This window comes from Streptomyces sp. NPDC020965 (assembly GCF_044333555.1).
Classification (GTDB): Bacteria; Actinomycetota; Actinomycetes; order Streptomycetales; family Streptomycetaceae; genus Streptomyces.
Genome location: NZ_JBIRRE010000013.1, coordinates 115,344 through 230,686 on the forward strand (window position 1 = coordinate 115,344; position 115,343 = coordinate 230,686).

A 115,343-nucleotide genomic window follows, 5' to 3' on the forward strand; every position below is an offset into this window, starting at 1 on the left:
GGGCGGTCGCCGCTGTCCGTGATGCGGAGCGGCTCGCCGGGCGATGCTGGTGGGGCGGGGTGTTCAGGAGCAGGCGGCGACGTTGATTTTCTGGGTCTGTGAGGTGTCTCCCGAGGCGTCGAGATTGAAGGAGTGGGTGGATGTCTGTTCGTAGGTCCATTCCCCGACGGCGCATGGGTGCGTTGTGGTGCCGTAGATGTCCCAGTAGTACCCGGTGCCGTTGGGGAGGGTGCCGTTGTAGACGGTGCCGTTGGGTGCGGTCAGGCGGTAGGCCAGGTTGCTGGCACTGCACTGGGCGGACTTCCAGCCCCAGGAGTCTCCCGCCTTGCACTCGCTGGTGAGACTGGGGGTGAGCTGGCCGAGGTTCTCGCCCAGACAGAGCATGGCCCTGACCTCGTGGTCGGGGGACGGGTAGCGCCAGGCCGAAGAGGCGCAGGACCAGGTGGTGGCTGCCGCGGCGGTGGAGGAAGCGGCGGCAGGTGAGGCGGGTACCAGGCCGGCGGCGGGGAGCGCGACGGCGAGGGCGGAGAGCAGAGTCATTCTGAGGGTTTTGGGCACGGTTCAACCCTTCCATTCGCAACACAAGGTAGTCGCGCGGAGGCACAACGTAGCAGTCGCGAGGGCAGGCGCCCCTGTGGTGTTCGATCAGCACACTTGCTCGCACCATGCCTCCCCGGAGGAGCTCCCCGAGCGGTGGCGCGAACCCACATCCCCACCACCCCTCTCCGGGTGAGTCGTCCTGGGTGGAGTTCCAGGAGAGCACGGTCCCGGCTCCTGAGATGATCAAGAAATCCATCAGGCAGGGAAGGAAGGGAAACCATGACGAACGTCCTCTTGACCACCACCCTCGGGGAGATAGAGCTCAGCCTCGACGAGGAGAAGGCCCCGAACACCGTGAAGAACTTCCTCGAGTACGTCGACGCAGGGTTCTACGACGACACGGTCTTCGACCGGGTGATCCCCGGCATGCTGGCCCAGGCCGGCTGCTACACCGACAAGATGACTCCCAAGCCCACCCGGGGTCCTGTCCTCAACGAGTCCGGCAACGGGCTCACTCATGCCCGGGGAACCGTGGCCATGGGCCACCGCGCCCTCAGCGAGGCCACCTCGCAGTTCTTCATCAACCTGGCCGACAACACCCGCGTCCTCGCGCACTCCCGGCCCGGCCACGCCGTCTTCGCGACCGTCGTCAGGGGAATCGACGTCGCCGACGCGATCTCCTCGGTCCAGACCACCAACAAGCTGGGCATGGACAGCGTCCCGGTCCAGCCGATCCACATCACCTCCGCCAAGCGCGTCGGCTGAAACACCTCCCGCTCACCGCACAGCCCCGGCCGCCCCTGCCCAACAGGCAGGGGCGGCCCCGCACCCGGACCGCGGTCACGGGGAGCCCGGGGATCCAGGTGGTGGCCCGGGGCGAGGGCGAGGATCTGCCGGTCAGGTCAGGTCAGGTCAGGTCAGGTCAGGTCAGGTGAACACTGGCTGACGGCCACCATCGGCGACGACGCTGGTCACCAGCAGCCGGACGAGATCATCTCTGCCAGGCGGACCCGAAGGGCTCCAGCGGCAAGGCCGCTCGGCGGCGCCGCCCGCCGCCAACAGCCGGGCCTCAGTCTTCACACCGCAGCCGCACGGTTGTTGGCCATCACCGCCCCGGCGCCGCACTCGGACCACGTACTCCGGCCGGGCCGGCGGCCGGCAGATCCGGCCGGGCTCCGGCCGCGAAGGAGACGGGACCGCTTCAGCGGCGGAGGCGTCTTCGACAGACAGTCCAGCCCCCGGGACGATGGTCTGGTGCCGTTCCGTCATGGGAGGGTCCAGGATCGGTGACAGCGTGCCGGCCGACCGGAATAGGGAGCCACATGTCCGAGTCCACACCCAGCTCAAAGGGTCCCGCCCGGGTGCAGATGCCGTCCGAGCCGGTGACACACCCGGAACCGGCACTGGTACCGGCCTCCGAAGTCGACCCCGAGGGCGTGGCAACGCTGGCGCTGGAGTACCGCGACGGCCGGCCCGTGATCGTCGCCCGCGGCGGAAAGTTCATCCCGGCAGGGCTCAAGGTCGTGAGCGAGGACGGCGAAACCGGGGTGGCCTACAGGAGCGGCAACACGGACCAGGACAAGGCAGTGCTGACGGCGCTCATGGCCCTGAACATCGTCATCCGGTAGAGACACCCTTTGGGGCCCGGGAAGGCCGCCGTACGTCAGCTCGCGCCCAGGGTCGCCGGCCGCGGCGAGGGTCTGCACCATGAACTCAACCGTGGCCAGCAGCTCGTCAGGGGCCAGGGGCCGGCCGGCCGCGTGGGTGGGTGGGTGGGCAGCGCCCCGGCGACGGGTGAGAGAACACACTCTTGGCGCCGCTTCCGGGCCGGTGCGGGCGGCGTCGTGAACACGGCGGAAACAGCCCCGGGCACGCTGCGCGCCCGGGGCTGTTCCACTGCCCGGGGTCGGCGGCAGCCCGCCCCAGGGCCTACACACACAGGGCGATGCGATGCCGCTGCTCAGAGCCTGGCATCGCACTGGCGTTCGTGCAGGCCCGGGCCTCCTGGGGCCGCTCCCCCACGTCGTGAACTAATGACGGGCTGTAGGGCGGGTAGCTCTGGGTTTGTACCGGCAGCGTGAAGTGCTGCGGCGGGCGCTCGGAGAAGAACGCCCGCCGCGCGGTGTGGCGTCAGTCGTTGATGCCGTAGTAGTCGGCGAGGAACTGGGTGATCTCGATTGCGTGGGGGAGGAGTTGGGGGAGGTGGGTGGTGAGGGCGTCGCGGGTGGCGGTGGTGAGTTCGCCGAGGGAGCCGGTGGCGGTGGAGGTGTACGGGTCGAGGCGTTGGATGAGCTGGTAGTTGCTGGGGATGTCGATGTCGCGGAGGGCTTTGTCGAGTGGGGGTGTGGTGGCGGTGGGGATGGCGGGGAGGATGCGGGAGATGTAGGTGACGCGGTGGAGGATGCGCCAGCAGGGGGGTTTGGTGTCGCTCTGGCGGGCCTGTCGGAGGGCTGCGGCGGCTGCGTCGTTGCTGTTGGCGAGCCAGGTGGGGTCGGCGACTTTGTTGTAGAAGTCGTCGAAGTGGGTGTTGTCCTGGCCGAGGTAGAAGGTCATGAAGCGGTAGGCGTCGACCTTCCCGGGGGCCAGGATGGGTTCGCCCTTGGTGTCGTACCGGGGGTTGCCGGTGGTGTCGTACTGCTGGAGGTCGCGGGTGGGGTTGCACTCGACGTCGAGGCTGTGGGTGCGGGTGGATTCCTTGGAGCGGTGGCGGGTGGTGGTCATGCCGCCGCCGATGGAGGCGTCCATCTGGAAGCCGGCGCCGACGCCGGCGACTTCGAAGCCGATTTCCAGGCCGAGGGTGACGGAGCCGGAGAGGCTGTAGGAGCCGCCGGTGGTCTGGGTGACGACGTCGACGGTGCCGGTGGTTTCGGCGAAGAAGCCGCCGTCGGCGGTCCAGACGTAGGTGTTGGCGATGTTGCGGTTGGCGAAGGCCGCCGTGGCCTGGTCCGGGGGGTTCTTGTCCGGCGCGGGGGGCAGGGGGCCTGAGAAGGATTCCAGGAGGCGTTTGGCGCGGTCGCCGGTGGGGTCGCTGTCGCCGGTGTCGGTGGAGACGCCTGCGTAGTAGCTCTCCAGTTCCTGGTGCTCGCGCAGGATGCGGCGTTTGAGTGCGTAGGCTTCGCGGGGTTTGAAGTAGCTGTAGTCCCCGCGCTGGCGGGCGTTGGGGTAGGCGGGGTCGAGGACCTTGCCGCGTTCGTCGAAGCCGACCCCGCCGTCCAGGGTGCCCTGTTTGGTGTACTGGGGGTTGAGGGGGAAGTCGATGATGTTCCAGTCCTTGGGGATGTCCGGGTTCGGGAGCATCCGGTAGGCCACCAGTGTGCCCGTGTGGGTGAGGCGCAGGGCGTAGACGTCGGCGGTCTCGGACTGGACGAGGGCGTAGCCGGTGTTGGCGGGGACGTAGCGGCGGCCGATCGCCTTGTTGAGGATCTTGGCGGGGTCTTCCCAGTGGCCGGTGAGGGTGGCGGTGGTGTCGCGTTCGGTGGTGGTGCCCTGGGAGACGGTGGTCTCGTCGGTCCAGGCGTTGGAGAATTCGAAGCTGCCGCCGGCGCGGACCTTGACGTTGAGGCTGGCGAGGGGTTGTGCGGTGCCGATACCGAGGGGGGCGGTGATCATGAGGATCTGGGCGTCGGTGTCGAGTCCGGCGGCGATGTTGAAGGCGGTGTTGACGCTTTTCTCGGTGTCGGAGGAGAGGGTGGAGGTGACCTCTTCGGCTTGGCGGAAGGTGACGCTGGAGCAGCCCTCGGGGTCATGAACCGTGGAGGTGAGGTTCTCGGAGGGGACGGGGGGTGCGCCTTCGATGTAGCCGATGAGCTGGGGGTCGTACTGGATCTGGCTGACCCATTCGCTGATGAGGTTGCCGACTTTGTAGCCGGTGGTGAGGTGCCAGGTGCCGTCCTTGAGGTGGGTGTAGGCGCGTTTGAGGACGCCCTGGGCTTCTCCGGCGGCGGTGTACTGGAGGTCGGCGTACTCGGTTGCCGTGGGGGGTGCGGTGATGAGTTCGTGGAAGGAGGTGCGGATGCCGGAGAGGGCGGAGCGGACGGCGGCGGTGTCGGTGGAGACGGGTGCGGTGGAGAGGGTGAGCGGGGGGTTGGTGGTGGCGGGGTCGAGGTGGTTGCCGCGCAGGGACTGGTCTTGGAGTGCGGCGGCCTCAGAGGTGGTGGCGATGGAGGAGGTGTCGAAGGGCCAGTAGCCGAGGAGGTCCTCCTTGTTGCCCTTGAGGCGGGTGAAGAGGCTGTCGAGGATCTGCTCGGGGGTGCGGGCGGTGCGCCACAGGCGCACTTCTTCGAGGACGCCCTCGTAGAACTGGTCGTAGGTGGCGCCGGTGTTCTTCCGGGCTCCGAGGGTGAGCTGGTCGCCGCCCCAGTCGCCGAGCGGGCTGCCGGTGGGGGTGTCGGCGGGGATCGGGGTGCCGTTGCGGTAGAGGGTGAAGGAGGAGGCGCCCGGGTTGGGGTCGGTGGTCCAGCGGGCGCCGCGGAGTTTGAGGTCGTAACCCCCTATGGCGTCGGTGGTGGTGTTGCCGGTGTTCTCCTCGAAAGTCCAGCGGGCGATCAGGCCTTCGTCGCGGGGCTGGACCGCGATGCCGAGCTGGGCGGTGTCGCGGGCCTTGGCCCACAGGCGTACCTCGCCGATGGTTCCCCAGAAGTAGCGGGCGCTGCTGCCCTGCCGGGCGCGGCCGATCTCCAGCGGGCCGTTGTTGCCTCGGGGCCCGGGGCCGGTGTAGCGGCCGGTGCCGGCTTCGGTGCCGTCGATGACGAAGACGATGTCGTCCCAGGTCTTGGTGTCGACGCGGTCGATGACATCGACGGTCCTGGTCTGGCTAACGCCGTTCTCGTCCTTGTAGGTGATGTTCTTGGTGCCCTTGATCTCCTCGGTGGACTTGCCGGCCTTGCGGACGACGGCGAGGCGGTGGAAGCCGTTGGTGACCGCCGTGGTGGAGGTGTAGCGCCTGATGACGGAGCCCGGCTCCTCGAAGGCGAACTCCAGCTTGCCGCCCGGGAGGATGGAAAGCTGATAGGGCGTGCTGCCGCTCTCACCGTCCCCGAGCTGGCCCTTGGAGACGAGGCCCTGGCGGATACCGATCGAGTCGATCTGGGCGAAGACCTCGATGGTCAGGTCCTCGGTGAGGTCCAGCGCGTCGGCGTCGGGGGTTTCCGTCCAGGAGGAGCCGTTGAACCGCAGGGCCCAGGACTCCTCGTACACGGCCGCGAGATGGGCCCACTGGCCCGCGGGATAGACCTCCCGGCTCATGCGGGCTTTGTCGCCCGCGCCGGCCAGCGCGCGGTAGCCCTTGATCGCGGACTCGTTCATCGCGGGACTTCCCCAGACCCCTCCGTGGTGGCCCTTGCCGCTGGTGTCGGTGAAGAGCCACTGGGCGTCGGGGATGGTGGTGTCCTGCGCGGTCCTGTCGTAGATCCACGCGCCGGTCAGGCCGGCCTCGCCCGGGATGGCCCGGCGTGTCCTGGCGGTGCTGATGTCGGCCGCCGTGCGGGCGGTGTTCCATGTCCGCAGCTCGGCCAGCCCTCCGGAGAAGAACCCGCCGGGACCGCCATCGGCACGTCCCACGATCAGGAAGGTACTGGCCGCGGGTACGGCGGTGGCGGTACGGCGGGCGACTTCCACGCCGTCACGGTGGATGACCTGCACTTTGCTGGTCCGGTCGAAGGTGACCGCCCAGTGGTGCCAGTCGCTGTCGGTGTAGGCCACCGTGGTGGTAAGCGTCTGCGTGGCGGTGCCGGACCCGAAGCCGAAGCTGAACTTGCCGTCGGCGGTGAACCCCACGGCGAGGCCGTTGGTTGAGCAGGCGACGATGGTGTCCACCACGGCGCGGTTGGCAGCGCGTTTGAGCCAGCACTCGATGGTGAAGTCCGTCTGGGTGGGGTCGGCGCCGTCGATCTTCATGGCGTCGTCGGTGCCGTCGAGGAGCATGCCGCCGTCCAGCGGCCCCTGTGCCAGGGCGAGCGCAGCCCGGGTTCCCGCGCTGTTGAGGTGTATCAGCCTGACCCCCGGGGACGGGATGACCGTGGGGAGGACCCAGGTCTCCATACTGAGGTCCCCGGCCGGTGCGGTGACCTGCGGCAGCCGGGCGGCCGGCAGGGACAGCCGCTGGGCCTTGCCGTCGAAGGCGAACGCCCGCCCTGGGGAGTCTCCCCGCCAGCGGGGCCCCTGCCCGGGGACCAGGGCGGTGGCGGTGCAGTTGGCGACCGGGACATCGGCCTTGGACGCGCTGACGGTGACCCACTGCGACCCGCCGGAGAGCGAGGCCCCCGGGCGGGAGGCGGTAGCCAGGGAGGGGTCGTAGCGGACCAGGGACACGATCGCGCCCACCGACTCGGCCGGTGGTTCGGCGGTCAGGGTCACTGTGGTCGCGCCCAGGTTCACGGCGGTGGCGACTTGGTGGAAGGTGTCCCCGATCCGCACGTATCCGGAGGCGGGCAGCGCGACGGGGGTACCGGCGGCCAGGGTGACCGTACGGTCCTGGACCCTGTCCACTGTTCCCACCGGGACGCCCTCGTCCGTGTTCCCGTTGACGACCGCCGCCAGTTCCCGCGCCACGCGCGGCAGCCCGCGGAACGTCTCGCTGGCCGTGCCCCGGGTGAAGGTCAGGTCGCACAGCCGGCCCACCACCGCCCCGTCCACGGTGTGGTCGGTGACCTCGATCCTCGTACCCGCCAGGTCCACACCCGCGTCACGGGCGGTCAGCAGCACGGTCTGCCCGCCGCCGGCCATCTGGCGCACACCCCGCTGCACCGAGGTGTCGAGGTAGGCGGCGAAGAACTGGTTGTTGGCGCCCTGGAAGTAGAGAGCGACCCGGCCCGCTGCGCTGTCCATCAGGGCGGGGGTGGCGGCGCTGCGGGCGAATTTCAGCAGGGCGCCCGCGCTGCTGAGGCCGTTGATGTCGACGGCGATGTGGGGAACGGGCAGGACCAGGTCGGAGTCACCCAGCAGCGCGGCGGTACGGCGAGCCAGCTCCTCCCGCGCGGGCTGGATCTCAGCCGTCTTCGCGATCAGCTCCCGTTTGCGCTGATCGAGGAGCGGATTGACCACAGCGAGCCGGTCGACCTTGGCCTGGAGTGTCGTGTCGGGGATGACCCCGACCCTCTCGACCGTATAGGTGATCGCGGTCTGGTCGTTGGTGGTCTGCCAGAAGGGCAGGAGACTCATCCAGGTGCTCTGTCCCACGCTCTGGAACTGCACACCACTGCTCCATGTGCCCCGGACGTACCACTGCTGATTGACGTCCGAGGTGTTGAGGGGCCGGAACTCGGTGGCGACGCCGAAGTTGGGGGTTTGGATGGCCTGTACGCCCACATTCGGATTGTTGTCGTAGACCAGTGCGTAGGTCGGGTTGCCGTATAGGGAACCGGACCCGGCCCTTACCAGCCGCCATCGGGTGTAAGGGGAACCACTTTCCACCAGTCCGATCCGTTCCATATGACTGGAGCTCGTGGAGCGGATCCCCAAGAGGCCTCCCGCTGCGGAGAGCTTGACGACCCAGCGTGCCGGGTCGCTGGCCACGGCGCTGTTGGATGCTGCGATCGCCTGCTCCAGGGTCGTCTTCTCTCCGGTCAGGGAGTTGATCTCGGTCTGGATGGCGGCGGCCTGCTGTTCGATGCCGGTGAGGATCTGCTGCTGGGCGCTGACCAGGTCGCTGGTCTGCTCGACGGGGCGGCCGAGTTCGGCGAGGGTGACTACGTCGGGGATGTCGGCGAGGCGTCCGTCGATACCGACGCCGAGGTCGACGGTGGCGATGTGGGCGTCGGCCGCGGTGTTGCCGGTGGGGCGGGTGGCGCAGGCGAGCAGGACGCGGGCGTTGTGCTTGGCGGGCTTGGGGGTGTCCTGGTAGCCGGAGACCGCGTCTTCCTGCTGGTAGTAGAGGGTGGAGGTGAGTCCGGAGACGATGTCGCGGCCGGTGAGGGTGAAGCTGTCGCGGCGCACGCCGGGATGTTCGCCGACGGGAGCTTCGGACGTCACCCACAGGCGGGCGCTGTCCAGGCTGGCGTGGGCGGCGGTGTCGGTCTGGTCGTAGGCGGTGGTGCCGCTGCCTTCGTCGAAGCGGTAGTAGGCGGCCAGGCCGGGTTCATTGCCGATCAGCCGGTAGCGGCTCGCGTCGGCGATCTCGCTCCGGCCACGCGGCCGGTTCCAGATCCGTACCTCGTCGATGGTCCCGCTGTAGAACGGGCCGCCCGGCTTGGCGCCGATGTGCAGGAGCGCGGTGCCGTCGCCTGAGGTGGGGAGTGCCTTGTCGCCGCTGAACTCGCCGTCGATGTAGAGGGTGGCGGTGGTGCCGTCGAAGGAGGCGGCGATGTGCGTCCAGGTGCCGGCGGGGATGTTCTTGAGGGAGGTGAGGGTGCCGCCGCTGTGGTCGAGTGCCACCTGGCCGGTGCTGGTGATACGGAACTGGAAGCCGCCCTGGCCCGCCGTGCCGGATCCACGGGCGAGGACCGGGCCGCCCGCCGTCCGGGGGTTGACCCATGCCTCCACCGCGTAGGCGCGGCCCTGGAACTTCAGCTTGGGCGCGTCCCCCAGGTTGAGGTAGTTGGTGGTGCCGTTGAACTGGAGCGCGGTCTCGGGGTGCGGGATGTCGGGGGTGACGGGGACCAGGGGGAGGCTGGTGAACGGGCAGATCCCGGGCGCCCGCTCGTACACCGACCCCCGGTATTTCGGGTCGAGGCTGGTCCAGTAGCGGCTGCCCTGGGTGTTGAACAGGCCGTCCGGGTCCTGCTCGATGTTGAAGGAGTCGATCCGGTTGGTGGCGCTGTTGTGGGCGAAGAACTGCCACCGCTGCTGCCCCTGCACCGCCGTGGGGGTGAGGACGGCGGTGAACCTGCCCCCGGTCAGGTTCCGGATCAGGTCCAGCTCCTGGGTGGGCTCGAAGAACGCCTTCCCGTCCATGTCGGCCGGCCCGAGGCTGTCCTTCGCCGACGCCGGCCGCGTCTTGTGCCGACTCCGCTTGAACCGCACCTCCGCCACCGGCTTCAGCCGACCGCCGACCAGCAGGAACCGGTCACACAGCAGCGTCCCGTCCACCACCGGCGCCGACACCGAGGGGGTACCCGTCTTCACCACATCCGCCCGGGTACCGTCCCCCGTCGAGCCCACACCGTCGGCGAGGGCGAACACCGCGTCCGCGTGACCCCGGAGAATCGCCTGCCGCAGCACCACGACGTGCGCACCGTCGGAGATCACCTGGAACGGCGCATCGGGCGCGGTCAGCCGCGCCGTCGACGACAGGAACGGATCAATCTCCTCCAGGGTGAGGACATCCGCCGGTCCGGCCTCGGTCTTACTGCCCTTCTTCACCACCGGCATCGCCGTCGAGCCGGCCACCGCGTAGCCGACCTTCACCACCTCGCCGGGGAACGGCAGCTCGGCCGGGTTCTCCGACCAGTACGCGACGTCCAGCTCCCCCTTCTTCTCGTCGAAGGAGGACAGGTCGAGGACCGAGTAAACGATCCTGCGTGCGTCATCGACCGCGAACGCGATCACCGTGCCCTGATGCCGCACCATCGTCGTATGGGTGTACGTGCGGTCGCTGTAGATCTTCACCAGACTCTGATCAGCGGTGCTCATGGGCCATCCGTCCTCGAAACAGCCCCGCACCCCCACAGACAGAAGAGAGGGGACGGGGCGGGCGGGTTGGAGCAGGGGCCGGGCAGGAAAAGACGGCCCGCCGTTCCCGGGGAGCAGGGAGCGGGCCCGGCGACAGGCGGGCAAAGACAAGGTCATGACAGGTCGGGCACAGCAGACCACACCCCGGCCTCACCGGAAATCGAACAGAAAACGGGACCGCTGCCACACGACGGCGGAATGGCCTGTACCTGCCGCATACGCGAAGAACCACGCAGCGTCCCCTCGGGAAGAACCCCGCGCGCCCCGGCAGGTAGCGGCCCCCCGGACACGGCAGCGGACCAATCCCCCTCCGCAGGTTCACCAGCCCGAACAACCAACCGCACCGGAGACAGACCCCATACCCGCCAGGCGCGGAATTCCAGAACAGCCCGTCAGGCTGCCGTTCACTCAGCCCGGACCACGCCTCCCCGCACGGACCCTCCGGCTCCCGGACAACGACCTGAACCCACCGCCCGAAACCAACAACCCCCCACGCACACCGAGCCCCACCCGTCCACCCCCGCACCAACCGAAACCCCACAGCGACACCGGGGCAGGCGGACCGGCGTGGGCGGTGTCGTGAACACCGCAGAAAACGGTCCCGGGCGCGCCGTGCGCCCGGGGCCGGTTCGCTGCCCGGGGCCGGCGGCATCCCGGCCCAGGGCCCACACATGTCCGTGCGATGCCCTGTTCTCAGGGCAGGGGCATCGCACGGGGTTCGCGAAATTCCTGGGGTCCCGGGGCCGCTCCCCCGCCGTGTGAACTGCGGGCGGCCGGGGCGTGTTCGGCAAGGCGGTCCAGAGGGGGCGTCAAAGACGCCGGTCGCACCGGCCGCGGCGGTACCGGCGCGGGCAGGGCAGCGCTCATGGCAGGGATTTTCGCGTCCGGGCGGGCGGATACCGGCGATCCGCCGCCGAGAAGAGTGAAGCCACGGCCCGCAGGGGCGGGTACAGCGGTCGTTCACCGGCCGGTACCGGGGACACCCCTCTACTCTCGGGCCATGACTTCCGTGAAGCGGGCACAGACAGCGATCCGGGGTATTCAGCGCATCGGGGCGGGGACGGCCGCGGCCTGCCTGCTGTTCCTGGGAACACCGGCCGGCCCCGCCCACGCCGTGACCGCGCCCCCCGCCCCGGACTACCACATCTGCGGAGCCGTCCTGTGGAGCGCCGCAGCCGGGGTGACCGCAGCGCACTGCCCGGACATCACACTCCCCCCGACTCCCTGAACCCGGCCCCCCGGGGGGGGGACTGGTCTCCCCAGGGGCCCTGGTGCGTGCGGCCTCGGGCTCAGGCTCCGGGCGCCGCCGATGAGGCTCAGGGGGCGGCGATGAAAGTCCAGCCGGTCTCGAAGGCCGCCCCCTGGCTGAAGGCGATCAGGGTGCCGGAGGCGGGGGACGCGTCGACCGGGTCGTGTTCGAGCATGCGCAGGCGGGTGCCCCTCGATCCGGTGGGGTGTGGCTGGGAGGGTTTGGCCGGTTCGAAGGTGCTGCCGTAGAAGCCGGGATAGCCCATGGCCCACAGCTGCCGGCGGCCTCCCTGCTCGTATGGCACCTTGGGCTGCTGAGTGATCGTACGGTCCGGGTGCACGGTCAGGGCCAGGCCGCTGTGCACGTTGACAATGTAGAAGAACGTGTACTTGCCGCTGTAGTGATCGACCTCGAACCGCCACCGCTGGTTCGCGCCGTTGTTGCGCGTGTGGATGATCGGGGCGGTGCCGGGCACGGTGGACAAGCGCGGCATGTCCCACACCAGCGTGGGATGGGACGCCAGAGCGATGTAGAGCTCCCCGTCCGGAGCCTGATGCGACTCGTCGAGATCACGGAACTGTGCCACGTACTCCCCCTTTTGTTCGGCCGCGGCCCCGACAGGGAGCGGAACTCTCGCTGGTCCTCGCCCGGGGCCGGGCACACGACATGTCCGCCACACAGTAGGGACCCCCAACGGCCGCTGCCCAGAACACCAAACCGGCCACCCGGCCCACCCGCGGCGGGAAAGCGCTGCCCTCCCGGGCCCGGTCCACGACGACCGGCCACCGGATCCGCTGACGCGCCATACCGGTACGTGTGCCCATCGCGCCGCCGCCGGCCCCCACGGTCGGAGCTGACCTCTTCTCCAGGGCTAGCGCGTGGAAAGAGGTGTCGTCGTCCGGAAACGGCTTGCCCACCGGGTTTGACCTGCGAGAACGGGCGATGTCTGAAGGGGGGCGACCTTCGGTCACACCTGCGGTCCGCCGCCGGAGGCAACCGTCCAGACAACGGTTCAGCCCCCGCTCGGTGCAACCCTCTCCGGGGCGAGCGCGGCCTCCAGGCGGTCCAGGCGTTCGTAGAGGGCGCGGACCAAGCGGGCGCGGTTCTGGACGCAGTCCACGGTGCCCTCGATAGCTGCGGACAGCCGGTCTTCCGCCTCGCGCAGGACAACGTCGGCAAGTGCCCGGGGCCCGCTGCTCTTGGGTAGCTGGTCGGCGCGGCGCCGGACGTCAGAGGCGAGGGCGCGGGCGTGGCCGGTGAGCTGGAGGGCGATCTGCTCGTAGTCGCGTACGGCGAGGCCGTCCTCGCCTGTCCACGCGAGGACGGCCTTGACCAGGCTCTCGTACGGTTCGCGGTCGAGCGGGAGTTCCGCCTCGATGAGCCCGTCGGGGTCGTACAGGACCGTGTGGCTGCTGGAGTGCATGGCGGGCCTCGCTGCCGGGAGCGTCTCGTGCGGGTGGCCGGCGGTCACCGCTGGGGGTCCTCGCTGCCGTCAGGCCGGGCGTCCTGGTCCTCGCCGTGCCGGCCGAGGAACCGGGCGAAGCCGCGGTCCGCGCGGGCGATCAGGGCCGGGGAAGGGACGCCGTGGGCAGGCGGCTGGAGGCCGCGGCCCTCCGTGGCCGGGACGGTGGTGTCGTGGTGTGCGCGCATGCGGCCCCGCCTCTCCGGCTGGTGGTCCGTCGGTGACTTCGACACTACGGAGGCTTCGGTTCCGTCCTCAACGGGGTTGCGGGAAATTGCGGAACTTCACTCCAGGGCGTCGATCGCGGCCGCGATGAGCGCGCGGACGTCATCGCCGTAGACGGCCATCGACGCGAGGCCGGTGAACGCCTTGAGGTAGTCGGCGATCTCGCGGGGTTGGGTCACCTTGATCTCCGCCGTGAGCGTCTCCACCACGGCGCTGGTGTCGTCGTGGACGTAGAACGCCTCCAGCGGCCACACGGTGCGCTGCGCGGTGAACGGGATGATCCCCAGCGAGAGGGAGGCGAGCGGCATCACCGCCAGGAGGTGGCGGAGCTGACCGCGCATCGCCTCCGGGTCGGCGGTCCGGAACCGCAGGACGGACTCCTCCATGAGGATGAGGTAGCGGTGGCCGCCTTCGTAGAGGAAGCGGGAGCGGGCGATGCGGGCGGCGACGGCTTCGGTGACGTCGTCGGGGGTGCCCTGGAAGCGGGTGATCTGGGTCATGAGGGCGGTGGCGAAGGCCGGGGTCTGGAGGAAGCCGGGCGGGAGGTTGGAGAGGTAGACGCGGCAGATGCGGGTCTGGGCGTGCAGGTCGTACCAGTCCTGCTGGATCTGGCGCATCCCGTTGCGGTGGAGGCGGCGCCACTCCATGTACAGGGAGTCGACGGCGCGGGCCGTGGCGATGAGGTCGTCGGCCTGGTCGTCCGCGCCGCATGCCGAACACCAGGCGCGGATGTCCGCGTCCGAGGGCAGGGCGTCGCCCTTCTGAATGCGGGTCGTCTTCGCGGGGTGCCAACCGCACCGGGCGGAGAGCTCTTTCCCGGTGAGGCCGGCGTCCTTGCGCAGGTGCGAGAGCCGCACGGCGAGCGCCTCGCGCGCCGACTGCGCGCTGGACGAAGGAGAAGCGGTCGTCATGAAGTCGCGGCCCTTGAGGTGCGCGGGTCAGATGCGGTAGTCGGCGTGCTCGGTGGCCAGCTCCCACACCGTACGGAACGCCTCCGCGCACAGCTTGACCGCGCTGGGGTCCTCGGTATGGTCGGGCTCCAGGGCCTCGCCGTCGCCGGAGAAGACATTGAACCGCACGACCTGGTCGTCGATGAGCCAGAAGTCGTTGCCCGGCAGGGCGAGCGTGGAGGCGCGGCGGCGGGGCAGCCAGCGGACCTGTTCTCCGGCGCGGAGGTTGGCGTCGGTGATGGCGTGCTCGAAGCGGATGTAGTCGGTGACCGGCTCGGACACGACCCGGGCCCGCCGGACCTCCACCCCGCGGGCAACGGTCCGCTCCACCAGCGGCAGCCACCCGCTCCAGTACACCGAGTCGTCCGCGGGCACGCTCCCGTCGCGCAGGAAGGTGTCGTAGACCTCCCGCTCCTCCCCCACGGCGTACACATCCCGCAGCTCCAGGTGCAGGGCGTGCCGCCGGGCGGAGTCGAGGAGGTCCTCAAAGCCGGGGGCCGGCGGCCTCTGCGGCATCGCACGCCCTCCTGATCTGATCCACCATGCTGAGCGGGATCCGGACGATCCCCTCGTCGTCCGCGGGCGGACTGTCCTGACTGCACACGGCCCGGGTCGCCGCATCGGCGGACTTGCCCTGCAGAACCAGTTCCGGCCCCTGCGCGGTGTCGGTGTCCACCCACACCGCCGGGCAGTTCCCTCCACCCGACTCCGGGTCCGTCCCGAAGAAAAGTAACGCCATGATCCCCTCCGGTGAAAGCCAGTTGCGGGTAGTTGCGCACCGACCGTCCCGCAGGCCGGAGTCGGCGTCAAGGGCCTCTCGCCGGACCGGGAGCGGCGCCTTCGGCGGTGACCATGACGGGTGCCTGATCCGTCCGGGTGACCGAGCGCCGCGACTACGGTGTTTGCCCGCGCCGCGCCTTTAGCGTGCCGGGCATGGAAGACACGCAGATGCCTGAACCCTTGCGGCAGGCGGTTCACCAGCTCGTCTCCGAGGCCGCCCTGAACTGCCAGGAGGTCCTGCGCTATACGGAGCCGGACATCGCGCGCGACTGGAAGCGAATGACGCTGATCCGTGCCACGGACGTCTCGGACACCATGGACATGGCGTCCATGCTCATCGCCGCGTACTGCCAGCAGCACACCGACATCTCCCGGACACGCTCGCCTCGTACCTGCAGACCCGGCAGCAGCGCAGCCGGGCAGCCGGTCCGCGGGAGTCGGACCGGCAGGAGGTCGCCGGGATGCTCGCTGCGCCGAATCCGCCCGAGTCCGACACCTCTGCGCGGCGGTCGTACCGAGCCGGCCAGGGGTACGCGGAGGGCGGGCTGATGGCCGAGCCCGATGAGCAGCGGCTGTTCACCGAGGCGTGTCTGCACGGGCTTCGGGCCCGGCTGTGCGACGACGTCGACTCCCTGGACAGCTTCCTGCCGCCGCAGGTCGCGGAGCTGGCGCGGAAGGTCGCCGGGGTGCTGGAAGTGCCGCAGCTGGCTGCGGTGTGACACCAGGGTCGCGGCGTCGCTGGACGATACGAACCTGAGCAGACTGCGGGCCCCGGGCGCACACGTGTGCGCCCGGGGCCCGCAGCTTGGCTGGGGTCAGCTCTCGGTGTCGTCCGGGTCGGTGAGCCAGTTGACAACTTCGGCGTCGGTCATCACGATCGCCTGCGTCTCGCTGGACGGTGCCCTGCTGGATGACGTGGAAGCGGCCGGGGTGCCTGCTCTGCTTCAGGGCGGGCATGGCTACGGGTGCGAGCCTGCGCCAGGTGTCGGCCGAGAACCGGGCCAGGATCACCGTGGCGAACTGCTCGCGGACCTGAGCTCCGAGGACACCGGCCGGGTGCCCGTCGAGGATGACGTGGACGCGGGCCGCGCGCCCCGACCAGAGGGTGTCCTGGAGCGCGGTGATGGCCGGGGACATCTGCGGGTCATCCTTGTGCCGGAACGTCTTCCAGTAGCGGGCGAGCTGCCGCACGGTGGCGTCGGCCGCGTCCATCGCGACGATCAGGCGCGGCACGCCGTCGAGGTCGCCGTCGAGGTCGAGGCGGCGCTCAAGTTCGGTGGCGAGGCCGACCAGGGCATCGTGGATGCCGGCGATGTTCCCGCGGTGGGTGACCGTCGGCAGGGCTTTGGCCCACAGGTGGGAGATGCGCTGGGGGTCGAGGACCAGGGCGTGGGCGCCCTGGTGGAGGAACTGGGCGGTGAGGGAACGCAGCATCGTGGTGCTGCCGCCGCCTGTGGCGGTGCAGACCAGGACGTGGGGGGACTCGGCGTCCAGGTCGACGGCGATGGCCCGGCCGGTGGTGCTGATGCCGATGAGCGCTGTCCCTGCGGGGAGTGCTTCTATCTGCTCGCGCAGGTCGGGTGCGGAGAAGCTCAGCATCTTCGGGAGCACGGTCTTCTTCATCGGGTTCATGGGGCGGTGTTCCGTTTCTGTGCTGGTGCTGGTGCTGGTGAACCGGGTGTTCTCCAGGTGGGGGGATCGTGTCGGCGAAAGCGGACAGGTCCTGTTTCGGCGGGCGGCGGGGGCCGGTTTCCCGGTCCGCCGCCCGCCGCTGGTCAGTCGAGGCCGGTGCCGCCCGTGGCGGCGCGGGGCCGGTTGCGGGCCCACTTCTTCAGGTCACCGGCGCGGTAGAGGAGTTCGGCGCCCCGCTTGCCGACCGAGCCCGGGAAGGTGGAGTCGTTGGCGCGGGCGAAGCGCAGCGCGGCGACGGTGATGTCCGGCAGATGGTGAAGGTGGGCCTCGCGCAGGCCCACCGCCTGGTCGTCATCGGCCGGGGCCGCGGGCGACAACGTCGGGACGACGGCCACGCCGTCGGCCGGAGTGGGGAGGCACCGTGCATCGGCGGAGACGTCACGGTCGGCGGCCGGGGCCGTGGCCGTCGTAGTGGTCCGGGTGTCGGTGAGAGAGCCGGCGGGAGGGGCTCGCTCCGTCCGCGTGCGGGACCGGTTCCCCTGCCGCCGCCGGTGGCCGTCGTGCCGGTGGTGGCCCACTGGCGGGCTTCGGCCTCGGTGAAGAACAGCACCTGCGTCTCCCGCGCGGTGCCGCCGCTGACGACCTGGGCGCGCCCCTGATGCTTGGTGGATTTGGGTGCCGGGTGGACTTCGGGTGCGAGCATGCGCCAGGCGTTGACGCTGTAGCGGGCGAGGATGCGGGTGGCGAACTGTTCGCGTACCTCGGGGCCGCCGAGAGCGCGGGCGGTGGCGGACTGGGCGACCAGGAGGACGTGCATGCGCAGCTGGCGGCCCATGTAGAGGATCTCGTTGAGGGCGTCGATCGCCGGGGAGACTTTCGGGGCGCCGGGCTCGCGGGTCTTCTCCCAGTAGCGGGCCAGCTGCTTCATCGTCGCGTTGACCTCTTCGAGGAGGATCAGCAGGCGCGGCCCGATCGCGTGGGGGTCGGCACCGATGCCGAGTTCGTCGGCGATGCAGGTACGGAGTCGGCCTGTCTGTCCGAGTTCGATGAGCTGGTCGTGAATGTCGGCGATGTCGCGGCAGTAGGTGACGCCGTCGATGCCGTGGGCCCAGGGGTGGGAGATCCGTTTGGTGTCGAGGACGAACACGAGGGAGCCGTGGTGGAGCATCTGGCAGGCGATGGTGCGCAGGGGCACGGACTTCCCGCCGCCGGTGGGGGCGTTGACCAGGATGTGCGGGGACTCGGCGTCGAGGTCCACGGAGACGACCCGGCCGCCGGATCCGATGCCGATGACCGGCGCGGACTCCTTCGCGGCGGCCACCAGCTCGCGCGTTTTCGGGTCCTTGAAGGCGGCCTTCGCCGGGGGCTTGCGGGTTTTCTTCACCAGCACATGGGGCTTGGCCCCGGCCGGGTGCCAGGAGAACGACACCCCTTCGAGGGCGAGCTTCTGGGTGACGATGTCGGCGACGACGTCGCGGGAGAACCGCAGATGCACCGGCAGATCGACCCGTATCTCCGCGTCGTCGTCGCTGAAGTTGTGCGGGATGTGGAGGTAGCGGCGCGGGTCGGTCTGCTCCGCGATCCCCAAAGGGCCGGCGAGCGCCTGGTGCAGCGGGTGGATCCACTCGCGGCGCAGTTCCCGGTGCCCGCGCCCGAGGATCCCGCCCGCGGCCGCGGCGGTGGCGGCGTTGACGCCGCCCGTCTCCAGCGCGGCGAGGACCGGGCCGGGGTTGTTCCAGAGGCTCTGGACGCTCTCCGCAGTGGCATCGAGGTCCCGGGTGGTCAGGTAGCCGCCCGCGCCGAGGCCGCCCAGTACCGCGAGGCGGGGTATCAGGCGCTGCCACCCGGCCCGGTACGAGCGGGCGGGCACCCGGCCCTCGGTCTTCGGCAGGATGCGGGTCCCGGCCCGCCAGAACGTGGCGTCCGTCCGGCGCACCCCGTCCAGATCACGCCCCGCCAGGATCCTCCCGATCCCGACCGCCAGCGACCCGGCGATCTCCTCCACCTGCCGGTCGAACTTGCTCTGCCCCATGGTCGTGCCCTCTCGCCCGTGCCGTTTACTCCGGGCACCCAATACCCAGAAGCGGACACGACCGTAAACGGGGGACCTGTGGATAGATTCCGGCGAATCCCGGGGCACTTGTGGATAACAAAATCGGCTGGGCCGGGTGGGACGGTGGCGGCCCGGTGCTGGTCGTCAGCCGCCCGCGGCCGTCACCGCGTGGTCGATCACGGCGGTCAGCACGGGCAGATCGGCGGTGTAGTCGCCGTAGCCGTGGAGGTCGGCGGCGAGCCGGGCCGCGCCGGCCACCGCGAGCACCGCGGCCCTCTGGCCGGGCGTCAGCCCGCCCCCGAGAATCACCACGCCCTCCCACAACTGCTTTCTCAGTTCAGGTACGGCGTCCGAGCTGTGGTCGTCAGTCGACTCTGCGGGCGTTCGGTTGTGTCTATCGCGGAGCCTGCTTCTGATGCACGCGTGCTTCAGAACGCAGTTCCTCGATGTAGCGCAACATTGCCGACGAGTAAGAAGCCGCTTGGAGGCGGGCCATCCGGCTCAGAACTTCTGAGTCGTCCAGGGACGAGATCCATGCCCTGATCGTTTCCGCGCCTATGTCTGAGGGAGGCATGGAGAGAATCTCAGGAAGTTCGAGCCGGATCTGGGCGGCCATGAGTCTGAGGTTGCCTCGTTCCGCCGCGGTCACGGTGTCGGCAGACCGCAGGGCATGGCGAAGGTCGATGTGCCCGACTGTGATGTCAAGCCCGGGAGGGATCGGCGTGCTCTGGCGGGATCCGGTGATGAGTATGGGGATGGCCGTGGTGCGGACCCAGTCTTCGAGGTAGCCGAGTTCCTTCAGCGCTATGGCCCATTTCCCGGTGTGAGGGCGTTGCAGGGAGACGGTTGAGAAGATCGATATCTCGATCCGGGCGTAGCGGGGGCCGCTGGCCAGGATGTCCCCCGGCCGGAGAGGAAGCCCGTGGCCGGGCTGGGGGTTGCGCTGCAGAGGGAGGGCAACGGTGAGGGCCTCATGTGGGCGGTCGGTATGGATCGCTCCGAGACGTGTGGCGGCGACGGCCGGGGTGCGGTGCTTGGCGAGGTTGGTGTGCATGGCCAGGAGCCGCAGCGGGTGGTCCTCGAAGTCCCGGCGCTCGAAGGGCTGCAGGGTTCGGATGCGCTTCACGAGTGGGGCGCTGGCAGCGAGTGGTGCAAGGGTTCTCCGGCGCCCGTGCGCGAGCCAGGTTTCAAAGGCGCGTGTTTCTGTGCAGGCGGGCATGTCGATGCAGTGCGCCTCCTGGTCGGTGAGGGGGCGTTCCAGGAGGTGCTCGACCTCGGCGTAGACGGTGTGTTCCAGGGCGGCGCGGAGCTGGGTGAGGGCGTCTGCGATGAGGCGGGGTATCACCTCGGGGATCGGTGCGATGGCGGTCACTGTGGTGTGGGCTCGATCGCCGTCCAGGACTTCTGTGAGGGTGAGCGGTCCCTGTTCGGTGTAGTCGTGGACGAGGCGGGTGACGCGGTCGATCAACTGGTCCACATGCGCCAGGGTGGCCACGACGTGGAGCTGGTGATCCGGCAACCAGTCGGCGGCGGAAGTCGTCATGCCCGGGAGCCTAGCCACGACTCACTGGTGCTGGCCTGTCAGTATCACGGATGGTTCCACGGGGTGTGGCTGCAGTCGACGTCAGTCCCATATCCGGTGCTCGTCGGTGAAGTGCGGCCAGGGCTGGCCGCTGGCCGGACCTCGGCGAAGGAGCTGCTTGATCCCTTCTGCCCAGGTGGGCAGGTCGGTCAGCTCCAGCAGCAGGCGTTCGATCTCCCATCTCGTCATCGTGATGCGGCGCCCGTAGCCCTCGACTTCGGCGATGACCTGGCTCGGTCCCATTTCGGCGCCTTCGGGAAGGACCCAGCGGGCATCGAGTCCGTTTTTGCGGATCTCCTCGATGAAGCAGTCGGAGGATGTCGTGACGGTGAAGACCAGAACGTCGGCGATGAGGCCGGCGCACTGGGCAGGCTGAAGCGGGTAGATGGCCCATGGCGCCAGCACCGTATTGCGGGCAGCCTGGTCCCCGCTGCCGAAGCGGATATGTCGCCCGGTCAGTCTGGTACGGCGGAGCAGTGCCGTGTGGGCCGATTCGAGCTGCCGGATGGATTCGTTCAGCTCCCACCTGTTGCCCGCGGCGGAGATGTCCATCGCGACCAGGCCGCGCTGTCCGGGCACCCGCATCGTCTTCAGGCCCTCCCTGTGGGCGAAGGCGAAGGCGTCGCAAAGAGTGTTCAGGTGGGTTTTGTAGGGGATGCCGGTGTCGAAGAGGTGGGCGTTCCCAGGGCCGGGAAGCGGCCCATTCACTCGGAGGGCGTCAGCCGCCATCCGTGTACGGGCGAGCTGCGCACCTCCCTGCTGTTTCGGGTTCTTCTTCAGCTCATACAGGAGGATGTCCTGCTCGCCGTTCGCCCGGGGAGTGTCGAACACGGTCACGTCGCCGATGCGCAGGCAGTTGGTGAGATCGTGGAGCATCGCGAAGCGGCGGTGCTCGCTCCACTCCTTCTCGGCGAACTGGATCTCGTGGACCGTGCCCTCCTTGCTGAGGGTCATCGGACCCGGCGCCTCACTGCGGCGCAGCGCGAGGATGTGACGGCGGTCGTAGGCAAAGGCGCGCCAGGCCATGGCGTCGCCGATGGAGCGCAGCTGCCGGCCGACCCGTTCGAGGACGTCCGACTCCAGGCGCCACGCTTCGATGTCGTGCTGGTCACCGACGGCGAGTTCGGGGGCATCGGCCGGGAGGCGGATGCCCTTCATCAGTCGTTTGATCACCCGGGACCGCTGCGCCCGTGCCTCGCTGGCGGCCAGGGTGGCGACGAGCAGCTGCCGCTGAAAGCCGGCGAAGTCCTCCGGGGTGGAGCACTGACGCAGGTCGCTGATGAGACCGACCAGCCGCTCACCGGTATCCCGGTGAAACGGGTGCTTGATCAGCGCGTCCAGGCGATCGGTCGGCATGTCGGTCAGCATCACGGGCATGCAGCCATCATTCCGGGCAACCACTCTTGTGTTCCATCGAATTCGGTTGAAGAACCCACGCCAGACAGGCAGCAGCCGGGCTACCCGTACTCCAGCGTCGCGGGAACCACCGCGCGGCAAGCCCGGGGTTCAGCACCCCACCGTGGCGCGGATCAGCGGCCCGTCCGGGTGCCCTGGCACAGAACAGAAGTCGTCAGTCTCCCGCAAGGGGGCGGGCCCGGCCGCGCGGCCGGGCCCGCCGTACTCACTGGGCCTTCGGAAGCGCCGCCAGCGCGCGCCGTTCCTCGCCATGGCCAACGGCCCGCCACACCGAGCGGCCAGCCCCGTCACTGGTCAGGAGGGCCAGGGTCGTGGTCGCCACGGTGATCCGGTAGCCGACTCCCCCGGTGTGGCGGGCGCGGGCGTGGAAGGCGGCCTCCCGTGTTTCCGGTGCCGCCCTGTTCGGCGCGGGGGCGAAGACGAACAGCAGCGTGGGGAAGGGCCGCTCCAGGTCCGGTCCGGCGTAGGTCTCCTGCCAGTGGGAGCGCGGCGGGCGGGCGGCGTTCCCCCGTCCGGCAGCGGGTGCGGTGCGGTAGGCGTCGTAGCGTTCCAGCTTTTCGATCAGCCGCGGGTAGGACATGGTGCGGTCGATTTCCACGAACGCGCTGGAGCCGTCGGCCAGGAGCACCACGCCGTCGGGCACGAGGTTCCCGGCCGGGGTCGGGTGAGCCACCTCAAGTTGCCAGTCGGCGTGGTCGGCCGCCTCAGCCTGGTGGAAGGCGATGACGGTGTCGACGAGGGCGAGACCGTGCTCACGCAGGCCCGTCTTGCTGGCGGCGATGCGCTTCCCGGTGGTCCGGCCAGCCGTCGAAGCAAGCTCACCGGAAGCCGCGGCTTCGGCGAGACCGGCCGGGGTGCAGTACCAGTAGCTCTGCTGGGCGCGGTGGGACCGGCCGGCCAGAGACGGGGACTCCCCCCGCAGGTTCCGCAGCGCCAGGCGGATGTTGTCGGTGCTCTTCTGGTGCGGCAGGAGCAGCGTCTTGAGCTGGAGGGGTGCGGCCAGGCGCAACCGGGCGAGGGTGAGCAGGACCTCGCCCCGGATGTCCGCGCCGGCCCTCGCCGCCGCTTTCCTCCGGGGCCGGGACGCTTCTCCACGTACATCAGTAACGGGAGAAGAGGAGTTGCAACCGGCCGGAACGGGCGGGCAAGGGGATTGACCAGCAACAACGGCGAGATGGCGGCCCGGGGCTGCGGTGCTGGGTGCGGGGCCCGCAACAGGGCTCACCGTGGGGCTCGCTGTCGCGGCGGTGCCGGACAGGCCCGACGGGGTGTGCAAAGTGGGGGTGGTGGTCATCGTGTTCTCGCGGTTCCCCGGCCATCAAGGCCGGATCGGTGACAGGTCCGGCCCGCACACAGAAGTGCGCACGGGCCGGGGCCACCGTGAGGAACACCCCCTTGACCGCCGTCTGGCCATCACCGACAACGGGTGTCCGATTTACCCCTTGACTGCCCCTTGACCGACCGGAATGTCCGTGACCGACACCACACCGCAGGAACGGAGTTCAGCGGGCGGGCCGGGTGCTGGACGGCGAGGAGCCGAGCCGCCAGTCCGAGGGCTTCTGGCCCCGGAACGTCTCCCCGGCCTCGATCCGGGCCTTGTTCCGGGCGAACTCCCGCTCCGCCGCCGACAGCTTCCGAGGGGCGCAGCCGGGATGTCCCCAGCCCTCGGTCACCTTCGTGATGACCTCGCCCTTGCCGTAGTCCTTGAAGCAGGCCGGGCAGGTGCCGCCTTACGCGGCCCGCAGCAACCCGCGCGGCAGCGGCACCGTCTTCTTGGCCGCCGTCTTCTTCGCGGCCGGCTTCCCGCCGCCCGCGTTCTTCTTCGCCGCCTGCGCCCGCTTGATCGCCTCGCGCTGCGCCTTGCCGGGCCGCTTCTTCGGCTGCTGCCCGCGTGCCGCCTTGGCGGCCTTCTGTGCCGGGGTCTGTCCCACAACGCGGGAGCGTAGAGGCGCCGGACGGTGCACCGGTGCGGGTGTTCATCCGGATGCCGGTGGCGCACCGGTGCACGATGCGGCGCGCCCCCGGGGGCGATGCGCGGGACCCGATGCACCGCACTCCCCCACCGGATGCCGCGCACCGGATGGATGCCGGGGCCCCAGTGGACACCCCCATGGCATCCACATCCCCGACCGGCCGGTGAACACGATGTCCGTGCACTCCCCCAGTGGTGTCCACCCTGATGCGCGAGTGCACGACATCCCCGCATCACGCACCAGCGCTACCCACGGTCACGATGCGCGGCACGGACCGGACGGAGAGATCTCCCCTCCCCCGGCCGGATCCGGAGTGCATCGCCCGCCGGTGCACGGCATCGCTGCCGCGATGCCGCGATGCCGAGCGTGGTCAAGGGGAATCACCGGAATCTCGTACCTGGTCAAGGGTTGCATTCCACGCGATGGACGCAGCGGTGCCCAGAAGGCACCGCTGGTCAAGGGGTACCCGTCGAGTGCACGACATCCGGTGCGCCATCACCCTCCGTATGCACGGAGGGTGGAGCGGAACCGAGGGCGGAGTTCCCTCTCGCCAGCATCGTGGTGCGCATCGTGCGGGCGAGGAGAGTGCTCAGCACCGCCGGCGCGTGCACCGGATGGGCCCGGTTGGGTGCATCGTGCCCACCCGAGCGAGTGCACGGCATCGCCGACACGGTACGGGACGGGTGCACGGCATCGTCACCGCGCGCACCCGATGCCGGGATGTCCTCGTACGTCACCGCCGGCGGCGCGGGCGCATGGTGCGCCGCGGGTTCGGCCGGCCGCCGGGGTACTGCCGGGAGAACCGGCGGCGGACCGGGGGCGGTTCCGGCGCCAGGTACAGCGCCCAGCGCAGCCGGGACGCGTCGGCGAGCTCCTCCAGGCGCTCGATACGCCGGTCCAAGTCCTCGGCGAGCTGCTTCAGGTACTCCGCTGTGACACGGGGCGGGGTCGGACCAGCCATGCGAGCCTCCGGCGCTCAGGAAGGGAATCGGTTCCCCGTACCCTCGCCCCTCCCGGATGGCTGCGGGGGCGGGCGGCTGGTCGCGTCCCGGGAGGCGGCGCGGTGACTTCGGCCCCTGTCCCGTCGGGCGGTCTCCCGCCGCCCGGCAGCAGTACCGCCGGAGTCCCGGTCGTCACGGCTGCACACCACCCCGGCCCTGGTTCTGGCCGTGGCCGGGCTGCTGCGGATGCTCGTGCCCCCGGCGGCGGCGGGCGTCCGTCGGGGGTTCGGCGGCCGGGCCCGGGAGGCCGGGGCGCTTGGTGGCGGCCCGGCCCCGGGGTCGGTGCGGTGGAGGCGGTGGGGTCAGCAGCTGGTGGTGGTGTCGCCGGTGTCGGCGGCGCAGGTGTCGTTGCCGAGGTTGCCGTTGGCGGTGTCGCCGGCGACGCCGTCCTGGACGTCGATGCTGTCGTTGCCGAGGCCGCCGCTCATGTCGTCGGTGCCGTCGTGGTCGAGCAGGACGTCGTTGCCGTTCTGGCCGTCGAGGGTGTCGTTGCCGGGGCCGCCGTAGATGTGGTCGGCGCCGTTGTCGAACAGGTGCAGGAGCGAGCCGATGAGGGTTTCGCCGTCGTTGGTGTCGTTGCCGGCTTCGCCGTGAAGGTGGTCGTCGCCGTTGCCGCCGCCCATGCCGTCGTTGCCGTCGCCGCCCCGGATGGTGTCGTTGCCGTTGCCGCCGTCGATGGTGTCGTCGCCGCCGCCCGCGTGGACGGTGTCGTTGTTGTTGCCCGCGTTGATGGTGTCGTTGCCGCCCAGGCCGCAGATGACGTCGGCACTGTTGGTGCCCGTCAGGGTGTCGTTGCCGTTGGTGCCGGTGATCGTGCACCCGAGGGCGTTGTCGACGGTCGTGTTCTGTGTTGCGGTGTCGTTGCCGGGTGCGGGGTCGGGCTGGGTGGCGTCGACCGTGGCGGTGGCGGTGACCGTGCCGGTGGCGGTCGGCGAGAGGGTGAGGGTGATGGTGGCGCTCGCGCCCGATGCCAGGTTTCCCAGGGTGCAGGAGACGGTGGGGGCTGCGATGGTGCACGAGCCCTGTGAGGTGGTGGCGGACAGGATGCCGGCCGGGGTTCCGGACAGGGTGACGGCGGTTGTGGTGCCCGTCGCGGCGTTCGGCCCGTTGTTGGTCACCGTCACGGTGTCGGTGAAGGTGCTGCCCAGCGGCGCCGGGTCGGCGGAGTCCGTCACCGTGACCGTCAGATCGGCGCCGGGGTCGAGGTAGGTGTATTGGTCGGCGGGTGTGGTGGCGCTGGTGCCGGCGGACTTGGTGACGGTGATGTGCACGGTGCCGGGTGCGCCCGCCGGTGCGGTGGCGGTGATCGAGGTGTCGCTGTTGACGGTGAAGGACGTCGCGGCGGCGGTCCCGAACTTCACGGCGGTGGCGCCGGTGAGGTTGGTTCCGGTGATGTCGACCGCGGTTCCGCCCGCGGCAGGGCCCGAGGCCGGGCTGATCGAGGTGACCGCCGGCTGCGGCACGTTCACCACGGCCAGGCCGGCCGGACGGGAGCCGACCGTGATGGTTCCGGTGGCGGTGTTGGTGGCGGTGTCCACGACGGACACCGTGTTGGTGCCGTTGTTCGCGACGTAGGCGGTGGAGCCGTCCGGGGTGAAGGCCACCCGGTTGGGGCCGGCGCCCACCGCGATGGTCGCGGTGACGGTGTTGGTGGCGGTGGAGAGCACCACGACGGAGTTGCCCGGGGCGTTGGCGATGTACAAGTCGGCACCACTGGGGCTCAGGGCCATGCCGTTGAGGTTGCCGCCGATGGTGACGGTGCTGGTCACCGTGTTCGTCGCGGTGCTGATCACCGCCACCTTGCCGCCTGAGTTCTGCAGCAGATAGGCCTGGGTGCCGTCGGTGGACACGGCCACGTCGACGGGACGGCCGCCGGCGCTGACGGTGGCGGTCACCGTGTTGGTGGCGGTGTCGATCACCGTCATGCCACCGGCGTTGGTGGTGTTGCCGTTGTTCGCGACGTAGGCGGTGGCCCCGCCGGGGCTGAACGCGACGGCCCCCGGAGCGATGCCGACCGGGATGGTGGCGGTCACCGTCTGCGTGGCCGTGCTGATGACCGAGACCGTGTTGGAACCGGCGTTGGTGACATACAGCGAGGAACCGTCCGGGGAGAGGGCCGCCCCGAAGGGGTTGGTTCCCGCGGTGATGGTGCCGGTCACCGTGTTGGTGCCGGTGTCGATCACCGCGACGCCGCCGCTGTACCTGGTGACGTAGGCGGTGGTCCCGTCCGCTGAGGCGACCAGGCTGATGGGGGACGTGACCGCAATGGTGGCCGCGGTCGTACCGGTCACGGTGTCGTAGGCGGTGACCGAGTTGCCGCTGCCGTTGGTGACATACACGAACTGGTGCGTCACCGGCGCGGCCAGCGCCGCAGCGGCCCCGGCCGGCGCGGCCGCGCCGAGACCGACGATCGCGAGGAGAGCGGCGACCACCGCCGCCAGCACTCTGCGCGCCCTGTCACGGAGCGGTCCGTGACGCGTGGTGGAGTGAAACATGAGGGAACCCTCTTCCCGAGGCATGCGCCGCGCCTGGCAGGCCCCCGGGTGGGGTCGGCTCCATCAGAGCGCGGCACGACTACCCGCCGGCTCCAGACATCTCTGGACCACCGACGGCCCTGCATCTCGTGCAGCACCCACCACCGGCACACGACAGTGACGCGGCATCACCGCATCACCCGCCACGTGCGGTGCGGGAACCATGAAAAAGCTAGCAAGTCATTTGGGGCTTGAGGACCGAACGGCATGAATACGACATCGGGCCCCATACATCCAGCCATGAACGGCAACGGCCAAGCGGACCCTCGCACTCAGCCCACCGCACGCGGGAACATCCGAAAGCACGATCGGCGAACTCACCACAGCGGACCACCACCTGGCGAGCACAGACAACGGTGAAGTCCACCGACACCGTCCAGTCGAGACCGCCATCGGCTCCCTCACGCCTCACCGCCATCCCCACCATGCACCGTCGGCTCCTCGACCCCTGAAGCCAGCGGCAACGCCGGCGTCCCGTACGGGGCGACCGCCGTCTGAGCGGGCACAGACTGGCAGTCCCCGGGTCGGGAAGTGGGAGCTCTCCTGCCCGGGGGGCTGCCCGGGCAGGGCAGGGCGCGCGGTGCAGGGGTCAGCGAGTGGCGCGGTGGCTGGACGGGGACGAGCCCAGTCGGACGGCTCCTGCGAGCGGAAGGTGTCGCCATTCTCGAAGGCGGCCTTGTTGCGGATGAAGGCGCGCTCGGCCGCACTGGGCCGACCAGCCGTCGCCGACTTTCCGAATCACCTCGCCCGGTGCGTACGGTTTCCCGCACTCCGGGCAAGTTCCCAGGAAGAAGGCCCGGAGCGCGCCGCGGCAATGGCACCGCCTTCTTCGGCTGCCTGGCCCGAGCCGCCTTCGCGGCCTTCTGTGCCGGGGTCTGTCCCACAAAGCGGGAGCGCGGAACCGGGGCCGGCCGCCAGGCCGCAAAACCCCGATCCGTGAGCGGGGTGGAGTGCTTCCGGCTCACCGCCCGCCTCCCCGCATCATCAGACGCCCCTCAGAAACCCCGCTCCCCGGGCGGCGTCCCCTCGCACCTCTCCGGCCGGGTGTCGCACTCCGCGAAGCTCGCCCGGACAGAGGTGACGATCGCGACCAGCAGACCGGCGAGCAGGACGAGATAGAGGACCCGCCATGGCCAGGCCATCCGACCGGGGCCCCGCAGCAGCCTGATGCCCAGGAGCACCATGATCAGCAGAGCGAACAGGAGCAGCACCACCAGAACATCCAGCACGGCATCACTCTATGAGCGCACCGGCCGAGCGGGACAGCCCTCTGCACAGCAACTTCCCCCCGAACCGGCGCAGTTGTGCCCACCCACCCGTCAGGAGCACGGAACCCCCGCTATCCCCGCCCGGGACCGGGAAAAGGGAGCGGGCCCGGACGGAGCACCGCTGCCGGTGTTCATCCGGATGCCGGTGCGCACCAGTGCACAATGCGGGCGCCCCAGGGGGCGATGCGCGGGACACGATGCACCGCACTCCCCCACCGGATGCCGCGCACCGAGTGGATACCACGGCCCCGGTGTCCCCCACCATGGCATCCGCATCCCCGGCCGGCCGGTGAACACGATGCCGCGCACTCCCACCCGGTGCTGTCCACCGTGATGCGCGAATGCACGGCATCCCCGCATCACGCACCGACGCTACGCACGGTCACGATGCGCGGCACAAGCCGGACGGAGAGATCTCCCCTCCCCCGGCGTGCACCGCGGGCCGGTGCAGGGCATCGCCGCGATACCGGCGAGCGTGGTCAAGGGGAATCACCGAAATCCCGTCGCTGGTCAAGGGTTGCATTCCACCCGGTGGACGGAGTGGTGCCCGGAGGGCACCGCTGGTCAAGGGGTACCCATCGAGTACACGCCATCCAATGCACCATCACCCTCCGTCTGCACGACGGGTGGAACGGAGCCGGGCCAGAGTTCTCTCCTGCGGGCATCGTGGTGCGCATCGTGCGGACGTGGAGAGTGCTCGGCATTGCCGGCGCGTGCACCGGATGGGCTCGGTGCGGTGCATCGTGCGCACCCGAGCGAGTGCACGACATCGCCGGCACGGTGCGGAGGCGGGTGCACAGCATCGTCACCGCGGGCACAGGATGCCGGGACACCCCTGTACTTCACCGCCGGCGGCGCGGGCGCATGGTGCGCCACGGGTTCGGCCGGCCGCCGAGGTACTGCCGGGAGAACCGGCGCGGGCGACCGGCTGGGGACGGTTCCGGCGCCGGGTACAGCGCGGCACGCAGCCGGGCGGCGCCCGCGAGCTCCTCCAGGCGCTCGATCCGCCGCTCAGATGTTCGGCGAGCAGTTGCAAGTACTCCGGTGTGACGCGGGGCGGGGTCGGATCAGCCATGCGGGTCTCCAACGCTCAACGGGAGATGGGTTCCACCGCACCCTCGCCCCTCCCGCACGGCTGCGGGGGCAGGCACCCGGCCACGTCCCGACAGCCGGCGCGGTGACTTCGGTCCCCGTCCGGCCGGGCGGTCTCCCGCCTCCCGGCAGCAGTACCGGACGTGGCGGCGGTCCCGGCCGTCACGGCTGGACGCCCCCGCGCTGATTCTGGCCGTGGTCGTGGCCGGGCTGCTGCTCGTGCCCGTGCCCCTGGCGGCGCAGGTCGGCCGATGCCTCGGTGTCCGGGACCGGGACCGCGCTGTCCCAGCCGGGACGGCTATCGAGGGGCGGTCGGCTGTCTGGTGCGAGGCGCGGTCACGGCCGGCTCTCTGGTGGGTACGGGTCTGTGGGGAACCGCAAGCGAGGGTCTCATCGCTCCGGGGCGCCGACGGGAGGGGAACCGGGGGCAGGTCTGACGGGGCCGGCCGTTCCTCCCGGGTGCGGGGAGGAACGGCCGGTGATGGGCCGGTGTCCGGCCCTGTCGCAGCGGGGGGTGCGGGGGTGTCAGGTGCAGTTGATGAGGAGTGCGGTGGTGGCGGTGCAGGTGCGGGATGCGCTGTCGTTGGCGGGGTTGGGATCGGTGGGTGTGCCGGCGGTGCGGGTGGCGGTGACGGTGTAGGGGGTGCCGAGGCTGAGGACGGCGACGGGCACGGTGATCCGGCGGGTGACGCTTGTGCCGGGGGTGAGACCGGTGGCGGTGCAGGTGGCCTTGCCGGTGGTGAGGGTGCAGTCGGGGCTGGTCGCACCGGTGGGACTGGGCAGGTCGAGGGTGACGGTGGCGGAGGCGAGGGTGCGGGGTCCGTGGTTGGTGAGGGTCAGGGTGTAGTCGATGCGGCCGTTGAGCAGGCCGGGGCGGGGTGTGGCGGTCAGTTCCACGCCGAGGTCGGCGGTGGGGCGCTCGGCGATCGCGATGTCGACGGGGGTCGTGCCCACGGGGATGCCGGTGGTGGTGTGGGTGCTGGTGTCGATCACGGAGACGGTGGCCGAGTTGCCGTTGGCGGTGTAGACGTGGCCGCCGTCGGGGGTGACGGCCACTCCCCTGGGGGTGTTTCCGGCTGCGGTGGTGGCAGTCACGGTGTTCGTCGCGGTGTCGATCGTGGCGATGGTGGCGCCCTGGCCCCGGGAGACGTAGACGCGCGCGCCGTCCGGGGAGGCGGCGACGTCGTAGGGGCCGTCGGTGAGGGGGATGTTGGCGGACACCGTGTTGGTGGCCGTGTTGATCACCGCGACGGAGTTGGAAAACGGGCGGGTGAGATAGGCGCGGGTGCCGTCGGGGGTGACGGTGACGCTCTGGGGGAATCCGCCGGCGTTGATGGTGGCGGTCACGGTGTTCGTGGCGGTGTCGATCACCGATACGGAGCGGGCGTTGTAGTTGGTGACGTAGGCGCGGCTGCCGTCCGGGGAGACGGCCACGTCCTGCGGGGCACTGCCGACCGTGATGGTCGCGGTCACGGTGTTGGCCGCGGTGTCGATCACCGTCAGGCGCTCGAGGGCGCTGTTGACGACGTAGGCGCGGGTTCCGTCGGGTGAGACGGCGATGCCATTGGCGCCGTTGCCGACGGGGATGGTCGCGGTGACCGTTCCGGTCGAGGTGTCGGTCACGGTGACGGAGCCGGCGTTCCCGTTGCTCACGTAGAGGCGGGCGCCGTCCGGGGAGGCGGCCACGCCTTTGGGGCCGTCGCCGACCGGGAGGGTGGACGCGACGGTGTTGGTGGCGGTGTCGATCACGGAGACCGTGTCGTTGCTGTAGTTCGTCACATAGGCGAGCGGTGCTTCAGCAGCGGTACGTGCCGCGAGTGCGGCGGGGGCTGCGGGGGCGGAGTGCGCGGCGGGGGACATGGCGGTCGGCGAGGCCATGGTCAGGCCGCAGGAGGCGGCGATCACGAGGAACCGGCGGCCGGGCCGCTTGCCGGGCCGAACGGATGTGGTGGACAGGCTCATACAGGGATTCCTCTCCCACCGGGCTCCGGCGTGGGAGCACATGGCCATGTGGCCGGCCGGTGGCCCGTGTGGTGGTGTCGTGGAAGTGGGTCGGACGGTGGTGTGGCCTGGTGCCGGCAGGACGCGCGGCCTTGATTCGGGCCGATTCGTGTGCGGAGAGGCTCGTAGTCGTCGGCCGGGGCGATGTTCTCGGGCGGGCCGCCATCCATACGCCTTCTCTTTCCCAGGCAGTCGGCGCGGGCCGCCACCACCGGGAGTCCCGGGACATCCGGTCCGGGAGCAGAGGCCCATGGAGACCCCTGGCTCCGGGAGCCGCCTCGTCCCGCCCCGGCGAACCTCGGGCGACGTACCACCGCCACCCACCCCCCTGCGCCATCGGCATGGCACCCGCTGATCACTGTGGTGCCTCCCGCACCGGTCCGATCGCAACCACCGACACAACCATCCGAACGGATGATCATCCGATCATGTGTTCAATTCGTCGGTCTGCGCTGCCCGTGCGCATCGTGCGGGCGTGGAGAATACACGGCATCGCACCGGGCACCGGATGCCGGGATGCCCCGTACTTCACCGTGGGCGACGGCCCCGCGCGGAGTGCCACAGGTTCGGCCGGCCGCCTGGGTACTGCCGGGAGAACCGGCGCCGGACCGGCGGGTCGGATCAGCCAGGCGAGCCTCCGGCGCGCAGGAAGGGAATCGGTTCCATCGCACCCTCGCCTCTCCCGTAGCGCGCCCCACGCACCACGCCGCTCTGAAGGCAGGCATGGTTCTGGTGCACGATGCGTCGAAGGACGGCTTGGCCTACCAACGAGGTCTCCGGCGTGAGCGGAAGGCCCCTTCAGCGGTCGGCGGTCGTGGCCGCCTGCGGGGCAGCATACCTGGGGTGTGACCGAGATACGGGACAAAGGGGCGATGGGATGATCTTGAAGCCCTGAACGCCCGGCCTTCATCCATTCGACTTAGCGTCCTTGGTGGTGATGCTGACCGTCACCTGGGACCTGGGTGGATTGTTGCTGACGTAACCTTCCGCTTGCGCCTCCGCTCTCCGTACCACGGCGACCCCGTCCAGCATCTGCGCTGGGACCGGATAGGCGACCTCCTCCGGGAGGGGCTGCCGACGTCCCGGAGCGAGGCGGCCGTCCTGGCGGTGGCCGCCTCACTCGTCGTCTGCCGGGCGCAGCAGCGCGCCCAGCACGTAAGGGCCAGCCGGGGCGAGCTCGGCGGCGTGGCCGGCCAGCCACTCCCCCGCAGCGGGGGGGGTGGCTCTGTGTCCTTGGTCAAGGTTGTGGTGCCGAGTGTGTGGCTGTTTGGGGTGTTCAGGCGGCGAGGGTGACGGTGGGAGTTCCGGACTCGTAGAGGGTTCCGTCGCGGAGCATGGCGAACAGGACGCTGATGCGTTGGCGTGCGAGTCGCAGGAGAGCCTGGGTGTGGGTTTTGCCGCGGGCCCTTTGCCGGTCGTAGTAGGTGCGTGAGGCCGGGTCTGCGTTCATGCAGGCGAAGGCGGAGAGGAACATGGCGCGTTTGAGCTGCCGGTTTCCGCCCCGGGGTGCGTGTTCGCCGTGGATCGAGGTCCCCGAAGGCTTCGTCCTCGGGGCAAGGCCGGCGTAGGGGGCGAGGTGGGCGGCGCTGGGGAAGCCGGTGCCGTCGCCGACGGTGACCAGCAGGACGGCGGCGGTCCTGACGCCGACTCCCGGCATCGAGGTCAGGACCGGGTGAAGAGGGTGGGCCTCCAGCAGGGTGCTGATCTGGGCTTCCAGTGCCCGGCGCTGGTCGTGAACCGCCGCGAGCGAGGCTGTACCCAACCCACCAGAGGATCGGCGCCCGGGCGCAAACACCGCACCGCCTGTGCACCGTGAACGGGAGCGTCCTCCAAAGGGGGCGCGGCTGACATCAGTCGGCGCTCCAGCGGTGCGCGCCAGCGCCGCGCCACTCCACCCAGGCGGGATCGTCGAGGATCGGTTCCGGGTCGGTGATGCCTGCGGTTTCCAGAAAGACCTGGAGATCCGTATCGGAGAACGCCAGGCCCAGGATCTCGTCCCGGCCGTGCCGGTGCACACTCACCCGCCGACCGCCCGACGGCGACGGCCGGTGCACGGTGATCGGCGCACTCTCCACACCCTCCAGCGTGCGCGCACCCCGCCCCGGGCGCAGCACGCGGCAGCGCCAGCGGGCGGGTTCAGAACCCTGTGCCGATGCCCCGGTATCCGGGCCCGAGGCCGCGCCGTCTCGGCCGGGGCCGGGGCGGGGTACCGGGGGTGGTCTGCTGTCCAGTACGCGGCCGGGGCACGGCCGGCTCCCCGACGGGTTCGGGGTCGGTGGGGAGACCGAGCCGGCGGCGCGCGTCGGTGGTGACCGCCACCACCGCAGCGAGGGCCTGCGCGGTCTCCGGACTGATCTGGGAGAGGGCCGCGGCCAGGACGTCGATCGCGTACAGGGCATCCTCCGCCGCGCCCGTGCTCCAGGACGTGGGGGTGACCCGCGTCAGCCAGATGACAAGCACTCTCGACCGCCAGCTCGGCCCGCTGCTCGACTCCGGGCGCGGCCCGGGAACTTAAGTCCCATGCCCTCTTCAACGACGCGGCCGGTGAAAATGATCGCCCCGGGGCGGCGCTGATACCACAGCCACAGAGAAGCGGCTGCTCCTGGCCGCCAGGTGGGGCCGCCCCTGGGGTCAGGTGCAGAAACGGGAGAGCCAGTCCGTCTTCCGCGCGTCTGAGGCGACCTGGGCGGGCGGCGGCTCCCGCTCCTGGCGCTCCTTCTCGACCGCCGCCGCCTCGCACCCCTCGCACAGCCCCGGGTGCCACCCCGGGGGCGGTGTCGGATGCGCCTCAGCCGCCTTCCAGCGGGCATCGGTGAACCTCGCCCCACAGCCGTCGCAGGCCGGACGGTGGGCCTCGCGTTCGGCGTGACGTTCCCGAATCTCCCGCAGCTGGGCCTGGTACTCCTCCTGCCGGGCCTCTTGCTCCTGGCATGCGCGGGCGAGGGCGGCGTCGAGGCGGGGGTTGCCGATCGCGTCGAGGAAGGTCTGGTGCGCGGGGCGGCCGAAACGCCGGAAGCATGGCCCGGCTGGGCCGTGCTCGCGGAGGTTGCGCAGGCCGGTCGCCACCATCGGGATCTTCCCGTCGTCGAAGTGGTGGCCGCCGCCGTCAGGGTCCCGCTCCCCCGCCCACAGGTGCCGGGTCAGCTCGGCAAGACGCACGATCGTCCGGTTGGGATCCCGGGCGCCGATGTGGTTGAACACGATCAGGACAGGCGGGTGCTCGTCCTGGCCCGCGGAGACCGGCCAGCGGGTGCGCCACAGCGGGAATTGGCTGCCGGCTGAGTCCTTGGCCTGCTTGCGGAAGAAGCGGGCGTACTTCTCCAGCTTCGCCGCGAGCTCCTCGGCGGTCTCGTGGCAGTTGTCGGTCTCGATGAACAGCAGCGGCACCCCGGCCTGCGGAGCGGTCAGCACGATGTCGGCCTGCGCGCCGCCCTTCCCAGGCACGTTTCACGTCCCGGTGATGAGCAGCGGTATCTCGGTCCAGTACGAGCCGATGGTCCCGACCCCCGGGGGCGCGCCGGCGACGGCCCGGGCCGCGTCGACCGCTTCGGCCGGCTCGCCGGTGAGGAGCTTCAGGTCCGGCTTCGGGCGCAGCATCGCGATCACCGTCTCGTTCACGGCCATGGCGTGGGAGCAGGCCACCGGATGGGACTTGAGCAGGCGGCTGCAGTCGAATGGGCGGGGTGATCCCACTCACCGGTCGGAATCTACAGCTCGAATTCCAGATGGATCACGTCATTGATTCGTACTTCTTCGAGGGAGCCGGCGCGGCGGCCGTCGTCCTGGAAGTACATCTCTTTGAGCGCCTCGGCGGTGATCTCCTTGAGCCGAGCCTCGTCGGCGCCCTGTTCCTTGGCGTCGAAGAGGCGGGCGGTGTGTTGCGGGGGCAGGGCGATGGTGAGGTGTCTGATGCGGTCCTCGTCCGTGGATCCGATGGGTGCCTGGTAGCCCATGCGGGCGTGGATGTTGATGACGATGCCGTCGGTGGTGGCTGCTTTCTTGCGGGCTTTGGCCTTGATCTGGGGCTGCCAGCGGGCCTTCACTTCGCGTTCCATGCGGGCGGCGAGTTCGGGGCGGGGTTTTTTGATCTGGCCTTTCACGTAGCGTTCGACGGTGCGCTGGGAGACTCCGAGCAGTTGGGCGACCGTTCTTGTGCTCCTGTGCTGCTTGACCAGGTATCGCATGCGGGCGCCCGCGGTCCTGGGTGCGGGGCGGGTGAACGCCTTGTGCACCGCGGTGTCGAGCCCGTCGCCGAACTCGCTGCTCATCGCTTTCCCCTACTCGCCGTTGTCGGTGTCGGTGACAGTGCCGTCCTTGATGTAGCGGGCGAGGTTGAGGTCCGGGGCGTCGAACCGTTCGCGGACCTCCTCGCCCCACAGGAGAGGCTGGGTTCCTTCGTGTTTGACCAGGCCGGGGTTGATGCCGAGTTTGAAGCCGCCGGGCAGTGGCGTGCCGTCGCGGTAGGGGAGGAAGTCCAGCGGCGAGGGTCCGTGGGCCGGGTAGACGACGCAGTCGGACAGGATCGCGATCGGGTACTGGCCGGTGAACGCCGCGTGTTTGACGATTTTGCGGTGGAGGTTGATCCGGGTGCGGGCGATGACGGCCGCGCGGATGTCCGGCCGCCACGTCGGGCGGGACAGCGCCCGCCACGGCTCCCCCGGCCGCCAGCCCTCCCCCCGCGGGCGTTCGCGGAGCTTGCCCAGGCCACCCTTCACTGTCGCCTTGATGGCGGAGACGACGATCGCCAGCTCCAGGTCACGGGTGCGGTGGCCGTCCATCCCCGCCAGGAAGTCGGCCGGGGACTGGCTGGCGCCGATGCCGAGATCGGCCATCGTGGCGAGGTAGGCGTCGCGGAGCCGGTTGTACCAGCCGTCCAGGTAACGGCCGTTCTCGTACCGCACCCATGCCTCGGTGGGCCGAACCTCGTAGCCGAGTTCCTGGGCGTAGGCGACGGTGGGCGTCGCGTACCAGGCCGGGCCGGTTGGGCGCTCGCCCTTCGGTGTGAACGGGCTGGGCAGCAGACTGCCGTCCAGTGCCACCCACTCCTTGCCGGCCTTCACCTTCGACAGGTCGACGTGCGAGAGGTCGACCAGCCACGAGCCGGGCAGCTTGGGGTCGAAGACGGGGTTCGTGACGTGGGTGGGCGCGCCGAGGCCGACGATCAGGCCGTTGGCTCCGGCGGCGAAGGCCATGTTGACGTCGATACCGACGAGGTGGCGCAGGGTGCACTCGTCGTCGGTCATCGGCCGCGCCCAGTCGTACGCCTCCTCAAACAGCTTCTCCCCGGGGCCTCGGATGTGGAACCGGGGCAGGTCCTTGAGAACCGGGTGGCCGTCGGGGGCCTCGCAGGGCGCCGGGTCGACCGGGTCCTTCCCCAGGGAGCCGGGGTTGTGCTCGGAGTGCCGGCGCCCGTCGGTGTCCGGGGCGGAGGCGCGGGTCGGCGGGTGGAGGGCGGTCATCAGTTCCAGGCCGGTCACCGCGGTGGAGCCGCGCGGCGTCATCACCCGGGCCGCGTACACGCCCAGGATCCGGGCGAGTTCCGCGGGCGGGAGCTGCCCGGCTGTACCCCAGTGGCGGGTGTCCAGTGCGTTCCACGACGGGATGCACAACTGGACGCAGGCTCGCTCCGATCCGGTCGCGGGGCGGTAGATCCGCGCCCACGGGCCGAAACCGCGCTTGGTCAGCTTCCATTCCGCCCGGGCCAGCTGTTTGATGACTTTGTGTCCCTCCGGGATCCGCCCGGCGGTCCGCTCCTTTTCGGTGAGCGAGACGGGGAGGCCGTACCGCTCCAGCGCGGTCTCGGTGAGCACGAGCAGCGGATCGGCGCTCTTACCGGGACCGGACAGCTTCGGCGCCCCCAGTTTCGCCTCCTGAAGGGTCCAGTCCACCAGCGACGGCAGGGACTTCGCGGGCACGTCCAGGACCAGGCCGCCGGTGCAGTACGCCAGCACCCGCCCGTCGGCGCCGACATCGACGACCGCGAGCGGGCCGTTGGCGAACCGCGGGTCGCCGGCGGCCGGGAGGGCGGTGTTCTTCGCCTCGGGCCTCTTCACCACCGAGCGCCCTGACACCGACGGTGGTCCGGCGGTGCCCGCAGGCTCGGCGTCCGCTGATGCAAGCCCTTGCCGGGGCGGCGGTGAGGAGGCCGTGGGCACATCGACGGTTGACGGAGCCGGCGCGGGGTAGCGCTGGTCAAGGCCGTCGAGCAGCCTGCGGTAGGCCTCAAGGCGCTCTCCCTTCGGCTCCGCGCGGCCTTCCTCCCACGCCTGGATGCTCGGCACGCGTACCCCGAGAGCCTGGGCGACGGCGGCCTGGGTCAGCCCGGCCGCCGCACGCAGCCGGACCCGCTCGGCCGGAACGGGCAGCACGGTGCCGCCGTCGACGGCTGCGAGCAGCGAGTCGACCGCGGTGAACAATTCCTGCGGCTGGTCCGTCATCTTCTGCTGCGCTCCTTCAGCGGATGCCTTGGCGGATTTCTTCGAGGCGGGTCATCAGCCGCTGGTAGCGCTGGGATGCGGCCTGGGAGGAGTTCAGGCCCTGGTGCCGGGCGATCTGCCGCCAGTCCATGCCGCGGCGCCGGGCCTCGATGACCACCTGGGTCTCCAGCCGGTCCAGCTGCTCTCGCATACCCTCGAACAGGACCAGTGCGGCGCCGACATCGGCGGGCGCCCCGCCCGGAGCCTGTCCGTCATCGCCCTGCTCGCCGGTGGCGGCCAGCATCTGCCCGATCAGGGACGCGTCCCGCTCCAACCGGCGCGCGGCTGTGGTGTCGCCGGCGGGTGCGGGGGCCAGTGCGGACAGTCGTTCACGGGCCTGCTGGCGGGAGTCTCGCGGCATGAGACCACCCTACCGCACCCTGACAATGGAACAACGATCCATTGTTTTATTGAAGCTAGGGGGCTGACACGCAGTCCCGGAGATCCGTGACAGGCACAGGATGCCGGCCGGGCCGCGGCCCGGCACAGGCCGGCGCCCCGCAGCAGCCGGTCACCGGTGCCCTCTGCCCGCCCAGGACTCCCCCGCCGTCCCAGCCGACGGATGCAGCGCCCGCACCGCGGTGCGGGTGGTGAGGATGCGCTGGTGGCAGTGGCGCAATCGACCACGGTCCCCCGCGTCCAGGCGAACGTGAACGTGTGAAGCACTGCGGACAGATGGGCCCGGCCTCGGCCTGTCAGTTCGGCGCGTGGTGCCGGGTGCCGGAAGTACCGGCCCGAGCGCGCGAGCAGCAGAAAGCACGCCTGCTCTCATCAGGCGGGAACTGCCGTCTGTATCCGGCCACGCAAACCGGCTGTCGGGCCCGAGCAGAGTCGGCGCGGCGGCCATGAAGGCATGGGTCGCCGTGGGATCGCGCACCGCCGGGAGCGGGCAGCCGCCGGGTTGGGCTGAACCCGGCTGCCAGGTGAGGTTCCGCGCCCCGACGGGTGGTCTTGAGCATGATGGCAGGGCCGGCGGCGGTATCACCGCAGCCTGGGTGGTGGTGTGCCGGCGTCGGGGACCGAGACCAGGGCGCCGGCCGCGGTCTGTGCGTCCGTGAGGGGGTGGGCAGTCAGACCGAGGGCGAACAAGACGTCCGGGTGGGGAGTGGGCTGTTCCCCGGACGGGGCGAGTAAACGCTGGTTGGCCAGACGTGGGATCTGCTCGGCCGGCAGGTCAGTGGGGAAGCCCCCGGCGGTGCGGTGCAGCTGGCTGGTGATGGCGGCGGCCTCGTCTGGGCTGAGGGAGGCGGCGGTGTGGAGGTTATGCCGCTGCTTGGGGCCCAGCAGGCCGGGGCCGGTGGTCAGGTGGATAGTGGTGCCGGTGTGGATGAGCCGGTGAGGGCTGCTGGGCTGTTCAAGATGTGCGGCCAGAGCCGTAGCCGCGTGCTTCAGGCGGTCCGGGGGCCATTCCAGGGCGGAGGCCAGGTCGTCGGGGTGGATGCGGCCCGTTTTCAGCAGGGCGGCGTGCAGCACGGTGGCGTGGGTGGCTGCGCCCGCGCCCGGGCGGGTGGTGTGCTCGGGCTGGAAGAGGAGAGATTGGATTGGGGTGGTGTGCAAGGCGCGGGCGAGGGAGAGCAGAGCTGCGGCGGGGAGGGTGTGGGGCGAGATGGGTTGTCCCAGTCGGTGGTGGGTACGCCGGTCAGTGCGGTCAGTGCATCGTCGGTGGGCCTGCACTCCATGGCACGTGTCCGCAGGAACATCGAGTCGAACGCGGCTCCGGAAACATCGCCGGGTGAAGGGAGCCGGCCGGTCACCGCTGCACTCTCACAAGCCGCGGCAGGATACCGGGGGTGGGCGAGGCCGGGGTGTGCAGGTGCATAGCTGCTGACGCGGCGACCTTGCGCCGCGCCCGCGGCCACGCGCTGAGTAAGGCACTTGCGTGTCTACTCGTTGGCGATGACGGAGTCCACGGCCGGCCCGGGGGAAAGGCCACATGGGGACCGCCAGCAGACGCGGCCCTGCGACGTCTACTGAGATGGAACTCATGAGGTCGTAGGGGCTGACGGCTCGTGGGTCCTGCGATATCCCCAAGGACATGCGATATCCACCGGGAGCCGGGCCGACCGGCCACGGGCCCGTGGCCGGTCGGCTCGGCAGGGCGCGCTCACCATGCTCCCTCGGCCTGGCGAAGCTCACCGAGGACATCGTCGTACCCCGTGCGTCACACGACGTCGGACAGCAGTACGTTCAGCATCGCCTCCTCCTTCACGCGGACAGCCAACTCCGCGAAAGCCAGGGGCAGATCAGGGTCCCAGGGAGCCTCGGTCGGCTGTCCGGCGAGCGGGCGGGCCGTCAGGCCCTGTGAGCGCCGCCGCGCGGTAGTCGGCGGCTGTGTACCGCCAAGGGCGCCAGGGGACGCGGCGCAGTAGGGCGGAAGCGATGCGGGGCCCGCCCCAGTCGAAGTCCCCGTGGTAGAGGAGTGTCGCTCCGCCTTCGTGCAGCCGACGTAGGAGGGCGAGTGCCGCGGCGGAGGGCTGGCCCTGTAGACACATCAGTGGTGCCGAGTGCCGGCCGTGCGCATCGGGCGCCGCTGCGAGGACCGCGGAGTTCTCGCAGATCCTGACGGTCGCGGCGGAGACTTCCGGGGGGCGGATGAGCTGTCGCAGGGTCAGGACGGCCGGCTCACCCGCGTCGGCCATCCAGTCCAGGGCGGGTGTGCCGTGCAGGTTCAGGGTGAGGACGGTGGAGGACAGCTCGTCGCGCAGCAGTCCGGCCGACGCCCAGGCGTCCGGGCTTCACTCGGCGCCCGTGCTGTCGGCGCTGCGTCTGACGTTCGCACCGTGCCGCGGGGGAGGCGATGGAGTTCGCCTCGCGGCCCGGTGCTTTCCGCATGCCGCTCCACGGCCGGATCAGCGGGAAAGTGCAGGTAGGGAGCTGCGAATCCGCCCTGACCAGCTCCCACAATCAGGGCAGACGCCCAGCCACCGTGCTGTGGGCCTCTCTGTGTACCGCCTCGTCGCTCACGTCGACCGACAGCACCGCGACATAGGCGAGCGACGAGCACAGCAACTCCTTCAGCCGGAGCACCACTTCTTCCACGGGCCGAAATGTCAACCACACGTCACTCTGTACGGCTCAATTCCGGGTAGCTTCTCCAGGGCTGGGACTGCAAACGCTTCAGCTGCCGCCTCGTCAGCACGATCCCCGGCCCGGACGTCCACCACCCGACCTCGTCCGTTCGCCAGGCGCACGAAGTAGTCGGGGGCATGCCGACGCTGGCCGTCAACGCCAGTGCGGCCAGAACGGCTGTGACGCGATGCCCGCCACCTGCGGATCGGCGTCCAGAAGGATCAGACCCTCCCGCTCCAGCGACGACTCGTAGCCGACGTGCCCGCGAAGCTCTCCGCCCTTGGGTCAACGGAACGGACGCACCGGCGCCACAGCAGCAGCGAAGCGCACATCCCAGCAAGCCGCAAGCCGCCGCCGAATCAGGACGTCATCCTGGAGGGACCTCAGCTCAAACGAACCAAGCTCCGGATCCGCGTACGCCTCCGCGAGCTCCCCCGCCGCCGCCGCTCCTGAAGTAGGTGTTCTGATCCGTGGTGGTGAGGTGCGCGGGCCTGGACGATATGAGGTGTGGGGGCTGGCGGGACGGCTCGGTGGTTTGGCCGGGTGCGGTGATCCGCTGCCTCAGGTGATGGCGGCTGAGGCGGAATTCTGCTCGGGTCGGTGCAGGTCACCCGGTCACAGCAGGCCGGGCTGCTGCCATGCGGCGCCGAGGACATGGTGGTCGAGGAAGTTGAGGAATGTCTCGTACCACAGACGCGCATGGTTCGGCCTCACAACCCAGTGGTTCTCGTCCGGGAAGTAGAGGTACTTCGCGGGGACTTCGTGCCGCTGCAGTTCCTGGAAGAGCTTGGCGCCCTGCCCGACGGGCACGCGGTAGTCCTTCGCGCCGTGGATGACCAGCATCGGGGTACGGATCTTCGCGACGTTCAAGTGCGGCGAGTCGGCCTCGTACCGCTCGGGGCGGGTCAGCGGGTCGCCGAAGATCCGCTGGAAGTACCAGGGCGCATCGGTGTCGCCCTGAAACATCCGCAGGTCCCACAGACCCGCATGGCTGATGATCGCCTTGAACCGGTCCGTGCTGGTGGCGACCTGGTTCGCCATGTATCCACCGTACGAGCCGCCGGCGAGTGCCGTACGTGAGGCATCGATGTCGTCCCGGGCCTCGGTTGCGTCGGCCAGCGCGATCACATCCGTGTAGGGGCGTCCGCCCCACTGCCCCCAGCCGCGCAGGTGGTTGATCTGCCCGTAGCCTGTCGACAGGGCCGGATCCGGCAGCAGCACCGCATAGCCGCGTGCGGCGAACGGCCACGGGTTCCACCGCCAGGTCCAGCCGTTCCAGCTGAACTGCGGTCCGCCGTGGACGGCGACGAGCAGCGGAGCGGGCTGCTCGGCGGACGCACCCTCGGGCATGACGAGCCAGCCGCGCAGCACGAACCCGTCGTCCGCCTCCGCATGCACCTCGGTGAGTGTGCCGGGCAAGTCCCCGATGCCCCCCGGGGCGGGCAGATGGGCCGGAGTCTGGTCGACGGCGGCGGCGTCTATCCGGACGGGCGTCGGCGGTGTGTCGACCGCGTGGCGCAGGGCGTAGAGCGTCCGCCCGTCGGGGGCCACGGTCAGCGAGCCGTACGCACCCGAAGAGGTGAGGCGTGTGACGCCACCGTTAGGGTCGCGCCGGAAGACGGGCGCGTGCCCCTGTTCGTCGGACGTAAAGAAGAGCGTGTCGTCCACCGGTGAACAGGCCACGTCATGGGGCCAGTTGTCGAACCCGGGCAGCAGGTCCCGCACCGTGCCGTCGGCCAGATCGATCCGGACGAGCGTCGATTCCCAGGGGTGGCTGTACGTCGGGTAGCGCATCCGGCGGCACACGACGGCCGAGCCGTCGTGTGTGAACCGCGGCGCCTCGTAGAGGTGCTCCAGATCACCAACGACGTGGATCTCCTCACCGCTCACCGCGTCGGCCACCACCACGGCAGTGCGGTGTTCGTCCGGGACCCGCCCGGGCACGAACCGGCGGTACGCGACCCGTGTGCCGTCTGGCGACAACGCCGCGTCCCCCGGGTTCTCCAGACCGATTCCCTGCCCACCGGCGACGACCGGTTCCGCGTCGGCACCGGCACGGACGAAGGTGTGCGGCTCCGCCGGACCGAGGTCGTGGTCCCAGGCGCGGGTCGGCCCGGCCTCGTACAGAATCGCGGTGACCTTCGCGTCCTTGCGCGCCGCGCGCAGCTTGCCGTGCACCTCGGCATCGGCGGCGCCCGGCAGTAGCCCCGCGGTGTGGCACAGCGCGCCGGAGTCCCGGGCAACGGTGACCGCGGCGATCCCGCCTGGGTGCCGGGCCACGACGACGGCCTCCCCGCGCGGCGGCAGCGCCCACAGCGCGGCGCCCTCGTCCTCGTCGCCGTCCGCAGCGGCGCGTCCGGACAGGAAGTACAGGGTCCCGTCCGGACCGAACACCGGCCCCGACTCACCCTTGTCGGAACGGGTCAGCCGCAGCGCGTCGCGCGCCCCGGTCGGATCGATCTCCCACAGACCGGACACGAATTGCGTCCCGTCCCCGGACAGCGACTGCACGGCGGCGACAAGACGAGTGCCATCGACGGACAGGGCGAGAGAGCTGACGCGGGGGCAGGCGACGAAGGCGGACAGGTCACGGAAGGTGGACGGGCCACCGGAGGGCTCGATCATGTGGGCGATTGTCGCTCGCGCGCGACGCGACGGCCAGGGAGCCGGACCCGGGCCTCCCGTCACAGACATGAGCGTACGCGCCGTGCGGCAGGGCTATGACTTCTTCTCCCAGGCTGTACTGAGGTTGAGCTCTTTGCGGGTGAGTCGCCTGGTCATGAAGGTGTTGAAGGTCCGGTTGAGGTGGGCTTCAGATTCTCTGAACTATGGACCGGATCTCGTGGGACCCCGCTTGTGGGGTCGTCTCCTGGCTAGGTCATGATGCGGCGATGAGCGTGCAGCATCCTCAGGAAGTTGGCCAGGGGCATGTCGTGGCCCGGTATGTCGCTGGTGAACAGCGATACCTCGAGCTGCTGGGTGGTGGTTTCCTTCATCTCGGGGAGGAGGAGCGGACCTCATTCGCAGCCTCGCTGCAATCCGATTCGCTCCAGGCGAGTGACCAGGAGATCGGTGCACTTTTCGGATACGAATGGCGTGCTCGCCTGACCGCCGCGTGGTTGGTCGGTGTGGCCAGGCGGGTCGAGTGGCGCGAACGTATCGGAAGCCTCCTGCTGGCCAGCGAACTCACCTATGCAGGTCAGGGGTACTGCTTTGCGCTTGCCCGCTTCGGTAGCGCGGAAGATTCGGAGATCCTGGTGTCCTACTTGGACCGGTATCTTCCCCGATGGGAATGCCGGTATGACCAGGAATCCGCACTTGGAGCTCTCATGAGGCTGGACTCCCAGTTGGGCACGAGTCACGCGCAGCGGTTCGTCGGTCCGGACGGCCCTTGGGAACACTGGGTCGATGCACTTACGCATACTCGCGGGACCGCGTCCACGTGGGCGGACGCATCCAGAGAAACAATCGACGCGTGGTGCGGCTTTTGGGACGCCTAATCGATTCTAAGGTTGGACTTGTGACAGTGAGTCGAGGCCGGTGGCCGAAGATCGATCAGGACAGCGGCATCGAGGATGCGGTGCTTCTCATCCTGGAGTGGTTGGGGGAGCAGGGTGTGGGCGCCGCGATCAGTGGTCCGGCTCGCCCTTTGCATGCCTGGCCGGCACACGGCCGAGCTTGACGTAGGCGGGGTACGCCGAGACGAGGGCGACCTGGCGGCGGTCGATGCGACGGCCGCAGCCCTCTCCGCCTGGCGCACCGCGCTGTCGGCCTTGCCTGACAGTGCCCCCGCTCCCGGGCCCTGACCAGGCTCTTTGGCAGACTGTGCGGATGGATGACGATGTGTTTCGCCCGGTGCACCGGGAACCCGCCCCCGAGTTCTACGGCCGGCTGCGGGTGGTGCGGACCGCCGGTCTCGCCCCCGCCCGCTGGCTCGCCGAGCACGGCCCGGCCGAGGGCGACTTCGGGACGGTGGCCGGCGTCGCCGTCCCCGGCTTCTCCGCCTACGCGCGGATCCTGCACCCCGCGTCCCTGGACGAGCGCCCGGTGCGCTGGTCGGCCGTGGCCGCCGCTTACGGCCGTACGGTGGCGCCGACCACCCACTGGCACGAGGTCATCGGTGCGCAGGAGTTCGACCGGAACTCCTCGGACCACGGCCTGCCCGGCGTCTGGGACGAGCACCCGTGGGAGGGCCCGACCCCTCCGGCGATCGCGGAGGTCCTGCTTCCGCTCCTGACCCGTCACACCCGTACCCCCGACCACTGCTGGTTCGGCCTGTGGGAGGGCTACGGATGGCTGGACTTCGACGGCTTCCCCACCTTCGAGACCCCCCACCGGGACCGGGTACTGCTCTCCGGGTCCCTCGCCGATGTCACCTCGCCCGCCACCGGGAACGACGACATCTGGGTCGAACTGCCCGACCTGTGGTGGCCGCAGGACCGCGCCTGGTGCGTGGGCGGCGATGTCGACCTGGTCGGCACCTATATCGGCGGATCCCCGGAACTCATCGCCGAAGTGCTCGCCGCTCCCGGGCTGGAGGCCCATCCGGTGTCCCCCGGCGACCCGGTGAACTGACCGAGGAAGAAGCCCGGCCGCGCGAGTGCCAGGCTGCCGGTGGCGGCCCCCGGCGGCAGGCCCGGAGCGGAAGCGTACTGTCGGCCCAATGAGTTGGCGGAAGGGGGCGCGGAACCACCGCTCCCACCAGGAACATCCCGTGTATGCGGCCCATCCGGGCGGCCCCGTGCAGTCATCGCAAAATGGTTTCAGCGACCGGTTGTGGGCCCTGTCGCTCGCCTCCGCGGGACAGCTCGTGGTCATCGCCGCGGTCGCGTTCGTGCTGTCAGTACGCACCGACGACTACGACGTCGGACACGGCGGCGCGCCCGCGGCCGCCGGCCTGCTGTGCGCGTTGTTCTTCGCCCCGTTCGTGCTGCCGTTCCTGGGACTGCTCCACTCGCTCCTGCTGATGTGGCCCGCCTCCGCGTTGGCCGGGCGCATCAGCGCCGGGGTCGGGGGGAACCACCTCCTCTGGTCCGTGGGACTGTCCCTGGCGCTGGGCGCCGGGTACGCGGGCCTGCTCGGCCCGGAGTGGTGGTGGGCCTCGGCCACCGGGGTGCTGCCGCTTCTCGGAGGCGCTTACGCGCAGCGGCACGGGCTCGGCGGGCGCCGGATGGCGGGGCGGACGACGGCCGCCGCAGCCGTCGCGTCGGTGCTGGTCCTGGCGGCCGGGGCGGTGGCGACGGCGAACGGCCTGATCGAGGAGTACCGGCCGCCGACGCTCACCCCGGCGAAGTACCAGGGCACCTGGCGGGGCGGGATGGGCGCCGAGCTGGTGCTCGGCGCCCACGGAGGGGCCACCGTACGCAACCTCCCCCGCGAAGCCCACGAAGCGGACGACTCCGGCAACGCCGTCTGCGACGGCCCGGCGTCCTGGCGTTTCGAGCCCGCCGACGACACCCACCGGGACCGGGCGGTCATCGAGAACCACGCATGCGGCGAGATGGCGTGGGAGATCACGGGAACGGAGGCCCGGCCCGCCCTGTTCATCCTGCTCGGCGACCCCGACGCCGGTGATGTGCGCATCCTGCACAAACAGCCCGGGTGACAGAACCCCCGGCGGAACCGGCCAGGCGGGACCGATGACCGACCGGCCAGCGAGGAGCCGGTCTGCCCCCAGCCGGGGTGGCCGTCCGCCGGTCGTGTGTCCCAGCGCTTCCAGCACGGGTTTGCAAGTGCGGCGTGACGAGAAGGTCGCGGGCCGGCGCGGGCCAGTTGCACGCCGGGGCCGGAGGTGGTGCTGTCGGGAGGTGTTCATCCCCGGCGATGCGGGCGCGGCTGGCTGCTACAGGCTCGGCTGACGCGAACGGCCCGTGCCGCATGTCGTGTGGCACGGGCCGTCGTTCGGGGCACGGGTCACCGGTCTCCAGGAATCGGGAACAGGAGTCAGGCGGGAGTCAGGAGACGGTCACCGTGGCCAGTCCCCGGTAGAAGGTGTGATCCGACAGCTTCAGGTACTTGCCGGCGGAGTCCTTCGCGGCTTCCTCCGGCAAGCGCGTGATGATCGTGCGTACGGCGTCCTTGAAGTACATGGGGAGGGCGTCGCCGCTGAGCGTGGCGTGTGCGGTGGTCTCGGAGAAGAAGATGTAGTCGATTTTGCTGTTGCGCTGGTCGCCCACCAGCGGCGACACGTCAACGATGGTCGACTCGCCGGTCCGGCAGCTCGTGGCGGGGGCGACACAGTCCGGCTCCGGCAGGTTCCAGTAGGTGTTGTCGTCATGGTCGGCCTCGTAGAACCTGCCGATGCCCCCGCCCGGCATGGCGCCGGCACGGTAGAAGCTGTCCAGGGCCGGGGTCTTGTTCGGCTGCGGGAGCGTGTTGAAGTCCCCGCCCACCACGACGACCTTGCCGGCTGCGATGTCCTCGTCGAGTTCGGAGGCGAGGCGCGCCGCCTGCGCGACCCGGGCCCGCTCGTTGACCTGCGTGGCGTCGGGGTAGGCGCGCAGGTGCACGCTGCAGCCCTTCACCTTCCCGGGGACGCCGACGAGGGCCACGTCGTGGCAGAGGGCGTTGAACGTCCGCGCCGGGACGACCGGGCTGCCGTCTTCCTTGATCTGGTACTGCTCGCCGCCAAGGGGGATCTCGTCCTTGGCGCCCAGCGCCCCGCGGGCGCCGACGACCTGACCGATCCAGCAGCGCTTGTCGTCGTTGGCCGGGTCGTTGTCCGTGTTCACCGAACAGTCGGACACACCACAGCCCGTGTAGGTGGTGAGCAGGGGCGTGAAACCGAAGTCGTAGGTGCCCTGGTGCGTGGTGTCGAACCACTCGTACTGCTGCCAGCACACCTCCTGCAGCATGACCAGGTGCGGGGCGAAGTCGTTGATCTCTTTGGTGATGTGGTTGAGCTTGTCGGTGCCGCCCTTGTTGCACAGACCGCCGCACATGTTGAAGGTGACCGTCTTGAGCTGGACCTCGGTTCCGGGCCCGGCGTCGGCCGGCTCCGCGTCCGTCACCGCCGCACGGTCGGGCCGCAGCAGGTCCGCCCCGTTCTGGGCCAGGCCCGCCATCAGGACGACGGAGAGTGCGACCACGAAGGCCGCCAGGATCCCACGTATTCTCATCGCTTCCCCTGTATCGAAATCGGCAGGGCGATGATCCTAGAACGGCCTGTGAGCATGTCACGTTCGGTGGGGCCTGGCTGGGACTGTCCGGCGTATCAACGTGGAGCCAGAATCTGGTGGCTTTGGTGTGGTGGTCGCCCGCCTGTTCCCGAGGGCGGTGATGCCTCCGCCTTGGGCCCACGACCGGCGGCCTGGGGGCGTGACCTCCGGGAGTGGTCTACTCGGCTGCGAAGAGTGAGGTGAGGACGGTTGCGGACGCGAGAGCTGTCATCGCCCGGTGGACGGCGGCGTACAGACGCTGTCGCGCCGCCGGGGCGGCCACAGGCTGGACGGGCAGAGGCTGGACGGGCAGAGGCTGGACGGGCAGAGGCTGGAGGGCGTCCCGCCCTTCCGCGGCTTCCACCAGTCGCACGGCCGCTCCCGCCGGGGGGCACCGATCTTGGCCGGGGGTTCCGGTCTGCGACCGGAACCCGGTCAACGGCACCCTGCAGCAACCGGACCTACACCCGCACGACGATGGTGCGCCATCAGGGGGCCGCGCCGGCGTTCGCCTTGGACCTGACCGGCTGATCGTCTACACCGTGTTCAATCCTGTCCGCGCGTGACGAGGCGCGGGGCGCCGGATGCGGCGTACTTGTCGGCGGAGAGTCGGGCCGTGACTTGCCGCGGTGGCGGCACGGGCGAACGGTCTGGCCGCTTGGGGCGGACGAAGTCCCCCCCGCCGGGGGGGCTCAGGCGGAGGCTTCGGTCAGGAGGGTGAGATCCTCGCCGGTCAGGTCCAGGTCCGCCATCGCGAGCAGGGCGGGGAGCTGTTCGGTGGTGCGGGCGCTGGCCAGCGGGGCGGTGACCGTGGGGCGGGAGGCGAGCCAGGCGAGGGCGACTGCCGCCAGGTCGGTGCCGCGGTCCCCGGCGACGGTGTCGAGCGCGGCCAGGACCCGCTGGCCGCGTTCAGTGTCCAGATGAGCCGCCGCCGTACCGGAGCGGACGCTGTCCACGGTGGCCCCGGGGCGGTACTTGCCGGTGAGGAACCCGGCGGCGAGCCCGAAGTAGGGCACGGCGGCGATGCCGGCCCGGGCGGCGGTGTCTTGGAGAGGACCCTCGTAGGTGTCGCGGGAGACCAGGTTGTACTGCGGCTGGAGCACGGTGTAGCGGGTCAGCCCTTCCCGGTCGGCGAAGTCCAGTGACTCCTGGAGGCGTTCGGGAGTCAGGTTGGAAGCGCCGACCGCGCGGATCTTCCCCGCGCGCACCAGGCCGTCGAGTGCGGTGACGATCTCCTCGACGGGGACGGACGGATCGTCGAAGTGGGTGTAGTAGAGGTCGATGTGATCGGTGTTCAGCCGCTTCAGCGATGCCTCGGCCGCCGCCTTGATGGTGGTGGCGGACAGCCCCTGGTAATCGGGATGGGAGCCGCCCTTGGTGGCGACGACGATGTCGGAGCGGTTGCCGCGCGCGGTGAGCCACTGGCCGATCAGGGTCTCCGACTCACCGCCTCGATGGCCCTCCAGCCAGGCGGAGTAGGCGTCGGCGGTGTCGACGAAGTTGCCTCCCGCCGCGGCGTACGCGTCGAGGACGGCGAAGGTGGCCGACCTGTCGGCGGTCCAGCCGAAGACGTTGCCGCCCAGGGCGAGCGGGAACACATCGAGCCCGGAGGTGCCGAGCGGACGCAGAGAGGTCATGGAACGGCACTTAACACTACTTAGGTCAACATTTTCTGCATTTACGCGTTGGGAATCTGGTTCGGCGCCTACTGGTGGGCTCTCCTGATCAACTGCCGCCGGTGGCTCGTGAACTCCAGGCTGCTGGTGACCGTGGCTTGAACTCCTGGGACGTATCGGTTCCCTGCCTGCTCGTTGCGGAGCCGGGTGGTGGTCTTGTCGTGGTCCGCGACGACGGGGGCGGACATCTCCAGGCTTGCTGTCGGATGGCGACGCTCCGGGCGACTGCGGCCGGGACGCCGACTTGGTTGAGGAGTGCGCGGCCAGCTCCGCCGACGGGTGGGGGCCCCGCTCTGCCGACGGGTGAGCAGTGCGGCGCGGTCGTCGGCGTGCTGGGCAATTTCATTAGGCAAGTCGGCTGTCGGGATCGACGGGCACTGCCTCTGTGCCTGGCACCGTCTTGGTCGTAGTGGGTCGCCTGGTCGGGCGCTGCCGTTGCCGACCTCCGGTGTGGCGAGATCCGAGCAGCGCGAGTGAGTCGGCGTCTGCGCTCCCCGGCTCCGCGGTTCCGCGGTTCCGGCCAGCAGATACTGCCCTGGTGTTGCCTGGACCTCGAATGCCTGGTAGGCGAGGGTGATCCGCCCCACGTCCGGGTGGTTGAACACCTTGGTCTTGCTTCCCAGTCCGCTGACCCGGTGGTCGCGCCAGAGAGCCGCGAATTCCTGGCTTTCGGCGAGGAGTTCGACAACCAGGGTGGTGATCTCGGGATCGTGCTGGTCGTGGCCGGCAGCCAGCCGCAGCGCCTCGACCGTGTCACGGGCGACCGCATGCCAGTCGGCAAACAGCTCCCGGGCGGACGGGTCGCGGAACAGGGTACGGACCATGCTGTGGCGGTCGGCCAGCGGTGCCAGCAGCGCGTCGGCGAGGGCGTTGGAGGCGAGGACGTCCAGCCGCCGGTTGACGATGCAGGCGACGGCGGTGGGGAAGGCGTCCATCGGCCGCATCAGGCCGGGGTCGACACGGTCCTGATCAGGGGGACGGGAGCGCGGTTCGGTGTTCGGGGTCAGGCCGGCCAGGCGGTAGGCGTGCCGGTGGGCGTCGTCCTCCAGCCGTAGCGCGCGGGCGATGGCGTCGATCACCTGGCCCGTCGGATGTCTCTCCCGGCCCTGCTCCAGCCGTTCGTAGTAGTCGGCGCTGACGCCGGCCAGGACGGCCACCTCCTCGCGGCGCAGTCCGGCGACCCGCCGCGCACGGGTGGCGGCCAGCCCGACATCGTCGGGCTGGAGCAGGGAACGGCGGGCGCGCAGGAACTCTCCCAGATGGTTACCGCTCATCCGGCCAGAACATGTCGCCCCGGGCCTGGTCGGTGGTCATCTTCCTGGGTGCCGTACACCTGGGAAGGACCGGCCTTCCTCCCTTGCACGGAAGGGGCGACAGTGCACGTCATGAACGCGATCCCCGAGCCGGAATCCACCGGCTTCACCCTCACCATCGGCGGCGCGGCCGTGGCCGCGCCGCCGACCTGCCCGGTCGTCAACCCGATCGACGAATCCGTCGTCACCCACGCCCCGTCCTGCTCCGCCGAGCAGCTCGACCAGGCCGTCTCGGCCGCCCGCAACGCCCTCCCGGCCTGGTCGGCGACCTCGCAAGTAAGGTCGCCCCGAGGCGCGGCTCTCCCCTGCCCCTGCCCCAAGAGGCGGGCGGACAGGCAGCGGGCGGGGCGGCGGATTTCCCCGGCCGGTCACGATCGTTCGCTGCACGGTGAACGGTGCCGGGTCGCGGTAGTCGGCGGCCTGCAGGACGACGGTGCCGGTGAAGGTGTCCGGTCCGGGCAGGGCGGGGCGGTGGGGGCGGCCGAACGACCCGGCCCGTGCTGACAGTTCGGCATGGGCGAGTCTCCGCTTGCCGCCGTCCGGGGACGTCAGCCGCGCGGTGCCGGCATCGCCGCCAGCAGTTCGCGGGTGTACGGGTGCCGGGGAGCGCCGAGGGCCTGCTCGACATCGCCGTACTCGACCAGTTCTCCGCGGTGCAGTACGGCCACCCGGTCGCAGAGGGCCCAGGCGAGCCCGACGTCATGGGTGATGAACAGCAGCCCGATGCCGTCGTCGCGGCGCAGTTCGGCGAGGATTCCGAGGACCTGGGAGCGGATGGAGACATCCAGTGCGGAGACCGGTTCGTCACAGATCAGAGCCTCGGGGCGGAGTGCGACGGCGGCGACGATCACCACCCTCTGGCGCTGGCCGCCCGAGAGCTGGTGCGGGTAGCGGTGCCAGTAGCGCTCGACCGGGTCGAGTCCGCAGCGTTCCCACGACATCGCCTACGCGGGTCAGCTCACTCTGGGCGCAGAGTCCAGCAGCACGGCAACGGACAGATAGCTCGATGCGAAGGAGAAGTAACGAAACTCAACATCGAACGCGTCGACGAACTCGGTGAAGGCGCGGTACTCATGCTGGCGCCATCCAGGATAGTTGAGGAACTCATCGAAAACGATCATCGAACCTGCCCGCAGCCGTGAGGCAAGTCCGAACAGGGCCGTGTGGGCGCTGGAGTACAGGTCCGAGTCGATGTGGAGCAGAGCAACGGGAACGTCGGTGCCGGCCAGGTACTTCGGCAGCGTGTCCTCGAACAGGCCGATGTGCAGCTTGGCATTGGAGGGAAGGTGACTCGGCCGCTTCCCCTCCGTACTGTAGGTGCCGCTCGGACTGTCGTGGGTCCAGTCCTCGGGCAACCCCTTGAACGAGTCGAACCCGTGCACAGTGCGTTCCTTGAACTCCTCACAGAGGACGGCCAAGGTCTGACCACCCATAACACCGAATTCGAGCACGTCGCCGTCCATCGCCACCGAGTCACAGGCGTGCCGGAGGAGGTCTTCTCGCCCTCCGAGGTTCTGCGCCGACGCGAAATTCTCCTCCAAGAAGCGGGCGGCGTCTATTACTGACAAGATCTTTGCCATTCGCGCATAGTCAGTCAGCAGGCTTGCGATGTCCGTGCCGCGAAGGTCTGGAAACTGGCTCCTCAGCTCTGGTAGTACGGGTTGCAGACCTTTGGCAACGCCGTCGTCCATGTTCCTCCTCGACTCGATTCGTGAACAGCACGGTACAGATGGCCGTACCGCGCGACAATGGTGAGCGAGTAATGGTGCACACACAGAAAGTCTGTATGTGCCGTGCACTGGTCCGAGTTCCAACAGGCCCATTACATCAACAAGAGCGAGTCGACTCCCCCCTCGATGAGCAGGGATCTGGCCAGCACTGGCTCCCGCGCCAATCGGCTGCGGGCCAAGATGACGTGCGGGCCGGCCGCTTGTGGCCGCCTGGTCCAGCCGTCCCGTTGACAGGACAGCCGCACCGTTGAGCCGCTACCGCCGCGCTACCCCCGGCAAGAGGTGCTTTCCGGTTCACCGCGCGTATCGGCGCAGGGTACATTCCATGGCGATCAGAATCGGAAACCCCGGATGCAAGAGCGAGTGCGGTAAATCGACGCTGCCCAGATCTCCCGTCTGCATCGGTCGACCGGCTGAACTGACTCGTATGTGCTGTGTTCGGCGGTGTCGTAACTGTCGTCACGCGCCCACCAGGGATTACGGGATAGCCCATAGCCGCGGCAACCCACCCCCGGTCCCGCCCCGCAAGGGCCCTCCCATCGGCGGGAGAGGTCACGTACGGCAACCGCTTGCTCGTACCGGCACCGGATCTGTCTTGACCGGCTGATCCGCTTCCGTGAACGTGGAAATAATTCGACGACGTCAGAGGCGCGCAGGGCAACGAGGGGAATCGGCGTGGGAGACACCGGCATGGACACGGACGTGGTGATCGCGGGCGCCGGACCGACGGGCTTGATGCTCGCCTGCGAACTGCGCCTGGCGGGCGTCGACGTGGTGGTGGTCGAGCAACTCGCGGAGCGGACGGGCGAGTCGCGAGCCGGTGGAATGCACTCCCGAACCCTGGAGGTGCTGGACCAACGCGGAGTCCTGGACCGCTTCCTGGCGGTCGGCGACCTGACACCGGTGGGCCACTTCTCCGGGCTCATGCTGGATTTCGATGGGTTGGAGTCCAGGCACCCCCTCCCGCTGATGATCCTGCAGTCCGTCATCGAGCGGCTGCTGGAGGAGTGGGCCGCCGACCTCGGCGTGCGGGTGCGCTGGTCGTACGAGGTGAACGGGGTCCGCCAGGACGAGGCCGGTGTGACGGTCGAGCTGCGTACGGCGGAGGCGCCCTCCGCGACACTGCGCGCCCGCTACCTCGTGGGCTGCGACGGGGGACGCAGCGCCGTGCGCAGGCTGTCAGGGATCGCCTTCCCGGGCACCCCGGCGACAATGACCGCGCTGATCGGCGATGTCGAACTCCCCGAGCTGTCCGAGGACTACATTTGGGCGCGGCGCTGCCCGGGTGGCGACTATTCGGCGATCGCCTTCGAGCCGGGCTGGCATCGGGTGATCACGTCCGAGTACGACCGCGTCGCGGACCGCGACGAGTCAGCGACGTTCGAGCAGCTCCGGCAGTCACTGGTCAGGCTCGCGGGCACCGACTTCGGCATGCACAGCCCCCGGTGGGTCTCTCGGTTCGGCGACGCCGCACGGCAGGCCGCCCAGTATCGGGAAGGCCGGGTGCTGCTCGCGGGCGACGCGGCGCACATCCACTTCCCGGCCGGCGGGCAAGGGCTGAACCTAGGAGTGCAGGACGCGGTCAACCTCGGTTGGAAGCTCGCCTCAGTGGTGCGCGGTCAGGCGCCGGAGGGCCTACTGGACAGCTACCACGCCGAGCGCCACCCTGTCGGGGAAGGCGTTCTCCAGAACACCCGGGCGCAGGCGGCCCTGACCCGCCCAGGTGCCCAGACGGACGCGCTGCGCGACGTGTTCGGCTCGCTCCTGGTGTTCGACGACGTCAACCGGCATCTGCGTGGCATGCTCACCGCACTGGACATCCGATATCCGGCCGACGGCAACCACACGCTGGCTGGCCGTCGAGTCCCCGACGCCGACCTCAAGACGCCTGACGGCGCGAGCCGCATCTACGAACTGCTGCACGCCGCCCGCCCCGTCCTCCTCGACCTGCGCGGCAATGCCGAGCTGGCGATGGTCGTCGAGGGCTGGGCCGATCGCGTCGACCTCGTCGAAGCGCGGAGCGTGCAGGACCACTGGCCCGTCCCGAGCCGCGGCGACATCGCCGCTCCCGCCGCGCTCCTCATCCGCCCGGACGGGCACGTCGCCTGGGCGTCCGCCACCTCCGGCGCATGGGACACCTCGGCGCTCCGGACCGCCCTCGCCACCTGGTTCGGCCCGGCCCTGCAGCGGTGAGACACCCGCCCGACACGACCGATTCATGAAGGCGAAGCCCCGCGCTCGTCGCCGTCCGAACCGTCTTCGACTGCGGAGCACGTGAGCTCCCCAGCGCTGTCCGGGTTCGGCCCCGCAGGGCCGGACGGGCGTAGGGGTCCAGCCGTTCACCCGTGCGGAACTGAATCGCCACCTGCGGTGAATGCCCTGCTGCGCGGCACGCGTCGGCGGACCGTCAGCCACAGCCGACGCACTTGCCGCACTGCGAGCGCGAGAGCACTGGAGTCGCGGCGGCGTCACGTCAACGAACGGCGAACCCGCGGAGGAAGCAGATACCTCACGTCCCGGTTGTGTTCACCGAGAATGCCGGCACAGCGGATACAAGCCGACCACCTACCCTCTTTTGATCCCTGCTGACACGCGCAAACTCACCACGAATTCGAATCCATGCGGCCATCATTTCTCTTTCCGTATCCGGCAACTGTTTTATGGTGACGGTTCCTTCCTTCATTGCGCCGGCGACAATGGCGAGCCATGCTGGAGAACCTGACTGTCTCGTCGACAGGACAGCACGACGGTTTCATCCATTATCCGCCGCATCCTCGCAGCGCCCCATGGCCTCGACGCCGAAAAGTTCTTTCTTTCGCCACACCATGAAAGGTGAATGCCGTATGTTCGTCCCCAGCCACTACCGGCCGCCGGATGTTTCATGGATGGTCGATCTGATGCGTGGGAATCCTCTCGCGCTGATGGCAAGCAACGGAAAACCCGCTGACGGACCGTTCGCCACCCATCTTCCGGTCATCACTGACCCTCGGTGGGAGGGACTACCTGCTGCGGACCTGACCGATGTGCCTTTGCTCGGCCACATGAACCGAGCCAATCCGCACTGGGCGGCACTGGACACCGGGTCGGCCATCCTGCTGACGTTCACAGGTCCGCACGCTTACATCTCACCCACGGTCTACGACCTTACTCCGGCTTCCCCGACCTGGAATTTCACCTCGGTGCACGTGCACGGAATAGTAGAGAAGATCGAGTCGACGGAGGAGACGCTCGGTGTCGTGCAGGCGACGGTGCAGGTGCTCGAAAAGGAAGTCGGCGACGGCTGGGACATGAGCGAATCCATCGACTATTTCCGCAAGATAGTGCCTGGCGTGGGCGCTTTCCGTGTCCGAGTAACCAAGGCCGAGGGCATGTTCAAACTCAGCCAGGAACAGTGCCCCGAGGTTCGAGAGCGGGTGATGCAGTCGTTCGCAGGGCGCGGATGCACGCGCCACGCGCAGACGGCGGATCTCATGAACCGCCTGCCATGACGGCCTTTCCCGTGACGCGGGGCCCGTACCCCCTTGGTGTACGGGCCCCGTCACTCTCATCGCGCCGGACGGGCACCACCGCTCGCCTCGACGCGACCGTCGTACGGGCCGGTGACGGGTCAGCCAAGAGGAGACAGGTGCCGGTCAGACTCCTTCAACACCTGGCTGGCGGCGGCGTCGAGCGTGGCCGTCACCCACTCCCCCAACTCGGTGCCGGAATGGGCCGCTGCCTTGTGCCACCACTGGAGCCGGTTGTCGGGCACGGCGAGCCGATGTGTCGCCGCCACAGCGCTCGGCTGCTGTGAGGCGTCCTCGCGCTCGGCACGAACAGCGTTGCGCAGCCGCTTGGTGTTCCACTTCATTCGCTCGGCACGATCGAGCCATGCCTCCTGCTCGTCGACAGGGAGCGACGCCAGCTCGGCGTGGTGCTGAAAGCTGAGCGCGGGCCGGCGCCGGTGCAGCTCAAACCGCCTGGCGACCCAAGCGTAGTTGCGCAGCGTCTGGTATTGGAGGCCGGCCGCACGGATGCCGCGCTCATAGCGGTCGGCGTATTGGTCCTTACCGTAAATGAGCCAGTCCCCGAGCCACCAGGACGAAGAATTCAACAGCCCGGAGAGCTGACGCCCGGCGCGTTCCCAGTCCTCGAAAGCGAGTCCTTCGGGTATGTGCAGCCCCACCTTCGTGGTGAGTACCTGATCGCGCCGTGATTCCGCCCCGCCGGATCTCCGAGCCCTCGACGCGGTCTCTCTGGTATCTCCGAATGTGAGCGCCTTGGAGTCTCTATAGTCCTCGACCTGATTCGCCATCACGCCTCCGTGGCAACGCGCGGATAAGCTGGTCGGGTTCGGTGGCTTCCTATCGAGTGCAGAAAGCGTTCACCCCCGTTGTTCACACAAACGTGCCCAGAGCGGTGACCACCACCCGCAGATAGCTACGGGCAACCTGAAAGGACGGGACCTTGCACGGTTCCCGTGAGGATTGAGATGACCAACCGCCGCGCTCCCGAGTAGATCCCGACAACGATGGTAAGGGCAAGAATCTCGACACCATCGAGCACTACTTTGCAGAGTTCGATCGTTTAACGAAACTTTAGCGGCCCAGTACACTGAATGGCTTGATTTCGGTACGCATGTAGAGGTTCAGACACCTAGGGTGGCTGCCGCAGATCTCAGTCCGCCCGGGCGGCACCGCCAGCCCCCCGCCGAGACGCACGCACCCGGTGTCCTCGCAGGCCGTAGCTTGGCCACCAACGCGAGAGGCGCTCCTGGCACGGGCGCCAGGACTTGTCGAGGGTCCAGATCCGCCGCGGAGAGCCACGGGCCGTCGTCAGATCCTCCACCTTCGTACCACGGGTCCCAGAGACATGAAGTCACCATCGCCCTCGGACCGCTTGACCACCTACCCCATCCGGTTTGACCAGCACCTTTCCCATACCTGCGAGCAGCCCCCGGGGGGCGGAGCAGGGAATCCCGGCAACGACCCGGCGCAACGCTCGGGGTGGCCTGCCCGGCATCAGGCACCGCATGCGACACGGTCCGCCAACTCCGGCGACGGACCGTCAAGAAGGCTACAGTTGGGCGAAATCCGGCCATCGTTCCCCGCATTTCCGCCCGGTACCGATGCCCCATTCGCAGCACTAGACGAACTAGCCAACGTCAGAGCGTGGCGCCGACGCTGGAGCACAGACTAGAATCCCGCCAACGCCAGTGACGCTCGGGGGGTTATTGCGCCATGCATACCGTCCGATCGGACACGTCATCGCCTTTCCGAGGCGCAACTTACGTCAACGGTTCTGAATTAACTCTGGACCTGTACTGCAGAACGATCTTCAAGAGTCTGCGACGAATCGATCAACGTAACTGGGCACACGCCTATCTCAAAGGGCTGCTCGTCACCTCTGGCAAGAAGTCCGTGCGCCGACTCGCCGCCACGATCTCCCGCGATCCGTCCACCGTGCAGTCGCTGCGACAGTTTGTCAGTCTCAGCCCATGGAACTTCGACGAGGTTATGAAGGAGCTCACTCACTGGGTGGCGGACCATCGACCCGACCCCGTCTGGTCCATCGGTCGCGCTGTCCTGCCTAAGCGCGGTGACCGTTCGGTGGGTGTCCACCGCTACTTCGACCTGTCCTCGGGCCGTACCCTCAACTGCCAACTGGGACTGGGCTCCTTCCTGTCCATGGGCACCGTTCAGGTTCCCGTCGACTGGTGCCTGTACTTGCCGGCGGCCTGGACGCGGGACCCCGATCGGCGCAGGGAGGCGCGCATACCGGACGGCGAGCAGCACCGGCCGCTGTGGTCGCAAACGCTTCGACTCGTCGATCGGCTGTCGGCCCGCACGAACTGCGCTTCCTCCATCGTCCTCGTCGATATGAGCGATGAACCCGACATGGCACACCTACTGCTCGGACTCGCCAAGCGCCGACGCGACTTCGTCATCGCGGTGCCACCGCACCTGGCGGTACTGCACGCCGGCGAGGGGCCCCCGACACCCGTGAGCGCAAGGCACCTGATCCTGACGCAGAGCCAGGAGACAACGGCAGTGAGTCGCCTGACGGACAGACAGCAACACACCCCACACATCCAGGCGTCCCTCGTTCATCTGCCGGGCAGCTCCCACGGGCGCTCCCCCGGCCCTCTCTACCGGCTCTTCACCGAAGTGGGCCCCAACCGCGCCCCGGGCACACTATGGCTCACCAGCCTCGCTGACCACGCCGTCGCGGAGGTCAGCTCGATCGCGGCGCTACAGAGCGGGACGAAAGCTGTGGTCGGTTCCATGGAGCAGGACTTCGGTCTATTGGACTTCGAGGGACGCTCGTTCCCCGGCTGGTACCACCACATGGCCCTCGTCTCCGCCGCATACTCCTTCCGGCGCATGCAGGGGCTCCCCGCTGCGCCGCCGTCCCGCACCACGGCACAGCCGCTGCTCTAGGAAGCAGCGCGCGACTATCTCGACTGTCGCGTGTTCGTACGCCGCGGGCTGGACGTCAGTCGGCGTGACGCGGGACGGCGTCACGCCCGTCTCGGCCCTGCGCCCGTACGGAGCCCGTGGTGCACGGATCGCCGGTCTCGATAACCCGCGGAGCTGGAATGTCGAGGACAGAGTGCATCAGCCAGGAACAGCCGACGTCACCACGAGGGAGGTCAATCAGCGGTCGGTGCCTGCACGGCGTGGGGTGAGTGCACTTCGACGAAGGGGAGGATCTCCCGGAAGCGCAGTACGGTTCCGTGGCAGTAGTTGGCGTTGTGCTCAAGGCTCCGCTGCGGCATGTAGGGCATCTTCTGCCGAGCATGATGGTTGACACGCACCATGACCCGTCCGGATTCGGCGCCCTGCACGTCGGCGTCGAGCATCTCGCGTTCCGTCAGTAGCTGGGCCAGCTCCGCGGAGACCTCCACGATGAAAGTCTCGGCATCGCCCAGGCCGTGCACGGTGATCTCCGTGAACTCGTAGTCCGGCACACTGACCGCTTCGCGGTAGATGTAGGGCCGTGCGATGAGGTCCATCTCGAACGCCTGCCGGGCCATGGGGTCCGACCACCAGTCCTGGGATGTGACGTAGTCGGCCAGCACCGCGTCGAATTCCTCACGATGGGTGCTGAGGATCATGTGACCGATCTTTCCGCTGAGGAGCACGTCGTAGTTGGTCAGATTGGCCAATGAATCGGTGATGAGCTGGAGCACCTCAGAACCTGTGCGCTGTTGGAAGTAGCGCGCGACGCTGGCGAACAGATCGCCGTAGGAGATGACTCCGGTCGCATCGAGATAGCCGGAGAGCAGGAACAGTCCGCGCATGTTGTAGACGGTGTGCATTGCGTTGTACAGCCAGTAAGCATCGCGGCATTCCTCCTTCGTCACCCAGTTCGTTGCGACTACGACCTCAGCCTCGGACACGTCGCTCGGTACGGACTCCGTCGTCAGGCCGTAGAGTTCCACCTGCTTGTACATGGGCGTGTTGTGCAGGAGAAGCTGCGGATAGACGATGACGGTATCGGCGTAGGACCGGGATAGCTTCGTCAACCCGTCTTTGAACGATTCGAAGGTCTCCCCCGGCAGGGGCCAGATCAGTTCCACATAGGAGCTGATCTGCTTTTCCCTGAGCGTACGTTGCAGCTCAACGAAAGTCTCCTCGCGAATGTTGGCCCGCTCGACAAGCTTGAGCGACTCAGGATTCAGCGTCTGAAGCGAGATGGGCTGAGTCACCATGAGGTCGCCGCGTACGAAAATCTCGGTGATCTGCGCCATGCGCTCCGGCCGGTTCTTGGTGGCCGCCATGTAGACGACCAGCGGATAGCCGACTTCCTTCTTGCGCGCCACGATGTGCTCGGTCATCGCCACGTCACGGGGTGACTGCCCCCAGTTCGCGTCAGCGATGAAGAGCCCGGAGAGCCCGTTCTCGGCGATCCAGTCCAGCTCGGCCCTGATCCGCTCCTCCTCGAACTTGATCACCTTCGAGTTAGTGGCCGCTCCCCAGTAGCAGAAGGTGCAGCGGAAGGGACACCCACGGTTCGTTTCCAGGATTCCCATACTGAACTCATGGCCATCGAAGACGCCTGTGAGGAAAGGCGAAGGGATTTCCATGAGATTGCTGATACGCGGCGCGGGTTCCGTGGTGACGAGCTCACCTCCGGCCCAGAAGCTGAGGCCGGGCACCTGGCGCAGGTCTGACCTGAGGTTGCTGAGCTGCCTGAGCAGCTCCACGGCGGTCCGCTCCCCCTCTCCGTTGCACACATAGACGTTCTCCGGCTCATCCGCCAGATACGTTGCGGCATGATTCATGACCTGCGGCCCGCCGAGCAGGTAATGGGCGTGGGGCTGCCGCTCCCGTAGCTCCTTTAGTAGCCAGCTGACCAGCTTCATGTTCCAGATGTAGCAACTGAAGGTGTAGATACTTGCGTGCTTCCCAGCCAGGTCCTCCAGGATCTTGTGCCGGTCGTCGGTCATCGGGTAGGAGACTATTTCGAATGTATGAGCCGCTCCCACCGCGACGTCCTCCTGCGCGCACGCCTGGATGTAGCCAGACGCAAGCGGCAGGATGTTCTCGTAGGTAGGAATCTCGACAAGCACAACCTTCTTACGCTCTCGGTCGCTGCTCCCATTCCTTATGGGGATGCTTTCAAAGAGCATTCTGGACCTCCCGCCCCGAATCCTGTGCCGCTATCTCGTCGATGTACTTGGGTATGAAGGCTGCAACGGCCGCCGCACAGCCGATTTGGGACAGCAGCACAGGAATCCGGGCGCATTCATGCCCGATCGGGTGCAGGTGCCCCGGTGTCCTTGCTGACCCACCGGTCTATGCGTGCGGCCAAGTCAGCGAGGACCGGAGTGTCGATGAGAACGCGCACCGTGAAATCGATGTCCCAGACGCGGCGGGCCTCCAGCACGACCTTGGTGGCCAGCATCGAGTCCCCGCCGAGGCCGAAGAAGTCCTGGTCTCGTCCGACCTTGTCAAGCTTGAGGACAGCGGCCCAGATCATCGCGAGGCGATGTTCCGTCTGCGTCTCGTAGTCACCTTCCATGTGAAACCCCTGTCTACGCTGGCGTTTTGTTCGCACGATCGACGAGAACCCGCCGAGAACGCATCGGTGCGGCACCACGGACGGCCGGCCCGCAGCGCCTGGCCGACCCGCCTGCACGGGAGAGCACTTCGTTATTCCTCCGCATCAGCGGCCAGGCTGTCCATGGCCTTGCAGGTGCATACCGGCAAGCGTCTGGGCGACCGCCTTGCGGTCCGCCTTGCCGCTCGGTGTACGGGGCAGTTCCGGCAGGACCGTGATGGAGACGGGCACCGATGGCCCGGGCAGCAGCTCGGTCAGGGCGGCCATCGCTCGGTCGACGTCAAAGGCGACTTCCTCTCCGTCGACCGTGACGGCGGCCCGTAGCTGACGGGAGCCCTCGGTGATCTCGATCGGCACGCATACCGCTTCCGTGACGCCTGGCTGCTCCAGCAGACAGGCGTCCACCTCCAGCGGATTCACCCGGACTCCGCGGATCTTCACTTCGTTGTCGGCACGGCTGACGTAGTGGATGACGTCGTCCTCGACGCGCACCAGGTCTCCGGTACGGAAGGCCCGGTTGTGGCCGTGCCGGGTGAGGTTCAGTGGGATGTAGCGCGCCGCGTTGAGGCCAGGCTGGTTGAGATAGCCGGTCGAGAGAGGCAGGCCGGTGACCAGAAGTTCCCCCGTCGCCGGCTCGCCCTGGTCGACCGGATCAACGATCACCTCACAGCCCGGCAGAGGGCGTCCGATCGGCGGCAACGTCGGCCAGTCTTCGGGCTGCCCGGTCAGCGTGTACGCGGTGACCATGGCGGACTCGCTCTGGCCGTAGTGGATGTTCAGTCGGCAGCCCGGCAGGCGCCGGAAGAAATCCCTTACGGCCGGGGTACAGACGAGCTGCTCGCCGCCGAGGTTCACCTCTTGGAGGGCCAGACCGTCGAGTGAATCAGCGGCGGCAGCAACGACGGTGAGCATGTTCAGCGCCACGTACGGCAGGAACAGGCGCTCGATGCGCTGGTCCGCCAGCCAGTCGAGCAGGGCGATCGGGTCACGGCGCAGCGGCTCGGGCATGATCACCAGAGTTCCCCCGCCGCACAGCGTGCCGAGGACTTCCTGGAACCACACATCGAAGTTGAGCGGTGTGAACTGGGCGGTGCGGAGGTCCGGTCGTACCGAATGGCTCCGCTGCCATTCCGCCATGTTGTCGATGGAGCGGTGGGGCAGCACGACCCCCTTGGGAAGGCCCGTGGACCCCGAGGTGTAGATGATGTATACGGGCAGGTCCGGTTGGCACGAGTGCTGCGGCATGGCCGCAGCACTGCGCGTGCTCGCAGCCGGCCGGCCCGGTGCCGGCGGTATGCGCAGGGACTGCACACCGGTCATGAACGCGGGCTCCTGGCCGGCGAACAGCAGCAGCTTGGCAGCGCTGTCGGTCTTCATGTGCTCAAGGCGCTTCACCGGGTAGCCGGCGTCCAGCGGCACATACGTGGCACCGGTGTACACCGTGGCGAGCATCCCCGCCACGATCGCGGCACTTCGCGAACCGGTGATGGCCACCCGATCGCCCCGGCGGATTCCACAGTCCACCAAGACCGCGGCGATGCTCCTGATCCACCTGGCCAGGTCGCGGTAGGTCAGCTCATGGTCCTCATCGCGGACCGCGATGTCCCCCGGCCGTGCCGCCGCAGTCATGGCCAGCGCCGTGAGCAGGCACGGCGGATCTGCCGACCCGCCCCACAAGGAGGGGTGCGGGCGGGGCACGGTCAGCGCTGTCGATTTACTTGCCATCTGCCATCCCTAGGCCAAGGACGCTCAGCAGGTGAGTTCACCAATGAGGCATTACTGGATTCGACTCCGGCAATGGAGAGAAGTAATTCACCGGGTATTCCTGGTCCTCGTCAGCGACGGAGGACAGTTCGACCGTGAGGCATCCTACAGATACCCATAAGTGAAGCCTCGATCGAGCTACACATTGAAAGTCAACTTACCACGAGTGCCCACCGATGGTGACCAAAGCGCGATTCATTTCACCCCTCAGGCCGCAGCGAGCGAGGGCACACATATAACTACTCCCCGCAGCAACGGAACGTTGTTTCAGCGCATGAGAAGCATTACGAGACGGTCTTCGCACGGGACTTGATGTCGTCCAGTACGTGATTCAAATCCGCCAGGAGTGTGGCCTCCTCGGCTCTGAGATAGAAATGCCCACCGGGCAGCACCAGGAGACGGAAGGCGCCGCGTGTCAATTCTGCCCAGCCGTGCATCTGCTCCGGCGTCACTTCAGAATCATTGTCACCGGTGTAGCCGTACACCGGGCAGTCGAGCGGGGGTCGGCTGCCACCGGAATAGTCGTCGACCAGGTGGTAGTCCGCGCGGACCGCGGGGAGCACGATCTCCCTCAGGTCAAGGTCGGCGAAGACTTCGGCACGGCTCGCGTCGAAGCCCACGACATGCGCGATGACCTCCTCGTCCGTGCCGGAGATCAACTGCCGGCCGGCCAACGCATGGGTAGGCCGCCTACCGGAGACGCACAGGGCGGCCGGCGGAGTCCCCCATTCCTGGAGGCGCAGCGCCACCTCGTGCGCCAACGAAGCCCCCATGCTGTGACCGAACAGCACCAGCCGATACCGCGTCAGCTCGCGGAGCGCGTCGGCGATGTCGTCCGCAAGGGCCTCCAGCCGGGACGGAAACGGATCGCCGAACCGGTCCTCCCGACCCGGGTACCGGACGGCGAGCACACCAATGTCCGAAGGCAGGCCCGAAGACCAGGTGCGGTACGCGCTCGCCCCAGCGCCGGCGGCGGGGAAGCAGACGAGCTTCGTTTCGCACCCGTCGTCATCCCGGTATCGGCGTATCCACCGCTCTTCCACCGGACTACTCATCGAAGGTTCCCTTTCCCCACTGGAAGGAATCATCAGTGCCATGGGCGAGACCGGGCGTCACGGACTCTGCGGGCGTTCACCTCACATCGCCTCCGACCTCGGCGAGGACTGTGCCCTCACCGCTCAGCTCCGCGCGCCGGGCGACGATCGAGTCGACGATCTCACCGCTTCGTACCGCGATGTTCGACAGCAGTGAGGAGGTCAGGCCGTGGGTGTGTTCGGTACCGCCCTGAAGATAGATGCCGCAGCGTATTTCGGGGGTGGTGACGATGCGGTAGTCCCGCCCGATCCGGTACCGGCCCGCCTCGTCGCGCAAGCAGTGACGGTCGAGATCGCCCAGCAGGTCCGTGGGTTCCATTGCGTCGTAGCCGGTCGCACAGACGAGGAGGTCGAAGTCGAGTTCGCGTACCTCGCCATCGAAGCCCTTTTGGAGGGAGACACGAGTCTCGGCGCCGGCGCGCTTCACGCCGGTGACCCTCGTCAGGTTGAGGACCTGGAGTCGGCTGACCCCCCGTACCTCGTCGTCGTACGACCTGCGGTACAGATCCCGGATCACCTCGTCGTCGACGACCGAGTAGTTCGTGTTGCGGTGGTACCGCCAGAACGCCTCCCGCGTCTGCTCGGTAGCGAAGTAGTAGTCGTCCACGGCTCTGAGGTCGAAGACCTGATTGGCGAACGGGGTGTCGTCCGCGACGGAGTAGCCGTAGGAGGGGATGACCGCACAGACCTGGGCATGCGGAAGCTCGTCGTACAGGAATCTGGTGATCTCAGCGGCGCTCTGGCCCGCTCCGGCCACCGCCACCCGACGCAGTTCACCGCGGTCCGTCCGGCGGTACCTCTCCAGGAACTCGGAGCTGTGCCACACCCGTTCGTCACGCTCGGTTCCCTCGGGCATCCTCGGAACCAGGCCCGTCGAGATCACCACGTTCCGTGCCTCGACGATGCGGCCGGCTCGGCCGGCGGCATCCGCCACCTCCAGGAGCAGACGGTCCGACTGTTCCGGAACGACGCCCGGCGACCGCCTGATCGATCTCACTTCGGAGCCGTACACGATGCGGTCGGCCACTCGCGCCTGCGCCCACTCGAGGTACTGGTGGAACTCCTGACGCGTGGGGAAGAAGTTCTGGTTGTTCACGAACTGCGGGAGCCGCCCCGACGCGTGCAGGTACGCGATGAAGCTGAAACTCGACGTCGGATTGCGGAAGGTGGCCAGGTCCTTCAGAAAGGATACCTGCATGGTCGCCGACGGCAGCAGCATGTTGCGGTGCCAGCCGAACGAGGATTGACGCTCGAAGAAAAGGCTGCTGATCTCATTCTCCAGACCATGCGCCCCATATTCTTCCAGGGCGATGGCGAGCGACAGGTTGGATGGTCCGAACCCGATTCCGATGACGTCGTAGAGCTCCGGTTCACGATTACTCATAGAGAATTCTCCCGCTGGCAGGACCGCACAGTCCGTACTCGCATCCGACCGGTAATCTCCCACTCCAAGAATTACCCGCGTCTGGGCGGGCCGGCATTTTCATCGGTCGCGCCGCCAACTTAGACCCGATTCGATGAACCATTCAAGTGCGCCGGACTGAGTCGGCACATTCCGATGTATCGGTGTTTCCGTGGAGGCCGTGCATTCCTGTCCTGCCGACGGGACAGCCCTTAGGGCCTGCGCCCCTCTGTCGCCGAAGCTCAGAGGGCTTCACCGTCCCTCGTCCGCCTTCGTAGAGTCGGCCTGCTCGACTGGGCGAGATCCTCCCATCTGTCCGTGAGACCGGTGATGGTCCGTGTCGCGAACAACGTGCGGATGGACACCTCGATTTTCAGCTCCGCCCGGATCATCCCGACCAGCCTGATCGCCCGCATCGAGTTGCCGCCGAGGTCGAAGAAGTCATCGTCGGTGCCCACCCGGTCCAGTTCGAGCACATCGGCGAACGCCTCGGCCAGAACCCGCTCGGTGCGGTTGCGCGGCGCCCGGTACTGCCCGCCATCGACCGTGGGCTCCGGCAGGGACGCCCGGTCCACCCTCCCACCGGCCGTCACCGGCAGACGGTCCAGCACCACGAACACCGACGGCACCATGGACTCCGGCAATCGCTCTGCGCCGAATCGACGCAGTTCCTCAACCGGAGGGACGGTCCCGCGGTCGCGTCCGCCGCCGGGGACCACATAGGCCACCAGCCGTTGCTGCCCGCAGTCGTCCTTCTGGGCGACCACCACCGCCTGCGCCAGCCCGGGATGCTCGGACAGCACCTCTTCGATCTCCGCCGGCTCGACCTGAACACCGCGTATCTCCGTCTGGGCGTCGGCCCGGCCCACGTAATCGAGGCGGCCGTCGGCGTTCCACCGCACCCGGTCCCCGGTCCGGTACATCAGCCCGCCGACCGGACCGAACGGGCAGGGTACGAACCGCTCCGCGGTCAGTCCGGGGCGCCCGGGATAGCCACGTGCCAGGCCGGGCCCGGCCACGTACAGCTCTCCGACCACACCCACGGGGACCGGCGCCAACCCCGGTCCGAGGGCAAGGAGGGCGGTGTCGTCCATCGGTCGACCGACCGCGCCCGCGGGGTACACCGCTGCGCCCGCGGCCAGGCGGTGGAACGCGGCGAACACGGTCGTCTCCGTTGGACCGTGACCGCCCACGATCATCAGCTCGGGGCACCCCTCCCGCATCCGTCGCACGGCCGCCGCGGACACACGGTCGCCACCGCCGGTCCACAGTTCACGCAACCCAGCTACGGACGTGGGACGTTCTGCCGCGATGGTCGAGAAGAGGCCCGGGGGCAGCCACATCATGGAGATCTCGTTGGCCGCTCGCACCTCGGTCAGCGCATCGATGTCCAGCTCTCCTGGAGGAGCCAGGACCACCCGGCCGCCGTTCAGCAGAGGCACCCACAGTTCGAGGACGAGCGCATCGGACGTGGTCGGCGAATGCCACAGCACTGTGCTGTGGTCACCCTCGCGCCAATGACGGTCCATGACGAACTGCCGCATGTTCCGGTGCGTCACAGCGACTCCCGTGGTCACGCCGGTCGGTCCGGAGCCGTACATCACGGCCAGCAGGTTGTCCTGGTGCAACGGGACCGGAACCTCCCGCGCACGATCGCTGTCATCTTCGCCGGCCTCCGACCAGGCGTCGTCGAACAGGACTGTGGGAACATCCAGAGCGACGGAGAGCGCTCCGGCTGTCGCCGCGTCGGTGAGCAGGACGCGCGCCGCAGCATCGCCGACCAGCGACCTCACCCGCTCCGCCGGGAACGTCAGGTCCACCGGCAGGTAGGCCCCGCCCGCCTTCACCACCCCCAGCAGGGCAACGACCAGGTCCACCGATCGGGGCATCGCCACCGCCACGACCGTCTCGGGTCCGACGTGCCGACGTCGCAGCGCCTCGGCCAGACGGCTCGACCGCTCGTCCAGCTGACGGTACGACACCGCCGAGTCCCCGATCACCACCGCGACGGCATCGGGCGCCCGCTGCACCTGGCGAGCGAACAGGTGCGGAACCGTCAACCCCGACATCGAAGCGTCCGTGGTGTTCGGCGCCGTCAACACCCGGTCCCGCTCGGTACCGCTGACCACGTCCAGCGCGCCGACCGGCCGCGAGCCGTCGGCCAACACGGCACGGGTGTAGGCGATCAGCTCCTCGCCGATAAAGCGCAACTCCGCGCGGGAGGAGAGGTCGGCGGGGGCGTCGAGCCGGATGAGCAGGTCACTGTCGGCGCTCCCGTCGGTGTAGACGCTGATCGACAGTTCGTCGAAGGCTCCGGTCGTCGCGCCGAGGTGGCGCGCCGCATGGCCGGCGAAGTGGAGTTGCTCCGCGAACTCGACGACATTGAGAACGACACCGAAACTACTGCGACCGCTCAGGACGGTATCGCCGGCGCGTTGGATGTCCGAGTAGTGGCAGGCGGTGTGACCAAAGATCTCATACGTCTCGTCGACGATCGCGTCGGCAATCTCGGTGAAGGTCGCGTGGAGCGGAACAGCTACCCGCACCGGCACCACGTTCACCGCCAGACCCGGCGTCCTGCTCGCCACTCCGCCCCGATTGGCCACGGCCAGCGAGAGGAGGAACTCCGGGCGATCGCAGCGGTGCCGGAAGAACACCGCCGCCGCGGCGGCCAAGAGCGACGACATCCATACGCCCATGGATTTCGCGGCCTCGGTCCACGCGTCCGCCTCGGCACGCGGAACAGTCAGTGTTCGGCTCACCACACCGATGGAGTCGGCCAGCTCCGACCAGCGGTCGGCGCCGCTCATCGGTTCGGAGAGCGCGGCACGCATCGCTTCCGACAGGGCGACACGCGGCACCTGGGCCGGCGCCGGTGCGTCCGTCAGATAGGTGCGCCAGAACTCCGTGTCATCGGCGAACGTCTCGGAGGCGCGGTAATCCGCCGCCTCGGCTGCGAACGACTCGGCATCCCACGGGTGCGGCAAGTCCGCCGGCTGGGAGCCCGTCGCCAACGCCGTGTAGACCTCGGCGAGGCGCCGGGACAGCAGGCCGCCCGCGCCGTACCCGTCCGACACGAGGTGGTGGTAGGCGACCACCACGAGCGAGCGGGCCGTCGCGAGCTTGACCACGCCCAGTCGGAGCAGCAGATCACGCTCCAGATCGAACGGCTGCCCCACCGTGTCCGCCAGCGCCTCGCGGGCCGCCTGCTCGGGATCGGCCGCGTCACTGAAATCCATGAAGAACGGCTGCCAGTCCACCCATTCCCTGGGCACCAGACGCAGTTCGCCATCGTCGTCGATGAAGTTGACGCGCAGCACTTCCGCCTCGCCCAGTACGTGACGGAATGCGGATTCCATGACCGCCACGTCCAACTCACCGTCCACATCCCACATGAACAGCGCATGGTTCAGTGTTTCGGGAGACATTCTTTGCGCCAGCCACAACCCTTTTTGCGCGGACGACGCACCGAGCGAACGCACACGGATCATCTCCTCAGCGAAAAAGCCCGGGAACCGAAGGAATTCGTAGATCAATTCCACCTTCACAGGTGTGGATCGGCCGGTCAAGACACGAGGGTGCCGGGGCCGGCAAAGCCACGGAAGAACTCGTGGTGTCCCGTCGACGGGACGGTCCTACGGGGCAGAATGGCGCCCGGAACACGGCGGGCTCACCGTGGAACGCGGGGAGCCATCGAGGACATGATGTGCCCGGCGACCAGTCTCGGTGACGGGCACCGCACCACCAGATTCGCCCTCAGCTTGATTCCTGTCGACGCGGCCAGTCGCTTGCTCAGTTCCACCGACAGCAGCGAGTCGAATCCGATGTTCCTGAACTCCTGGTCGGGGTCGATGGTCTCACTGGAGGAGTGTCCGAGCACGACGGCGACCTTCTCCAGGATGTGCTCCAGCACGAGTTGCTCCGCGTCGCCGGCATGAAGAGTCGCGATCCGGTCCGACAGTGGAACGAATTGATCATCGTCTGTGGGGAGCTCCGTCGACGGCACCTCCGCTTCCACCGCCGCTGTGGGTGTGGAGTTCAACCAGTACCGTCGCCGCTGGAAGGCGTACGTCGGCAGATCCACCCGCCGGCGCGCCCCGAACACGGCGCCCCAGTCCACGGCGCCGCCCCGGACGTGCAGTTGCGCCAGCGAGCCGAGCACTGCGTCCACCTCGTGACGGTCCCGTCGCGACGACGACAGGACCACCGCGTCGTCCACTTCGTCGACCATCTCCTGTACCGGGACTGTCAGAACAGGGTGCGGGCTCATCTCGATGAACACCCGGAAACCGTCGCCGGCCAATCGCCGGACGGAGGTTTCGAAGAGCACCCTCTCACGCAGATTGTTGTACCAGTAGTCGCTGTTCAGCTCCGCCGTATCCATTGTTTCGCCGTGCAGCGTCGAGTAGAAGGGCAGCGTCGACGTCTTCGGACGCACATCGGACAGCGGCCCGATCACTTGGTCGCGAACTCGGGTCACCTGGTGCGAATGAGAAGCGTAGTCAACCGATATTCTCCGAGCCTGAGCGCCTTCGGTCTTCATTTTCTCAACGAATTCGTCCAGTGCGTCCGGTTCCCCGGACACCACCACTGAGCGGGGTCCGTTGACAACGGCGACACTCAACCGGTCGTGCCACGGAGCCAGACGTGCCGCCACGAAATCCGCGGACTCCGCGACCGACGCCATCCCGCCGTGCCCGATCAGATCCACCAGAGCCTTGCTGCGGAGCGCCACGACTTTGGCGGCGTCGCGCAGCGACAGCGCACCGCATGCGTGGGCTGCGGCGATCTCGCCCTGGCTGTGCCCCACCACGGCGGCCGGTGCCACGCCCCAGGACCGCCATAGCGCGGCCATGGAGACCATCACCGAGAACAGCGCCGGCTGAACGACATCCACCTGGTCCAGGGAGGGTGCGCCCTCCACACCGCGCATCACATCGAGCAGCGACCAGTCGACCCACTCGGCCAACGCAGCCGCGCACTGGTCGAGACTGTGGGCGAAGACGGGGAAGGCATCGGATAGCTGCCGTCCCATACCGACCCATTGCGATCCCTGGCCGGGGAACATGAAGACCGTGCCACCGAGGCGCCCAGCGACACCGTGCACGACCCCCGCGGACTCGCTGCCGTCGCTCAACGACGCCAGTCCGCGTCGCAATTCGTCCCGGCCGCGGCCGAGCACCACCGCACGGTGGTCGAAGTGCGACCGGCTGGACACCAACGACCAACCGACGTCGGCGACATCCGCACGCGGTTCGGCGTCGGCGAAATCGCGCAGCTTGCCCGCCTGTCGCTCCAACGCCGCCGCGTTCTTGGCGGACACCACCCACGGCACCAGCCCACCGGCGACGGCCGGGCCCGGACCGCGCTCGTCCGTCCGATCCGGCGGCGGTGCCTCTTCCAGGATCACATGCGCGTTGGTGCCGCTGACTCCGAACGACGACACCCCGGCCCGCCGCGGACCGTCCGCCCTGGTCCACTCGCGCCCCTCCACCAGCAGTTCGACCGCGCCGCACGACCAGTCCACGTGCCGTGAGGGAGCCTGCACGTGCAGGGTCTTCGGCAGGAACCCGTGGCGCATGGCCATCACCGCCTTGATGACCCCGGCGACCCCGGCTGCGGCCTGCGCGTGGCCGATGTTCGACTTCATGGAGCCCAGCCAGAGCGGCCTGCCACCGGCCCTGCCCTGTCCGTAGGTCGCCAGCAGAGCGCCTGCCTCGATGGGGTCCCCCAGCACGGTTCCGGTGCCGTGGGCCTCGACCATGTCCACCTCCCGGGCCTCGATCCCCGCGTTCGCCAGTGCCTGCCGGATCACCTTCTCCTGGGCGAGGCCGTTGGGAGCGGTCAGACCGTTACTGGCGCCGTCCTGGTTCACCGCGGAGCCGCGCACGACCGCCAGCACGGGATGGCCGTCGCGGCGGGCGTCGGACAACCGCTCCAGCAGCAGCCAGCCCACCCCTTCGGCCCAGCCGGTCCCGTCGGCGGAGTCCGCGAAGGACTTGCACCGGCCGTCGGCCGACAGGCCGCTCTGTCGTGAGAACTCCACGAAGATCGCGGGCGTCGACATCACCGACACTCCGCCCACCAGCGCCAGCGAGCACTCCCGCGAACGGAGTGACTGCGCGGCCAGGTGCAGGGCCACCAGTGACGACGAACACGCCGTGTCCACTGAGACCGCCGGCCCGGTCAGCCCCAACTCGTACGCCACCCGGCCGGAGGCGACGCTCAGCGCGCTGCCGTGCATCAGGTATCCCTCCAGCTCGTTCCCGCTCCCCTCCAGGAAACGCGACCCGTACTCGGAGGAGCTCACCCCGGCGAAGACTCCGATGTCGGCCCCACGCACCCCGGCTGGGACGATGCCGGCCCGTTCGAAGACCTCCCACGAGGTCTCCAACAGCAGGCGCTGCTGCGGATCGATCGCCAACGCCTCACGCGGACTGATGCGGAAGAAGTCCGCGTCGAAGTCGGCCACGTCCGTCAGGAACCCCCCATGACGCACGTACGAGCTGCCGAGAGCATCAGGATCCGGGTCGTACACGTCCCGCCACCCGCGGTCCGCCGGGAACTCGTCCACGGCGTCCACGCCGCCGCGGAGGAGGTCCCACAGGTCCTCGGGCGAGGACACGCCTCCCGGGTAGCGACACGCCATGGCCACCAGGGCGAGCGGCTCGCCGCGGCCGGCTTTCAGGGCATCGTTCTCCTGACGGAGGCGGTCGCGCTCTTCGATCAGCGTGCGCAGCGCCCGCTCGACCCGGTTCGCACCATCAACCGTGGGGTCCGTGGAGTTGCTCATCTCAGGTGCCCTTCTCGTCCAGAGCCAGGTCGACCAGTGCTTCCAGATTCATGGCCGCCAGGTCGTCCGCATCAGTGACCGCGTCCAGGTCCGGCGCGTCGGTGGTCGGCCCGGGCGAGTCGGCGCAGGCCAGGACGAGGTCCAGGACGCCGGCGCTCCGCAGCCTGTCGATCGGGACGTTCCGTAGCACTTCTCGGATCTCCCCGTCCTCGGCCGGGCCTGCGCTCGGTGCCGGACGCAGTTGGCCGAGTAGGTGTTCGCCCAGCTCGCGCGGTGTCGGGTAGCTGAAGACGAGGGTGGACGGCAGGCGCAGCCCGGTCGACGACGCCAGACGGTTGCACAGTTCGACCGAGGTCAGCGAGTCGAACCCGAGCTGGGTGAACGTCTGGTCCGCTTCGACGGCTGTACCGGAGGCGTGTCCGAGCACGGTGGCGACCTGCGCGCGGACCCAGTCCCGTACGGCCGTCCCCGCCTCGTCGGCCGACAGGCCGGCCAGAGCGGGAGGGCCGTTGCCCCTGGTCGTGCGCGTCCGGTTCCGACGTGGGCGGCTGCCGTGGACGAGGTCCCGTAGGAGGGTCGGCAGCTCGTCGCCGCTCTGGTTCCGCAGCGCGCCGACGTCCATCCGAGCCGGGATGAGGACCGGCTTGTCGATCGCGCGTGCTGAGTCGAACAGGGCCAGCGCCTGGGAGGTGGGCAGCTCGACGACGCCCAGTCTCCGGACCCGCGCGAGGTCGACCTCGTCCAGGTCCGCGGTCATACCGCTGCGCTCCTCCCACCAGCCCCAGCACAGCGATGTGCCGACCAGGCCGGAGGCCCTGCGCTGTGCCGCCAGACCATCCAGAAACCCGTTCGCCGCGGCGTAGTTGGCCTGCCCCCCGGTACCGAGCGTGCCCGCGAGGGCGGAGAACAGGATGAACGCCGTCAGGTTGTCCTCCCTGGTCAGCTCATGCAGGTTGACCGCCCCGCCGACTTTGGCACGCAGCACCCGGTCGAGGCCCTCCGCAGTCAGTGACTCGACGGTGCCGTCCGCCAACGCACCCGCAGCGTGCACCACCGCCGTCAGCGGGTACCCGGGGGGCATGTCCGCGAGCACGCCCGCCACGGCGGTCCGGTCCGCGATATCGCATTCCACAACCCGGACCACCGCGCCCGTCGCCGCCAGCTCAGCGACCAGCTCGGGAGCCCCGTCGGCCGCCATGCCTCGACGGCTCGCCAGCACCAGACTCCGTACCCCGTGTTCGGTGACGAGGTGCCGCGCCACCAGCGAACCCACTCCGCCGGTCCCGCCGGTGACCAGCACGGTCCCGCCACCGAAGCCGTCGCCCATCTCAAAGATCATTTTCCCGATGTGACGGCCCTGGCTCATCCGGCGGAACGCCTTGCGCGCGTCGCGGATGTTCCAGACGGCGATCGGGTTCAGGCGCACCCGTCCGGCCGCGAACAGCTCCATGACGGCCTGGAACATCTCGTGGATCACGTCCGGGCCCGCCTCGTAGAGGTCGAAGGCCCGGTAATCGACTCCGCGGTGATCGGCTGCCACCTGCTGGGGATCGCGGATGTCCGTCTTCCCCATCTCGATGAAGCTCCCGCCCTCGGGGAGCAGCCTCAGCGAGGCGTCGACGAACGTGTGCGCGAGGGAGTTGAGGACGACGTCCACACCGCGACCGCCTGAGGTTTCCAGGAACTTCTCCGCGAACTCCAGATCCCGCGACGACGCCAGGTGCGCGTCGTCCAGTCCCAGAGCGCGCAGGGTGCCCCACTTGGCCGGGCTCGCGGTGCCGTACACCTCGGCACCGGCGTGTTGCGCCAGTTGGACTGCGGCCATCCCGACACCGCTCGCCGCGGCGTGGATGACGATCCGTTGGCCCTTCGCAACCTTCTTCAGGTGGAAGAACGCGTAGTAGGCGGTGAGGTAAGCGCCCGGCACGGACGCGGCCTCGGCGTAGCTCCAACCGTCGGGGATGGGCATGAGCAGCCGGTGATCCGCCACGGTCACCCGGCCGAAGGCGCCGGTGAAGATGCCCGCCACCCGGTCGCCCGGCGAGAGACGTGTCACGTCATCCGCTACCTCCAGCACTGTTCCGGCGCCCTCGCTGCCGAGCCCGGCATCGATGGCGGTTCTCTCCACCAACCCCAGGGCGATCGTGACGTCCCGGAAGTTGAGCCCCGCGGCGTGTACGGAGATGCGGACCTGGCCGCTCGTGAGGGGCTCTTCGACCTCGGGGCAGGGGACCCAGATCAGGTTCTCCAGCGTTCCCTTGCGCGGGATGCCCAGCCGGTGGGCGCCGATGGGCGGCGGCTCGATCTGATGGTGCGCGGGTGGGGTCGGCGTCATATGGGGGGCGAGGTGCGCGCCGCCCCGCAGTGCCAGTTGGTCCTCACCGATGGCGAGCGTTTCCGGGAAGCGTGCCCAGGATGTTCCCTCGTCGTCGATGTCCACCAGTCGGAACCTGCCGGGGTGCTCTGTCTGAGCGGATCGGATCAGGCCCCACACGGACGCGCCGGGAAGGCTTTCGACGCTCTCCCCGCCACCGGTGTCGAGGGCCAGGCGGGTGAGAACCACCAGCGTGGTTCCAACGAGCCGCTCCTCGGCGAGAAACCGCTGGACCCAGTCGAGGACGCGGGTGTCCGCGCCGCCGACCACGGCGAGCACATCGGATTCAGCGGCGGCGACGTCATCGAGGCAGAGGACGATGTGCCGCGGTGCCTCCCCCGAGACCACATCGTCCAGGGACTCGTACCACACGACGCTCTCGGCGTTTGCCTCGGAGAGCCGAGAGGCCAGGCCGTTCTTCGCACCGAGGATGCCCCACTGCCCGCGGTGGGTTTCCCGTCCACTCTGCTGGACCGGTCGCCATTGCAGTTCAAACAGCGATTGCTCGTGCCCGCCGGGTATCGAGCGCAGTTGCTCGGCGCTCGCCGGCCGGAACGTCAGTGCGCCGATGTGGGCGATCGTGCGTCCGTGCTCGTCGGCGACCGTCACGGACACCGTGCCGGTGCCGACCGGGGAGACCCGGATCTTCACGGTCGAGCCACACTCCCCCACCAGGTCCACCCCTGACCACGAGAAGGGCATCCAGCCCTGTCCGCCATCGGTCTCGATGACACCGCCGACCACCACCGCGTGGAGCACGGAGTCGATGAGTGCCGGATGCAGGGCGAACCCGCCGCCGTCCGAGCCGTCGGCGGCCATCGGTAGCGTCGCCGTCGCGAAGAGGTCGTCATCGCGCTGCCACACTTCTCGCAACCCGCGGAAAGTCGGACCGTAGGCGAAGCCCGCGTCCGCGAGGGACTCGTACAGACCGTCGATGTCGAGCTGTGTCGCCCCGGCCGGTGGCCACACGGCGAGTGATCGCGTGTCATCGGTCCCCACGGGCGTCCGCGGTGCGCTCGGTGTCAGGCTCCCCGTCGCATGTCGGGTCCAGCCGCCGACCGTTGGGGCATCCACCGCGGGACATGCGTATATGTCCAGGGAGCGGCGCTCCGTCTCGTCCGCCGCACCGACGACGATCCGCACCCGCACGCCGCCCGAGCCGGGAAGAATCAGGGGAGTTTCCAGGGAGAGTTCCTCAATCGCGGCACACCCGACGAGGTCGCCCACCGACAGCACCAGATCCAGGTAGGCCGTCGCCGGTACGACGACCGCACCGAACACGGCGTGATCGGCCAGCCAGTCGTGGGTCCGCAGGGACCACAGAGCGGTGAACACCACCTCGTCGGTGCCGGGGTGGTCCACCATGGCGCCCAGCAACGGGTGCTCCGGAGCCGAAAGACCGGCGGCGGCGACGTCCGCCGTCCCCGTCCCGCCAAGGAAGTCCAGCCAGTACCGCTGCCGCTGGAACGCGTACGTCGGCAGGTCCACCCGCCGGCGCGACCCGATCAGGGCACCCCAGTCCACCGCTTCGCCCCGGACGTGCAACTGAGCGAGCGCGCCGACGAGCGTCTCCACCGCCCCGCGGTGGTGCCGCGACGCCGACAGGACCACCACGTCGTCCACGCCCACACGGGCGAATGCCTCGGTGGTGATGCTCGCGAGGGCCGAGCCCGGTCCCACTTCGAGGAAGACGTTCGCCCCGGCCGCACGGGCGCATTCCACCGCGGCGTAGAAGCGAACGGGTTTGCGGGCGTGGTCCACCCAGTGCCCGACGGACGTCAACTCCTGCGGCGTGACCTCGCGGCCCGCCGTGGTCGAGAAGACCGGGATCGACATCTCGCCCGCGGGAAGCTGCTCGATCGACCCCGCGAACTCCTGCACGACCTGGTCCATGAGCGGAGAGTGGAACGCATGATCGACGTCGAGCAGTTTTGCCGCGTCGCCGCCGGCGATGAGTTGTTCCCGGACTTCGATGACCTGGTCGCGTCTGCCCGAGACCACCACCGATTCCGGTCCGTTGACCGCGGCGATACAGATGCGGCTGTACGGGCGGAGCAGAGCGTTCACGTCGTCTTCCGAGGCACGCAGCGCGAGCATGGCGCCGCGCTCGGTGACCGTCTGCATGACCCGCCCCCGGGCGGCCACGAGCCTGGTCGCGCCGTCCAGGTCGATGGCTCCGGACACGTGGGCGGCGGCGATCTCGCCGACCGAGTGACCGATCAGATGGTTCGGCCGCCCGCAGTAACGCACCAGGAGCCGGTACAGGCTGACCTGCAGGGCGAACAGCGCCGGCTGTGCGATGTCCGTTCGGCCGGCTTGGCCTTCCATGAGCTCTGCGGCGAGGAGTAGGGGCTTCAGACCGTAGGGCAGATGTGTGTCGAAGCGTTCGCAGATCTCGTCGAGGCTCCGTGCGAACACGGGGAAGGCGTCGTACAACTGGCCTGCCACGCCGACCCACTGCGATCCCTGCCCCGGGAACATGAAGACCGTTCCACCGATGTCCCCGACGACACCACGCGCCACCCCGGCTGACTCCGCGCCGTCGGCCAACGACGCCAGACCGTTCAGCAATTCGTCCCGACCGCGGCCCAGCACCACCGCGCGATGCTCGAACCCCGTCCGGCTCGACACCAACGACCAACCGACATCGGCGACGTCCAGCCCCGGATCGGCAACGGCTGCCGCACGTAGTCTCTCCGCCTGCGCCCGCAGCGCCTCCTCCGACCGCGCCGACACGACCCACGGAACCCATCCGCCCGCACCGCCGTGCACGTGCTCGACGGCATCGGGCACCGGCTCGTCCGCAGGTGCCTCTTCCAGGATCAGGTGCGCGTTGGTACCGCTGGCCCCGAAGGCGGACACGCCCGCCCGCCGGGGGCGTCCCGGAGTGCTCGGCCACTTCATGGCCCCCACCAGCAGCTCCACCGCCCCGGCCGACCAGTTCACATGCCTCGCCGGGCGATCCACATGCAGCGTCCTGGGCATCATCCGGTGGCGCATCGCCATGATCATCTTGATCATCCCGCCGACGCCGGCTGCCGCCTGCGCGTGGCCGATGTTCGACTTCAACGCCCCAAGCCACAGCGGCCGATCGGGATCCCGGTCCTGCCCGTAGGTGGCCAGCACCGCCTGTGCCTCGATCGGATCGCCCAGTGTCGTACCGGTCCCGTGGGCCTCCACCACATCCACATCGCTCGCCCGCACCCGGGCATTCGTCAACGCCGCTCGGATGACCCGCTGCTGTGCCGGCCCGTTCGGCGCCGTCAACCCGTTGGACGCGCCGTCCTGGTTGATCGCCGAGCCCCGGACCAACGCCCAGATCCGACGCCCGTGGCGCCTCGCGTCCGACAACCGTTCAAGGACCAGGACCCCGACGCCCTCGGAGAAGCCCGCGCCGTCGGCCGCATCGGCAAACGCCTTGCACCGGCCGTCCACCGCCAGGCCCCGCAGCCGCGACATCTCCCGGAACACCTGGGTTGTCGCCATGACGGTGACGCCCCCGGCCAGCGCGAGCCCGCACTCGCCCTGCCGCAGCGACTGCACCGCCTGGTGCACCGCCACCAGCGACGACGAGCACGCGGTGTCGGTCGACACCGCCGGGCCCTCCAGACCCAGCGTGTACGCCACGCGCCCGGACGCCACGCTGAGCAGAGAGCCAGTCTGACCGTAGCCCGAGATGATCTCGGGGGTGAAGACGTGGTTCCCGTACCCGAAGTACGCCAGACCGGCGAAGACGCCCGTGTTGCTGCCGCGCAGAGTCCATGGGTCGATATCAGCTCGTTCCAGGGCCTCCCACGACGACTCAAGGAGCAACCGCTGCTGCGGGTCGGCTGCCAGCGCCTCGCGCGGGTTGATCCCGAAGAACTCGGCGTCGAAATCACCCGCGTCGTACAGGAACCCGCCTGAGCGCGTGTAGCAGGTGTTCGGCCGGTCCGGATCAGGGTCATACAGACCGTCCAGGTCCCAGTTACGGTCCTCCGGGAAGCCTGACACCACGTCCCGGCCCGTCCGCACCAGGTCCCACAACGCCTCGGGGGACGCCACCCCACCAGGGAATCGACAGGCGACACCCACGACCGCGATGGGCTCGGCAGCGGCCTCCGTCAGCTGCTCCAGGCGCTGACGTGTTGCGATCAGCTCGATCGAGGTCCGTTTGAGATAGTCGAGAACATCGGCGTTGTTGTCGTTGGTCATCGCTCTCCTCTAGCCGAGCTCTTCGTCCAGCAGCGAGAGAAGCTCTCCCGCTGATGCCGAACTGATCCGGTCGACGATGCCAACCGTTGATGCCTCACCCGCCATCGAACGGAATCGGCCCTGCAACGCGCCGAGCCGTGTGGAGAGGGCGGCCTTGTCCTCGTCCGCGAGACCGAGGAACGCGTCTTCGAGTCGAGCGCCAAGACCTTCGATCTCCCGGGTCAGCCGATCGGCCGGAGACGCCTGGTCGCACCCGGGGCCAGGGGTGATGACCCCGATCAGGAACTGCGCGACGGCGATCGGGTTCGGGTAGTCGAAAGCGAGCGTGGCGGACAGCTTCAAGCCGGTGACCGTCGACAGCCTGTTCCGCAGCTCAAGCGCCGTGAGCGAGTCGATTCCCAGATCCCTGAACGCCACCGCGGGACCGATCAGCCCGGTGTCGGCGTGGCCGAGGACGAGCGCGGTCTGCACCCGAACGGCATCGAGCACCAGCGTCTCCGCTTGGGCCGGTGGCAACGACCCCATCTGCTGTGCGAGTCCGACGTCGGTGACCTCCTGGCTCCCCGAACCGCCAAGCGTCTCAGGTGTTCCGATCAGACCGCGTAGGAGCGGCGAACCCGCTTGGCCGGCGTGCGCCGCGCTCAGTGCGGCGAGACGCAGACGTGCCGGCACCAGCACCGGTTCGTCCCGCGACATCGCCGCGTCGAAGAGCGCGAGCCCCTCATGCGAAGCCATCGGCTGCACGCCCTGCCGTTGCAGGCGTCCGATGTCCACCGCACCGAGATCGGCGCCCAGCTCACTGCGTTCCGCCCAGTAGCCCCAGCACAACGAGGTGGCGGCCAACCCCTCGGCGCGGCGGGCCTCCGCCAGACCGTTGAGGAAGGCGTTGGCCGCTGCGTAGTTGGCCTGCCCCGTCGTCCCGAGCACACTCGCGATCGAGGAGAACAGGACGAACGCGGACAGGTCCAGATGCTGGGTCAGCTCGTGCAGATGCCAGGCGCCATGCGCCTTCGGCGCGAGCACCGAATCCACGCGGTCCTTGGTCAACGCCGTGACGACCCCGTCGTCCAGCGTGGCGGCGCAGTGGATCACCGCCGTCAGCGGGTGCTCGTCCGGCACCGCGGCGATCAGCTCGGCGACGGACTCACGGTTCGTGACATCGCACGCCACGACCTCGACCTGCGTCCCTGCCGCGGTCAATTCCTCCCGCAGCCCTGCCGCCGCGGGAGCCCCCGGTCCTCGCCTGCTGATCAGCAGCAGCCGGCGTACCTCGTGTCGGGCCACGAGGTGCCGGGCCAGCATCGCGCCCAAACCGCTGGTACCACCGGTGATCAGCACCGTCCCGGATCCGAGAGCGGAAGCATCTGCCGCCTTGCCGAGGGTTCGGCGACCGACGGATGCGGCGCGGGCGTGCACGAGTTGCGGGATGGTCACCACGCCGGCTCGGATCATGAGCTGGGGTTCTCCGGTGGCGGCCAGCGTCGGGATGCCCGCCCACGAAGCGGGCTGGTCGTCCGTGTCCACGAGGGTGAACCGGCCCGGGTTCTCGGTCTGCGCGGTGCGCAAGAGTCCCCAGGTCGCGGTTCCCGCGGGGTCGGCGGGGGTTACCCGGTCGTGCTGGATCGCTCCCCGCGTCACGACGACCAGGCGTGCGTCGGCGAACCGGTGGTCGGTGAGCCAGTCCCGCATCCACCGCAGCACACGGTCGAGGTTCCGCTCGACGGCGGCGAGGGTGTCGCCGGCGACCGCCCGGTCGATGCCGGCGATGACGACAGGGGGTATCTGCTGGCCGGAACCGGAGAGTTCGTCGAGGTCGGCGAAGACCGCCCCGCCCGGTCCCAGGGACGCGGTGAGCGCGTCGGACTCTCCCAACACGGCGTACCGGCTCTCGCCCTCCGCTGACGGAACCGGGAAGGGAACCCAGTCCACCTGGAACAGCGCGTCGCGGTGGTCGCGACTCAGTTCGGTCAGCTCCTCAAGGTCCGCGGGCCGCAGACTCAGCGATTCGATGCCACCGACGGGTGCTCCGTTCTGATCCACGATGGTCATGGACAGCGTGTTCTCCCCCGCCGGCGCGAGACGGACGCGCAGCACGGTCGACTCGGTGGAGTTCATCCAGACGCCCGTGCAGTGGAACGGCAGCCAGCCTTCGGACCTGGTGTTGCCGATAACCTGCCCCAGGCCGATCGGGAGCAACGCGGTGTGGAGCAGCGCCGGGTGGATCTGGAACCGGCGGCCCGGAACCGCGTCGACGGGCGCGGGCAGCTCCACCTTCGTGAACAGGGCGTCGTCGTGGCGCCACACCTCCTTCAGACCACGGAACAGGGGTCCGTGGTCGAATCCGATGGCGGACAGCCGGGCGTACTCCTCCTCGAAGGGCACCTCGACCGCACCCGCGGGAGGCCACGCGACGAGGCCCTCCTCCCGGCTGGTTCCTCCGGCACTGGACCCGACGACCCCGACGGCGTTCCGCGTCCACTCTGGTTCGCCCTCGCCCCGTGAGTGCACACCGATCACACGGTTGCCGTCCATCACGACGCGGATCTCGCGATCGGTCGTACGAGACAGCACCAGCGGTGCTTCCAGGGTGAGTTCGTCGACGGTGTCGCAGCCCACCTTGTTCGCCGCCCACACCGCCATCTCCACCAGTACGGTTGCCGGTACCAGGACCGCGCCGTGGACCATGTGGTCGGCGAGCCACGGGTGGCGCCGCAGGGACAGGCGCCCGCTGGCCACCACTCCACCGCGCTCTCCGTCATCGGGCAGGTCGATCACGGCATCGAGGAGCGGGTGGTCCGACGTGCTCTCGATGGTGGTTTCGCCGGGTGTGGTCAGCCAGTAGCGCTGTCGCTGGAAGGCGTACGTGGGCAACTCGACCCACCGGCCGTGCTCGGCCGGGAACACCGCCTCCCACGACACCGCGACGCCCGCGACGAAGACCTCGGCCGCCGACCGGTACAACCGTGCGATCCCCCCCTGACCGCGGCGCAGCGAACCCGCCACCACCCCGGCGACACCGGGGGTGTCGTCGAGCATCTCCTGGAGGTTGACCGTGAGCAGCGGGTGCGGGCTGACCTCGATGAACGCACGGTGCTCCCGTTCGAGGAGGTTCCTTACGGTGGCTGCGAAGCGGACCGGTTCCCGCATGTTGCGGAACCAGTAGGCCGCGTCCAGCTCCATGGTGTCCAGCAGCCCACCGGTCACCGTCGAGTAGAACGGCACCGACGAGGACATGGGGGTGATCCCACCCAGCTCGTCCCGTAACGGGGCCTCGAACCGGTCCATCAGCGGCGAGTGTCCGGGAACGCTCGCCGGGATCCACCGCGTGTGTATGCCCTCGGACTCACAGCTCGCGACCAGCTCCCTGACGGCCGAGGCCGCACCCGAGACCGTCGTCGAGTACGGTCCGTTGACCGCGGCAACCGCGGCCCGGGACGCCATCCGCTCCAGCAGGTCCCGTACCCGGTCTTCGGTCGCCACGATCCCGGCCATGCCGCCCTCCCGGGTGGCCGTGGCCAGCAGCCGGGAGCGCAGGACCACGATCTTGGCCGCGTCCTGCAGTGTCAGGGCTCCGGCGACGCAGGCCGCGGCGATCTCACCCTGGGAGTGGCCGATCACCGCGTCCGGTGTCACCCCGAGCGAACGCCACACCCGGGCCAGCGACACCATCACCGCGAACAGCACCGGCTGGACGACGTCGATCCGATCCAGGTCCGCCGCGGCCGGGCCCCCGCACACGGTGTCCGTCAACGACCACGACACCCATGGCTCCAGCGCTTGTGCGCACGCGCGCATCTGCTCGGCGAAGACCGGGTTCGTCTCCCATAGCTCGCGCCCCATGCCCACCCACTGGCACCCCTGGCCCGGGAACACGAACACCGTCTTGCCCACCGGCTTCGCGACGCCGGAGACCACGCCCCGGGGATTCCTGTCTCGTTCGACAACTGCGGTCAGGCCGAAGAGCAGCTCGTCCCGGTCCGCACCGACCACCACCTGACGGTGCTCGAACAGCGATCGCGTCGCCACCAGCGAGTATCCGACCCCGGCGACCGGCAGGTCCGGATCCGCTGCCACGCTGTCCCGCAGCCGCAGCGCCTGCTCCCGCAGTGCCTCCGCCGAGCGCGCGGACAGCACCCAGGGCACCGCCCCAGGGGGGCCGGTGCCCACCTGGCCGGGTGCCCGCTCAAGGGTCTCGGGCGCCTGCTCATGGATGTCGACCGCCTGTTCGATGACGAGGTGCGCGTTCGTGCCGCTGACCCCGAAGGACGACACGCCCGCGCGCCGTGGCCGTCCCGGCGCGCTGGCCCACTCCCTGGCTTCGGTCAGCAGCTCCACCGCCCCGGCCGACCAGTCGACCTGCGGGGTCGGCCGGTCCACGTGCAGCGTCCTGGGCAGCGCTCCGTAGTGCATCGCCGTGATCATCTTGATCATCCCGCCGACGCCCGCGGCCGCCTGCGTGTGGCCGATGTTCGACTTCAGCGAGCCCAGCCACAACGGGGCACCGGGGTCCCGGTCCTGTCCATAGGTGGCCAGCAGCGCCTCCGCCTCGATGGGGTCGCCCAGCTTCGTGCCGGTACCGTGCGCTTCCACCGCGTCCACCTCGCCGGGCGCCAGTCCGGCATCGGCCAGGGCCGCTCGGATGACCCGCCGCTGCGCCAATTCGTTCGGTGCGGTCAACCCGTTAGACGCGCCATCCTGGTTGATCGCCGAGCCCCGGATCAACGCCCGGATCCGACGCCCGTGGCGCCTCGCGTCCGACAATCGCTCAAGCACCAGCACGCCCGCGCCCTCGCCCCAACCGGTTCCGTCGGCCGCCTCCGCGAATGACTTGCACCGCCCGTCGACGGACAGGCCCCGCTGTCTGGCGACCTCCACGAACAGCCCCGGAGTCGGCAGCGCAGACACCCCTCCGGCCAACGCCAACGCGCACTCCCCGGACCGCAGGGAGCGCACCGCCTGGTGGACGGCGACCAGCGACGACGAGCACGCGGTGTCCACCGACACCGCGGGACCTTCCAGACCCAGCACGTACGCCACCCGGCCCGAGGCCACGCTGGTGTACGTCCCCGCGATCGCGAAACCCTCCACATCGGCGGCCGCCCCGCCGCCCATCCGCGGGCCGTAGTCGACCCCGTAGATCCCGGTGAACACCCCGGTCGCCGAGCCCCGCAGAGCGGACGGGTCGATACCCGCCCGCTCCAGCGCCTCCCACGACGTCTCCAACATCAACCGCTGCTGCGGATCCATCGCCAGCGCCTCGCGCGGGCTGATGCCGAAGAACGCCGCGTCGAACTCGGCGAGACCGGACAGGAACCCGCCCGACCGGGTGTACGTCCTCCCGCGCGCCTCGGGATCCGGGTCGTAGAGCGCCTCCACGTCCCAACCACGGTCCTGCGGGAAGTCACCCACCGCGTCCACACCGTCGGACACCAGTCGCCACAGATCTTCGGGGGACATCACCCCACCCGGGAAGCGACAGCCCACACCGACGACCGCGATGGGCTCGCGAGCGGACTCCTCCAGCTCGCGCACCCGCTCGCGCAGCGTCTGCGCGTCGCCGACGGCGCGTCGCAGGTAGGACCGAAGCTTGTCGATGTCCTCCACCCATGCCTCCCCAACAGTCGCTCAGACGTATCCGCGGTCGATCAGTTCGTACAGTTCGTCATCACTACGATCTTCCGGACTCTCCGGGTCCGGGGTATCGGGCACTTCCGGCGTGAGGAGGGAGAAGATGTGGTGTCCGAGCGCTCGCGGGGTGGGGTAGGTGAACGCGACGGTGGCCGGGAGCCGCACACCGGCCACCGTGGTGAGCCGGTTGCGCAGCCGGACGGCCATGGCGGAGTCGAAACCCAGGTCCTTGAAGGTTTCGCTCGACCTCGCCGCGAGATCGACACCCGTCAGGGCCGCGTCCTTCGTGCTCAGCACCGCTGCGGTCGCGGCGCACACGAGCTCGAGGGCCGACGCCAGCGACCCGATCACCTGCGCGGTGGAGCCCGTCTCCGTGGTTCCGGTGTCGTCGGGTGCCGTCAGCCAGTACCGCTGCCGCTGAAACGCGTAGGTCGGCAGGTCGATCCGGCGTGGTCGATGGACGGCGAACACCGCCTCCCAGTTCACCGGTGTACCTCGTGCATACAGCTCGGCCAGCGATGCCAGGACCCTGCCCGCGCTCCCGTCGTCCTTGTGCAGGGTGGCCACCACCGGCGGCGAGGCGGCCAGCGCGTCGGCAGTCTCCGCCATCGCCACCCCGAGCACCGGATGCGGACCGACCTCCACGAACGTTCCACCGCGTTCACGCATCAGGCGCTCGACGACCTCGCCGAATCGCACCATGGAGCGCAGGTTGTCGTACCAGTACGAGCCGTCGAGCGTCTGGGGGTCGCGCACCTCCCCGGTGACCGTGGAGTGGAACTCCACCGCCGTTTCCTTCGGCGAGACGTCGGCGAGGTCCACGAGCAGACGATCACGGATGCGTTCGACGTGGTGGGAGTGTGACGCGTAGTCGACCGTGACCCGACGCATCCGGACCCCCTCGCCGGCGGCCATCGCGGCGAACTGGTCCAGCGCCTCGTCGTCCCCGGAGAGCACCACCGAAGCCGGCCCGTTGATCGCGGCCGCACAGAGCCGCCGGGACCACTGTCCCATCTGGCTCCGGACCCATGCGGGGGACGCGAACACCACGCTCATCCCACCGCCCAGCCCGGTGAGTTCAGTCAGGGCCCGGCTGCGCAGGGCGACGATGCGCGCCGCGTCCTCAAGCGAGAGCGCGCCCGACACGCACGCCGCGGCGATCTCTCCCTGCGAGTGACCGATCACCGCGTCCGGTGTCACCCCAAGCGAGCGCCACACCCGGGCCAGCGACACCATCACCGCGAACAGCACCGGCTGGACCACGTCCACCCGGTCCAGCGACGCGGCCGACTCCGCACCGGTCAGCACATCCACCAGCGACCAGTCCACCCACGGTGCCAGGGCCTGCGCACACGCGTCGATCCCGCGCGCGAAGACCTCCGACTCCGCGTACAACTGCCTTCCCATACCGTCCCACTGCGAGCCCTGACCGGGGAACACGAAGACCACGGGACCTACCGGTCCTTCGACCACTCCCCGGAGCACCCGCGCCGAGTCCTCGCCCGCCACCAGCGCGTCCAGGCCGACCAGCCGCTCCGCACGGTCACCGCCCAGCAGTACCGCCCGGTGCTCGAACGACGACCGCGTCGACACCAGCGAGTACCCCACATCGGCCGCCGACAGCGACGCGTCCGCGGCCACGAGACCGCGCAGCCGCGCCGCCTGCTCCCGCAGTGCGGGCCCCGACCGCGCCGAGAGCACCCACGGCAGTACCGCGGAGGACGGGCCCATGCTCTCCCTCGGTCCGGCCGCGCCCGGCGCGCCCACGGCAGATGCCTCCATCCGCCCCCCTGGCGCCTCTTCGAGGATCACGTGTGCGTTCGTGCCACCCATCCCGAACGCCGACACCCCCGCCCCCCGCGGCCGGCCCGGCGCACTCGGCCAGGGCCGTGCCGTGCTGAGCACTTCGAAGTCCTTACGGAAGTCGGGCATGGCGGGGTTCGGGGATCGAAAGTTCAGACTCGGAACCAGCTCAGCGCGGTCCAGGCAGAGCGCCGCCTTCAAGAAGCCGACGATCCCCGCGGCCGGCTCCAGGTGTCCGACGTTCGTCTTCACCGAGCCGATCACCAAGGGGCGGCTGCGGCCGGTCGCGCGGAACACCTCGCGCAGGCCGGATATCTCGGCCGGATCGCCAAGGCGTGTTCCGGTGCCGTGGGCCTCGACGTAGTCGACATCGTCGAACGGGACGGCCGCGCGTCGCAGAGCGGACAGCACCGTCGCCGACTGCGCACCGGGGCTGGGGTCCGGCATCCGGGAGGAGGCGCCACCGCTGCCGACACTCCAGCCACGGGCCACCGCGTAGATGTGGTCACCGTCGGCTACGGCGAGGTCGAGCCGCTTCAGCAGGGCGAATCCGCCGCCCTCCCCCCGTACGAAACCGCTGGCCCGCTCGTCGAAGGCGAAGCAGCGACCGTCGGGCGACAGGGCGCCCAGATTTGCCAGGCCGAGTCCCGCCTCCGGATCGACGATCAGGTTCACCCCGCCCACGAGCGCCATGTCGACCGCGCCGACGTGTATCCGTTCACATGCCAGCGCCAACGACACGAGGGAGGAGGACTGGCCCGAGTCCGCACAGAAACTCATGCCGCGGACGTCGAACAGATGGGAGATCCGGTTCGCGATCAACGCGCCGCTCGAACCGAGCGCGGCGTAGTGGTCGGACCGGTCGCTCCGGGACAGCCGGCGCAGCACGTCGTACCCGGAGGACGCGGCACCGACCAGTACGTCGATCTCGCGGCCCGCAAGCGCGGTCGCCGGGACACGGGCGTCCTCCACTGCCTCCCAGGCGAGCTCAAGACCCAGCCGCTGCACCGGGTCCATGGCAGCCGCCTCCGCCGCACCCGTGCCGAAGAACGGCGCGTCGAACCCGTCGATGGACTCGAAGAACGAACCCGAGGTCACGGTGGCCGTGTCCGGGTGCGCAGTGGAGTTCGAGGCGCCTGCTCGATGTTCGGGGAACCTTCCGACGGTCGACTTCCCGTCGAGCAGTAAGCGCCAGAATCCCCCCAGGTCGTGAACGCCGGGGAAACGGCACGACATACCGATGACAGCTACTGCGGGCTGCACTCCGTTCACCGCCAACAGGTCAACACCTTCCGCAATGCGTCGGGCGCGTCCGCGAACGCGTGATGCCCGCCGTCGACGACCCGGAAGTCGACCGAATCCGAGTACTGACGCCATCCCTGGAGCTGATCGAGGCTTACCTCCGGGTCGTCCCGCCAGTGCACGACGACGATCGGGCATCGCACCACGACCGGCTCCGCCCGCCGGTACGCCCGCGCGGCGGCTCGATCGCTGAGCAGCACGGACAGCCCCATGTCGATCATGTCCGGTCGTAGTTCGATCCCTCGGCTGCGAACGAACGACACCACCTCGGCGCGGAGTTCGGGTTCGGTCATGGTGAGCATCCGGTCGCGCGAGGCGTCGTGCGGTGCCGGCTGGCCCGACACGAAGAGGCAGTCCGGTCCGGGCAGACCGAGAGCGGCGAGCCGGACCACGGTCTCGACCGCGGGCAGCGCGCCCGCACAGTGCCCGAAGAACGCGAAGGGCCGATCGATCAGCGGCACCAACGAGTCGGCCAAGTCGGCGGCGAGGTTCTCGTAGGTGCCGTAGTGCGGATGGGACAGCCGGTTCTCGCGACCCGGGAACTGTACCGGGCAGACCTCGATGTCGTCGATGACGGCCGGCCAGGCGCTGAAGGCCGAAGCCCCGGACCCGGAGAAGGGGAAGCAGAAGATGCGGGCGGGGTGCGCGGGGGACGACGGCCGGACGAACCACGGCGACGCGGCGGTGCCGGAGCCAGGTGTCATGGCGTCCTTCGATTCTGCACGACGATGGGGAGATGGGTCATTCCGGCGATGAAGTACGACCGCAGGTGCTGCGGTTCGCCGGCGAGGTCGATCGATCCGAACCGCTGGAGCAGTTCTTCGAAGAAGATGCGCAGGGTCATCCTGGCCAGCGGTGCCCCGACGCAGAAGTGGGGCCCGAACCCGAACGCGACCTGGCGCTTCGCGCCGCTCCGCGTGACGTCGAACGCGTGCGGATCCGGGAACTGGGACTCGTCCCGATTGGCCGAACCGATCCACGCGACGACCGCCCCACGGGCCGGGATCGTGCCCCCGCCGATCCGGACGTCGTCCACCGCGTACCGCATGAAGTTGCACGCGGCCGATGACCAGCGCAGCCCTTCCTCGACCAGGTTCGGCACCAGCGACGGGTCGGCCTGTGCCTTCGCGAACTGCTCGGGCCGCTCGATGAGGGCGTGCACCGTGCCCGCGACGGTATGCGGCGTCGTCACGTTGGCACCCAGGAGAATGCTGTAGCCGTCGAGAGCGATCTCCTCGTCGGTCAACGGCGCGTCCCCCACGCGGGCGCTCATGAGGTGGTCGAGCAGGCTCCCGTCCGCGCCTCCGGCCAGCCGCCGCCGTTTGACCCACTCGGTGACGTAGCTGACGAGTTCGTGGTGGGAGATGGCCAGCGTCGCGGCTTCGCTCCCGTGCTGGAAGTGCGGGTCCGAGGGTGCCGTCACCATCGCGGTTAGCTGGACGAGTTCGTCCCAGTCACGCTCCGGGATCCCCAGAATGGGGCCCGTGACGATCGCGGGGAGGAGCAGCGCCTGCTCGGCCAGGTCGAAGACATCGCCATCGCTCGCCGGTTCGAGGAAGCGGACGATCACCTGCCGGATCCGGTCCTCCCAGGACGCCAGCGCCCGCGCGGTGAGCCCGGCACCGATCGCCCTGCGGACCTGGGTGTGTCGCGGCGGATCGGTGGACGTCAGCAGCTTGCCCGCCGCGACATCGTCCATGCCGAGGTGGGTGACGACCGTGCCACGCTCCGAGGTGAACGCACGGTGGTCACTGAGCACGCGGGAGACGTCGTCGTATCGAGTCACCGACCAGAACTCCCGGCCGTCCGGCAGGACCTGGTGGTGCAGGGGCGCCTTCCTCCTCATCACGTCCCAGATCGCGTGCGGATCGCCCGAGCTGTAGAGGTTCAGATCGAACAGGTTGACTCGGCCGAGATCGATGTCGCTCCCGGTACCCGGTGTCAACCTCACGTCCGCGCCCTCCCTTGAGCGATCAACTCGGCGACCTGGGCCGGGGTCTGCGCCAGGTAGAAATCGCGCACGGACAGTTCAACGCCGTAGTCTCGTGACACTCGGTCGATGATCCTGATCCCGATCAGAGAATTGCCGCCGAGCGCGAAGAAGTCGTCATCGGCCGCGACCTCGCAACCGCCGAGGTATTCCCCCCACAGCGCCGAGATCTCCTGCACGAGTGGCGCCGGCGCGCTTGAAGGCGCGGCTTGTGGTTCTGACGCCCCATCCTGTCCATCTCGCTGGTGGACCCCCGGCCCCAATGCCATTTCCAGCCCTTCCTTCTCCGCCGAACGGGACGAGTCTCTGGTGATTCTCTTCTGCTCACAGCGCACCGGTGGTGTCCGGTCTGAGCAGAAGGTGAAGTGTGCATCGACAAGCCATGGCCGGCTGCTGGTGTCCGCGACGCCGTCCCGACATTGATCATTTACCCGACCCCATCGGAGGGCGTCATCGGGGGGACACCATCGGGACGCCACGGTAAAGAGCCGAGGAAACCCCGCGCAAGAGATGACCGGGCGGACACCTAGCCGGGGGCACCGGTTGTCCCGCTGACAGGACAGGAGGTGGCGGTGAACGAGGAAGACCTGCGCGACATGGGTGAGCGTGCCTTCACCGACGATCGTAGAGCAGTCATTACCCACGCGGACGACTGCGCTCGCTGACTATTACCCACAACTCTCTGGCTATGACCCACAATGTGCGGCTAGCCTGCCACACTCCCTGGGCCATTCGACCTCGGGAGCAGCCAGGTGACGATCCGGAGGAATATCCAGCAGTTTCCGGGTGCGTCAAACCAATCGCATACTGAGGGGGATTTAGTTGCTTAAGTCGCAACGGCTCGCGGTGCTGCCCATCGACTCATACGATCTGGATTCTGAATTCTCCGTCGTGGACCGCCACGAGTACGGAGGCGAGTATGACGCCCTCACCTTCGGGTCGTGGACGTGCCATGTGCTGGCCAACGGCAGCGGCGCAGAATCCGACATCGCCTTCCGCCCCCACAGTGGCCGCCTGGCCCTCACCGAACTGGGGAGGCAGTTGCCGGGCATCATGTCCCTGGTGACCGGGCATTTTTCCCTGGACCGGTTGCAGTGGGTGCGTATCTTCAGCCTCCGTGACGGAGTCATGGCCCCACACGTGGACTTCCTTGAATTCGCTGAGCCAGGAACCAGGTTGCAGATTCCGTTGCGCACCTCTGAGGAATCCCTCCACTCAGAGAATGACATCGTCTATCACCTGCGCCGCGGTGAGGTGTGGAAGATACACACGACTGCCCCCCATTCCGCTTGCAGTTCCGCCGAGACCGCCCGGCTCTCCCTCTGTCTCGACTTCTCGGATGCCGAGGAGCCCGTCGCGATCCGCAACGACGTTCCCGCGACCGAGCCGATCCGGATCATCGAACGACCTGAGGCGACAGAAGCGGAGCTCGAAGAGCTCCTGGGCTCCGGACGACCGTTGACCCCGGCGACCATGCGGTCGGACTTCCGTCGATTCGCCACGCTCCACTTCGAACGGCGCGCACCTGCCACCTCGGTGTTCGAGTGGTACGAGGAGGCCGCCCGGCGCACCGGGGACCTTGGCATGATCACCAAGGCCCGAGCCTTCCGCAGGTACTGCATCGAGAAGCGGACCGACGGCGAGGCGTTCGACTGGTGAGGCGCGGATGGCGGTGTCGGCGAGCAGTCCCCCCGTGATCCGCGGCCACAGCCGCCACTGAGACCGTGGCGCGGCGTGGTGTCACCTTCGAGCCGGCCTACATGACACATCAGGACGCCGGATGGTGCCATAGGGGTGCCATCCGGCGTCGTTATGTGCCCTTCAGGCCGTGCAGGACGCCCGTTCGAGCGTGGCGCCACAGTGGCTCACTTCTGCTCCACTTTTCCGCAGTTCAGGCCACTTCTCCCTGATTCCGCTCGACACAGGACACCACTCAGGCTTGCGCGTGTGCCAATGTGGTGCCACCATAGCGTCATGGAGCTGACCCCGTACGTTGACTCAATCCACCGCGAACTCGCGGTGGCCGCCGACGCCTGCGGGGACGATGCCCGCGAGCTGGCCGAGAGACTCACCACTCCCCTGGCCTCGGCGATCCGGCTGACCATGCTCAATGTGCTCTCCGACGCGATGGACGAGATCACCCACGAGCTCGCCCCCGGCTCGGTCGACATACGACTGCGCGGACTCGACCCCGACTTCGTGGTGACACTGCCACCGACCGACGACACCCCCGCGGAGCAGGCACCGCCCGTCGAACCGCTCAGGGCCCCGGCCCCGTCCGACGGCGACGAGAGCGGCACCGCCCGCGTCAATCTGCGCCTGCCGGCCCACCTCAAGTCGCGCGCCGAAGAGGCCGCGACCCGTGAGGGCCTGTCCGTCAACGCGTGGCTGGTGCGCGCCGTTTCGGCCGCGGTCGACGGCGGCGGGCGACCGCGGCCGACGGAGCGGACCCAGACCATCGGACAGAACTTCACGGGCTGGGTGCGCTAGCCCCACCCGCACCACTTCACCCGCACCACGCCCCACCAGCGGGAACCGCCCCAGGACCCATAAGAACGGGACAGCCATGCCTTCTTTCGATACTCCCGAACCGATTTCGGTCACCGCCTACGTGTACGCCGGTTCCATCCGGTTCACCGCGGGCGACCGCCGCGACACCGTCGCCGAGGTACAGCCCCGCGACCCGCAGAAGCAACTGGACGTACGGACGGCCGACCAGACCAAGGTCACCTACGCGAGTGGCGTCCTGACCGTCACCACCCCCAAGGCCAATCCGCTCGGGCGCGGTGGCACCGTCGACGTGACGGTCGAACTGCCCACCGGCTCCGACATCGACATGAACGGCGCCGGTACCAATGTGATCGGTGAGGGCCGGCTCGGCACAGTCCGCGTGACGACCTCGGCCGGCGACGTCCGCATCGACACCACGGGCCCACTGCAACTGAAGGCATCGCACGGCTCAAGCACCATTGACCGGGTCGAGGGCCTGGCCGAGATCACCAGCAGCACCGGCAACGTGCGCGTCGGCCTCGTCGACGGCCCCGCCGTCCTCAAGAACTCGCACGGCACCACGACCGTCGGGGCCGTGACCGGCGAGCTGCGGGTGAACGGCACCAACGGCGTCATCGACATCGCGCGCGCCGAGGCATCGGTCACCGGCACCACCACCAACGGTCTCCTCCGCATCGCCGACGTCGCCTGCGGCAACGTCCAGTTGGAGACCTCCAACGGTTCCATCGAGGTCGGCATCCGCGATGGGGCCGCTGCCTGGCTCGACGTCAACACCAACCACGGGCAGGTACGCAACACGCTCACCGCGTCCGAGGCCCCGGAGCCGACCGAGGACACCGTCAAGGTACGCGCACGGACCAACTGGGGCAACATCGACATCTTCCGCGCCAAGGTCTGAGCGCCTCCATACCCCCACCAGCCTCATCTCGCCCGATCCCCGCATCACTTCAGCCTTCGAGAGGGAGGGCTCCATGCCTTCATCTGTCATGCCCACACCCAAAAAGGGGGACGGTCACCCGTCGTCCGCCGCCATCTCCGCTGTCGGTCTGCGCAAGTCGTACGGCGACAAGACCGTCCTCGACGGCATCGACCTGAACATCCCGGCCGGGTCCGTCTTCGCGCTGCTCGGCCCGAACGGCGCCGGCAAGACCACCGCCGTCAAGATCCTCTCCACCCTCATCACCGCCAACGGCGGGCAGGCCCAGGTCGCGGGCCACGACATCACCACCGCTCCCCAGGCCGTGCGCGCCGCGATCGGCGTCACCGGTCAGTTCTCCGCCGTCGATGGCTTGATCACCGGCGAGGAGAACATGCTCCTCATGGCCGACCTGCACCACCTGACCAAGCGCGATGGCCGGCAGGCAACCGCCGAACTACTGAGGCGCTTCGACCTCACCGACGCCGCCCAAAAGCCCGCCTCCACCTACTCGGGCGGCATGAAGCGCCGCCTCGACCTCGCCATGACCCTGGTCGGCAACCCGCGGATCATCTTCCTCGACGAGCCCACCACCGGCCTCGACCCCCGCAGCCGCCACGACATGTGGCAGATCATCCGCGAACTCGTCGCCGACGGGGTGACCGTCTTCCTCACCACTCAGTACCTGGAAGAAGCCGACGAACTGGCCAACCGCATCGCCGTGCTCAACGACGGCAAAATCGCCGCCGAAGGCACCGCCGAGGAGCTCAAGCGGCTCATCCCCGGCGGGCACGTCCGGCTCCGCTTCACCGACCCGGCCGCCTACCAATCGGCCGCCTCCGCCTTGCGCGAGGCCGCCCGGGACGACGAGGCACTGGCGCTCCAACTCCCCAGCGACGGCAGCCAGCGCGAGCTGAGCTCCATCCTCGACTGGCTGTACTCGGTCGGCGTCGAGGCGAACGAGTTGACCGTGCACACCCCCGACCTCGACGACGTGTTCTTCGCCCTCACAGGCAGCACCAAGGTCCCTGCCCAGTCCAAGGAGAACGCCCGATGAGCTCCCTCTCACTCGCCGTCCGTGACTCGAACACCATGCTGCGCCGCAACCTCCTCCACGCGCGGCGCTACCCGTCCCTGACGCTGAACCTGCTGCTCACGCCGATCATGATGCTGCTGCTCTTCGTCTACATCTTCGGCGACGTGATGAGCGCAGGCATCGGAGGCGGCGGCGCGGACCGTTCCGACTACATCGCCTACATCGTCCCGGGCATTCTGATGATGACCATCGGCAGCACCGTGATCGGGGCCGCGGTGTCCGTCGCCACCGACATGTCCGAGGGCATCATCGCCCGCTTCCGCACCATGGCCATCCACCGCGGGTCCGTGTTCATCGGACACGTCGTCGGGAGCGTGCTCCAGGTCCTCGCCAGCCTGATCCTTGTCGGTGTTGTTGCGGTGGCCATCGGCTTCCGGTCCACCGACGCCACCGTCCTGGAGTGGCTGGCGGCGTTCGGGATCCTCGCACTGTTCTCCCTGGCACTCACCTGGATCGCGGTCGGCATGGGCATGGCCAGCCCGAACGCCGAAGCCGCGAGCAACATGGCGATGCCGCTGATCCTCCTGCCGCTCATCTCCAGCGCCTTCATCCCGGCCGACACGATGCCGGGCTGGTTCCAGCCGTTCGCCGAGTACCAGCCCTTCACCCCCGCCATCGAGACGCTGCGCGGCCTGCTGCTCGGCACCGAGATCGGCAACCACGGGTGGATCAGCATCGCCTGGTGCGTGGGCATCTCCGTCCTCGGCTACCGCTGGTCGAAGGCACAGTTCGACCGCGACCCGAAGTAGGCGGCATGAGCGCGGGGGCCTCCGCCCGCGCTCGTCCCCTGCCAGGGCGGTGTAGGGGTTGTCCCGTCAGCAGGACAATCACCCTCCGTCGGCAGCGTCTCCGCACCGCGAGCACCCGGTGGGTTACCGGATCAACAGCCTCACAAAATACCTGGATGACAGGCGCCGACGCTTAGGTCGGCGCCTGTCATCGTATTTTGATCCGTAGTCCACTCCGCCGACAAGGGTCGTTGCCCTGTGGAGATCGGCAGCGATATCGATCACGCAGGGTCGATTCTGCGCCCGCTCATCTTGCCGGAGGGTGTCTATTCATCTCCCACGGCGACCTCGGATTCGCCAGAGGCGGATCCACGATTGACACTCCCCTGCTCCGAGGGCAGAGTATTGCACTGCCGAGGAACCGCGGAATGGTCCGGCGCGCGCTGCTGCGGTTGGCCACGGGACCGCGTTATCGGGACCAAACTCCAAGAGCTGGCGGACAGTAAGCCATGGCGGCTCCATTTAACTTATTCTGCACGGCAATAAACTGGCAGACCTGAGAAGGAGCCGACGCATGAAAAGACTTGGCGATGGCCTTCTGGAAAAGGCTGCGGCGGACTACGCCGAGCAGGGCTTCTCTATCATCCGCAACGTCGTGCCATCGGATCTCCTGGACGAGGCGCGCGCCCATGTCGACTGGCTCACCCGTAAGTATCCGGACTTGCGCCCCGAACACTTCCATCATCCGCTGATCCGCAACGACGCCTTTTGGGCACGTCTGGTCTCGGAGTCCCGTCTGGTGGACATCGCCGAGTTCTTCCTCGGCCCGAATCTGGCATGCTTCACCGCCCACTACATCTGCAAGCCCCCGTACGACGGGCAGCCCGTCCTGTGGCACCAGGACGGCGCCTACTGGACGCTGAGTCCGATGGAGGCGCTGACGGTGTGGCTGGCCGTCGACGAGAGCACCACGGAGAACGGCTGCTTGCGGATGATCCCCGGTAGTCACGTACTGCCGCTGCACAAACCTTCGGTCCGCACGGACGAGCCCAACATGCTGTTCTCCGCCGCCGACGAGAATCTGGTGCGGGAGTGGGCGGAGGAGCGCGGAGTCGTGGACATCGAACTCCAGCCGGGCGACGTCTCGATCCACCATCCCCATCTGCTGCACTGCTCGGAGGCGAACACCTCCGCCAAACGACGGTGCGGTCTCGACATCGGCTACATCTCGACGACCACGCGGATCCACAGCGAGGGCATCTATCTCGACCCCCTGCTCGTACGCGGAGCCGACACCAACGGCCTGAACAGCTATCGCCCGTTCCCCGCTCACCAGGAGGGCGAGACGGTTCCCTTCGCCGGGCAGGACGGTTGGAACGACCGAGTGGCCGCGCTCAACGAGGCGCTGCCGCCGCGTACGGGGAGCCTTCCCGACGAGAGCCCGATCGAGACGACTCGGCACATGATCGACCGTCTGCGCGAAGGCACCGTCAAGCGCTGATCCCCTCCTCACCGGCCGATGGTGCGCCGTTCCCTACGGTGGACCATCGGCCGGCCGGCGAAGGACGTGCCGGCCCCGGGTGGTCACTTCCGGAGGGCGTCATGTGTTCCACGTCCAGAGCAAGGTCGTGAGCCAGTACCGCACGGGTCATCCGGGTCATGTACACATACAGGCGCCCCCGAACACGATGTGTTCGGGGGCGCCCGCGCGAGTCGTCGGACAGGTCCTCACAGGCGTACGGGAAACGCGGAGAACAGCCGGGCGCCGCCGGGGATCAGCTCCCGGTACCTCAATTCGCTGCTCTTCACCGCGAGTTCCAGACTGTCGTGCTGGATAAACAGGTGATCGAGAGCTACCGTGCCTTCGAGTTCGGCGAGCGCCGCGCCGATGCAGCGGTGCGGGCCCGCGCCGAAGGCGAGATGACCTTCCCCACGCTTCAGTACCCGCTCCACATTGCACCGCTCGGGCTCGGAGAAAACCCGGGGGTCGTAGTTGACGGACTGAAGAGATCCGGTCACCGCATCGCCCTTGCAGATCGCGACCCCGGCGAGCTCCATGTCCTCGGCCGCGTACCGCGGTCCGGCGTTCGGGATGGGATTCGCGATCCGCATCAACTCGTCGATGGCGTGCGGCAATGCTTCCGGCCTGGCGCGCAGTAGGGCTACCTGATCCGGATTGTCGAGGAGGGTGAGAACGGCGTTGGGAATGAAATGGGCGGTGGAATGGTACCCGCCGTTCACCAGTACGCCGACCATCGAGACTATCTCGTCCTCGCTGAGCCGGTCCCCGTCCTCGTCCATCGGCTGCACCAGCGTGGAGATCATGTCATCCGCGGGCTCGGCCCGGCGTCGCTCGATGAGCTCCTTGGTGTACTCGAACAGGCCCAAGGCACTGGCGGTGAAGTCGTGGTCGACGTTGGCGTACTCGTCCATCCACTGCCGTACCTGTGGCTGATCGGCCTCGTCGATGCCGACGAGATCGCAGATGACAGCACCGGTCAACGGTGTGGCGTACTCCCGCAGGAGGTCGCCGGATCCCTTCTGCGCCAAGGCGTCGAGGAGCCGGGCAGAAACCTCTTCGATACGCGGTCGCAGTGCCTTCATGCGCCGGACGGTGAACGCGGGCGCCACCAGGCGGCGCAACCGCGTGTGATTCTTGCCGTCCTGGAGCATCAGGTTGGAGGTGAAGTAGCGCAGCATCTCGTTCGGCACATCGAGAGTGGCGAGCACCTGGTCCGCGATGCTGGGCCCTCGATGGCCCGGCACATTGCTGATGTTCGTCACGAGTCGCGGGTCACTCCACGCCTTCTTGAGCTCTTCGCTCCGTGTGATCATCCAGACCGGCGGCCCACCCGGGAACCCGATGCGAACGAGCGGGGACCTTTCCCGCAGGCGCGCGAAGGCTCCGATGGGGTCTTCTTCGAATTCGGGGTTCAGCAGGCTCACGATCGGCTCAGCCATAATCGCTGTCTCCTTGATTACCTTGTCGAACGGTTGAGGGCGGTAACTCTCCTAGGGGATTCTCAGAATTCGCGCGCTTCCGGCACGGGGCACGAGCCACCGCAGGCAGATTCCGCCTCGATCAGGTCCAGCACCTTCCGGGCCTGATCGACCAGGTACATGTGATCGCCCGGCAACTCCGCATAGCTGAACCCACTCGTGGTAGCGCTCCGCCATTCCTGCGCATGTTCCGCTTGGACCAGGCCGTCGGAGCTGCCCCGGATCGAACAGATCGGCACCCCCACCGGTTCGTCGATGCTCGGTACGTAGTTCTCGTGCATTTCGCAGTCTGCCCGCAACACGGGGAGGATCAGCTCACGCATCTCCGGATGGTCGAGAGCCGGGTGCCGGAACCCCGCGAACTCTTCGACCCGGACGAGGAACTCCTCGTCCGGTAGCCCCGTCGCCCGCCGCTCCCGCTGCGTCCACGGTCCCGGCGAACCACTCACGACCAGCCGCTCGACGCACACATCCCGCGCGCTCAGCAGATGCACCAACTCGTACGCGAGAACTGCGCCGAGGCTGTGCCCGAACAGCACGGCCCGTGCCCCTTCACCGAGGCCCGCGACAATGTCGTCGACCGAGTTCTTGGCCGCTTCGACGACACTTCGGTACGGCGTCTCCAGGATCCGCCGCTCCCTGCCGGGCAGTTCGACCGGGACCACCTGCCAGCGGCCGGCGGCCAGTGCCCGCCACGGATGGAAGAACGAGGCTCCCGCACCCGCGAACGGCACGCACAGCAGCGTGGTCCGGGCCCGATCAGCCGTGGACATGCCGGGTTCTACCACTCCGACCAACCCCCGTCATCCATTCATTGGTTCGTTGATCCGGATCCGGGGCGTCCTTGGTCGTGACCGGCCGGGTGCACGGCAATGACGGTCGCGAAGGGAGCGTGGTCGCAACGGAACCGGGCTGTTTCTGTGGCGTTTCACTGACAGGTCACCGGGACGACGTCACACGTATCCACCCCGTCGTCCCGGCCGGTGGGGAGTTCGAGAGTCGAGACCTCCCGTCACTCCGCCAGCTTGCGGCTGATGACCTTCATGATCTGGCCCGCGGGTTTGGGCATGTGCAAGTCTTCGTGCGCCGCGTCCACGTCGTACTCCTCGATGGAACCGAGGACGAACGGCCGCCAGTCGGCCGCATAGCTCGGCACTCCTTCGGGCCGGTCAACCGTGGCGTTGAAGAACAGCGCATCGCCGCGGTAGACCGGCGATTGGAACTCGGCCATCCTGTTCAGGTTGTTGGTGCCCACCTTCGACATGTTGTCCAGGAAGCTGTCCATGTTGCTGGTGTTCATGAACTTGCCGAAGACTTCCTCGAGATCCGCCCGGTAGAGCTCCTGCGTCCGGCCGGCTACATGCCGGAACCCGTTATCCGGGTCGTCACTCGCCGGTTGGCTGTCCAGGATGGCCAGGAGGGCGACCTCCTGCCCGCGCCGGTCCAGGGCCTCCGCGATGGCGTGCGCGACCGGGCCGCCGAAGGACCAGCCGACCAGATAGTAGGGCCCTTCCGGCTGGGTCTTGATGATCTGGGCGAGGTAGTCGTCGATCATCTCCTGCACCGTTCCCGCCAGCGGTTCCGTGCCGTTGTAGCCGCGGGACTGCAGACTGTAGGCCGGGCGGTGCTGCACGTACGGCGCGAAGGTGAAGTACGCCCAGCCGAGCCCACCCCCTCCGTGGAAGAACCACACCGGCGGCTTGCCCGTACCGGAATCCCGGTTCAGCGGCAGCACTACCGCGAACGAGTCCACGTGCTCGTCGGGGATACCGCCGACGAGCACCAGCGCGGCCAGTTCGGACACCGTGGGGTACCGGACGATCGTCCTGACGGGCATGTCGACACCGAACCGCTTGCGGATGCGGGCGCTGAGCCGGGTGGCCAGGAGCGAGTGCCCGCCGAGCACGAAGAAGTCGTCGTCGATACCGACCCGCTCCACGTCGAGCAGCTCGCCGAAGATGGCACACAGCTTCTCTTCGTGTGCGTTGCGTGGTTCTCCGTCGCTCGTGGTGGTCGTGGCCTCCGCCGGCAGCGCCCGCCGGTCGAGCTTGCCGGCCGGAGTCAACGGAAGTTCGGGAAGCGGCACCACCGCTGCCGGGACCATGTAGTCCGGTAGACGCGCGCGCAGGTACTCGGGCAGCGCGGTCAGCAGCGGGCCGATCGATGTGACCAGGGCGGGGGTGTTCGCCCTGGTCGGCCTGGCCACGGCGCTGGGAACGAATCCCCCGGTCAGAGTGAGCTGCTCGGGCAGCAGCACCACATCGAGGGTGTGGACGGCCTCGCCCGACCAGGTGACGACCGCATCCCGGCCCTGCTGCCGCGCCCATGCGTCGAGGTCCTCCGGATCAAGAGCCCCGGCAGGCGGGGCAACCGTACCCAACACACCCGCTGACAACGCCGCGGCGGCCTCCTCCACCAGCCGCGCGTTGGGGATCCCGGTCACCCGTACCGGTCCGCCGCCCGCCCGGTCCGCACAGTCGCCCAGGCCGGCCAGGTCGGACACCTCCCGGCCCCACAGCACTGTCGGCACACCGGCCAGGTCGAGCACATCGGCCGGCCCCTTGTGCAGGACGACCTCGTAGCGGTGTCGGGTCAGCTCGTTATGTATCCGCCCGGCCTTCAGCCGGATGTCGACCCCTACGGAACGCTCCGCCGCCCACTCGGCGAACCACTCCGGAGCGACCACCAGTTCCCGTTCGGCCAGCACCGCCTGCTCCACCATGGCCCGCACCTCGTCGTGCGAGGCGTGCGGTCGCGCCGCACGCTGCACCGCGGTCAGCAGAAGCCGGAGTGTCGCGGCATTGCGGACGTCACCGACGATCAGTCGGCCGCCCGGCGCAAGGAGGTCCATCGCCTCGCCCAACACCCGGTCCAGATAGGCGACGCTCGGGAAGTACTGCGTCACCGAGTTGAGCACCACGGTGTCGAACCTGTCCCGGGGCAGCCCGGAGACATCATCGGCCGCCTGAACACTCAGCCGTGTCCGGTCACCCCAGCCGGCCTCAGCGACCTGCTCCCGGACCCGGTCCACCACCGTGGCCGAGATATCGGTGCCCCAGTACTCCTCGACCTCACCGACGATCTCCGACAGCAGCAGACCGGCACCCACACCGATCTCCAGCACCCGCCGCGGCGCGAACCGCAGCACCTGCGCCACCGCCGTGTCCCGCCACTCCCGCATCTCCGCACGCGGAATCGGCTCGGCGTCGTACGCCGACTTCCACAGCCGGAAGTCCTCGCCCAGTGCTTCATCGGCAGAGTCGGCATACATGTCCTCGTGGACCCGACGCCACTCGTCCACCTGGGCAGCGGCATCAGTCACTGCGGCATCCGGATCAGGCACCACATAGCCCACCAGACGCTTGTCACCCTGCTGATTCTCACGCACCACGACGGCCGCCTGCGTCACACCGGGATGCTCGGCCAGCACATCCTCGATCTCACCCAGCTCGATCCGGAACCCCCTGATCTTCACCTGGGAGTCGGAGCGCCCGATGTACTCGATCTGGTTGTCCTTGTTCCACCGCGCCACGTCACCGGTGCGGTACATCCGCGCGCCGCCAGGTCCGAAGGGACAGGCAACGAACCGCTCCGCAGTCAGTGCGGTCTGCCCGAGGTAGCCCCTGGCGAGCCCGGCACCGGCGAGGTACAAGTCACCCGCCACCCCCGGCGGGACCGGACGCAGTACCTCGTCCAGCACGTAACCCTGGGTGTTCCAGATCAGTGCGCCGATCGGCACCCGGTCCGCCCCCGGCACGTGCTGCCACGCCGTCACCTCGACGGTCGCCTCCGTGGGGCCGTAGAGGTTGTGCACGCCACAGTCGGGCAGGAGACCGGTGACCGCATTGGCGAGGGAGGCCGGGAACGGCTCGGCCGCGACCTCCATCCAGCGCAGGCTGGTGCACTTCTTGGCTGCGGGCTCGGCGACGAACGCCTCCAGCAGGGAGGGCACGAAGTCCGCGCCGGTCACCCGCTCGCGCTGGATCAAGTCGGCCAGATAGGCGGGATCCCTGCGACCTCCGGGACGCGCGACCACGACGGAAGCCCCGACCTGGAGCGGCGCGAACAACTCGGGCACCGACGCATCGAAACTCACCGTCGTGCTCAGCAGCATGCGGTCCTCGGCCGTGACCGCGAAGTGCACCAGACCCCACTTCAGCCGGTTCATGATCGACCGGTGCGCCACCTGCACACCCTTGGGGCCACCAGTGGAACCGGAGGTGAAGATGACGTACGCGGCGTTGTCCGGTGACAGCTCCCGCTCCGGGTTCACCTCCGGGTACCCGGACACGTCCGGAAGCTCTCCGTCGAGCACCAGCAGCGGCCGAGCAGTGTCCAGCATCTGCCGCACCCGTTCCTCGGGCAGCTCGGAGTCCAACGGCAGATAGGCCGCACCCGCCTTCACCACCGCGTAGATCGCCACCATCATCTCCACGGAACGGGGGATGCGTACCGCGACGATCTGTTCGGCACCCGCACCCTGTTCGACCAGCCAGTGCGTCAGCCTATTGGCGCGCCGGTTGAACTCCCGGTAGGTCACCGATTCCTGATCGGTTATCACCGCGACTGTGTCCGGGGCCCGCTCCACCTGCTCCTCGAACGCCTCCGGCAACGTCACCGCAGCCACTGGATGGGCCGTGTCGTTCACCCGTCGTACCAGCCGGTCCCGCTCGTCCTCCGTCAGCACCTCGATCGCGCTCACCGGCACCTGCGGGGCGGCGGCCAGCCGCTCCAGAACACGCACGAACCGAGCGGCGAATGCCTCGGCCGTGTCCCGGTCGAACAACTGGGTCGCGTACATGAGGTCACCCCGCAGCGCCCCCGACGCGTCCATGGCCAGACTGAAGAAGAGGTCGAACATCGCGGTCGACACGAGATGCTGTTCGAACTCCACCTTGAGTCCGGGAAGTTCGAAGTCCTGCTTCGCGAAGTTCTGCCAGGCGAACATCACCTGGAACAACGGCTGGTACGCCGCGGAGCGGTCCGGATTGATCAGTTCGACCAGCATCTCGAATGGCAGGTCCTGGTGCTCGTAGGCCGCCAACGCCTTCTCCCGCACCTGCACGAGAAGGTCCGCGAACGACGGGTCGGCGGAGAGATCCACCCGCAGCACTTGGGTGTTGACGAAGACCCCGACCAGATCGGCCAGTGCCTCGTCGGTTCGTCCGGCGATCGGATTGCCGATCGTCACGTCGTCGTCGCCGCCGAGCTTGCGCAGCAGCACCGCCAGCGCGGCCTGAGTGACCATCGACATGGTCATCCCGCGCTCGTCGGCGAGCTTCTGCAACCCGGCCGCCACCGCTGGTTCCACCACGATGCCGACCGTGTCGCCGTCCAGACTCCGTTCCGCGGGTCGCGGACGGTCCAGTGGCAGGCTCAGCGGCTGCGGCACCCCGGCCAGCTCCGCGCGCCAGTACTCGGCCTGCGCCGCCGCGAGACTGCTCGGGTCCGCCACATCGCCGAGCAACTTCCGCTGCCACAGCGCGTAGTTCTTGTACTGCACGGCCAACGGCTCCCACCGGGGCGCCCGACCCTCCCGTCGCGCGGTGTAGGCGGCGGTCAGGTCGCGTGCCAGCGGCCCACCCGAAACGCCGTCCGATGCGATGTGGTGGATCACCAGGACCAGGAGGTGCTCCTCAGGGGAGCAGCGGAACAGGGTCGCCCGCAGCGGGATCTCGGTCGCCAGGTCGAAATGGTGCGCGATGACCTCGTCGACCGCGCCGGGCAGGTCCTCGGACGCCACGACGACCACTGGCACCTGCACCGACACCTCATCCGGCGGCAGGATCCGCTGGTGGGGCTCATCGTCGTCGTCCGTCACATACGTGGTGCGCAGGATCTCGTGCCGGCCGACCACGTCGCGGATGGCCGTGACGAGGGCCTCCTGGTCCAACGGCCCGGTCAGCCGGAAGGTCGGGGAGATGTTGTAGGTCTCCGCCCCTCGGTCCAGTTTGTGGGTAAGCCACATACGGCGTTGTGCATACGACAGCGGAATCACTGGATTCACTCCTCTACGGTCATCTCAAGCAAACTGGGGCGGAGGGGAACAGCCGATTCCTCTGACCACGCCGCCAGCGCGGACACAGTCGGCAGGTCGAAGATCTTGCGGATGGGTATCTCTATCCCCATCTCGGCGCGGGCCCGGGTGATCAGCCGGGTGGCGAGCAGGGAGTGCCCACCGAGCGCGAAGAACCCGTCGTCCACGCCGACCCGGTCCACACTGAGCACTTCGCCGAACAGCTTGGCCAGGGCCACCTCCCGGGCGGTGCTGGGCGCCCGGAAAGGCGTGGTGGGGGTGAGGTCGGGGGTCGGCAGGGCCTTGTGGTCGAGCTTGCCGTTGGGGGACAGGGGCAGCCGGTCGAGTGGTACGCAGGCGGCTGGGACCATGTAGTCGGGCAGCCGCTCGGCCAAGTGATCGCCCAGTTCGGCCGGGTTCGGGGCACGCTCGCCGTGGGTCGGGACGAGATAGGCGGCCAGATAGCGGGTATCGCCGGCTTGTCGGACCACGACGGCGGCCTGGGCGATGTGGGGATGGGCCGTCAGGGCGGCTTCGACCTCGCCGGGTTCGACTCGGTAGCCGCGGATCTTCACCTGGGTGTCGATGCGGCCCAGGTGATGCAGTTCGCCGTCGGGGGTGAGGCTGGCGAGGTCGCCGGTGCGGTACATGCGTGAGCCGGGAGGCCCATAGGGGTCGGCTACGAAGCGGTCGGCGGTCAGGGCGGGCTGGCCCTGGTAGCCGCGTCCGGCCCCGGCCAGATAGAGCTCACCCGGTGTGCCCGGGGGCAGCGGCGTCAGACCGGGGCCGAGGATGTAGGCGCGCACGCCGGGAAAGGGACGGCCGATGGGCACATCGGGGGCGTACGGCCGGTCGGGGTGCAGGAGGTGGGCGGTGGCATAGAAGGTCTCGCTGGGGCCGTAGCTGTTGATGACGCGGGCGTCCGGCCAGAGCGTGCGCACCCGGTCCGCCAGAGCCGGGGTCAGCACTTCCCCCGAGATGTTCAGTGCCGTGGGCCGGATGCGGTCACGGAGCTGGTCGATGAGTTCGGCGAAGGCCGACGGCACCGAGCAGATGACGTCGACGTCCCAAGTGTCGCGTTCGGCCAGTTCCAGCACGTCACGCACGATTTCCACACTGCCGCCCGTCGTGAGCGCGGAGAACAGCTCGAAGGTGGCGACGTCGAAGCCGAACGAGGCGGCGAGCAGCACCCGTCGGCCGGACTCCATGCCGGCGTGCGTGACCAGCGCGTCCACGCCATGGACGAGGGTGGCATGGGTGACGCTCACGCCCTTGGGCACACCGGTGGAGCCGGACGTGTAGACGACGTAGGCGAGGTTGTCGGGGCGGACCGCCGGCCGTGCCGCGGCTTCCGCGGCGTCCTGGGTCACGGCCGGGAGGCCGATGTCGTCGAGGGCGAGTACGGGGATGTCCGTGTCGGGAACGAGTGAGCGGGTGTCGGCGTCGGCCAGGATCAGGTGCGGCCGGGCGACGGGGAGGATGCGGGGAAGGCGGGCGGCGGCATAGGCGGGGTCGACGGGCAGGTAGGCCCCGCCCGCCTTGAGGATTGCCAGGATGGCCACGACCGTAGTTGCGGTGCGCGGCAGGACCAGGCTCACCACGGTCTCCGGACCCACCCCGCGCCCGGCCAGTTCGACGGCGAGCCGTTCGGCGCGGGCGTCCAGCTCCGCGTACGTGAGTGAGGCGCCGTCGGCGACCACGGCGACCGCGTCCGGGGTCCGGGTGACCTGCGCCGCGACGCGCCCGGTGAGGGTGGCGTCCGGAGTGGGTACGGGCGCGTCATCGAACTCGGCCACCACCAGGGCCCGTTCGGCCGGCTCCAAGGTGTCGACCTGCGCGACCTTCACCCCGGGGTCGGCCGCCAACTGCCGTAGCACCCGCACGAGGCGGGCCGCGTACGTCTCCACCGTGTCACGGTCGAAGACACCCGGCGCGTACTGGATGACGAGCTGGAGGTCCGGGTCGGCCGCCGCCGTGAGGCACAGCGGGTAGTGGTTGCCCGCGGACGGACGGAAGCCGGTGAAGTCCATGCCGTCCGCGGCGGCGGTTGCGGCGTTGAGCCCCGCCCGGTCGATGGGGTAGGACTCGAAGACGACCAGCGTATCGAAGAGGGATTGCAGGCCGACGGCCCGCTGGATCTCCGCGAGCCCGTAGTGGTGGTGTGCCACCAGAGCGGCCTGCCGGCTCTGCAACCGGGTGAGGACCTCGGCGAGGGTGTCGCCGGGCGCGTAGGTGACGCGTACGGGGACGGTGCTGATGAACATCCCGACCATCGACTCGACATCCGTCACCGCGGGCGGGCGCCCGGAGACGGTGGCCCCGAACACCACGTCCTGACGGCCGGTGAGCTGGCCGAGCAGCAGCGCCCAGGCACCCTGGACCAGGGTGTTGACGGTGATGCCCAGATCGGCGGCGCGTCGGGGCAGTTCGCGCGACTCGTCGGGCGGGAGCGTGATCTCGACCTGTTCGCGGCCGTCGTCATCCGCGGTCGCGGAGTCGGGAGCGAGCAGGGTCGGCGCTTCGATCCCTTCGAGTTCGGTCGCCCACACCCGTGCCGCCTCGTCCTGGTCCTGCTGGGCGAGCCAGGAGAGGAACTCACCGTAGTCGCGGATCCCGGGCAGACCGGCCGGGTCGCCGTCGGAGGCGTAGAGCAGGAGCAGATCCCGCAACAGCATGGGCGTGGACCAGCCGTCGAAGAGCGTGTGGTGGGCCGTCAGGACGAGTTCGGGCCGTTCATGTTCGAGGACGACCAGCGCCAGCCGGAAGAGCGGCGGGGTATCCACCTCGAAGTGGGTGGACCGGTCCCGCTCAAGGAACCGCTCGAACGTCTCGGTCCGCTCCGGCTCGTCGGCCGCTGTCAGGTCGAGGTACTGCCACGGCAGGGTCACCGCCTCCGGTATCACCTGTACGACATCGCCGTCCGCGCGGTCGACGAACGCCGCACGGAGGGTGGCGTAGCGCCCCAGCAGCGCCTGCCCGGTCCGGCGCATCCGGTCCGGATCGACCTCCTTGGACAGCTGGAACACCAACTGAACGTGGTAGGGGTCGTACGACGCACCGGCCAGCATCCCGTGGAAGATGATCCCGGATTGCGCGGGGGTCGCCGGCCATACGTGGGTCAGTTTGCCGAACCGGGTCTCCCAGGCGTCGATCTCCTCCTGGCCCACGTCGACCAGGGGTGCGTCGGTCGGGGTGAGCCCACCGGCCCCGGGGGTCGTGGCGTGCCGGGCCAGGGCGGTCAGTGCCTGGAGCCACAGGGCGGCCAGCTCGGTGACCTCCTCGCGGGTGAGCACCCCGGTCGGGAAGCCGAAAGAGGCGGTCAGCTCCTCGCCGGCAGCGGTGGCGGCGGCTACCGCATTGATCTCCAGGGCGGACAGCGCCGGCATGTCCGCATCCGGCGCGGCGACCAGGCCGGCATGGGTGGTGTCCGGGGCCCAGCCCAGGCCCCGCAGTTCCTCGGGCACGTCGGCGCTTGAGGATCTGCCGAGGTAGTTGAATCCGATCTGCGGTTCGCGCCCGCCGGCCGTCGTGGTGGCGGTCTCGGTGTTGAGGTGGCGCAGCAGGCCGTAGCCCAGTCCGTGGTCCGGCACGGCCCGCAGCTGCTCCTTGACGGCCTTGAGCGCCTGCCCGGCCGCCGCGCCGCCGGCGAACGCCGCCGCCACGTCGATACCGGTCAGGTCGAGGCGTACCGGGTACATGGCGGTGAACCAGCCGACGGTCCCGGCCAGGTCCGCGCCGGGCACCAGGGACTCTTCCCTGCCGTGTCGTTCCAGCCGGATCAGCGTCGAGGACCCCGACACCCCTCGCAGCCGGCGCCAGTGCGTCAGCGCCAGCGCGAGCCCGGCGAGGAGTCCGTCGTCGGCACCGCCGCGGAACACCGTAGGCACCGTGTTCAGCAACGCGGCCGTGACGTCGGCCGGCACCTGGACGCGGACGGTGTCCACGGTGGCTGCGACATCGCGCGCCGGGTCCAGTTCCCGTGCGCCGAGCGCAGGCTCGTCGGCGCTCAGGATCTCCTGCCATAGGGGCAGTTCCGCCGCCCGCCGCGGGGTGGCTGCCTCGGCTGCCAGAGCGTGCGTCCACCGTCGCAACGAGGTACCTGTGTCCTTCGGTCGCGGGGCACTGCCGTCGCGTACCTGCTGCCAGGCCGAGGCCAGGTCCGGGACGAGGATCCGCCATGACACCCCGTCGACGACCAGATGGTGCAGCACGACCAGCAGCCGGTCCGTCGCCGTGTCGGAGGTGAACCACACGAACTGCGCCATCACTCCCGCGTCCGGGTCCAGCCGGCCTGCGGCCGCATCCAGCTCGGCCTGCACATCGGCATCGCCGTACGGAACCTCCCGCACCAGCGCACCGGCATCCACACTGCCCACCGGTCCCATCCGCAGGCCCGGCCGTGCCCGGTCGAGCCGGGAACGCAGCACGTCATGTCGGTCCAGGACCGCCTGCACCGTGCCGACCAGTCCCACGCGGTCGATGTCCGCGGGCAGCGTCAGCATCCCGGTCATGCAGAACCGGCCGATGCCGCCACCCAGCGCGAGCACATGTGCCGCCGTCGGCGGCAGCGGAGCCCAGCCCACCCCGCCACCCGGGAGCTCGGCCAGCGTCACGCTCTGTTCTTCGCCCCTCTCCTCGACCAGCTCCGCGAGCCGGGCGACCGTGCGCTGCTCGAAGATCTCCCGTGTGCTGACCAGGACCCCGCGCGCCTTGGCCCGCGCGACCACCTGGATGGACCGGATGCTGTCCCCACCGCTGGCGAAGAAGTCATCGTCGACACCGACCTGCTGGGTGTCGAGGACATCGGCGTAGACCTCGGCCAGCACCTGCTCCGCCTCGCTGCGCGGCGCCCGGTACTCGCCCCCGGCGAACTCCGGCTCGGGCAACGCCGCCCGGTCCAGCTTTCCGGTCGTGGTCACGGGCAGCCGGTCGAGGACCACGAACAAGGCAGGCACCATGTAGTCCGGCAGTCGTTTGGCCACGAACCGCCGCAGATCCGCCACGGAGGCGCTGGCCCGCGGGTCGATGCCGCCGACTCCGGCGCCACCCACCGGCGTCACATAGCCGACGAGTCGTGTGGTGCCCGTGTGGTCTTCCCACGCCGTGACCACGGCCTGCCCGACCTCGTGGTGCTGGGCGAGGACCATCTCGACCTCGGTCGGCTCGACCCGGATGCCGTTCACCTTGACCTGGGTGTCGGCTCTTCCCTCGTACTTCAGTTGACCGTTCTTGTCCCAGTGGGCCAGGTCACCGGTGCGGTACATGCGCGCACCCGCAGGACCGAAGGGGCAGGCCACGAACCGCTCGGCGGTCGCCCCGCCGTTCCGGTAGTAGCCGCGGGCGAGCCCACCGGCCACATACAGTTCTCCGATCACGCCGGGCGGGACCGGCGTCAGTTCTGGACCCAGGATGTAGGTGCGCATATTGGCGAGTGGTCGTCCGATCGGTATCACACCGGTTTCGGTCGACTGCTGGGGGACCGGGAAGCTGGAGACGTAGAAGCTCTCGGTCTGTCCGTAGGCATGGACGACACGGACATGCGGGAGAGCCTGGTGAACCTTGTGGACGACGTCGGCCGTGAGTGGGTCGCCGCCGAGGATCGCGGTCCGCAGGTCGAGCTTGAGGGCGCCTGGCTCCCGGGCGAGAAGGGGGTCGAGCAGTGCGGTGAACACCGACGGCACGGCGCAGATGGTGGTACCCGACCAGCTGTCGCGTTCGGCGAGTTCGAGTACGTCGCGGACGATCTCGACGCTCGCGCCGGCCGCGAGCGCGGTGAATATCTCGAACACGGAGACGTCGAAGTTCACCGAGGTCGCGGCGAGCATGCGGGATCCCGGCTCAAGTGATGCCAGCTGCCTCGAATGCCACACACCGTTGACCACGGTGGCGTGGGTCATGGCGACACCCTTCGGCTTGCCCGTGGAGCCGGAGGTGTACATCACGTACGCCAGATTGTCCGGCCGGATACGGATGTCCGGCGCCTCGGCCACGGGGCTGTCGGGGTCGTTGAGGTCGAGCACGTCGAGGTGGATTACCGGCGGTCGGCACTCCGGCAGTGCCGCCGCCGTATCACGATGGGCCAGTATCAGGGTCGGAGCGGCCGTGTTGAGCAGGAGGTCGACTCGTGAGGCCGGGTGATCGGGGTCGATCGGCAGATAGGCACCGCCCGCCTTGAGCACGCCCAACTGCGCGACCACCAGCTCCGCCGACCGCGGCAGCGCGACGGCCACCAGCACGTCCGGCCCGACCCCGCGTGCACGCAACACCGCGGCCAGCCGGTCGGCGCGGGCGTTCAACTCGCGATACGACAGCTCTGTTCGCCCGGCCACCACCGCTGTCGCGTCCGGTGTCCGCATCGCGTGAGTGGTGACGAGTGCGGAGAGCGTCGCTCCCGGCACCGGTGCCGCGGTCTCGTTCAACCGCTCCAGCCGGTCCCGCTCGGCGTCGGTGAGCACGTCCACCGCACCGAGCCGCCCACCGGGATCGGCGACCACCTGCCGCAGCACGCGCACATAGCGGTCGGCGATGCGCACGGCTGTGGCGTGGTCGAAGAGCTCCGTCGCGTACTCCAACTGCCCGTAGGCACGCCCGGATACATCCGGGACGATGTTGAAGAACAGGTCGAAGCGCGCGGTATCGGTGCCGGCCGGGACCGGGGTGACCCGCAGACCCGGTATCTCGATCCCCTGCCACGCGAACTGCCAGGCCAGCATCGTCTGGAACAGCGGTGCGTACGCGGTGGAACGGTCCGGGTTGAGGATCCCCACCAGGCGCTCGAACGGAACGTCCTGGTTGTCGTACGCGGCGAGAGCCTGGTCCCGCACCTGCTCCAGCAGATCGTTGATCGATGGGTTCTCCGACAGGTCGACGCGGAGGACCCAGGTGTTGGCGAAGAAACCAATGAGGTCGTCGAGTTGCTCATCGGAGCGCCCCTCGATCGGGCTGCCGATCGTCAGGTCGTGGCCGGCACCGAGGTGGTGCAACAGCACCGCGAGCGCGGTCTGGGCGACCATCGGGGCCGTGGCACCGCGGTCCGCGGCGAGTTTTCCGAGCCCGGCGAGCAGTTCGGGTTCCAGCTCGAAGGACACATAGCCGCCGCGGTGGCTGGCCGCCGTCGGCCGCGGCCGATCCAGCGGCAACTGCACCGGCTGCGGTACCCCTGCCAATGCCTCCCGCCAGTACGCCAGTTGCATGGCGGCGATGCTGTCTGGATCCGCTTCGTCGCCCAGCAGTTGCCGCTGCCACAGCGTGTAGTCCTTGTACTGCACCGGAAGTGGCGGCCAGTTCGGCGCGCTCCCCCGCTGGCGGGCCGAGTACGCCGACACCAGATCGCGGAGGAACGGCGCCATCGACGCTCCATCGGCGGCGATGTGGTGGAACACGAACGCCACCCGGTGCTCCTGCGGAGCGACCCGGAAAATGGTTGCCCGAAAGGGAAGCTCCGTTTCCAGTTCGAACCCCTCGCACCCGGCGTCGTGCGTCGCGGCGTCCACTGCGTCCGCAGCCACGTCAACCACCGGAATCCGGAAGACCGCCTCCTCCGGTGAGAGGACCCGCTGCTCCGGCGTGCCGTCCTCGTTCTCCCTGATCAACGTGCGCAGACTCTCGTGCCTGGTCGTGACATCCCGCACCGCCGCAGCCAGGGCCACCGTGTCGAGTGGCCCCTCCAGACGCAGCACGAACGGGATGTTGTACGTGGCGGACCGGCCCTGGAGACGGTAAAGGAACCACAGCCGGCGTTGAGCAAAGGACAACGGAACCATCGACGCTACTCCTCCACGTTCATTTGTCGTAGCTGAGGGCGTTTCGACGCGGCCAACTTCTCGATCCGACCCGCCAACTCGGCGACGGTCCGATGACGAAACACCGTCGTCACCTTCACGTCGACGTTGAGTTCGCCGCGTATGCGGCCGATCAGTCGGGTGGCCAGCAGCGAATGCCCACCGTGGTCGAAGAAGTCGACGTCGATGCCGACCCCCTCCACACCGAGCAGGTCGGCGAAGAGCCGGCAGAGTACCTTCTCGGTGCGGTTGCGCGGCGATCGTCCGGTCGCTGTTTCGGCCTGGTCGGGTGCGGGGAGCGCATGGCCGTCGACCTTGCCGTTCGACATCAGCGGAAGCCGGTCGAGGATCAGCAGGTGAGGAGGGACCATATAGCCCGGTAGCTGCCGCTCCAGGTGCGCGCGCAGCTCTCCCACCCCTGGCGCCACCTCGGAATCCACCACCACATAGCCAGCCAACTGCCGACCTCCGGTGGCGTCCGCACGAGTGATCACTGCGGCCTGCCGCACCGCCGGATGGAGCGACAGCGCGGTTTCGATCTCGCCCAGCTCGATGCGGAAGCCGCGGATCTTCACCTGGAGATCGGTTCGACCGAGGTACTCGACCTGGCCGTCCTGGTTCCACCGCACGGCATCGCCGGTGCGGTACATCCGGGTCCCCGGCTCCCCGAAGGGACAGGCGATGAACCGGTTCGCGGTCAGCGCGGTCTGCCCGAGATAGCCCCTGGCCAGCCCCGTACCGGCGAGGTACAACTCACCGGTGACCCCCTGCGGGACGGGGCGCAGCGCCGAGTCCAGCACATACACCTGGGTGTTCCAGATCGGCGAGCCGATGGGCATCCGGTCAGCGCCCGGCACGTGCTGCCATCCGGTGACCTCCACCGACGCCTCGGTGGGGCCGTAGAGGTTGTGCACACCGCAACCGGGCAACAGCTCGACGAACCTGTTGGCCAGCGTCGCCGGGAACGCCTCGCCCGCGACCTCGATCCAGCGCAGGCTGGTGCACTTCTTCGCCGCGGGCTCGGCGACGAACGCTTCCAGCAGGGAGGGCACGAAGTCCGCGCCGGTCACTCCTTCCCGCTGGATCACCTCGGCCAGATACGCCGGATCCCTACGCCCACCCGGGCGCGCGACCACGACGGACGCCCCGACCTGGAGCGGCGCGAACAACTCCGGCACCGACACGTCGAAGCTCGCCGTCGTGCTCAGCAGCACCCTGTCCTCGACACCGACCTCGAAGTGCGCCAGACCCCACTTCAGCCGGTTCATGATCGACCGGTGCGCCACCTGCACACCCTTGGGACCACCGGTGGAACCAGAGGTGTGAATGACGTACGCGGCGTTGTCCGGCGACAGCTCCCGCTCCGGGTTCACCTCCGGGTACCCGGACACGTCCGGAAGCTCTCCGTCGAGCACCAGCAGCGGCCGAACACTGGCCAGCATCTGCCGCACCCGGTCCTCGGGCAGCTCGGTGTCCAGCGGCAGATAGGCCGCACCCGCCTTCACCACCGCGTGGACCGCCACCACCAGTTCCACGGAACGCGGGATCCGTACCGCGATCAGCCGCTCGGGGCCGGCACCCTGGTCGATCAACCAGTGGGCCAACCGATTCGCGCGCCGGTTGAACTCCCCGTAGGTCAGTGTCTCCCGCTCGCCGATCAGCGCCGCACGGTCAGGGCCTCGCTCCACCTGAGCCTCGAACGCATCCGGCAGCGTCTCCGTCGGCACCGGATGCGCGGTGTCATTGACCTCCCTCACCAACCGGTCCCGCTCCTGCGCGGACAGCACGTCCACGGCACCGACCGGCGTCGTCGGGTCCTCGAAAACCTGGTCCAGCACCCGGACGAGGCGGGCGGCGACCGTCTCGGCCGCGTCGCGGTCGTAGAGGTTGTTCTGGTAGTCGAGGGACAGCCTCAGGTAGGGGTCGGAGGCGTTGAGGGTGAGCGGGTAGTGCGAGCCTGCGAACGGCCGGATGCCCTCGATCGTGAACCCTGCCGCGGTGTTCGCTTCGACCATGCCCTCCCGGTCGATCGGGTAGGACTGGAACACGACGATCGTGTCGAACAGGGCGGGCAGCCCGACGCCGCTCTGGATGTCGGCCAGCCCGTAGTGGTTGTGGTCGAGCAGGGCGGTCTGCCGCCGCTGTAGCTCGGTGATGACGTGGGCCACCTGGTGGTCGGGGCGGCAGTCCGTTCTGATCGGCAGGGTGTTGATGAACAGACCGACCATGTCGTCCGAGCCGGGCAGTTCCGGCGGGCGGCCGTTGGCGGTCGCCCCGAACACCACGTCCTGCTGCCCGGTCAGCTTCGACAGCAGGACCGCCCAGGCGCCTTGGAGGAGCGTGTTCAGCGTGACCCCGAGTTCGGCGGCGCGTCGGGCGAGTGCACGCCCCTTGTCGATCGACAGCGGCACCTCGACCCGCCCGATGGCGGACGCCGGCGCGTTGGCGGAGGCATGTGGGGCCACGAGGGTCGGCTGCTCGAATCCGGCGAGCTCGGCGGCCCAACGAGTGGCCGACGCCTCCCGGTCCTGCGCGGACAGCCAGGCCAGATAGTCACCATAGCTCCGGACCGGGGGGAGCTCGCGGGCCCCGGCGTACAGCCGGATCAGATCCGTGATGACCGACGGCGAGGACCAGCCGTCGAACAGGGCGTGGTGCGCCGTGATGACGAGTTTCGCCCGCTGCGGCCCGACGGTGATCAGCGCCAGGCGGAGCAGCGGCGGCCTGGTGGGATCCAGTTGGTCGGTCCGGTCCTCGGCGAGGAATGCGTCGAGCGCCGCGTCCTGCTCGGCTTCGCTCCGACCCGTCACCGTCATGTGTCGCCATGGCAGGGGAACGTTTTCGGGCACGACCTGCACCGGATCGCCGTCGGCTCCGGCGAGGAACACGGAACGCAGGTTCGGATACCGATCGAGCAGCGCCTGCCCGGCGGTCCTCATGCGCACCGGGTCCACGTGCCCGGAAAGGTGGAGCACGAACTGCATGTGGTAGACGTCGAAGGAGCCTTCGGCGAGCGCGGCCTGGAACAGGATCCCGGCCTGTCCCGGAGCCTGCGGCCACACCGTGGTCAGTCGGCCGTAGCGCGCCTCCCAGCTCTCGATCTCGTCCTGCCGGACCGAGA

The 115,343-nt window shown here is 69.0% G+C and carries 72 protein-coding genes and 3 pseudogenes (1 of these 75 only partly in view); 17 read left to right on the top strand and 58 right to left on the bottom strand.

Translation table 11 applies throughout. The annotated features are described in order from the left end of the window. Nucleotides 1-63: 63 nt before the first annotated feature. Nucleotides 64-540 carry a hypothetical protein gene (locus tag ACH4S7_RS31725; protein ID WP_398524809.1) on the bottom strand — a complete coding sequence of 159 codons (477 nt, stop codon included), beginning with the start codon at nt 538-540 and terminating at the stop codon, nt 64-66. Between the two features lie 279 nt (nt 541-819). Here ACH4S7_RS31725 and ACH4S7_RS31730 point away from each other — a divergent pair, with 279 nt between their 5' ends. Both ACH4S7_RS31730 and ACH4S7_RS31735 read left to right on the top strand, forming a co-directional pair. Next, nucleotides 820-1,305: a peptidylprolyl isomerase gene (locus tag ACH4S7_RS31730; protein ID WP_398524810.1), complete on the top strand. Its 486-nt coding sequence runs from the start codon at nt 820-822 to the stop codon at nt 1,303-1,305. A 557-nt stretch (nt 1,306-1,862) separates the two neighbouring features. Continuing rightward, nucleotides 1,863-2,168: a hypothetical protein gene (locus ACH4S7_RS31735; RefSeq protein ID WP_398524811.1), complete on the top strand. Its 306-nt coding sequence runs from the start codon at nt 1,863-1,865 to the stop codon at nt 2,166-2,168. Nucleotides 2,169-2,670: 502 nt separating this feature from the next. On the opposite strand, the gene ACH4S7_RS31740 is transcribed toward ACH4S7_RS31735, so the two are convergent. Beyond that, a complete protein-coding gene (locus ACH4S7_RS31740; RefSeq protein ID WP_398524812.1) occupies nt 2,671-10,107 on the bottom strand; it encodes a LamG-like jellyroll fold domain-containing protein in 7,437 nt (2,478 codons plus the stop codon). Nucleotides 10,108-11,146: 1,039 nt separating this feature from the next. Here ACH4S7_RS31740 and ACH4S7_RS31745 point away from each other — a divergent pair. Next, nucleotides 11,147-11,374, top strand: coding sequence for a hypothetical protein (locus ACH4S7_RS31745; RefSeq protein ID WP_398524813.1), 228 nt, complete (start codon nt 11,147-11,149; stop codon nt 11,372-11,374). A gap of 88 nt (nt 11,375-11,462) precedes the next feature. Here the strand turns inward: ACH4S7_RS31745 and ACH4S7_RS31750 are convergent, their stop codons facing one another. From ACH4S7_RS31750 to ACH4S7_RS31885, 28 genes and pseudogenes are all read right to left on the bottom strand, one after another. Then, complete coding sequence (locus ACH4S7_RS31750) at nt 11,463-11,981, bottom strand: RICIN domain-containing protein (RefSeq protein WP_398524814.1); 519 nt, start codon at nt 11,979-11,981, stop codon at nt 11,463-11,465. A 426-nt stretch (nt 11,982-12,407) separates the two neighbouring features. Next, nucleotides 12,408-12,818, bottom strand: coding sequence for a DUF6415 family natural product biosynthesis protein (locus ACH4S7_RS31755; protein WP_398524815.1), 411 nt, complete (start codon nt 12,816-12,818; stop codon nt 12,408-12,410). A 44-nt stretch (nt 12,819-12,862) separates the two neighbouring features. Continuing rightward, nucleotides 12,863-13,045, bottom strand: coding sequence for a hypothetical protein (locus ACH4S7_RS31760; RefSeq protein ID WP_398524816.1), 183 nt, complete (start codon nt 13,043-13,045; stop codon nt 12,863-12,865). 96 nt (nt 13,046-13,141) lie between these two features. After that, nucleotides 13,142-13,993, bottom strand: coding sequence for a helix-turn-helix domain-containing protein (locus ACH4S7_RS31765; RefSeq protein ID WP_398524817.1), 852 nt, complete (start codon nt 13,991-13,993; stop codon nt 13,142-13,144). A 27-nt stretch (nt 13,994-14,020) separates the two neighbouring features. Further along, entirely contained in the window at nt 14,021-14,548 is a 528-nt protein-coding gene (locus ACH4S7_RS31770) for a DUF6879 family protein (protein WP_398524818.1), read from the bottom strand. Beyond that, a complete protein-coding gene (locus tag ACH4S7_RS31775; RefSeq protein WP_398524819.1) occupies nt 14,517-14,771 on the bottom strand; it encodes a hypothetical protein in 255 nt (84 codons plus the stop codon). Before ACH4S7_RS31775 ends, ACH4S7_RS31770 begins: the two co-directional genes overlap by 32 nt. 283 nt (nt 14,772-15,054) lie before the next feature. After that, complete coding sequence (locus tag ACH4S7_RS31780) at nt 15,055-15,408, bottom strand: hypothetical protein (RefSeq protein ID WP_398524820.1); 354 nt, start codon at nt 15,406-15,408, stop codon at nt 15,055-15,057. After that, complete coding sequence (locus tag ACH4S7_RS31785; RefSeq protein ID WP_398524821.1) at nt 15,389-16,444, bottom strand: hypothetical protein; 1,056 nt, start codon at nt 16,442-16,444, stop codon at nt 15,389-15,391. The genes ACH4S7_RS31780 and ACH4S7_RS31785 overlap by 20 nt, the downstream gene beginning before the upstream one ends. Nucleotides 16,445-16,643: 199 nt before the next feature. After that, nucleotides 16,644-18,476: a pRL2-11 gene (locus tag ACH4S7_RS31790; RefSeq protein WP_398524822.1), complete on the bottom strand. Its 1,833-nt coding sequence runs from the start codon at nt 18,474-18,476 to the stop codon at nt 16,644-16,646. Between the two features lie 165 nt (nt 18,477-18,641). Next, nucleotides 18,642-18,809, bottom strand: coding sequence for a hypothetical protein (locus ACH4S7_RS31795; protein ID WP_398524823.1), 168 nt, complete (start codon nt 18,807-18,809; stop codon nt 18,642-18,644). A gap of 82 nt (nt 18,810-18,891) precedes the next feature. Further along, on the bottom strand, nt 18,892-19,974 hold the full coding sequence (locus ACH4S7_RS31800) for a hypothetical protein (protein WP_398524824.1): 1,083 nt from the start codon (nt 19,972-19,974) through the stop codon (nt 18,892-18,894). Between the two features lie 147 nt (nt 19,975-20,121). Then, nucleotides 20,122-21,456, bottom strand: coding sequence for a hypothetical protein (locus ACH4S7_RS31805; protein WP_398524825.1), 1,335 nt, complete (start codon nt 21,454-21,456; stop codon nt 20,122-20,124). A 244-nt stretch (nt 21,457-21,700) separates the two neighbouring features. Next, nucleotides 21,701-22,504, bottom strand: coding sequence for a replication-relaxation family protein (locus ACH4S7_RS31810; protein WP_398524826.1), 804 nt, complete (start codon nt 22,502-22,504; stop codon nt 21,701-21,703). 493 nt (nt 22,505-22,997) lie between these two features. Then, on the bottom strand, nt 22,998-23,168 hold the full coding sequence (locus ACH4S7_RS31815; protein WP_398524827.1) for a hypothetical protein: 171 nt from the start codon (nt 23,166-23,168) through the stop codon (nt 22,998-23,000). A gap of 57 nt (nt 23,169-23,225) precedes the next feature. Then, nucleotides 23,226-23,426 (bottom strand): hypothetical protein, encoded by a 201-nt coding sequence (locus tag ACH4S7_RS31820; protein WP_398524828.1) that lies wholly within the window; start codon nt 23,424-23,426, stop codon nt 23,226-23,228. Nucleotides 23,427-24,201: 775 nt separating this feature from the next. Continuing rightward, nucleotides 24,202-24,429 carry a hypothetical protein gene (locus tag ACH4S7_RS31825; protein WP_398524829.1) on the bottom strand — a complete coding sequence of 76 codons (228 nt, stop codon included), beginning with the start codon at nt 24,427-24,429 and terminating at the stop codon, nt 24,202-24,204. 342 nt (nt 24,430-24,771) lie between these two features. After that, entirely contained in the window at nt 24,772-26,964 is a 2,193-nt protein-coding gene (locus ACH4S7_RS31830; protein WP_398524830.1) for an IPT/TIG domain-containing protein, read from the bottom strand. A 1,034-nt stretch (nt 26,965-27,998) separates the two neighbouring features. Further along, on the bottom strand, nt 27,999-28,232 hold the full coding sequence (locus tag ACH4S7_RS31835; protein ID WP_398524831.1) for a hypothetical protein: 234 nt from the start codon (nt 28,230-28,232) through the stop codon (nt 27,999-28,001). 1,656 nt (nt 28,233-29,888) lie between these two features. Then, nucleotides 29,889-31,325, bottom strand: a complete 1,437-nt coding sequence (locus ACH4S7_RS31840) for a beta-propeller fold lactonase family protein (protein ID WP_398524832.1) — start codon at nt 31,323-31,325, stop codon at nt 29,889-29,891. A gap of 1,315 nt (nt 31,326-32,640) precedes the next feature. Then, nucleotides 32,641-33,114, bottom strand: a pseudogene (locus tag ACH4S7_RS31845) (transposase); the annotation flags it as partial. Between the two features lie 100 nt (nt 33,115-33,214). Further along, nucleotides 33,215-33,439: a hypothetical protein gene (locus tag ACH4S7_RS31850; protein WP_398524833.1), complete on the bottom strand. Its 225-nt coding sequence runs from the start codon at nt 33,437-33,439 to the stop codon at nt 33,215-33,217. 61 nt (nt 33,440-33,500) lie between these two features. Next, nucleotides 33,501-33,824: a hypothetical protein gene (locus ACH4S7_RS31855; RefSeq protein ID WP_398524834.1), complete on the bottom strand. Its 324-nt coding sequence runs from the start codon at nt 33,822-33,824 to the stop codon at nt 33,501-33,503. Nucleotides 33,825-33,995: 171 nt separating this feature from the next. Continuing rightward, nucleotides 33,996-34,808, bottom strand: a complete 813-nt coding sequence (locus ACH4S7_RS31860; RefSeq protein ID WP_398524835.1) for a hypothetical protein — start codon at nt 34,806-34,808, stop codon at nt 33,996-33,998. Nucleotides 34,809-34,811: 3 nt separating this feature from the next. Beyond that, entirely contained in the window at nt 34,812-34,988 is a 177-nt protein-coding gene (locus tag ACH4S7_RS31865; RefSeq protein ID WP_398524836.1) for a hypothetical protein, read from the bottom strand. Nucleotides 34,989-35,071: 83 nt separating this feature from the next. Further along, nucleotides 35,072-35,632 (bottom strand): telomere-protecting terminal protein Tpg, encoded by a 561-nt coding sequence (tpg, locus tag ACH4S7_RS31870; protein WP_398524837.1) that lies wholly within the window; start codon nt 35,630-35,632, stop codon nt 35,072-35,074. 9 nt (nt 35,633-35,641) lie between these two features. Further along, on the bottom strand, nt 35,642-37,801 hold the full coding sequence (gene tap / locus ACH4S7_RS31875) for a telomere-associated protein Tap (protein ID WP_398524838.1): 2,160 nt from the start codon (nt 37,799-37,801) through the stop codon (nt 35,642-35,644). A 16-nt stretch (nt 37,802-37,817) separates the two neighbouring features. Beyond that, entirely contained in the window at nt 37,818-38,201 is a 384-nt protein-coding gene (locus ACH4S7_RS31880) for a hypothetical protein (protein WP_398524839.1), read from the bottom strand. A 620-nt stretch (nt 38,202-38,821) separates the two neighbouring features. Further along, nucleotides 38,822-39,397, bottom strand: a complete 576-nt coding sequence (locus tag ACH4S7_RS31885) for a hypothetical protein (RefSeq protein ID WP_398524840.1) — start codon at nt 39,395-39,397, stop codon at nt 38,822-38,824. A 266-nt stretch (nt 39,398-39,663) separates the two neighbouring features. On the opposite strand from ACH4S7_RS31885, the pseudogene ACH4S7_RS31890 reads away from it, so the two are divergent. Then, nucleotides 39,664-39,828 (top strand): annotated as a pseudogene (locus ACH4S7_RS31890) (aminoglycoside phosphotransferase); the annotation flags it as partial. A gap of 173 nt (nt 39,829-40,001) precedes the next feature. On the opposite strand, the gene ACH4S7_RS31895 reads toward ACH4S7_RS31890, so the two are convergent. From ACH4S7_RS31895 to ACH4S7_RS31910, 4 genes are all read right to left on the bottom strand, one after another. Then, complete coding sequence (locus ACH4S7_RS31895; RefSeq protein ID WP_398524893.1) at nt 40,002-40,061, bottom strand: hypothetical protein; 60 nt, start codon at nt 40,059-40,061, stop codon at nt 40,002-40,004. Nucleotides 40,062-40,083: 22 nt separating this feature from the next. Then, nucleotides 40,084-40,479 (bottom strand): DUF2399 domain-containing protein, encoded by a 396-nt coding sequence (locus ACH4S7_RS31900; RefSeq protein WP_398524841.1) that lies wholly within the window; start codon nt 40,477-40,479, stop codon nt 40,084-40,086. 265 nt (nt 40,480-40,744) lie between these two features. Next, entirely contained in the window at nt 40,745-40,879 is a 135-nt protein-coding gene (locus ACH4S7_RS31905) for a hypothetical protein (RefSeq protein WP_398524842.1), read from the bottom strand. Nucleotides 40,880-41,524: 645 nt separating this feature from the next. Then, entirely contained in the window at nt 41,525-43,534 is a 2,010-nt protein-coding gene (locus ACH4S7_RS31910; protein WP_398524843.1) for a prolyl oligopeptidase family serine peptidase, read from the bottom strand. Nucleotides 43,535-43,800: 266 nt separating this feature from the next. Here ACH4S7_RS31910 and ACH4S7_RS31915 point away from each other — a divergent pair, with 266 nt between their 5' ends. From ACH4S7_RS31915 to ACH4S7_RS31925, 3 genes are all read left to right on the top strand, one after another. Further along, complete coding sequence (locus ACH4S7_RS31915; RefSeq protein WP_398524844.1) at nt 43,801-44,409, top strand: DUF6000 family protein; 609 nt, start codon at nt 43,801-43,803, stop codon at nt 44,407-44,409. Nucleotides 44,410-44,740: 331 nt separating this feature from the next. Then, nucleotides 44,741-45,484, top strand: a complete 744-nt coding sequence (locus ACH4S7_RS31920; RefSeq protein WP_398524845.1) for a hypothetical protein — start codon at nt 44,741-44,743, stop codon at nt 45,482-45,484. Between the two features lie 88 nt (nt 45,485-45,572). Beyond that, nucleotides 45,573-46,514 carry a hypothetical protein gene (locus ACH4S7_RS31925; RefSeq protein ID WP_398524846.1) on the top strand — a complete coding sequence of 314 codons (942 nt, stop codon included), beginning with the start codon at nt 45,573-45,575 and terminating at the stop codon, nt 46,512-46,514. A gap of 349 nt (nt 46,515-46,863) precedes the next feature. Here the strand turns inward: ACH4S7_RS31925 and ACH4S7_RS31930 are convergent, their stop codons facing one another. The 3 genes from ACH4S7_RS31930 to ACH4S7_RS31940 form a co-directional block, all read right to left on the bottom strand. Further along, nucleotides 46,864-48,027 (bottom strand): endonuclease/exonuclease/phosphatase family protein, encoded by a 1,164-nt coding sequence (locus tag ACH4S7_RS31930; RefSeq protein WP_398524847.1) that lies wholly within the window; start codon nt 48,025-48,027, stop codon nt 46,864-46,866. 731 nt (nt 48,028-48,758) lie between these two features. Continuing rightward, the gene (locus tag ACH4S7_RS31935) at nt 48,759-49,703 is read right to left on the bottom strand and encodes an aldo/keto reductase (protein ID WP_398524848.1); all 945 of its coding nucleotides are present in this window, start codon (nt 49,701-49,703) and stop codon (nt 48,759-48,761) included. 68 nt (nt 49,704-49,771) lie between these two features. Continuing rightward, nucleotides 49,772-51,016: a helix-turn-helix transcriptional regulator gene (locus tag ACH4S7_RS31940; RefSeq protein ID WP_398524849.1), complete on the bottom strand. Its 1,245-nt coding sequence runs from the start codon at nt 51,014-51,016 to the stop codon at nt 49,772-49,774. A gap of 111 nt (nt 51,017-51,127) precedes the next feature. Here ACH4S7_RS31940 and ACH4S7_RS31945 point away from each other — a divergent pair, with 111 nt between their 5' ends. Continuing rightward, nucleotides 51,128-51,559, top strand: coding sequence for an aldehyde dehydrogenase family protein (locus ACH4S7_RS31945; RefSeq protein ID WP_398524850.1), 432 nt, complete (start codon nt 51,128-51,130; stop codon nt 51,557-51,559). Nucleotides 51,560-51,603: 44 nt separating this feature from the next. On the opposite strand, the gene ACH4S7_RS31950 is transcribed toward ACH4S7_RS31945, so the two are convergent. Beyond that, a complete protein-coding gene (locus ACH4S7_RS31950) occupies nt 51,604-51,996 on the bottom strand; it encodes an ATP-binding cassette domain-containing protein (protein WP_398524851.1) in 393 nt (130 codons plus the stop codon). Nucleotides 51,997-52,008: 12 nt separating this feature from the next. After that, nucleotides 52,009-52,746, bottom strand: coding sequence for a TylF/MycF/NovP-related O-methyltransferase (locus ACH4S7_RS31955; RefSeq protein ID WP_398524852.1), 738 nt, complete (start codon nt 52,744-52,746; stop codon nt 52,009-52,011). Between the two features lie 729 nt (nt 52,747-53,475). Here ACH4S7_RS31955 and ACH4S7_RS31960 point away from each other — a divergent pair. Both ACH4S7_RS31960 and ACH4S7_RS31965 read left to right on the top strand, forming a co-directional pair. After that, nucleotides 53,476-54,978 (top strand): FAD-dependent monooxygenase, encoded by a 1,503-nt coding sequence (locus tag ACH4S7_RS31960; RefSeq protein WP_398524853.1) that lies wholly within the window; start codon nt 53,476-53,478, stop codon nt 54,976-54,978. Between the two features lie 650 nt (nt 54,979-55,628). Continuing rightward, a complete protein-coding gene (locus tag ACH4S7_RS31965) occupies nt 55,629-56,273 on the top strand; it encodes an FMN-binding negative transcriptional regulator (RefSeq protein WP_398524854.1) in 645 nt (214 codons plus the stop codon). Nucleotides 56,274-56,392: 119 nt separating this feature from the next. On the opposite strand, the gene ACH4S7_RS31970 is transcribed toward ACH4S7_RS31965, so the two are convergent. Further along, nucleotides 56,393-57,079 (bottom strand): LmbU family transcriptional regulator, encoded by a 687-nt coding sequence (locus ACH4S7_RS31970; protein ID WP_398524855.1) that lies wholly within the window; start codon nt 57,077-57,079, stop codon nt 56,393-56,395. Between the two features lie 1,030 nt (nt 57,080-58,109). Between ACH4S7_RS31970 and ACH4S7_RS31975 the strand changes: the two genes are divergently transcribed. Beyond that, a complete protein-coding gene (locus ACH4S7_RS31975; RefSeq protein ID WP_398524894.1) occupies nt 58,110-59,204 on the top strand; it encodes a transposase in 1,095 nt (364 codons plus the stop codon). Nucleotides 59,205-59,416: 212 nt separating this feature from the next. Here the strand turns inward: ACH4S7_RS31975 and ACH4S7_RS31980 are convergent, their stop codons facing one another. The 13 genes and pseudogenes from ACH4S7_RS31980 to ACH4S7_RS32040 form a co-directional block, all read right to left on the bottom strand. Next, on the bottom strand, nt 59,417-61,339 hold the full coding sequence (locus ACH4S7_RS31980; RefSeq protein WP_398524856.1) for a B12-binding domain-containing radical SAM protein: 1,923 nt from the start codon (nt 61,337-61,339) through the stop codon (nt 59,417-59,419). A gap of 176 nt (nt 61,340-61,515) precedes the next feature. Further along, complete coding sequence (locus ACH4S7_RS31985) at nt 61,516-61,791, bottom strand: phosphopantetheine-binding protein (RefSeq protein WP_398524857.1); 276 nt, start codon at nt 61,789-61,791, stop codon at nt 61,516-61,518. 144 nt (nt 61,792-61,935) lie between these two features. Then, nucleotides 61,936-63,555, bottom strand: coding sequence for an AMP-binding protein (locus ACH4S7_RS31990; RefSeq protein ID WP_398524858.1), 1,620 nt, complete (start codon nt 63,553-63,555; stop codon nt 61,936-61,938). 323 nt (nt 63,556-63,878) lie between these two features. Next, nucleotides 63,879-64,649: a thioesterase II family protein gene (locus ACH4S7_RS31995; protein ID WP_398524859.1), complete on the bottom strand. Its 771-nt coding sequence runs from the start codon at nt 64,647-64,649 to the stop codon at nt 63,879-63,881. A gap of 76 nt (nt 64,650-64,725) precedes the next feature. After that, nucleotides 64,726-66,072: a lysine N(6)-hydroxylase/L-ornithine N(5)-oxygenase family protein gene (locus ACH4S7_RS32000; protein WP_398524860.1), complete on the bottom strand. Its 1,347-nt coding sequence runs from the start codon at nt 66,070-66,072 to the stop codon at nt 64,726-64,728. A gap of 260 nt (nt 66,073-66,332) precedes the next feature. Next, entirely contained in the window at nt 66,333-69,581 is a 3,249-nt protein-coding gene (locus tag ACH4S7_RS32005; protein ID WP_398524861.1) for an amino acid adenylation domain-containing protein, read from the bottom strand. 179 nt (nt 69,582-69,760) lie between these two features. Beyond that, nucleotides 69,761-72,883, bottom strand: a complete 3,123-nt coding sequence (locus ACH4S7_RS32010) for a type I polyketide synthase (RefSeq protein ID WP_398524862.1) — start codon at nt 72,881-72,883, stop codon at nt 69,761-69,763. Between the two features lies 1 nt (nt 72,884). After that, a complete protein-coding gene (locus ACH4S7_RS32015) occupies nt 72,885-79,451 on the bottom strand; it encodes a type I polyketide synthase (protein WP_398524863.1) in 6,567 nt (2,188 codons plus the stop codon). A 9-nt stretch (nt 79,452-79,460) separates the two neighbouring features. After that, nucleotides 79,461-85,043: pseudogene (locus tag ACH4S7_RS32020) on the bottom strand (type I polyketide synthase); the annotation flags it as partial. A 33-nt stretch (nt 85,044-85,076) separates the two neighbouring features. Continuing rightward, entirely contained in the window at nt 85,077-88,259 is a 3,183-nt protein-coding gene (locus ACH4S7_RS32025) for a type I polyketide synthase (protein ID WP_398524864.1), read from the bottom strand. Then, nucleotides 88,151-88,888, bottom strand: coding sequence for a thioesterase II family protein (locus ACH4S7_RS32030; protein WP_398524865.1), 738 nt, complete (start codon nt 88,886-88,888; stop codon nt 88,151-88,153). The genes ACH4S7_RS32025 and ACH4S7_RS32030 overlap by 109 nt, the downstream gene beginning before the upstream one ends. Next, nucleotides 88,885-90,135, bottom strand: a complete 1,251-nt coding sequence (locus ACH4S7_RS32035; protein WP_398524866.1) for a cytochrome P450 — start codon at nt 90,133-90,135, stop codon at nt 88,885-88,887. Before ACH4S7_RS32035 ends, ACH4S7_RS32030 begins: the two co-directional genes overlap by 4 nt. Next, nucleotides 90,132-90,353, bottom strand: coding sequence for a phosphopantetheine-binding protein (locus ACH4S7_RS32040; protein WP_398524867.1), 222 nt, complete (start codon nt 90,351-90,353; stop codon nt 90,132-90,134). The genes ACH4S7_RS32035 and ACH4S7_RS32040 overlap by 4 nt, the downstream gene beginning before the upstream one ends. Nucleotides 90,354-90,996: 643 nt before the next feature. Here ACH4S7_RS32040 and ACH4S7_RS32045 point away from each other — a divergent pair. The 6 genes from ACH4S7_RS32045 to ACH4S7_RS32070 all read left to right on the top strand — a co-directional run bounded on the left by ACH4S7_RS32045 (nt 90,997) and on the right by ACH4S7_RS32070 (nt 96,926). Then, entirely contained in the window at nt 90,997-91,833 is an 837-nt protein-coding gene (locus tag ACH4S7_RS32045; protein ID WP_398524868.1) for a putative nonproteinogenic amino acid hydroxylase, read from the top strand. 315 nt (nt 91,834-92,148) lie between these two features. After that, entirely contained in the window at nt 92,149-92,664 is a 516-nt protein-coding gene (locus tag ACH4S7_RS32050) for a toxin-antitoxin system HicB family antitoxin (RefSeq protein WP_398524869.1), read from the top strand. A gap of 76 nt (nt 92,665-92,740) precedes the next feature. Then, nucleotides 92,741-93,583: a DUF4097 family beta strand repeat-containing protein gene (locus ACH4S7_RS32055; protein ID WP_398524870.1), complete on the top strand. Its 843-nt coding sequence runs from the start codon at nt 92,741-92,743 to the stop codon at nt 93,581-93,583. A 73-nt stretch (nt 93,584-93,656) separates the two neighbouring features. Continuing rightward, complete coding sequence (locus ACH4S7_RS32060; RefSeq protein ID WP_398524871.1) at nt 93,657-94,658, top strand: ATP-binding cassette domain-containing protein; 1,002 nt, start codon at nt 93,657-93,659, stop codon at nt 94,656-94,658. After that, complete coding sequence (locus ACH4S7_RS32065) at nt 94,655-95,446, top strand: ABC transporter permease (RefSeq protein WP_398524872.1); 792 nt, start codon at nt 94,655-94,657, stop codon at nt 95,444-95,446. Before ACH4S7_RS32060 ends, ACH4S7_RS32065 begins: the two co-directional genes overlap by 4 nt. A gap of 553 nt (nt 95,447-95,999) precedes the next feature. Continuing rightward, nucleotides 96,000-96,926 (top strand): phytanoyl-CoA dioxygenase family protein, encoded by a 927-nt coding sequence (locus ACH4S7_RS32070; protein ID WP_398524873.1) that lies wholly within the window; start codon nt 96,000-96,002, stop codon nt 96,924-96,926. 227 nt (nt 96,927-97,153) lie between these two features. Here the strand turns inward: ACH4S7_RS32070 and ACH4S7_RS32075 are convergent, their stop codons facing one another. The 5 genes from ACH4S7_RS32075 to ACH4S7_RS32095 all read right to left on the bottom strand — a co-directional run. Next, nucleotides 97,154-98,386, bottom strand: a complete 1,233-nt coding sequence (locus ACH4S7_RS32075; protein WP_398524874.1) for a cytochrome P450 — start codon at nt 98,384-98,386, stop codon at nt 97,154-97,156. Nucleotides 98,387-98,448: 62 nt separating this feature from the next. Then, nucleotides 98,449-99,198, bottom strand: a complete 750-nt coding sequence (locus tag ACH4S7_RS32080; RefSeq protein ID WP_398524875.1) for a thioesterase II family protein — start codon at nt 99,196-99,198, stop codon at nt 98,449-98,451. A gap of 239 nt (nt 99,199-99,437) precedes the next feature. Then, nucleotides 99,438-104,432: an amino acid adenylation domain-containing protein gene (locus ACH4S7_RS32085; protein WP_398524876.1), complete on the bottom strand. Its 4,995-nt coding sequence runs from the start codon at nt 104,430-104,432 to the stop codon at nt 99,438-99,440. Further along, complete coding sequence (locus ACH4S7_RS32090) at nt 104,429-112,204, bottom strand: amino acid adenylation domain-containing protein (RefSeq protein ID WP_398524877.1); 7,776 nt, start codon at nt 112,202-112,204, stop codon at nt 104,429-104,431. Before ACH4S7_RS32090 ends, ACH4S7_RS32085 begins: the two co-directional genes overlap by 4 nt. Nucleotides 112,205-112,209: 5 nt before the next feature. Continuing rightward, on the bottom strand, nt 112,210-115,343 hold the 3' end of the coding sequence (locus ACH4S7_RS32095) for an amino acid adenylation domain-containing protein (RefSeq protein ID WP_398524878.1). Its footprint extends 4,636 nt past the window's final position; the window shows 3,134 of its 7,770 coding nt (coding positions 4,637-7,770); the start codon falls outside the window, past its right edge; the stop codon is at nt 112,210-112,212.

Excerpts from the sequence above, each read along its gene's own strand:
- ACH4S7_RS31805 (WP_398524825.1), bottom strand. The coding sequence starts at position 21,456 with ATGCCCGTGATGCTGACCGACATGCCGACCGATCGCCTGGACGCGCTG.
- ACH4S7_RS31910 (WP_398524843.1), bottom strand. The coding sequence starts at position 43,534 with ATGATCGAGCCCTCCGGTGGCCCGTCCACCTTCCGTGACCTGTCCGCC.
- ACH4S7_RS31840 (WP_398524832.1), bottom strand. The coding sequence starts at position 31,325 with ATGAGCCTGTCCACCACATCCGTTCGGCCCGGCAAGCGGCCCGGCCGC.
- ACH4S7_RS31965 (WP_398524854.1), top strand. The coding sequence starts at position 55,629 with ATGTTCGTCCCCAGCCACTACCGGCCGCCGGATGTTTCATGGATGGTC.
- ACH4S7_RS31945 (WP_398524850.1), top strand. The coding sequence starts at position 51,128 with ATGAACGCGATCCCCGAGCCGGAATCCACCGGCTTCACCCTCACCATC.
- ACH4S7_RS31940 (WP_398524849.1), bottom strand. The coding sequence starts at position 51,016 with ATGAGCGGTAACCATCTGGGAGAGTTCCTGCGCGCCCGCCGTTCCCTG.
- tap (WP_398524838.1), bottom strand. The coding sequence starts at position 37,801 with ATGACGGACCAGCCGCAGGAATTGTTCACCGCGGTCGACTCGCTGCTC.
- ACH4S7_RS31865 (WP_398524836.1), bottom strand. The coding sequence starts at position 34,988 with ATGGCCGTGAACGAGACGGTGATCGCGATGCTGCGCCCGAAGCCGGAC.
- ACH4S7_RS32075 (WP_398524874.1), bottom strand. The coding sequence starts at position 98,386 with ATGGCTGAGCCGATCGTGAGCCTGCTGAACCCCGAATTCGAAGAAGAC.
- tpg (WP_398524837.1), bottom strand. The coding sequence starts at position 35,632 with ATGAGCAGCGAGTTCGGCGACGGGCTCGACACCGCGGTGCACAAGGCG.
- ACH4S7_RS32015 (WP_398524863.1), bottom strand. The coding sequence starts at position 79,451 with ATGACCAACGACAACAACGCCGATGTTCTCGACTATCTCAAACGGACC.
- ACH4S7_RS32000 (WP_398524860.1), bottom strand. The coding sequence starts at position 66,072 with ATGAGTAATCGTGAACCGGAGCTCTACGACGTCATCGGAATCGGGTTC.
- ACH4S7_RS31770 (WP_398524818.1), bottom strand. The coding sequence starts at position 14,548 with ATGCCGCAGAGGCCGCCGGCCCCCGGCTTTGAGGACCTCCTCGACTCC.
- ACH4S7_RS32005 (WP_398524861.1), bottom strand. The coding sequence starts at position 69,581 with ATGATCCGTGTGCGTTCGCTCGGTGCGTCGTCCGCGCAAAAAGGGTTG.
- ACH4S7_RS32025 (WP_398524864.1), bottom strand. The coding sequence starts at position 88,259 with ATGGCGTCAGTACTCGGATTCGGTCGACTTCCGGGTCGTCGACGGCGG.
- ACH4S7_RS31730 (WP_398524810.1), top strand. The coding sequence starts at position 820 with ATGACGAACGTCCTCTTGACCACCACCCTCGGGGAGATAGAGCTCAGC.
- ACH4S7_RS31760 (WP_398524816.1), bottom strand. The coding sequence starts at position 13,045 with ATGCGCGCACACCACGACACCACCGTCCCGGCCACGGAGGGCCGCGGC.
- ACH4S7_RS31725 (WP_398524809.1), bottom strand. The coding sequence starts at position 540 with ATGACTCTGCTCTCCGCCCTCGCCGTCGCGCTCCCCGCCGCCGGCCTG.
- ACH4S7_RS31970 (WP_398524855.1), bottom strand. The coding sequence starts at position 57,079 with ATGGCGAATCAGGTCGAGGACTATAGAGACTCCAAGGCGCTCACATTC.
- ACH4S7_RS31915 (WP_398524844.1), top strand. The coding sequence starts at position 43,801 with ATGAGCGTGCAGCATCCTCAGGAAGTTGGCCAGGGGCATGTCGTGGCC.
- ACH4S7_RS31935 (WP_398524848.1), bottom strand. The coding sequence starts at position 49,703 with ATGACCTCTCTGCGTCCGCTCGGCACCTCCGGGCTCGATGTGTTCCCG.
- ACH4S7_RS32060 (WP_398524871.1), top strand. The coding sequence starts at position 93,657 with ATGCCTTCATCTGTCATGCCCACACCCAAAAAGGGGGACGGTCACCCG.
- ACH4S7_RS32070 (WP_398524873.1), top strand. The coding sequence starts at position 96,000 with ATGAAAAGACTTGGCGATGGCCTTCTGGAAAAGGCTGCGGCGGACTAC.
- ACH4S7_RS31825 (WP_398524829.1), bottom strand. The coding sequence starts at position 24,429 with ATGGCTGGTCCGACCCCGCCCCGTGTCACAGCGGAGTACCTGAAGCAG.
- ACH4S7_RS32090 (WP_398524877.1), bottom strand. The coding sequence starts at position 112,204 with ATGGTTCCGTTGTCCTTTGCTCAACGCCGGCTGTGGTTCCTTTACCGT.
- ACH4S7_RS31880 (WP_398524839.1), bottom strand. The coding sequence starts at position 38,201 with ATGCCGCGAGACTCCCGCCAGCAGGCCCGTGAACGACTGTCCGCACTG.
- ACH4S7_RS31740 (WP_398524812.1), bottom strand. The coding sequence starts at position 10,107 with ATGAGCACCGCTGATCAGAGTCTGGTGAAGATCTACAGCGACCGCACG.
- ACH4S7_RS31785 (WP_398524821.1), bottom strand. The coding sequence starts at position 16,444 with ATGAACCCGATGAAGAAGACCGTGCTCCCGAAGATGCTGAGCTTCTCC.
- ACH4S7_RS31735 (WP_398524811.1), top strand. The coding sequence starts at position 1,863 with ATGTCCGAGTCCACACCCAGCTCAAAGGGTCCCGCCCGGGTGCAGATG.
- ACH4S7_RS31955 (WP_398524852.1), bottom strand. The coding sequence starts at position 52,746 with ATGGACGACGGCGTTGCCAAAGGTCTGCAACCCGTACTACCAGAGCTG.
- ACH4S7_RS32050 (WP_398524869.1), top strand. The coding sequence starts at position 92,149 with ATGGAGCTGACCCCGTACGTTGACTCAATCCACCGCGAACTCGCGGTG.
- ACH4S7_RS31925 (WP_398524846.1), top strand. The coding sequence starts at position 45,573 with ATGAGTTGGCGGAAGGGGGCGCGGAACCACCGCTCCCACCAGGAACAT.
- ACH4S7_RS31960 (WP_398524853.1), top strand. The coding sequence starts at position 53,476 with ATGGACACGGACGTGGTGATCGCGGGCGCCGGACCGACGGGCTTGATG.
- ACH4S7_RS31755 (WP_398524815.1), bottom strand. The coding sequence starts at position 12,818 with ATGCACTCCAGCAGCCACACGGTCCTGTACGACCCCGACGGGCTCATC.
- ACH4S7_RS31950 (WP_398524851.1), bottom strand. The coding sequence starts at position 51,996 with ATGTCGTGGGAACGCTGCGGACTCGACCCGGTCGAGCGCTACTGGCAC.
- ACH4S7_RS31745 (WP_398524813.1), top strand. The coding sequence starts at position 11,147 with ATGACTTCCGTGAAGCGGGCACAGACAGCGATCCGGGGTATTCAGCGC.
- ACH4S7_RS32055 (WP_398524870.1), top strand. The coding sequence starts at position 92,741 with ATGCCTTCTTTCGATACTCCCGAACCGATTTCGGTCACCGCCTACGTG.
- ACH4S7_RS32010 (WP_398524862.1), bottom strand. The coding sequence starts at position 72,883 with ATGAGCAACTCCACGGACCCCACGGTTGATGGTGCGAACCGGGTCGAG.
- ACH4S7_RS31920 (WP_398524845.1), top strand. The coding sequence starts at position 44,741 with ATGGATGACGATGTGTTTCGCCCGGTGCACCGGGAACCCGCCCCCGAG.
- ACH4S7_RS31995 (WP_398524859.1), bottom strand. The coding sequence starts at position 64,649 with ATGAGTAGTCCGGTGGAAGAGCGGTGGATACGCCGATACCGGGATGAC.
- ACH4S7_RS32080 (WP_398524875.1), bottom strand. The coding sequence starts at position 99,198 with ATGTCCACGGCTGATCGGGCCCGGACCACGCTGCTGTGCGTGCCGTTC.
- ACH4S7_RS31900 (WP_398524841.1), bottom strand. The coding sequence starts at position 40,479 with ATGGCCGACGCGGGTGAGCCGGCCGTCCTGACCCTGCGACAGCTCATC.
- ACH4S7_RS31985 (WP_398524857.1), bottom strand. The coding sequence starts at position 61,791 with ATGGAAGGTGACTACGAGACGCAGACGGAACATCGCCTCGCGATGATC.
- ACH4S7_RS31765 (WP_398524817.1), bottom strand. The coding sequence starts at position 13,993 with ATGACGACCGCTTCTCCTTCGTCCAGCGCGCAGTCGGCGCGCGAGGCG.
- ACH4S7_RS32030 (WP_398524865.1), bottom strand. The coding sequence starts at position 88,888 with ATGACACCTGGCTCCGGCACCGCCGCGTCGCCGTGGTTCGTCCGGCCG.
- ACH4S7_RS31775 (WP_398524819.1), bottom strand. The coding sequence starts at position 14,771 with ATGGCGTTACTTTTCTTCGGGACGGACCCGGAGTCGGGTGGAGGGAAC.
- ACH4S7_RS31990 (WP_398524858.1), bottom strand. The coding sequence starts at position 63,555 with ATGGCAAGTAAATCGACAGCGCTGACCGTGCCCCGCCCGCACCCCTCC.
- ACH4S7_RS31930 (WP_398524847.1), bottom strand. The coding sequence starts at position 48,027 with ATGAGAATACGTGGGATCCTGGCGGCCTTCGTGGTCGCACTCTCCGTC.
- ACH4S7_RS31830 (WP_398524830.1), bottom strand. The coding sequence starts at position 26,964 with ATGTTTCACTCCACCACGCGTCACGGACCGCTCCGTGACAGGGCGCGC.
- ACH4S7_RS31790 (WP_398524822.1), bottom strand. The coding sequence starts at position 18,476 with ATGGGGCAGAGCAAGTTCGACCGGCAGGTGGAGGAGATCGCCGGGTCG.
- ACH4S7_RS32065 (WP_398524872.1), top strand. The coding sequence starts at position 94,655 with ATGAGCTCCCTCTCACTCGCCGTCCGTGACTCGAACACCATGCTGCGC.